Genomic DNA, 114,464 nt, shown 5'->3' on the forward strand with positions numbered 1-114,464 from the left:
GGGCCCGCGGCCTCCGTGGGGGCGGCCGGGGGTGCCGGAGCGGCCGGGGGCCGTGGCGGGGGCGGCAGCCTGTTCCTCGTCGCGGAAGAGCGGGCCGAGGACGAGCGGGTCCCGGTAGGGCCGCACGACCGGACTCCGGGGGGTGGGGTCGGTGCGGGAGGTGGATATCCGGCCCGGGGTCCGCGCCCCTGTCTCCGCCCTTTCCGTCCCTGCTTCCACCACCCCTTCCACCACCCTTTCCCTCACGCCTTCCACCCCTCCCTTCGGTGCCTCGGCCGGTTCTCCGGTCGTCTTCGGCGCTTGCGACAAACCACACCCCACACAGCCGTGGGCGCCAACGGTCCCGTTCCAGGGGGTTCCTGACGCCAGCAAAGATGATCACGAACGGATCGATCTTCGCGAAATCGTACAAGTCACCTATTCGGCGAAAGTCGCGACAGGCCGGGACTTTGGTCCCTTTTCGTCCCAGTACTCGGCGTCCGGGGCGGTCGCCAGCGCACAAGGGGTTGCGGGGCGCCGCCGACACGCCGGAACCGACCACCGCGTACGCGAACCCGCACCCTCCCCGTACCGCCGAGGCAAGCTCCCGCGGACCGGCGCGCACCGTCGAAGAGTGAGACCCTGAAGGTGTGGCCGAAAGGGGAGTGACCCCCCAGGTCGAGTGGCCTGCCCGGACGGACACGAGCCTCGCGCTCAACCACATGGGCACCTTCGACTGGGACCTCGACAGCGGGCAGATGTTTCTGGACACCACCGCCCTCGAGGTCCTCGACCTGCGCCCCGGGGAGTTCACGGGCACCCCCGCCGGACTGCGGGTCCGACTCGCGCCCGGCGAGGAGGTACGGCTCGACGCCCGGATCGCGCAGGCGCTGAAGTCCGGCCGCACTCACTACGGGGCCTACGTGCGCAGCCGCGACCGGGACGGGGCGCCGGGCTGGACCCATGTCCAGGGCCGCATCCTGCGGGACCCGCACGGGCGCCCGTACCGGATCATCGGCATCGTCCGCGACGCCGTCCACGACCCCGGCGAGCCCGGCGCGGCCGGTGAGCGCGACGAGGGCCGGCGCCGCATGACCGGGGTCGTCGAGCGGACGACGGCGATCCTGGCGCACGCCCGCACCGTCAACGACGTCACCGACGTCCTCAAGGACCCCGAGGCCCTCGGCCACCTCGGCGCGGTCAGCGTCATGCTCGGCGTCGTCGACGGCGGCCGGATCCACCTCGTCGCGGAGGGGCAGCTGGGCGCGTACGTACCGGAGACCGAGTACACGCGGATCGACGCGCCGCTGCCGCTGAGCGAGGCCGTACGGACGATGCGGCCGGTGTTCCTCGGCTCCCGCGAGGAGTTCCAGCGGTGCTACCCGGACCTGTGGCCGTACATCGAGCCGCTGTCCGTCCGCAGCGGCGTCTATCTGCCCCTGATCGCGCAGGGCAGGCCCGTCGGCGCGCTCGGGCTGCTCTACACGCGGGAGGGGGACTTCAACGCCGAGGAGCGCAACGTACTGATGGCGCTCGGCAGCGGCATCGCACAGAGCCTTCAGCGCGCGATCCTCTTCGAGCAGGAACACGACCTCGCCGAGGGCCTCCAGAAGGCGATGCTGCCGCGCCGGATCCCGGAGGTGGCGGGGGCGCGGATCGCCGTACGGTACCGGGCCGCCCGGATGGGGCGGGACATCGGCGGCGACTGGTACGACGTCGTCCCGCTCGACGAGGGCCGGGTCGGCGTGATGATCGGCGACGTGGAGGGGCACGACACGGACGCCGCCGCCGTCATGGGCCAGCTGCGCATCGCGCTGCGCGCGTACGTCGCCGAGGGGCACACGCCCGGCACGGCCATGGAGCGGGCCTCGGCCTTCCTGCGGGATCTGGAGACGGAACGCTTCGCCACCTGCACCTACGCCGACATCGACCTCACCAGCGGCATGGCCCGGCTGGTCCGCGCAGGGCACCTCGACCCGGTGGTGCGGCGCGGCGACGGCAGCTGTCACCGGGTGCAGGTTGCGGGCGGGTTGCCGCTGGGCCTGCCGGCGCGCGAGCCGGGGGAGGCCGGTGCGGGTGCCTCCGGCGGCCCGGGTGCCTCCGGCGCCGCCGGTACGGGATACCCGGTCACCACCCTCGAACTGCACCCCGGGGACACCCTGCTGCTCTGCACGGACGGTCTGACCGAACGGCCCGACGGGGACGGAGAAACCGGTCTGCGCGAGCTCATGGAAGCGGTCCGGGACGGGCCGGCGGACGTGGAGGAACTCGCCGACGTGCTGTGCGGCCTGGTCGGGGACTCGGGCGGCGGGGACGACATGGCCCTGCTCCTGCTGCGCCGCCGCGGCACCCCGCTCCCGCGCGGCGGCGGCCCGCTGCGCCACCGGCTCACCCCCGGGGACCCGGACGCCCCGGCGATGGCCCGGCACCTGATCCGGGCGGCCGCCGCGGCGTGGGGTGCGTGGGGCGTGGCCGACGAGATCGAGCTGGCGGCGGACGAGCTGATGACCAACGCGCTGGTCCACACGGACGGAGTCGGCGGGGTCAGCATGCGGCTGACCCCGGAGGGCCGGATCCGGATCGAGGTGGAGGACACCAGCAGTGCCCTGCCGCGGCGCCGGGAGGCCGACGACTGGGCGGTGTCGGGGCGCGGCCTGATGCTGGTGGACACGCTCGCGGACGCCTGGGGCGTGGAGCCCCGGGGCGGCGGGAAGTGCGTGTGGTGCGAGTTCGCCGTACCGGCTCCCGCTCCTTCGCCCCCGGAGCCCGACACGGTGTAGGCCCGGGGTCGGCGCGGGGTCGGCCAAGCGGCCGCGTACGGGCTCCGCGCGCCCTGGGCGGGCCCGTCCGCGTTTTCGGCGCGGCCCTGGAGGGTGCACCGGGCGGGTGCGGGCGAATGGCTGATGTCGCCCGACTCGCGCTGTGTTCATGCGCTCATATGCCTGGAGTGGGATGATCCTGCCTGGATGCCCACCCTGCGCCCGCTGTTGCCCGTCATGCTGCCGGCTCTGCTCACCGCGGTGCTCGTGGTCCCGGCGCCCCCGCAGGCCCATGCCTCCGGGATCGGCAAGGGCGAGGGGATCGAGACGGCCCGCACCGCCCGGCAGATCGCCCCCGGGGTACGGCTGGAGTCGTACGACCGGCTCGAAGCCGACCGGTGGCTCCGCATCGACGAAGTCGACGTCCAGCTGTCGGGCACGGGCACGGGCACGGGTACGGGCACGGGTACGGGTCCGCACACCGGCCGGGGTGCCGGTGTGCGGGCGGAGTACCTCGGCGGCCGGGGCGTCGCCACCCTCGCCGACTCCGCCGCCCGCCACCCCGCCGGACCGGGCCGCCGGGTGGTCGCCGCCGTGAACGGGGACTTCTTCGACATCCGGGGCACCGGCGCCCCGCTCGGCCCCGGCATCGGCGCGGGCCGGCTGCTGCACGCGGCCTCGCCCGGCGCCGGCCAGGCCGTCGGCTTCGGCGCCGACGGGCCGGGCCGGGTGCTCCGCCTCGTCCTCGACGGGAGCGTCACCCTGCCCGGCGGCCGGATCCGACCGCTCGCCGGCTTCAACACCGCGAGGCCGCCCGCCGAGGGCTTCGCCGCCTACACCGCCGACTGGCCGGCGGACGGACTCCCCGTGTCCGGACCGGCGGTGGAACTGCGCGACGGCCGGGTCACGGCCGTGCGCACGGCGCTCCGCGGGCCCGTGCGCCGGGAGCGTCCCGGACCCGGCACCACCCTGCTGGTCGCGGCAGGCGCGGCCGCGCCGGAACTCGCCGCCCTGCGCGCCGGGGACGCGGTCGCCGTGGCGGCCCGCCCGGTGGCGGCCGGGGGCGGGCCGCTCCCGGCGAGCGCGGTCGGCGGCCGGGAAGCGCTCGTGGTGGCCGGGGTCCCGCAGAACCACGACGGCGAGCCGAACAACGCGGCCGCGCCGCGCACCGCCGTCGGCTTCTCCCGCGACGGGCGCCGGGCCCGCCTGGTCACCGTCGACGGCCGCCAGCGCGACAGCGGAGGGCTGACCCTGACGGCGCTCGGCCGGCTGATGCACCGGCTCGGCGTCCACGAGGCCCTCAACCTGGACGGCGGCGGCTCCTCGACCCTGCTCGCCGCGCTGACCGGGGAGACGGCCCTGACCGTGGAGAACTCCCCGTCCGACGGCCGGCAGCGCCCGGTCCCCAACGGCCTGGTCCTGACCGCCCCGGCCGGCTCCGGCCTCGCCGCCGGCTACCGCATCGAGCCCGTGGGCGGGGCTGCGCGGGCCTTCCCCGGGCTCGCCCGGACCCTCAGGGCCACCCCCTACGACACGTCCCTCGGCCCGGTGTCCGCGCAGCCGTCGGCTCCGGCGTGGTCCCTCCCGCAGGGCCGGGGCCGGATCGATTCCGGCGGGGTCCTGCGGGCGTCGGGCCCCGGCCCGGTGGAGGTGCGGGCAGGCCTCGGACCGGCGCGCGGGGCGCTCCGCCTCGACGTCCTCGGAGAGCTGACCGGGGTCCGCGCCGTGCCGGAACGGATCGGGCTCGCGGAGGAAGGGGAGACCGCGCGCTTCGTCCTGACCGGGCACGACGCGCAGGGCGCCGCCGCCGTGGTCGAACCCGGGGACGTGGAGCTCGACTTCGACCGTTCCCGGTGGAAGGTGGCCGAGGACGGGCGCGGCGGATTCACGGTGACCGCCCGAGTCCCGAACGCGAAGGGTGAGTTGCGCGCCACGGTACGGGGGATCCCGGCCGTCTCGCGCACCTCGGGCGCATCGGGCGGGGCGGCCGCTTCGGGAGCCTCCGGTACTTCCGGTGCTTCCCTGGCTCCGGCCCGGCTGGCCCTCGGGGTGGGCCTGTCGGACGTGCCGCTCGCGGATCTGGAGGATGCCGCCCGCTGGACCGGTTCCGGCGCCTCGCCCGGGGAGGGCCGTCCCGGCCGGGGGCTCGCCCTCGCACCGCCCACCGGGGGCGGGAACGCCGCGGCGACCCCGCCCCGTCCCCTCCGGGTCCCCGAACTGGCCCGCTCGCTCTCCCTCTGGGTGCACGGCGACGGCTCCGGGGCCCGGCCCGCGGTGGAACTGACCGATGGAGAGGGGGCCGCCGTCACCCTGCGCGGTCCCGCCGCGGACTGGACCGGCTGGCGGGAGATCGACCTGCCGCTCCCGGCGATGGCGGAGCGGCCGTTCGCCGTGACCCGGCTCGCGGCCACGGCTGCCGCGGTCACCCGCGCCAAGGCCCCGGCCGGGGCCAGGGCCCCCGCCGAAGCCACGCCCGCCGCCCCGCGGCTGCTGCTGGACACCCTGGCGGCGCGGACGCCGCCGACCGGGGTCGTGCCTGCGGCCGGGGGCCCTGATCCGATCGTGGCCACGCCGGCCCGGGTGAACGCCCGGCCCTGGCGGTTCGCGGTCGCTCCCGCCGGAGCCCGGGCGGCCGCGGTCTCCGCCGCAACCCCGGGGGCGGTCTCCGCCCGGACCGGGGCCGTCGACTTCGCGCTGACCGGCACGGGCCGCCCCGCCTTCGTGCACCGCGGCGTACGGTTCCTGCCGCTCGGCTCCACGCGCCGCACCCTCGCCGGCGGTGGGCTCGACCGGATCACGGCCCTGCGCGCGGCCCTGGCGACGGCCGCCCGGGAGCCGGGCACGGGCGCGCTGGCCGTCGTAGAGCCGTACGCGCCGCAGGCCGTCGACCGCAAGGAGGCCGCCCTGCGCCTGCGGCTCCTGGCGGAGTTCCGCCGGGCCACCGGCAAACGGGCCGTGGTCATCACCGTCGGCGCCCCCCGGTTCGCGGCCGGCCGCACCGAGGGCGTGCTCACCGTCGCGGCCCCGCGCACCGGCCGGACCGTGATCGGCGCCGACGCCTTCGCCACGGGCGACTGGCTCTCCGTACTGCCGGCCGGCAGCCGGTGAAGGCGGTCAGGAACGGAGAAGCACCGGCCGCCCACCCGCACCTAGCGTGAAACCCATGGACATCAACCTTTCGCAGTGCTTCATCGCCGTCGACGACCACGACACGGCGGTCCCCTTCTACCGGGACGTCCTCGGTCTGGAGGTCCGCGGCGACGTCGGCTTCGAGGGGATGCGCTGGGTGACCCTCGGTTCGCCCGCGCAGCCCGATGTCGACATCGTCCTCGAACCGCCCGTCGCGAACCCGAACGTCTCGTCCGCCGACCGGGAGGCCATGGCGGAACTGCTGGCCAAGGGTCTGCTGCGCGGAGTCATCTTCAGCACCGACGACTGCGACGCCACCTTCGAACGCATCCGGGCCGCCGGCGGTGACGTCCTCCAGGAGCCGATCGACCAGCCGTACGGCGTCCGTGACTGCGCCTTCCGCGACCCGGCCGGAAACATGATCCGGTTCCACCAGCCCCGCAAGAGCTGAGATCCACCGCCCCTCCTACCTGGCGCCGCTCCCGGAGGACACCGCCGATCGGGTAGACAGGGGAGCGTTGCCGCGACCGCGAAGGCGGCGTCAGCCCAACAGTATGGAGAGACGATGAGCAAGGTCACGAGGACGGGCACGCAGTCACCCGAGCCGCACGCCGCCGACGTCCACGACCTGATCCGCGTACACGGTGCGCGCGTGAACAACCTCAAGGACGTCAGCGTCGAGATCCCCAAGCGCCGGCTCACGGTCTTCACCGGCGTGTCCGGCTCGGGCAAGAGCTCCCTGGTCTTCGACACGATCGCCGCCGAGTCGCAGCGGCTGATCAACGAGACCTACAGCGCCTTCGTGCAGGGCTTCATGCCGACCCTGGCACGGCCCGAGGTGGACGTCCTCGACGGCCTGACCACCGTCATCACCGTCGACCAGCAGCGGATGGGCTCCGACCCCCGCTCGACGGTGGGCACCGCCACCGACGCGAACGCGATGCTGCGCATCCTCTTCAGCCGGCTCGGAAAGCCGCACATCGGCTCGCCCAAGGCCTTCTCCTTCAACGTGGCCTCGATCAGCGGGGCCGGCTCGGTCACCTTGGAGCGCAGCGGCCAGACCGTGAAGGAGCAGCGCAGCTTCAGCATCACCGGCGGCATGTGCCCGCGCTGCGAGGGCCGGGGCTCGGTCAACGACATCGACCTCACCGCGCTGTACGACGACACCAAGTCGCTCGGTGAGGGCGCCCTCACGATCCCCGGCTACACGATGGACGGCTGGTACGGCCGCATCTTCAGCGGCTCCGGCTTCTTCGACATGGACAAGCCGATCCGCAAGTACACCAAGCGCGAGCTGAGCGACCTGCTCCACAGGGAGCCGACCAAGATCAAGGTCGAGGGGATCAACCTCACCTACGAAGGCATCATCCCGAAGCTCCAGAAGTCGATGCTGTCCAAGGACGTCGAGGCGCTGCAGCCGCACATCCGGGCGTTCGTGAAGCGCGCGGTGACCTTCAGCGTCTGTCCCGACTGCCAGGGCACCCGCCTCAGCGAGGGGGCCCGGTCCTCGAAGATCAAGAAGATCAGCATCGCCGACGCCTGCGCCATGCAGATCAGCGACCTGGCGAAATGGGTCCGCGACCTCGACGAGCCCTCGGTGGCCCCGCTCCTGGCCACGCTCCGCCAGACCCTCGACTCGTTCGTGGAGATCGGGCTCGGCTACCTCTCGCTGGACCGGCCCTCGGGCACGCTGTCGGGCGGCGAGGCCCAGCGCGTCAAGATGATCCGCCACCTGGGCTCCTCGCTCACCGACGTCACCTACGTCTTCGACGAGCCCACCGTCGGCCTGCACCCCCACGACATCCAGCAGATGAACCGCCTCCTGCTGCGGCTGCGGGACAAGGGCAACACGGTGCTCGTCGTGGAGCACAAGCCGGAGACGATCGCGATCGCCGACCACGTCGTCGACCTCGGCCCCGGCGCGGGCCAGGGCGGCGGCACCATCTGCTTCGAAGGCACCGTCGAGGGGCTGCGGGCGGGCGACACCATCACCGGCCGGCACTTCGGCGACCGCGCGAGCCTCAAGGAGACGGTGCGCACGCCCAGCGGAAAGCTGGAGATCCGCGGCGCCAAGACGCACAACCTGCGGGGCGTCGACGTCGACGTACCGCTCGGGGTCCTCGTCGTGGTCACCGGAGTCGCCGGCTCCGGCAAGAGCTCCCTCGTCCACGGCTCGATCCCCGCGAGCGAGGGCGTGGTCTCGGTCGACCAGGGCGCGATCCGCGGCTCCCGGCGCAGCAACCCGGCCACCTACACCGGCTTGCTCGACCCGATCCGCAAGGCCTTCGCCAAGGCCAACGGGGTGAAGCCGGCCCTGTTCAGCGCCAACTCCGAGGGCGCCTGCCCCGGTTGCAACGGCGCGGGGGTCGTCTACACCGACCTGGCGATGATGGCCGGTGTCTCCACCACCTGCGAGGAGTGCGAGGGCAAGCGCTTCCACGCCTCGGTCCTGGAACACCACCTCGGCGGCCGCGACATCAGCGAGGTCCTCGCGATGCCGGTCACCGAGGCCACCGAGTTCTTCGGCGCCGGCGAGGCGCGCACCCCGGCCGCGCACAAGATCCTGGAACGGCTCGCGGACGTGGGCCTGGGCTACGTCAGCCTCGGCCAGCCGCTGACCACCCTCTCCGGCGGCGAGCGGCAGCGGCTCAAGCTGGCCACGCACATGGCGGACAAGGGCGGGGTCTACGTACTCGACGAGCCGACCGCCGGCCTGCACCTCGCCGACGTCGAGCAGCTCCTCGGCCTGCTCGACCGCCTCGTCGACTCCGGCAAGTCGGTGATCGTGGTCGAACACCACCAGGCGGTCATGGCGCACGCCGACTGGATCATCGACCTGGGCCCCGGCGCCGGTCACGACGGCGGCCGGATCGTCTTCGAGGGCACCCCCGCCGCCCTCGTCGAGGGACGCGCCACCCTCACCGGCGAACACCTGGCGACCTACGTGGGCGCCTAGGCCGGGCGCCGGGCCCGGACGCTAGAGCCGGACGAGGGTGACCTCGGTCGCCTTCACGCTGGTCCACACCGCGGCGCCGTCGACGATTCCCAGTTCGGCGGCGGCCTCGGGGGTGATCTCCGCGACCAGGTCGGGCGCCCGGTCCGAGCCGATCAGCACGCGCAGGCGGCTGCCGACCGAGGTGATCTCCCGTACGGTGCCGGGCCAGACGTTACGGGGGCTGCCGCCCGGGCGGTCCCGGTGCACGGACACCGCCTCGGGGGCGATGATCGCCAGCGCCTGTGCCCCCGCGGGCAGCGCCTCGGCCACCACCAGGCGGCCCCCGGCAGCGAGTTCCAGCCCGTCGGCCGAGGCCGTGCCGGGCCAGGCGTTGCGGCCCAGCATCCGCGCCACCCACGGGGAGCGCGGGTGGCGGGTCACCTCGGCGGGCGGGGCGTCCTGCAGGGTCCGCCCGTCGGAGAGCACGAGGACACGGTCGGCCAGGGACACCGCCTCGACGGGGTCGTGCGTGACGATGAGGCAGACCCCGCCGAAGCCCGCCAGGTGCGTGCGCAGGGTGTGCCGGACCCGGGCGCGGGTGGTCTGGTCCAGGGCGGCGAGCGGCTCGTCCAGCAGCAGCAGCCGGGGCCGGGCGGCCAGCGCGCGGGCCAGTGCCACCCGCTGGGCCTGCCCGCCGGAGAGCTGGGCGGGCTTGCGGTGGGCGAGGTGCCCGACGCCGAGCCGGTCCAGCCAGGCCTGCGCCTCGGCCCGGGCCGCGGCCCGGGGCACCCGGCGGGCGCGCAGCCCGTACGAGGTGTTGGCGAGCGCGCTCAGGTGCGGGAACAGCGCTCCGTCCTGGGGGACCCAGGCGACCTGACGCCGGTGCGGGGGCAGGCCGGTCACATCGGCGTCGCCGAGCCGCAGCTCGGCATGGGCGCGGGGGGTCAGGCCGAGCAGGGCGCGCAGCAGGGTGGTCTTGCCGGCGCCGTTCTCGCCGACGACGGCGATGGTGGTGCCGGGTTCGGCATCGAGGGTGAGCTCGTTGAAACCGGTGACGGTGGCGTGCAGCGGCCAGTGCCCGCCGTCGGCGGAAGTCCCGTCCGCCTGCTGGGCCGGTTCCGTGGGCCGGGGCGCCGGGGAGGCGGGGGAGAGCGGAGCCCCGGGTGGTACGGGGCCCACGGGATCGGGGCCGGCGGCTTCCTCGGCGACCACCGGCGCACCGCCGTCCTTGCGGGCGACGGGGGTTCCCGTCCATCTCCCGCGCAGGGCGATGAGTACGGCCATGGCGATCGCGAGCAGCAGCAGGGACACGGAGGTGGCGGCCTCGGGCGCGTCCTGGAGCAGCAGGTAGACCTGGAGCGGGAGGGTCTGGGTGGTGCCCGGGAGGTTGCCCGCGAAGGTGATGGTGGCACCGAACTCGCCGAGCGCCCGCGCCCAGGTCAGCGCGGCTCCGGCGACCAGGCCCGGGGCCACCATCGGCAGCGTCACGGTGAAGAACACGCGCAGCGGCGTGGAGCCGAGGGACGCGGCGGTCTCCTCGTAGCTCGGCTTGAGCCCGGCGAGCGCGCCCTCCAGGCTGATCACGAGGAAGGGCATCGCGACGAAGGTGGCCGCGACGACCGCACCGGAGGTGTGGAAGGGCAGCGTGATGCCGAAGGTGCCCTCCAGCCAGGGTCCGAGCAGCCCGCGCCGGCCGAAACCGAGCAGCAGGGCCACACCGCCGACCGTGGGCGGCAGCACCATGGGGAGCAGGACCAGCGAGCGCACCAGCGCCTTGCCCTTGAACTCGACACGGGCCAGCAGCCAGGCGAGCGGCACCCCGAGGAGGAGGGACAAGCCGAGCGCCCACAGGGACACGACCAGGGAGAGCCGGAGCGCTTCGACCACACCGGGGCTGGTGAGGTGCGCGCCGAGATCGCTCCATTGGGTGCGGGTGAGGATGCCGACGAGCGGCATCAGCAGGAACGCCACGGCGAGCAGCGCGGGGAGCGCCAGCGCCACGGGGGGCCGGGCGCGGCGGGTACGGAGTCTGCTCATGTGGGTTCCTGGCCGGGGATGTCGGGACGCCACCGGGGATGTCGGGACGCCTGGGCGGCGTCTGAAGCGTAATGCGGCGGACGTCAAACGGAGAGGGACTGCCCGTCCCCCCGGACCGGGCAGTCCCCCTCCGTCACCGGACCCTTGAGGCGGTCACGCCTTCTGGAAGCCCGCGTCCTGGAGGATCTTCTGGGCCTCCGGGGTGCTCAGCCAGGCCACGAACGCGGCCGCGGCCTCGGCGTTCTTGGAACCCTTGAGCGAGGCGGCCGGGTACGAGGCCACGGCGTTCTCGGCGTCCGGGATCTCCACGACGGCGACCTTGTCACCGGACTTGAGGGTGTCGGTCTTGTAGACGAGGCCGGCGTCGGCCTCGCCCAGCTCGACCTTGCTCAGTACGGCGCGGACGTTGGGCTCCTGGGAGACCGGCTTCACCTCGATCTTCTGGGCGTCGAGGATCTGCTTGCTGTAGCGGCCGACCGGGACCTCGGGCGCGGCCAGCACGACCTTGAGCTTGGTGTCGGCGAGGTCCTTGAGACCGGCGACCTTGAACGGGTTGCCCTTGCCGGTGGCGATGACCAGACGGTTCTTGGCGATGATCGCCGGGTCGTTGGTCTCGGCCTTCAGGCCGTCCATGGTCTTGGTGTCGGCGGTGACCAGCGCGTCGGCCGGGGCGCCCTGCTTGACCTGCGCGGCGAGCTCCTGCGAACCGGCGAAGGAGAAGGTGACCTTGGTGCCCGGGTGCGCCTTCTCGTACGCGGCGCCGGCGGCCTTGAAGACGTCGGTGAGGGAGGAGGCGGCGAGCACCGTCAGGTTCGCGGCCTTGGCCTCGGCGGACGCGGAGGCGCTCGGGGAGGCGGCGGCCCCGTCCTTCTTGTCGTCGCTGCTGCCGCAGGCGGCGAGCGCCGGCGCGAGCAGGGCGGCGGAGAGGGCGAGCGCGGCGGTACGGCGGTTCAGGGGCAGGATCGGGGACATGAGCTGGTGCTCCTCGGTCGGGTCGGCGGCCGGCCTGGTGCCGGATCCGCGCGGTGGTGACCCGCGCCGGTGACGGGCGGAGCGGGTGGGGACGCGTCGTACTGAGCGGGGTGGAACGTTGTGTGAACGGGGTGGTGCCGAGCGGTACTGAACCGAGCGGTTCCGGCGCGGGGTCAGGCGCGGTCGATGTGCACGCTGGTGGACTTCACGCGGGCGGTGGCCCGCATGCCGACCTCCAGCCCGAGCTCGTCGACGGCCTCCCGGGTGAGCAGGGAGACCAGGCGGTGCGGACCGGCCTGGATCTCGACCTGGGCGGCCACGTCGCCGAGCTTGACGGCGGTCACGATCCCGGGGAAGGCGTTGCGCGCCGAGGTGTAGGTCTCGCCGTCCTCGGCGTACGCCCCTTGTGCCACCTCGACGGAGAAGGCGGCCAGGGCGCGGCCGTCGATCAGCCGGCGACCGCTCTCGTCGCGGTGGGTCGCGACGCGGCCGGCGTCGGCCCAGCGGCGTGCCGTATCCGGGCTGACGCCCAGAAGACGGGCCGCCTGACCGATGGTGTAGGACTGCATGTGCGACAAGGTAGGGGCACGTGTACCGCATTTGCAATTCCATTGGGATGATATCCATGGCAGATACCACCGCACTTGTCGTAACCGCCAAAAACCCTTCCGTTTCCACGGACTCGGCCCCGCCCTGCTCGCCTCGCTAAAGTCGGGGCATGGCTGAAGAGGGAACCGCGGGTGCGGGGTCGGCGCGGGTCGACGTGTGGATCTGGTCGGTCCGGCTGACGAAGACGCGGGCGATCGCCGCCACGGCGTGCCGGGCGGGACACGTGCGCGTCAACGGGGAGCGCGCGAAGCCGGCCCAGGCGGTGCGGGCCGGGGACGAGGTGCGCCTCTTCCACGCGGGACGCGAGCGCATCGTGGTCGTGAGGCGCCCCGTCTCCAAGCGGGTCGGCGCCCCGGCCGCCGCGGAATGCCTGACGGACAACAGCCCGCCGCCGCCGACCCCGGTGGAGGCGGCGGTGGTCGGCATCCGCGACCGCGGCGCGGGCCGCCCGACGAAGCGCGAACGCCGCGAGATCGAAAACCTGCGCGGCGGCCGCTAGGCCGTCTCTTTCGGATCTTGCCTGGCCCGCGCGGCCCCCGCTGCCGTTCTTCGCCGGGGCGGTGCATCGTCGGTGTCGACTTATTGACCTATCTTGAGCGCGGCTCGCGTCTGCCCGAGGCCGGCGCCCGTCTCCGTGGAGAAAATTTCTGCAAGCGATTGCGGCAGTTCTCCCCACAAAGGGTCCCTTCTGGCTGCCCGGACGCGCCCGGTGGCGAGATTTCCGGTTCACGAGGGGTTCACGCGCTGGTGACAGCTGGATAACCTCCCCGCAAAACCTTGCGGCAAGTTTTCAACGCCGCGGAGCCGCGGGGCTGTTGGGCCCTGCTTCGAGGAGCAGACCTTGAGATCACGTACGCGATCGCATCCCAGAGGGCGGTCCACCGCCCTGGCCCTGGCCGTCGCCGGATGTCTGGCGGCCGTGCTGCCGGCCGCCGGCGCATCTCTCGCCGAAGCGGCCGCCTCCGGCGGCGCCCCCGCCGCGACGGCGGCGGCCGGCGACGGCACGGCGACGGTCTTCTACTACACCAAGACCCGCAACTGGGCTGCCTACAACCTGCATTGGGCCCCCGACGGCGGTACCTGGACGACCGTCCCCGGCACCGGGATGGAAACCGCCTGCACCGACTGGGTGAAGAAGACCGTCAGCCTCGGCGCGGCCGCCGGTCTCCAGGCCACCTTCAACAACGGCCAGGGGACCTGGGACAACAACGGGGGCAAGAACTACGCCCTGGGCACCGGGGTCATCACCGTCAAGGACGGGGTCGTGGCGCACAGCGACCCCTGCGCCGCGGACTCCGGCACGGGAACGGGCGCGAGCGCCACCGTCTACTACGCGACGGCGACGGTCGGCTGGCCGACCGTCAACCTGCACTGGGCCCCGACCGGCGGCTCCTGGACCACCGTCCCCGGCACCGGCATGGACCCGGCCTGCACGGGCTGGGTGAAGAAGACGGTCACGCTCGGTTCAGCCGCCGGACTCGCCGCCACCTTCAACAACGGCAACGGCACCTGGGACAACAACAACGGCAGGAACTACGCCCTCGGCACCGGCCTGTCCACGGTGAAGGACACCACGGTCACCGCGAACGCCACCGACCCGTGCGCCGCCGTCGTCCCCGACACCACCGCGCCGACCGTGCCCGCGAACCTGCGGGCCGCCGCCACCGACGTGTCCACCGTCGTGACCTGGGACGCCGCCACGGACGACCGGGGAGTCACCGGCTACCAGGTCACCCGCTCGGGCGGCACCAAGGGCACCGTCGTCACTTCCGTCACCTCCACGGTTCTCTCCGAATCCGGTCTGGAGGAGCGCACCGCCTACACCTACACGGTCAAGGCGGTGGACGCCGCCGGGAACGTCTCCGCCTCCTCCGCCGCGGCCGTCACCACCACGGGCACCCGGCCGCCGGCCCCGGCCGGATCGGCGCCGCTGGGCGGCGACCCGCGCAAGGACCCGATCTACTTCGTGCTCACCGCCCGCTTCAACGACGGAGACAGCGCCAACAACCGGGGCGGCAGCCAGCACGTGAAGTCCGGGAACGCCGCCAACAACGACCCGATGTTCCGAGGTGACTTCAAGGGTCTGGTCGAGAAGCTGGACTACGTCAAAGCCCTCGGCTTCTCCGCGATCTGGATCACCCCGGTGGTGCTGAACCGCTCCGACTACGACTACCACGGCTATCACGGCTACGACTTCTACAAGGTGGACCCGCGCCTGGAATCGGCCGGCGCCTCCTACCAGGACCTCATCAACGCCGCCCACGCAAAGGGCGTCAAGATCTACCAGGACGTGGTCTACAACCACAGTTCCCGCTGGGGAGCCAAGGGCCTGTTCACCCCCACCGTCTACGGCGTGCGCGACGCGCAGTGGTCCTGGTACTACGACGAGAAGCAGAGCGGCTTCGAGTACGACGGACTCACCGTGGACCCGAAGAGCGGGAAGTCGTACTACAACGGGGACTTGTGGTCGACGGCCGAGCCGGCCGGGAACACCTGCGTCAACTGGGGCACCGCCACGCAGTACAAGAGCGCCGAGGGCTACACGATCTACAACTGCCAGTGGCCGAACCCGACCTCGGGCATGTTCCCCAAGGCGCTGTTCCACCAGTGCTGGATAGGCAACTGGGAGGGTGAGGACGCCCGTTCCTGCTGGATCCACGAGGACCTCGCCGACTTCAACACCGAGAACGCGACCGTCCAGAACTACCTCATCGGCGCCTACGACAAGTACATCGACATGGGCGTCGACGGATTCCGCGTCGACACCACCGTGCACATCCCCCGCGTCACCTGGAACCGGCGCTTCCTGCCCGCCATCCAGCAGCGGGTGGCCCAGCAGTTCGGCGCGCAGAAGGCCCAGGACTTCTACGTGTTCGGCGAGGTCGGATCCTTCGTCAACGACAAGTGGAACCGCGGCTCGGCCAACCAGTCCGCCCAGTACTACACCTGGAAGGAATCCGCGGCGTACAGCGCGGACGACGCCACCGCGGCCGTCCAGCAGTACACGACCGACAACGACCCGGCCAAACAGCCGACCAGCACCAACGCCTTCCTCAACGGCAACCTCTACCACGCCCCCGACCACAGCAAGTTCTCCGGCATGAACGTCATCGACATGCGCATGCACATGAACTTCGGGGACGCGAACAACGCCTTCCAGAACGGCAAGGACTCCGACGACAGCTACAACGACGCCACCTACAACGTCGTCTACGTGGACAGCCACGACTTCGGCCCCGGGAAATCCTCCACCCGTTACGCGGGCGGCACCGAGGCCTGGGCCGAGAACATGGCCCTGATGTGGACCTTCCGCGGCATCCCGACCCTGTACTACGGCTCGGAGACCGAGTTCCAGGCCGGCAAGCAGATCGACTGCGGCCCGACGTGCCCGCTGGCCGGCACAGGTCGCGCCTACTACGGGGACAAGATCGCGGGAACGGTCACCGCCTCCGGCTTCTCGAAGGTCGCCACCGCCACCGGGCCGGTCGCCGCCACCCTTGAGTCCCCGCTGGTCAAACACCTCCAGCGGCTGAACGAGATCCGCCGCGCCGTGCCCGCGCTCCAGATGGGCCAGTACTCCACCGAAGGGGTCTCGGGAGGCATGGCCTTCAAGCGCCGCTACACCGACACCGCCACGGGAGTGGACAGCTTCGCCCTGGTGGCCGTCACCGGGTCCGCCACGTACACGGGCGTGCCCAACGGCACGTACAAGGATGCGGTCACCGGCGACGTGAAGACCGTCACCGGCGGCACCCTGTCCGTCCCCGCCCCCGGAAAGGGCAACTTGCGGGTCTACGTGCTCGACCTGGGCGGCAGCAACGCCGCCCCCGGCAAGGTGGGAGCCGTCGGCCCCTACCTGAAGTGATCTCCCCTCTCCTCCCCGCCTCTCCCTCCCTCCCGAAAGGGAGAGGGGGAGAGAGGGAGTTCCCACCTCGGGCGCCCGGCGGCCGGCCTCAGGCCGGCTTGCGCCACACGGAGATGTGCTTCGCGGAGTCCTGGGTGAACGGCGCCCCGTCCCAGTCCGCGACGCGCCGTTCCCTCTCGAGCCCGGCGAGCCGTGCCATCAGGTCGAGCTCTGCCGGCCAGGCGTAGCGGTGCCGGGAGCTGTCGCGGCGGTAGCGGCCGTCGTCGTCAGGGTCGTGGGTGAAGTGGTGCGAGACGAGAATCTGCTCGACGAGGTCGAAGGTGTCGAAGCCGAGGTGCTGCTCGGAGACGTCGAACGGCACCGCGACCTGGCCCGGCGGCAGGAACCGCAGCGGCGGCACGCCCAGCTCGATGACGAATCGGCCGCCGGGCTCCAGATGGCGTGCGGCGTTGCGGAAGCACTCGACCTGCTCGTCCTGCGTGAGCAGGTTCGTGATCGTGTTGTAGACGAGATAGACCAGGGTGAACGCGCCGGGAACGACGGTGGTGGCCATGTCCCCGATGACCACCGGGAGCGCTTCCTCGTCGATCTTGTGCCGCAGCACCGCCGCCATGTGCTCGGACAGTTCGATGCCCACGACCGGCACGCCGCGTTCCCGGAGCGGGACGCCCACGCGTCCGGTCCCGATGGCGAACTCCAGTGCCCGGCCGTCTCCGGCGAGCTCGGCGAGGAAGGCGAGCGTCGGTCCGAGAACGGCGGCCGAGGATCTCTCGGTCTCCTCGGCGTCGTAGCGCTCGGCGGTCGCACGGGTCCACAGCTCACTGCTCGTCACAGGCGGCCACTTTGCCGGGTGCCGAGGGGTGCTGTCGACGCATTTGACGGCCGGGTGACCGGTCGGCGCAGGCGGCCCGTCAGCGCAGGAGGCCGGTCAGGAGCGCGCGCTGGTCGTTGGCGAGGAGGGCGAGCTGCGTCCGGTTGGCGAGGCCCGACTTGTGGAGGGCGCGGGAGAGATGGGTCTTGACGGTCCCCTCCGCGAGGCCGAGCCGCTCGGCGATCTCCCGGTTGCCGAGTCCGTCGGCCAGCGCGACCACGCAGCGCAGTTCGCCTTGGGAGAGGCTGTGGACGCGCGCCATGACCTCGGGCGTCGGCGCCGGATGGTGGTGGGTGGCGAACCGGCTCATGACGGTGGAGATCACGTCGGGGCTGAGCACGGCGCGGTGTCCGGCCGCGCTGTGCACGGCCTCGCGCATCTCCGCACCCGAGGCGGTCTTCAGCAGGTAGCCGTCGGCTCCGGCCCGCCAGACCCTGGCCACCTGTTCCTCGTCCGCGATGGTCGTCAGGATGAGGATGCCGAGGCCCGGGTGCTCCTCGCGCAGCAGCCGGGCGGTCTCGGCACCGTCCGGGCCGCCGGGCATGGCCAGGTCCAGCACGACGACGTCGGGGCAGAGTTCCGTGACGACCCGCAGGGCCTCGGAGCCCGTGCCCGCCTCGCCCACGACCTCGATCTCGTCCGGGACGGCGAGGATGGTCCTCAGTCCCGCGCGGATGACGTCCTCGTCATCTGTGATCACGATACGGATCACTGCTCTGCTCCTTCGGGTGGGTGGGGGGCGTGGGCGCGCAGCAGATAACCGCCGCCCCGGACGGCCTCGTCGGCACCGGTGTCCGCACCGGCGTCGGCGTCGGTGGGGCCGGTGACCGGCCCGGCTTCGAGCCCGCCGCCCAGCGACTCCAGCCGGCCGCGGAGCCCGGCCTGGCCGAGACCGGTGCCCGGCGCGACCGACCGTACGGGCGTGCCCGCCGGCCCGTTGCGGACGTCGAGCGTCCAGCCGGCCCGGTCGGCCCGCAGCGCCAGCCGCACCGCCGAACCGGGTGCGTACCGCAGGATGTTGGTCAGTCCCTCGGTCACCACCCGGCGGGCGGCCTCCCGGTGGACCGCGGGGAGCCGGCCGAACCCTTCGGCGAACCCGTCCGCGAGCCGTACGTCGACACCGGCCGCGCGGACGCTGTCGAGCGAGCGGCTCAGGGAGTCGAGCCCGGTGCCGTCCGGAGCCTTCGTGTCCAGCTCGCGCAGCCGGAGCACGGCCGTCATGCCCCGCAGATGGTCCGAGGCCGCCGCACACTGCCGCTGGGCCGCGTCGAGGAGCCCGTCGGCCGCCGGATCGCGGCCGCCCACGGAGCTCCGCAGCGATTCGACCAGGATGTTCAGCAGTGCCACGTCATGGCCGAGCAGATCGTGGAACTCCCTTACGAGCCTGCGCCGTTCGGCATTGACGGCCTCGGCCGCCCGCTCCCGGGCCACCTCCTGGAGATGGGCCCGCTCCGCCAAGTGCCTGCTCCGGGTCGCGCCCACCACGCTCGTCAGGGCCACGGTGGAAGCCAGCAGGGCGAGGCTGGAGGGGGAGTTCTCGTGGACCAGGGGCGGGCCGGATCCCAGTGCGTTGAGCGTGATGAGCTCGGCGGTGGCGGCCACCCCGAACCCATAGGCGTAGGCAGTGCGTTGGTGGCGGCCGGCGGCGTAGGCGAGGAAGAAGAGGGCGATGAACTTCGCACTGAGTGCGGTCGCGGCCAGAACCACGAGGGCGGCGAGCGGGAAGCGGGTCCTGCGCCACAGCAGTGCGGCGCAGGAAACGAGGATCCCCAGCCAGCGCAGCACGGGGTGGCTGGCCCAGGACTGGTGCGCGACCTCTGCGTAGACCTCGAAGGGGACGGTGATCAGCAGGCACGTCGCGGCGGCGACCCGGTCCCAGGCGACGGGCTCCCAAGAGGCAGACCCCCAAGAGGCAGGCCCCCGGGTGACGGGGGCCAGGCGGTGCGTTGCCGCACGGACGAGCGCGTTCCACCTCACGGTCCCTTCCCTCCTCACCTGCTGATACGCGGTTGCATCGTGTACGAGCACCCTGCCATCGGCAGGGAGCCCGGCCCGGCGTGCGACACGGTGCGCGTCCCGTCCGGAACCGGTCCGGGCAGGACGCGCACGAGGCGGCGGACGTGTCAGTGGGTGACGGACCGGACGCCGGGGCGACGGTCCAGGAACCAGTGGGCGGCGAGCTTGAGCTGGTCCTCCAGGAGGAAGCAGCAGATCGCGTAGCCCCAGACGGCGGCCGCCCAGCCCCAGCCGAGCGGGGTCATTCCGACGCCGAACACGGTGACGAGGGTGGCGATGGTCTGGGCGACGGTCACCGCGATGACCAAGGGCTTGGCCGGGGCGGGGGAGGTCCAGAACCGGCCGCGGGTACGGGTCACGAAGATGGTCAGCTGCCCGGAGACCGACAGGCTCAGGTAGACGAGGGAGTGGATCAGGCCGTCGCTCAGGTGGAAGACCTCGCGGCCGAGGACGAAGAGCAGGAAGGTTTCGGCGATGCCGACCGCTCCCAGCACGGTGGCCACGGTCAGGACGCTGCGCATGTCCCAGGTCACGGGCCTGTGCGAGCCGCGGACCTTGTCGTAGGCGATCGTCAGGATCGCACCGTCGTTCAGCAGGGCGAGCAGGACGATCATCATCGCGGTGACCGGGAAGAAGTCGTACGCGACGATCGTCAGGGTGATCAGGCCCAGTACCCGGATGGTCTCCGTGATGCGGTAGGTGGCGTAGTTGACCATCCGCTGGATGATCTCCCGGGCCTGGCTGATCGCGTGGGAGATGACCGACAGGCCGGGGGTCAGCAGCACCACGTCGGCGGCGGCCCGCGCGGCGTCCGTGGCGTCGGCCACGGCGATGCCGGCGTCGGCCTGCTTGAGCGCCGGGGCGTCGTTGACCCCGTCGCCGGTCATGCCGACGATGTGGCCGCGCTCCTGGAGCATCTTGACGATGCGGTACTTGTGCTCGGGGAAGACCTGCGCGAAGCCGTCCGATATCTCGACGAGTTCGGCGAGCTCCGCCTCCGGCCGGCCGTCGTCCAGCGCGTGGGTGTTCAGGATGTTGTCGCCCATCCCGATCTGACGGGCCAGCTCCCGGCTGATGGCGACCTGGTCGCCGGTGACCATCTTCACCGAGACGCCCAGCTCGTTCGCCGCGGCCACGGTGTCCGCGGTGTCCCCGCGCGGCGGATCGGCCAGCGGCAGGATGCCGAGCAGGCGCCATGCGCCCGACTCGTCGGTACGGGCCACGCCCAGGGAGCGGAAGCCGCGGGCGGCGAAGGAGTCGGCGATGGCGGCGACGTGCGCGGCGGCCGGGTCCCCGTCGCAGAGCCGGGCGATGACCTGTGGGGCGCCCTTGCTCACGTGGTACGAGCCCGGCGCCGGGCCGGGACCGGGGCCGAAGCCGACGGTGGCTTCGGTGCGCTTGGTGACCGGGTCGAAGGGGACGAAGTCGGTGACCGGCAGGCCGTGCGCCCAGCCGGTGTCGGAGTCGGTCAGCCGGTCGGCGGCGGTGGAGATGACGATCCGGTCGATGGGGTCGCCGTTCTCGGTGCGGGAGGCCAGTGCGGCGGAGCCGAGGAGGTCGTCCTGGTCGACGCCGTCCGGGACCCAGGGGTCCAGGATCGCGAGGCGGTTCTCGGTGAGGGTGCCGGTCTTGTCGGAGCACAGGATGTCGATGCTGCCCAGTTCTTCGACGGCGGGCAGGTTCGAGACGACCGCTCCGCGCTTGGCGAGGTTGCGGGCGCCGACGGCGAGCGTCACGGACATGACGGCGGGCAGGGCCACGGGTACGGAGGCGATGACGACGACGAGCGCGAACTCCAGGACGGAGAGCACCGGGTTCCCGCGGGCCACGGAGACGATGATGGTGAGGGTGACCAGGGCGACGGCCAGCAGGATCAGGTAGTTGCCGATCTTCAGGACGGCCTGCTGGAGGTGGCTGACCGTGCCGGCCTCGCCGACGAGGGCGGTGGTCCTTCCGAAGAAGCTGTTCGCGCCGGTGCCCTCGACGACGGCGTCGGTCTCACCGCGGACGATGACCGATCCGGAGTAGAGGGTCTCGCCGCGGCCGCGCTCGACGGGCAGGGACTCGCCCGTGAGGGCGGCCTGGTCGATTTCGAGGGTGCCGGCGCCGAGGGCCCGCACGTCGGCGGGGACGACGTCCCCGAGCCGGACCCGGACGATGTCGCCCGGAACCAGTTCGCGGACGGCCTCCGTGCGCCAGACCCCGTCGCGCAGGACGCGGGCCTCGGTGGCGAGGCGCTGCTTGAGGGCGGCGATGGCGTTGGCGGCCTCGTGCTCCTCCATGAAGGCGACCACGCCGTTGACGACGAGCAGGACGCCGATGATGGCCACGTCGACCCAGTGCCGGACGGCGATGGAGAGGATCAGTGCGGTCTCGATCATCCAGGGGATGGGGGCCCAGAAGTAGCCGAGGAACTCCCGCAGGGGGTTCTTGTGTTCCTCGGCGATTTCGTTCGGACCGTGCTCCCGCAGGAGGCGGTGTGCCTCGGCGGTCGTGAGCCCGTCCGGCCATGAGGCCGGGGGCTCGAAATCCTCGGGTTCCTCCGGGGTTGCGGGATCGGCCGGTCCGGTGGCCGGACCGCCGGCCGCTCCGGCAGCGGCTCCGGCAGCGGCTCCGGCTCCGGCGGCGGCTCCGGACGCAGGGGTGAGGGCCGCGGGTGTGGCCGGGACGGTGGGGACGGTGTCGGTACTCATGGCGGTCACTTGCCTCCGTGCAGGAGGGAGAGGAAGGAGGGGATCTCCATCGGGCGGGCTCCGCTGGTCATGGCCATGTGCGCGTGCGAGACCGTGCCGGCCCGCAGGATGCGCAGGACGTGGCTGCCGCACGCGGCGCATTCGGAGCGGGTCAGCGGGGAGGGGACCCGGTCGCCGTCCACCGTGCAGAGCGTGCGCTGGACGCCGGTGCCGTCGATGTAGTGCTGGACGTCGTACTGCTTCTCCCAGCCGAAGCCGCAGTCGAGGCAGCTGAAGGCGTAGGACTCGTGGAGGACCTCGGGAACGGTGTGGGAGGTGAATTCGTCGATTGCGCTCATCGCGTGTTCCTCATGACCGGTGGTGGACTTCCCGTCCGCAGTTGCTGCGGTGCCACGGGATCGGTGCCCGGTCTCTCGCTCCGACCTCTTCCAGGAAACGGCCGTCGAATGCCTTGTGGGGGCGGTGAACGGCCCTTGTTTCGGGGCCTGAGCCCCGCCCTCTCGGGCCATTTCGTAAGCGGAAGTCAGCGAGTCAGCCCAACTCGCGCACATGTTCGAATTGAGCGTTACCCTGGATGCATGCACGCACTCCAGGGCTCGCTCTTCGACCAGGGCGACGAGATCCGGCTCGGCCCGCTCGCGGGCGCCCGTCGCACGGAGCTGGGCGCCGGTGCCTGGGTGGACCACTTGCCGGGCTGGCTCACGGGGGCCGACGCGCTGTTCGAACGGCTCGCGGCCGACGTCCCCTGGCATGCCGAGCGGCGGCAGATGTACGAGCGGGAGGTGGCGGTCCCGCGCCTGCTGGCCCACTACGGCGAGGCCGACCCGCTGCCGCACCCCGCCCTGGTCGAGGCCCGCACCACGCTGAGCCGCCACTACGCCCCTGAACTGGGCGAACCCTTCGTCACGGCGGGCCTGTGCCTCTACCGCGACGGCCGCGACAGCGTCGCCTGGCACGGAGACCGCACCGGCCGTTCCGCCACCGAGGACACGATGGTCGCGATCGTCTCGGTGGGCGACCCCCGTGACCTGGCCCTGCGCCCTCGCGATGGCGGCCCCACCCTGCTCCGTCTCCCGCTGGGGCACGGCGACCTGGTGGTGATGGGCGGCTCCTGCCAGCGCACGATGGAACACGCCGTCCCCAAAACGGCCCGCCCGGTGGGCCCCCGGATCAGCGTCCAGTTCCGCCCGCGCGGGGTCCGCTGAGCCGTCGGGTGTCGGGTCGGAATTCGGCGGACGACAGGCCCTACGCCGCGTCGAGTTCCTTCGGCGGGCGGGCTGCCGAGGCCGCCGCGTGGAGGGAGCGCAGGGCGAGGAGCAGGATGCCGATGTCGTCCAGGTAGACCGGGTCCGGGATCAGGTCCACCGGAGAGATCGTGTACGCCACGGCGGCCCAGAACAGGGCCTTGTCGCGCAGGGGGATCCCCGCGTCGCGGAGCAGCCTGCGGGCCGCGAAGACCCGTACGAGGAGCACGGCCGCGGTGACCGCCAGGCCGGCCGCCACCACCGCCGCCACGACGATCCAGACGGTCGTCGTGTCCATCAGGCGGCGCCTTGAACGCGGAGCCGGCGGCTGACCTCGCCGAGCCCGTCCGCGAGTGCGTCGAGCTGTTCGGGGGTGAGGACGTCCACCAGGACCTCCCGGACCGTGGTCACGTGCCCCGGCGCGGCCTCCGTCAGCCGGGCGCGGCCCGTCTCGGTGAGGACGGCGTATATCCCCCGCACGTCGGAGGGGCAGGTGCGGCGGCGGACGAGGCCCGCCTTCTCCATCTGGGTGACCTGGTAGGTCAGGCCGCTCTTGGAGTTGACGAGCCCGTTGGCGAGCTCGGTCATGCGCAGTTCACCCCCGGGCGCCCTGGCGAGCCGTACGAGGATCTCGTACTGCGGGTGGGAGAGTCCGGAATCGTCCTTGAGCTGCTGATCGAGGCGGCGGTTGACCAGGGCGGAAGCGGCCAGGAATCCCTCCCAGGCCCGCATCTCGCGGTCGTCCAGCCATTTCGTCTCAGCCATGGATCCAGGCTACACGTGGCGTTCCAATTTGAATCAGCGGCGGATGCGGGGCTAGGGTCGGAGGTAGTCGTTCGAATTTGAACAACAAGCCCCCGGGCCGCCCGACCGGAAGGAACCCCCCTCATGAGCAGTCCCACGACCAGCTCCTCCGTCACCACGCCCAAGCCGCGGTCCGGTGAACCGGCCGCGCCCCGCACGCGCCCCTCGGGCGCCCCGGCCCTCTCCACCCCCGCCCACGACGTCGGCCTGCTGCTCCTGCGCGTGGTCCTCGGCCTGACCATGGCCGGCCACGGCACCCAGAAGCTCTTCGGCTGGTTCGGCGGCGGCGGCATCAGCGGCACCGGGCAGTTCTTCACCGCCAGCGGCTACCCGGCGGGTGACGCCATGGCCGTCCTCGCCGGCCTGACCGAGACCCTCGGCGGAATCGGCCTCGCCCTCGGACTGCTCACCCCGCTGGCGGGCGCCGCTCTGGTCGGCACCATGATCAACGCGATCGCCGTGCACGGCGCCGGCTCCTTCTTCGCCCCGCAGGGCATCGAGTACGAGCTCCTGCTCACCGCCGGCGCCGCCGCCCTCGCGCTCACCGGCCCCGGCCGGTACGCCGCCGACCGCTTCCTGCCCGTCCTGCGCGGCCACCGGCTCGCCCACGGCGCCCTCGCGGTCGCCCTCGGCGTCGTGACCGCGGGCGTGCTGCTCCTCGTACGGAACTGAGCCGCACCGGGGGCGGCCCCGCGCGGGGACCCGTACGGGCTGATTGAGTGCAGGCATTCGGGGGAAAGTGCCCTAAATGACACAACCCATCGAAGACTACGCACTCATCGGCGACCTGATGACCAGTGGGCTGGTCGGCCGCGACGGGTCCATCGACTGGCTGTGCCTGCCGCGCTTCGACTCGGCCGCCTGTTTCGCCGCCCTCCTCGGTGACGAGGAGAACGGCCACTGGCGCATCGCCCCGGCCGCCGCCCCCGACTCCGCGCGCTGCGCCCGCCGCGCCTACGTCGACGGCACGCTCGTCCTGGAATCCTTCTGGGAAACCGAGGACGGCGCCTCGTTCAAGGTCATCGACTTCATGCCGCAGCGCGACACCGCGCCCGACCTGATGCGGATCGTCGAAGGCCTCACGGGCGAATCGACCGTGAGCAGCACCCTGCGCCTGCGCTTCGACTACGGGCACGTCGTGCCCTGGGTCCGGCGCGGCGGCAACCGCGAGGGCGACCGTGTCGCCGTCGCCGGGCCCGACGCCGCATGGCTGCGCAGCGAACCTTCCGTGCACACGTGGGGCGAGGGCATGAGCACCCGCTCCGAGTTCACCGTCGCCGTCGGCGAGCGCGTCGCCTTCGTGCTCACCTGGCACCCCTCGCACGAACCGCGCCCCGAGCCCCTGGACCCGTACGCCGCCCTGGAACAGAGCCTCGCCGACTGGCGGGAATGGACCGGCCGGTGCACCTACGAAGGCCCCTACCGGGACGCGGTGGTCCGCTCCCTGATCACCCTCAAGGCCCTCACCTATGCCCCGACCGGCGGAATCGCCGCCGCCGCGACCACCTCCCTGCCGGAGGAGCTCGGCGGCGTCCGCAACTGGGACTACCGCTACTGCTGGCTGCGCGACTCCACCCTCACCCTCGGGTCGCTGGTGGCCACCGGGTACCTCGACGAAGCCCGCGCCTGGCGGGAGTGGCTGCTGCGGGCCATCGCGGGCGACCCGGCCGACCTGCAGATCATGTACGGGATCGGCGGCGAGCGGCGCATCCCGGAGAGCGAGTTGCCCTGGCTGAAGGGGTACGCGGCCTCCGCGCCCGTCCGCGTCGGCAACGCGGCCGTCGACCAGCTCCAGCTGGACGTCTACGGAGAGGTCCTCGACTCCCTCTACGTGGCCCGCTCCGCCGGACTCCCCGCCGAGTGGCACTCCTGGAGGATCCAGCTCGCGCTCCTCGACTTCCTGGAGCAGAACTGGCACCGCCCCGACGAGGGCCTGTGGGAAGTGCGCGGCCCGCGCCGCCACTTCACGCACTCCAAGGTCATGGCCTGGGTCGCCGCCGACCGGGCCGTGCGCACCCTCGAACTCAACCCCAGGCTCCCCGGCGACGTGCAACGCTGGCGCGCGATGAGGGAGGCGGTGCACCGCGACGTCTGCGAGAACGCCTACGACGCGGAGCGGCGCACCTTCACCCAGTACTACGGCTCCCGCGAACTGGACGCCGCCACCCTCCTCATCCCGCGCGTCGGCTTCCTGCCGCCCGACGACCCCCGCGTCATCGGCACCGTCGACGCGGTGCGCGAGGAACTGGGCCGCAGCGGCCTGGTCCGCCGCTACAGCACCGAGGGGCTCTCGGTGGACGGCCTGCCCGGCGACGAAGGAGCCTTCCTCGCCTGCTCGTTCTGGCTGACCGACGCCCTGTACCTGACCGGCCGGGAGAAGGAGGCGCGGGAGCTCTTCGAGCGGCTGCTGGCCGTACGCAACGACGTGGGCCTTCTCGCCGAGGAGTACGACCCCGTCTCCGGGCGCCAACTCGGCAATTTCCCCCAGGCGTTCAGCCACGTCGGCCTGGTGAACACCGCGCTCACCCTGGGAGGCGAGAGCCGGGCGGTCGTGGCGGGCTGAGGGGTTCCGGTCAGTCCGGGCGCAACGCCCGGGCCAGCCGGCCGCGCAACCGCGCGAACTCGGGGGAGGCGCGCAACCCCGCGACGTCGGTGGCCGGATCGCGGGGGAGCGGCACCGGGAGGTCCGCCACCACCCGGCCGGGCCCCGCTGCCATCACCAGGACGCGGGATCCCAGCAGCACCGCCTCCTCCACCGAGTGCGTCACGAAGAGCACCGTGGTGCCGAGCCGCCCGGCCAGGGAGCGGACCTCCTCCTGGAGGCGCTCCCGGGTCAGCGCGTCCAGGGCGGCGAACGGCTCGTCCATCAGCAGCAGTTCGGGCTCCGCCGCCAGGGCGCGGGCCAGTGCCACCCGCTGCTGCTGGCCGCCGGACAGCTCCCAGGTGCGGCGGCCGGCCATGCCGGGCAGACCCACCCGGTCCAGCAACTCGGCGATCCGGGCCGGCCGCCGGGACCGCGGCACGCCGTGGCGGGCCAGCGCGAAGCCGAGGTTCCCGCCGACGGTGCGCCACGGGAACAGCCTCGGCTGCTGGAACACCACCCCCGCACCCCGCCCCGGGCGCGGGGCGGAGCCCCGTACCAGGGCGCTGCCCGAGGCCGGACGGGCGAAGCCGGCGATCACCCGCAGCAGGGTGGTCTTGCCGCAGCCGGAGGGGCCGACGAGGACGACGAACTCGCCTGCGCGGACCCGTAGGTCCACCGCGTCGAGCACCGTCACGGGCTGCTTCGCGGGTCCGTAGCGAACCGACACCCCGGAGAGGTCCACGGCGAGATCTCCATCGGAGGCACCGGCACCGGCATAGGCACCGGCATCGGGGGCGGCGGTGCCGAAGGCGGGTTCAGTTCGCGGCACGGCCGAGCTCCTCCACCGCGAGGGCCCGGCCGAAGGCGGCCTCGTCCGGAACGGCGTCCACCTTCTTCTGCTCCTTCAGGAAGACGGCCGCGTCGTACAGGGTCGCCGCCAGCTTCCCGGGGGCGCCGGGCGTGCCCAGGTACTCGGGGGCCGTCTGCTCCTTCGCGCTCAGCAGCACCAGCTCCGCGAGCTGCCGCTTCGCCTCCTCCGGGGCCAGTCCCAGCTCCGCGCCGATGGACTTCGCGGCCTGGTCCGGGGCGGTACGGGCCTGCCCGACGGCTTGGTCCTGGGCCTTGATCCAGGCCGTGACCACCTCGGGGTGCTCGGCCGCGAACGCGTTCGTCACCACACCCAGGTCGGCGGTGGGCTTGCCCTGCTCCGCGAGCTGCCGGCTCGTGATGAGCACCTTCCCGTCCTTGGTCAGCTCGCTCAGCGTCGGCGTCCACACGTACGCCGCGTCGATGTCCCCGCGCTTCCAGGCGGCCAGGGCGTCCTGCGGCTGGAGGTCGATGGTCTGCACGGCCGCCGCGTCCACTCCGGCGGCCTTCAGCGCGGCGAGCAGCGAGTAGTGGGCGGTGGAGCCGAAGGGCGTGGCCACCTTCTTCCCGGCGAGGTCCCTGACCGAGCCGATCCCCTGCTTGGCGACCAGCGCCTCGTTGTCGCCGATCAGGTCGTGGATCCAGACCACCTTGTACGGGATGTTCAGCGGGGCAGACAGGCCCTTGGTGACGGGGCTCGACCCGGCCAGGCCCAGGTCCACCGATCCGGCGATCACAGCCGTGTTGACGTCGCCGCCCGACTCGAACTTCACCCACTTGACGTCGGCTTCGGGCAGGGCCTGCTCCAGCAGCCGCTGGTTCTTCACGATCAGGTCGGCATTGGGTATCGCCTGGTAGGCGATCCGTACGGTGGTCCGCCCCGGACCGTCCGCCGAACCGTCCCCGCCCGCCCCGCAGGCGGCGGTGGCGCAAGCGGTCAGGGCGACGGCGGCGGCCAGCAGCAGGGTGCGGCGGGATGCGTTTCTGAGCACGACTGAACTCCAGGGGTGAGGGGGGGGTTGGGAAAGAAGTGAGGAAGGGGGCGACCGGGACCGGTGGTCAGCTGCGGCCGCGCCAGGGGACGGCGAACCGCTCGATCCCGCGGAGCAGGGCGTCGAGCACGATCCCGGACAGTCCGATGGCGAGGATTCCGGCGATCACCAGGGCCGTCAGGTTGTAGCGCTGGGCGTCGCGGATCATGCCGCCGATGCCGGGGACGCCGTTGATGGTCTCCGCCGCCACGACGGAGGTGTACGCGACCCCGACGGCGATCCGGATGCCGGTGAGGATCTCGGGAAGTGCGGCGGGCAGCCGCACCGACAGCAGCAACGAAGTCGGGCCGGAGCCCAGAGCCTTGGCCGCTTCGACGAGTTCGTCGGGCACGGTCCGGACGGCCGCCGCGGTCGCCGCGGCGATCGGCGGCAGGGCGGCGATCACCAGCAGCCAGATCTTCGGGGCCTCGTCGATGCCGAACCAGATGACGAGCAGCGAGAGGTACGCGAGCGGCGGCAGGGTGCGCAGGAAGGTCACGGCCGGCTCCAGCACCACCGCGAGCGGCCGGACGGTGCCGATCAGCAGTCCCAGGGGCACCCCGGCCAGCACGGCGTACGCGGAGCCGGTGCCGATGCGGCCCAGGCTCACCCCGAGGTGTTCGACCAGCAGGTGGCCGCCGTAGCCGCGGATGCCTTCGTGTGTGGTGGAAGCCAGCAGGAACTGCCGCCACACCTCCCCGGGCGAGGGCACCAGCACCCTCGGCCACAGCTCGGCCGTCACCGCCGCCTGCCAGGCGGCGAGCAGTACGGCCAGGGCGAGGAGGCGCAGCGCGGTCCAGCGCAGCGCCTCCCGGAACCGGGCGCGGGACCGCGCTGCGGCGGTGTCCGGCAGGGCTACGGGCGAGGCGGGCCGGGGCCCGGCCTCCGAGGCGAGCGCGGTCACGCGGACACCGCCCCGGTCAGGGCGCGCAGGCGCGGGGCGACCTCTTCGCCCACCCGGTAGGCCTCTTCGAGGTGCGGATAGCCCGACAGGACGAACTCGTCGACACCCAGGGCCCGGTACTCCGCCAGCCGCGCCGCGACCTCGTCGTGCGAGCCGACCAGGGCCGTCCCCGCACCCTCGCGGACCAGCCCGATGCCCGCCCACAGATTCGGCGCCACCGTCAGCCGTTCGGCGTCGGCGACCCCGCGGTGCAGGGCCGCCATCCGGGCCTGCCCGGTGGAGTCCATGGAGGCGAACCGCTCCTGGCTCGCCCGGACCGCCGCCGGATCCAGCCCGGCGAGGATCCGGCCGGCCTCCGCCCAGGCCTCGGCCGCGGAGTCCCGGCTGATGACGTGCAGCCGCAGCCCGAAGCGGACCGTGCGGCCTGCCGACCGGGCCCGCTCGCGCAGCCGGTCGATGCGTGTCGCGACGGCCGACGGCGGTTCGCCCCACAGCAGTTGTACGTCGGCCTGTCGGGCGGCGACCTCCTCGGCGGCTGCCGAGGCCCCGCCGAAGTACAGCGGCACGGGGTGGCGCAGCTCCGGATCGGTGAGCCGGGCCCCCTCGATGTGCAGGTGGGCGCCTTCGTGGTCCACGGACTTCCCGTCCAGGAGGTCGCGCAACACGGCCATCACCTCGCCGGTGCGGGCGTAGCGCTCGTCGTGCGCCAGCCGGTCCCCGTAAGCGCGCTGCTCGGCGGGATCGCCGCCCGTCACCACGTTCAGCCCGAGCCGACCGCCGGCGAACCGGCGGAATGCGTCGGCCTGTTGGGCGATCAGCGTCGGGCTCGCGAACCCCGCGCGGAACGCCACGAGGAATCCGATCCGGCTGGTGTGCTGTGCGAGCGCGGCCGTCAGGATCCACGGATCGACGCAGCCCAGCCCCACCGGGGTCAACAGCGAATGGAATCCGGCCTGTTCGGCGGCGCGGGCCACCTGCGCGAGGTACGGAACGTCTGCGGGACGGCGGGTGGCCGTACGGCTGCGCCCCTGGACGGCGGTGACCCCGCCGGGGTCGCGGCCGTCCCCGCCGGTGGGCAGGAACCAGTGCAGCAGGAGCGGATTCTCGGGCATGGCGAAACCTCGTCGGAGCAGCGTGACGCGCACCACCGCGCGGACGGCGGACAGCCGGAAGCGGGCGCTGGTGGCACGTGTACGTGGAAGTGCGGGCAGGAGCGCGGGGTCCGCGCGACCGGAGGCGTGGCCGGGATCGGCCCTGTGCCCAGGGCTACGGCCGCCGCGAACGGCGCGGTGAGGAGCACGGCGAAGAGTGCGGTGGAGGGTGCGCCGAGAGGCGCGGACTCATCCGTACGGAGTCAGATGCGGCGGACCGGTGAGATCAACAGCCGTGCGTACGGAGGGCGGCAGCCCGACAGAGCATGGTCGACACGCGCAGCAGATCTACGTGACGACGCGATACGAGTACGGGGGCCATGGAGTGCATCCTGTCGGTGTCCGGGCGGTATCGACAAGCGGAGTCCGGATCGTGGACCAAATCGTCCCGGATTCCGGGCAAGGGTGGGATCGGGTCGGCTACCGGCGGCGGTTGAAGGGCAGTCGGCCGAGGACCACGGCCATGGCGCACGTGTCGGTGAGGGCGGAGAAGACCAGCCCGCCGGCGATGCCGGCGCTGAGGAGCTGGAACGCGGGGTGCACCAGCAGGCCGAGGAGCAGGCCGAGGAGGACGATCGCGCCGGCGGTCAGCCGGACCTGACGCTCCATGGCCCAGACCCGGCGGGGTCCCTCGGCGGGGTAGTCGAGCGGGTGCCCGTGCGCGGACCAGGAGGCGGTGCCGCCGGTCAGGCTGGCGGCGGCGATGCCGTGCCCTGCCAGGGTCCGGACCGCGTTCTGCGAGCGGGTGCCCGAGGCGCACACCAGCAGGAGCGGCTGGTCGTCCGCCGCCTGGCGGAGCTCGGGGAGGGAGCGGGCGATCCGGTCGAGGGGGATGTTCAGCGCGCCGGGGAGGTGGCCGGAGGCGTACTCGCCCGGGGTGCGGACGTCGACGATCCGGAACTCGGCGTGACGGGCGTGGGCCTGGCTGACGTCGAGGAGGGCGGGGCTGCTGCTCATGGGGAACGGGCTCCTTCGGGAGGCGGGGACCGGCGGGCCGGGCGCGGATGCGGAATGCGGATGCGGAACGCGAATGCGGCCCCGGAACGGGATGCGGAATTGCGGACGCGGAACTGCGGACGCGCGACGGTACGGGGGAGGCGCCGGGATCGCGGGACCGCGGGCGCGCCGGGGCGAAGGGGCATCGGCGCGGGCGGGGCGGGCGGATCGGGGCAGGCAGGCGTCAGCGGGGACAACAGGAGCGCGACAGGAGGCGCTGGGTGACGGCCATGGCGCGGAGCATAGACGAAGGAGCGGAGCGGGCAACGCACCCGTTCCACCATTCGGGACGGCGGTAGGGGACTCAGTGCGGGAGGCCGGTCCCCGCCCGGGCATCCTCCCGGCGCCGCAGCAGCTCCGCGCTGGCCGCGTCGGCGGGCAGGAAGGCCTCCAGGTGAAGCTCGGCCAGGGTCACGTCCACGGCGGTCGAGAACGAGGTCAGCGTGGTCAGCAGCCGGAGCTCTCCCGCGGAGGTCCGAAGCCGCAGCGGTACGGCGAAGCCGAGGTGCTCCGCCTGCGCCTCCGGGTCGGGGTCCGCCTCCGGGTCCGGGTCCGGAGCGGCAGCCGGCAGGTACCCGTCCAGCTCCTCCACCAGCGCCTCCAGTCCCGGATCGGGGTGTGCCGAGGCGCGGGTGCGCAGGCTCTCCGTGATGTGCCGGCCCCAGGCCGCCAGGTTCACCACGCGCGGCCCCATGCCCTCCGGGTGCAGGGCGAGCCTCAGGACGTTCACGGGCGGAGCGAGCAGGTGTGCGGCCGCGCCCTCCGTCAGTACGTCGAACGCCGCGTTCGCCAGGACGAGTTCACCGCGGGGACCGGCCACCACCGCCGGATAGGGAAGGTGCCCGGTCAGGATTGACCGCAACGCCTCCACGGCCGGCCCGATGGTCTCCGCGTCCCAAGCGGATTCGGCGTACAGGGGTGCGTAACCGGCACTGAGGAGAAGTGAGTTGCGCTCTCTGAGGGTCAGCCCGAGGGATTCGGCGAGCCGTACCACCATCGCCCGCCCCGGGGTCGAGCGGCCGCTCTCGATGAAGCTGAGGTGGCGCTGCGTGGTCCCGGCGAGGGTGGCCAGTTCCAGCTGGCTGATTCGCCTCAGTGCCCGGCGACGGCGCATCTCGCGGGCGAAGGGGGTCGGTTCGGCGGGAGCACTGGTGGTCATGCCCCCCTTTCTAGCCGCCGCCCCGGCGGAGCCATCGATTCCCGGGAGGGAATTGCCGCTCGTGTCCGGGGGCCGCAGCATCGGCGGCAGCGGAAACAGATGTCGGCGGATGCCGAACGACCGGCCGGAGGCCACCATGCGCGCGTACCACCTGGAGTCGCCCGGCACGACCGAAGGCATCGTCCTGCGGGACCACGGCGGCCCCCGCCCGGTGCCGGCCGGACCGACCGGGATCGTGGTCCGCGTCCGGGCCGCCTCCCTCAACAAGCGCGACCTGCTGATCCTGCGCGAGCGCTACCCGCTGCCCGCCGCCCCCGGGGTGGTTCCGCTGAGCGACGGCGCGGGCGTGGTGGTCGAGGTCGGGGAGGCGGTGACCCGGTTCGCGGTCGGCGACCGCGTCTCCTGCACCTATTTCCCGCGCTGGCGTGACGGCAGGATCACCCCGGACCTGGTCGACCAGCCCGGCTGCACCCTCGACGGGATGCTCGCGGAGTACGCCCTGCTCGACGAGGAGTGGGCGGTCCGCGTCCCGGACCACCTGACCTGGGAGGAGGCCGCGACCCTGCCGTGCGCAGCGGTCACCGCCTGGAACGCGCTCACCGGCGGGGAGGGCGGAGCGCCCCTGCCGGGGCAGAGCGTGCTGACCCTCGGCACCGGTCCGGTCGCCCTCTTCGCGGTGCAGTTCGCGAAACTGCTGGGATGCCGCGTCGTCTCGACCACGTCGAGCGAGGAGAAGGCCGACCGGCTGAAGGTGCTGGGCTCCGACGCGGTCGTGAACTACGTGCGCACACCCGAGTGGGGAGCCGAAGTGAGGGAGTTGACCGACGGTGGCGCCGACCTGGTGGTGGAGACGGGCGGCCCGGACACCATCGAGCAGTCGGTGCGCGCCAGTTCGCTCTACGGGCAGATCGCCCTGCTGATCACCGCCAGTGCCGCGAAGTCCGGGATAGAGATCTCGCACGCCGCGTACGCGTCGAGCCTCGCGACGATCCGGCGCGTGTTCGTCGGCAGCCGGACGCAGTTCGAGTCGATGAACCGGGCGGTCACGGCCCACGGGCTGCGCCCCGTGATCGACCGGGTGCTCCCCTTCGAGGAGGCCCACGAGGCCTACCGCGGCTACGCCGAGGACGCGCCCTTCGGCAAGGTGGTCATCCGCGTCGCTCCCTGAACACGTTTCCAGCCGTACGGGAAGAGGTGCGGGGCCACGGGAGGCGAACCCGTGGCCCCGCACCGCACCTCTGCCGGCGGACCCTACACGGAGGCGGCAGGAGTCGCGGCCGGAGCCGGGTTGTCCTCGTCCACCGGGATGCTGACCAGCCAGCGGCTGTCCTTGCGCGGGCGCAGGTACAGCGCCCAGTACAGGGTGGCGACGGCGGTGATCCCGCCGGTCCACAGCAGGTACCGGGTCTCCTGCTGGGTGAGGATGTACGCGAACACCAGGATCAGCACGACCGGGACGGCGGGCCACAGCGGCATCCGCCAGGCGGCCGTCTCGCGGTGCGCCCCGCGGCGGCTGGCCAGCGCGGCCACGGCGACCAGCAGGTACATGCCGGTCACCGAGACTCCGGTGACCCCGTAGAGGGTGTCCAGGTTGACGAAGCACATCGCCGCGCCGGGGATGCCGACGAGCAGGGTGGCCACCCAGGGGGAGCCGAACCGGCCGAGCCGCGAGAGCGCGGAGTTGACGGGCGCGGGCCAGGCCTTGTCGCGGGCGGAGGCGAACAGCACCCGGGAGTTCTGGATGACCATGACGATGCCCGCGTTGACGATGGCGAGGGCCACGCACAGGCTGACGAAGGTGCCGACGGCCGAGTTGGACCAGGCGGTCACCATGGTGCCGAGGTCGCCGGAGGTCAGCGCCTCCAGGTCCGGGGCGCCCAGGGTGATGGCGATGACGGGGACCAGGATGACGGCGGCGGAGATGGCGAGGGTGGCCAGCACGGTCCGCGGGACGTTGCGGCGCGGGTTCTCCAGCTCCTCCGAGAGGTAGACGGCCGTCGAGAAGCCCTGGGTGACGAAGAGGGCGATGGCGAGCCCGGAGACCACCATCATCGCGGTGACCGTGGAGGTACCGCCGCCCTCCGCCGCCACGGTGCCGTGCACGAGGGCGCCCGCGCCCCGCTCGCTGTGGGCGAAGCCGAGTACGGCGACGAGCCCGGCGGCCACGACCTCCAGGACGAGGAAGATGCCGGTGATCCAGGCGTTGGCCCGCAGGTCGAGGAGACCGGCGAGGGTGGCGAGCAGCATCACGGCGGCGCCGGCGGCCGGGGCCGGCACATCGACGAGGGGGGCGAGGTAGTCGGCGGTGCCCATGGCGATCACGGGCGGCACGATCATCACGACCAGCAGGGACAGGACGAAGACCAGCCAGCCGGCGAGCCGGCCGGACAGGGTGGACACCATCGCGTACTCGCCGCCGGCGCTGGGGATGAGGGTGCCCAGCTCCGAATAGCAGAACGCGACCCCGATGCAGAGCAGGGAGCCGATGGCGATGGTGAGCGCGGTCCAGGTGCCGAGGCTGGAGAAGAGGTCCGGGACCACGACGAAGAGGGTCGAGGCCGGCGTCACGCACGAGAGGGTGAGCAGGGTTCCGCCGACGACGCCGATGGAACGCTTGAGCTTCTGGGGCACGGGACCGGTGGCGGGGGAGAGGGCCTGAGGGGCGCTGATCGTGTCAGACATCGGTGCGGTGTTCCGATCGGCAGATGCGGTGAGTGAGCGCGGGAGCGGTATCGCCTCCGGGGCGGTGGTGGGCACGTCTGGTTCGGTGGCTCCCGGGCCGAATGGAATCTCCGCGAGATCCGCAGGTCAAGACCTGTTCACCTGCGGATTTCGTCGTCCGTCGGCCGGCCGGCCGCCCTGTGCGTCATGAACGCCGTGTCAACGCTGCGCGATCACCGTGTGCGATAACCGCATGTGACCGCGGGTAAATTTCCCTCCGCTTTGCCCACCCGCCGCCCTCCCGTGTCACGGGAGGGCGGGGATCCGCTCCAGGACGCCGCCCGCGAAGACGTCGTAGAGCGGGAGCGTCTCCAGATGGACGTAGCCGATGTGGCAGTCGCAGACCGCCAGGGGGCAGGCGCGCGGGCGCAGGGCGGCCCGGTAGGAGCCGTCGTAGAGGTTGCCCAGCTCCGCCTTGACGAAGTGGCAGCGGCGGACCGTGCCGGTGCCGTCCACGGAGATCACCGAGGCGCCCGTGCGGCACGGCAGGCCCGCCGAGCGGTGCGGGTGGCGGCTGAACGGGAAGAGCGGGTCCAGGGCGGTCCAGTCGGCCGCCTCCGGATCGGTGTACGCGTGCCCCTCGGCCGCGTTGACCCACAGGTACACCTCGGGCGGCAGCGCGGCGCGCAGCCGGCGGGCCTCCGCGAGGTGTTCCGGCAGGCCGACGACGCCCACGCTGAACCGCACCCCGGCCGCGTCCAGTTCCCGGCACTTGCCCAGGAAACGGTCGTACGGGGTCTGCCCCGGGTGGTACGTGCACCACAGCGCGAGCGTGTCCCGGTCGGCCCCGGCGGTCCAGCCGGTGCGGCCGCTCAGGTTGGTCTGGATCGCGACCCGGCGCACGTGCGGCAGGTGCGACAGCTCCACCAGGGCGCGCCGGTACCAGGAGCGGACCAGGCCCTCGCCCCACGGGGTGAACAGGACGGACAGCCGGTCGCCGGTGTTCCCGGCGGCCCAGCCGGTGAACCGTTCCAGGGCGGCCCGGTCGGCGGTCAGCAGCTCCCGGCTGTCCCGCCGCTTGGCGAACGGGCAGTAGGGGCAGTCGTAGTCGCAGGAGGACAGCGGGCCCCGGTAGAGCACGGTCAGGTCCATCGGCGGCCACACGGCCCGACCCGCGGCCCCCGTCACTTGCGCTCGTACGCGGCCATCGTGGCCCGCACGTCCGCCGAGAACAGGGCCGGGCCCGCCGCGTCCGAGTGCGCCAGCCCCTCCGGGGTGAGCCGCAGCAGCTCCGCGTCGTCCACGAGCCAGCCGCGGTCGGCGAAGGCCGCCAGCTCCGCCGGGAAGTCCTCCCGGGGACCGCTCCCGAACCGCTCCCGGTACTCGCTCACCGGCATTCCGCGCGCCTGGAGCAGGGACTGCAGCAGGTGCCGGCGCCGGGCCTCCTCCGCGTCGATCCACCGGCCGTGTTCGGCCCGCGCGAAGTCCGCCTCCGGGCGGCGCACGTAGTCGTCGATGATGCCGCGGATCTGGCTCATGCCGACCGCGTAGTCGAAGGAGTAGTGCAGCCGGGCCGTGTAGGAACGGGCCCCGCAGCCGAGGCCGATCATGCCGTCGGTCTGGCAGGCGCCCGGCTCGATGTCCTGGCCGGTGCCCTCGGCGTACTCGGCGGGCGCGTCCGCCCGGCGGAACATCCGCATCGACACCTGCTCGTACCCGGCGGCCAGCAGGTGGTCCCGCCCGGCCCGGTACAGCCGCAGCCGCTGCTCGTCCCATCCGGCGGAGGAGGCATCGGCGGGCCTGCGCCCCAGGCCCGTCAGGGGGCGCACGTACAGCGGGTAGAGGTAGAGCTCCTCCGGGCGCCAGGCGAGGGCCGCGTCCAGGGAGTAGCGCCAGCTCGCCTCCGTCTGCCCGTCCATGCCGTAGATCAGGTCGATGTTCAGGACCGGTATCGCCGCGTCCCGGACCCCGGCCAGCGCCGCCTCCACTTCCGCCCGCTTCTGCGGACGCACGGCGGAACGCGCCTCGTCGGGCACGAAGCTCTGCACGCCCAGGCTCAGCCGGGTCGTACCCCGGTCGGCCAGCACGGCGAGCCGGTCCGCCGTCGCCGTGGCCGGCGAGGCCTCCACCGACAGCGGCACCGCCCGCAGATCGGCGCCCGCGGCTTTCTCCGCGATGTCGCAGAGCCGTTCCAGCTCGGCCGCCGTCAGGAAGGTCGGCGTTCCGCCGCCGAAGGCCGCCGCCGTGAACCGTACGGGCTCCTCGTCGCCCAGTGCGTCCCGGACCGCCCTCGCCTGCCGCTCCAGCGCGTCGAGATAGGCCGTGGTCAGCCCCTCCGGCGCGCCGATCCGGGTGAAGAGGTTGCAGAACCCGCAGCGCACCTCGCAGAAGGGGATGTGGAGGTAGAGCGAGAGGGCGTCCCTGGGCTGGTCCGCCCACAGCGCGCTCAGCTCCGGCCGCTCGGGCAGCGGCCGGTACGCCGTCTTGTGCGGGTAGGCGTAGACGTAACTCTCGTAGGGGGTGGCACCGGTCATGGGGGGCATGGGGGTCATCGGGGGCCGGGCTCCTCGTGGTTCAGGTGGAACTGTGCGTACGGGACGTTCCAGACCGCTTCGTGGGCGAGCCGGTGCCCCGTGTACCCGTCGTCCCCGTACGCGGTCCCGTGGTCGGAGCAGACGATCGCGAAGCAGCGGCGCCGCGAGCGCATCGCGTCGAAGAGCCTCCCGATGTGCCGGTCGACGTACTCCAGCGCGGCCGCGTGCGTCTCCCACGAGTCCCCGTCCGCCGCGGTCGTCCCGGGGGCGTGGAACCAGTTGGGCTGGTGCATCGCCGACACGTTCAGGAAGAGGAACAGCCGCCGTTCGTACGGCAGTCCGGCCACGACCCGCTCGGCGCGGGACACCTGGGCCTCGAAGGAGGTCGGCGACGCCACCCCGAACTCCGGTTCCCAGTGCGACTCCTGGAACATCCCGGGCAGTACGGAGCCCAGCGCGGAAGCCGTGTTGAAGAAGCCGACGCCCCCCACGCACACGGTCCGGTAGCCCGCCCCGGCCAGACCCGACACCAGGTCCGGGGTGTCGAACACCCAGGTGCGCCCGCCGGTGGTCTCGCTGCCGGGGAACCGGGCGGCGAACAGCCGCGGATGCGGGCCCGGTCCGTCGGGGGTGGGCAGGAAGCCCGCGAACATGGCCTGGTGGGAGGCGTAGGTGAAACTCCCCGGCGCGTGGCGCCGCTCCCACGCCCCGCCGGGAAGGTGCGCGGCGAGGTTCGGGATCCGTCCCTCCGCGGCCAGCCGCGCGGCCACGTCGTGCCGCAGCGTGTCGAGGGTGACGAGCAGCAGGTCGTCGCGGCCGACGACCTCGTTCATGTCAGGGGCGGACGGGGGCGTGTGCATGCTGTTCCTGTCGTACGGCGGCCACTTGGGCCGCATAGGTGTCCTGGCCTTCGGCGGGCGAGCCGGGCAGTCCCGTCAGCCGGGGCAGCAGGTCCCCGAAGGCGTTGACCTCGCCCACGGCGAAGCCCCGCCAGCCGAGGGCGGGCAGCAGATCGACCCCGACGCACAGGGTGCGCGGGAAGGCGGCCGCGGCCCGCTCGCAGACGGCGAGCGCGTCCGTCTCCCAGGTGCCGCCCGCCGCCGTCACGGCGGCCACGGCCGCGTCGAGATCTCCGCGGGCGCCGCCGAGGTGCAGGTTCGTCAGCGGACCGGCGGCCGTGCGGACCACGGCGTGGGTGGCCCGGCCCGCCGTGACGACCACCCGCAGATCGGCGGAGCGGCCCTGCTGGGAAGCCTTCGGCAGCCACCGCTCGATGTGCAGGCCGTCGGGGGCCAGGGCGTCGACGATGGCGCCGATCTCCCGCTCGTCCTCGTACCGCCGCAGGCGCAGCGAGTTGTGCAGCGCCCCGGAAGGGGCCCGGTCCACGGAGGTGGTCGCACGGATCCGGCCGCCCGGGCCGGTCTCCACGGCGAGCACCCCGGAGGCCGAGGAACCGTGCGCGAGCTTCACGAACGCCCGGCGGTAGCCGGGGAGGGCGAGCACCGCCCGGACCTCCTCCCAGCCGCGCACCGGGCTGCGGACGGCGTCCGGGCCCGAGGTGGGGGAGGCGGGCAGGGGAATCCCGGCGGCCGCCAGCACCCCGTGGCAGAGCCGCTTGTCGAACAGCACCCCGAGGTCGTCGGGGTGGCTCGTCAGCGTGCCGCCGGCCGCCCGCACCGCCTGCGCCACCGCGTGCACCGCCGCGGTGAAACGGCGGTACCAGCGTCCGGTGCCCTCGACCCGGGTGGCGTCGGCGCACCCGCGCAGCAACCGCTCCACCTCGGGGTCCTCGCCGGGGGAATCGATCCGTACGCACTCGCCCGCCCGGAAGACGGCCCGGCCGGTCAGCACGTCCCGCCACGGAACCACCCGCGCCCCGGGCAGCCCGGCGGCGCGCAGGGCCTTCTGGAAGAGGGCGACCCGGCGATTGCCCGGATTGCCGACGACGGCGAAGGCCGCGGGAGCGGTACGCGTCACTCCGCGACCGCGACGTAGCGGTACTCGGCCTCGTCATCGACGTCCGCGGTCTGCGGGTCGCCCAGATCCACCTCCACGCCGTGGGGGGCGAGCGCCGCGCTCAGCCGCTCCCGGAGCGGTTCGCCGACGTAGTGGTGGTGCAGGTCGAGCTTGGTGAGGTGGGTAAGGGGGCGCCCCGTCAGCAGAGCCTCGACGCCCTCGTCGGTCAAGATGCCCATGGAGAGGTCGAGCACCTCGAGCCGCTCCACGACCGGAGCGGTGGCGAGCGCCGCCGCGACGGCGTCCTGGATCTCGCTGTTGCGCAGCGCGAGCCGGCGCAGGGCGGGCAGCCGCTCGCCGCTCAGGAACGGCTCCAGGTCGCCGATTTCGGCATCACCGCCGTATCCGGGGGTGCCCAGCCACAGGTCGAGCTCGGTGAGGGCGGGGAACCCGCTCCGCGCGACCCCGGCCACCACCTCCTTCGGGAGCCCGCCGGCCTCCAGTCGCAGCACGCGCAGCGCCCCGTGCTCCACGGGCGGGAAGACGAGCCCCTCGCCGCCGCGCACGGCGAACTCCTCCAGCGCGGGATACGCCGGCAGCAGCGGTCCCACGTCCGATTGCTGGATCCAGGAGATCTCGCACTCCTCGAAGGTGATGTCGCCGACGAACAGCGCCCGCAGGGAGGGGAACTCCGGAGCGGCTTCGACCAGTGCCTCGACGATCACGGCGCTGGAGGTCTCGTACGCCTCGGACCAGCCGCCCACGATCAGGGCCCGTACCAGCCGGGTGTCCACGGATGCGGTGAACCGGGCGAAGGCCTGCGGCCATTCCTCCTCGGCCCCGTACGTATCCACCGAGATCCGCCAGGCCACGGCCCCGGCCTCCGGCAGCTCCCGGGTGTCCTTGGGCCCCGGGAAGTCGAAGGCCGGCAGGCCGCCCAGCTCGCTCAGGTGAACCCCGATGGTCATGTGCGCTGCTCCTGACGGTGTGGTGGGAGACGGCCCGGCCGTGCGTATCGTCCGACAGCAGTTCTATCAAGCCCCACCGACAGCACCCGCCGGCTCAGGGCCACCCGGCTGCCCGCACCCGGGCCATCCGGGTCTGCCACACCTGCTGGTTGTCGCACTTCCCGGGGCAGCCGCAGACGCCCTCGGCAAGGAGCTCGGCGCGCAGCGCCGCCGAGGCGCCGGGGTGGTGGACGGCGTGGCCGCGCACGAAGAAGCCGCCCACGAAGTAGGCGGGCGGCCCGCCCCGCAGGTTCGCGGCCTCCACCCGCTCCTGAACGACCATGGAACGGAGTACGGCTTCGTCCGCCGCCGGGTTCAGCAGGACGCACCACCGCAGGTGGTACTCCTCGTCGCGGGACAGCCGGAGCAGGGCGTCGGGCGGAGTCGCGAAGTTCATGGCCGTGTAGAGCCGCACGGGGGTGATCTCGTCCGAGGCGAGCTCGCGCAGCCGGTCCGCCGTGGTCCGCCGGTCGCGGGCTTCCTTGACCCGGGCGTAGCCGAGCATCCGCTCCGCCGGGGTGCGGAGTCTCCGAGGGGTCATGCGCCCGATGCTGCCACGGGCCGAGGGGCCCGCACGGGGGAGGGGTGTCCGGTACTCGAACCGTGCCCTCCGGTGGAGGGCACCCTCCCCCGGCTTCCGGTCAGCGCTTGCGGTAGCCGCGCGCGTCCTCGGCGGCGGCCAGGACGGCATCGAGGTCTCCGCCGATCGCCGAGGTCAGCGTGATGGCCACGGCGCCCTCCAGGAACGGCGCGTCCACGATCCGCGCGCCTTCGGGCAGTTGCGAGGGCTCCTCGCCGAGCAGGGCGTTCACCGTCAGCACCGCACTGCCCATGTCGCACAGCACGGCCACGCCCCGGCCCTCGTCCACCGACCGGGCGGCGGCCGTGATCAGTTCCGCGCTGGTGCCGATCCCCCCGTCGGGGGTGCCGCCCGCCACCGCCAGCGGAGCCGGCTCCACCGAGCCGATCAGTGCGCCCGCCAGCGCGGCCACGGACTCCGCGACCGCCTTGCTGTGCGAGACGAGCACGATGCCGACGCGGCCGGTACGGGTCTTCGCTGCCTGCCGCTCCACCGGCTCCGCGGCCACGGCCGGCTCCCCGGGGGCGAGTTCGTCCTCGGGCGCGTCCACCGCGGTGCGCAGCGCCTCCATGAGCAGGGCCACGGAGTTGGCCCCGGCGTCCTGGTGGCCGACGCTGCGCTCGCCGAGGTAACTGGCCCGGCCCTTGCGGGCTTCGAGAGGCTCGGTGGCGTCGGCGCCCGCGCGGGCCGCCCGTACGGCCTCGTCCAGGGCCTCGCGCAGCGGCCGGTCGGCCCCGGCGGCTTCGGCCAGCGCCGTCACCGCGGGAGCCAGGGCGTCCACCAGGGTGGCGTCGCCGAGCTCGGCGCCGCCCAGCTTCTGCACCGACTTCAGCCCGGCACCGAGCGCGGCCCCCAGCTCCGCCACGGTCGGCGCCCCGGTGTCGCCGAGCACCTTGCCCGTGCGGCGCAGCGCGGTGCCGAACAGCGGGCCGGAGGCGCCGCCCACGGTGTTCGTCAAGGTGGTGCCGGCCAGCGTCAGCAGCGCCCCGGGGGTGGCGGGCCGCCGCTCGGCCACGGCCGCGCCGACGGCGCCGAAGCCCCGTACGAGATTGGCCCCGTGGTCCCCGTCTCCGATGACCGCGTCCAGCTCGGTGAGGCGCGCACTGTCGCGCCGTACGAGCCGGTTGGTCTCGGCGATCCAGCGGCGGAAGTAGGCGGTGTCCAGGGGGGTGTCCATGAGGTTGTCCAGGGGGTTGTCCGGCACGGGGGCCGGGGTCGTGGAGGGCGTGCAGGTGGTCGGGCCGAGGGGCGTGGAGGTCATGGAGAGGGGCTCCTGGAAGGTGTCGGGAGGGAAGAGCGGGCGGGGTCAGCAGCCCCAGCGCAGGGACGGGGTGTCCACCGGCGCGTCCCACAGGCGCAGCAGCTCCTCGTCGGCGCGGCACAGGGTGAGGGTGCACCCGGCCATGTCCAGACTGGTGACGTAGTTGCCGACGAGGGACCGGGCCACGGTGATCCCGCGCTCGCCGAGCACCCGCTCGACCTCCGCGCGCATGATGTACAGCTCTACGGGCGGGGTCCCGCCCAGGCCGTTGACGAGGAGGATGACGGGGGCGCCGGCCGCCTCCGGCAGGTCGTCGAGGATGGCGTCGAGCATCGCCCCGGCGGTCTCGGCGGCCGTCATGATCTTCCGGCGCTCGCGGCCGGGCTCGCCGTGGATGCCGATGCCCAGCTCGATCTCGTCCTCGCCGAGCGTGAAGTTGGGGCTGCCCTTGGCGGGGGTGGTGCAGGAGGTCAGGGCGACGCCGTAACTGCGCGCGTTCGCGTTGACCTTGCGCGCGACCGCGGCCACCTCGGCGAGCGGAGCGCCCTCCTCGGCGAGCGCACCCGCGATCTTCTCCACGAACAGGGTGGCGCCGGTGCCGCGGCGGCCCGGTCCGTGCTCCGTCCGGGCGACGGCCACGTCGTCGTCCACGACGACCTGCTCGACCTTGACGCCCTCGTCCTCGCAGTCCTCCGCCGCCATCGTGAAGTTGAGGATGTCGCCCGTGTAGTTCTTCACGATGTGCAGGACGCCCGCACCCGTGTCGACCGCGCAAGTGGCGGCCGCGATGGTGTCCGGCACCGGAGAGGTGAACACCGGGCCGGCCACGGCCGCCGCCAGCATGCCGCGCCCGACGAACCCGGCGTGCAGCGGCTCGTGCCCGCTGCCGCCGCCCGACAGCAGCGCGACCTTCCCGGCCGGCTCCCCGGCCGCACCGGCGGCCCGCGTGACGATGCCCTTCTCCACCTCGACGCGGAGCCCCGGGTGAGCGGCGGCCATTCCGCGCAGTGCGTCGCAGACGACACTTTCGGGGGAATTGATGAGCTTCTTCACGGGGGCCTCTTTCCTTGAAAGGGGAACGCGGAACGGGGAACTCGTCACGCCGGGCCGGGGCGGAAATTGGAATTACGGGACGGCATTAACTCGGCGCCGTCGCCGATCCGCCACCGATTCCGGGGCACTTGGCTTACTTGGCTGGAACTTTACCCCGGTGAACCTGCGAAACAGCTCGGGTCCTTGGTCCCGGATCGGGGCGCGGAAGGGCCTGTCCGCAAGGGGAACCGCTCATATCTCGGGCGCGGTCGAAATCCATGATAGGGATGAATAAGCAAGCGCAAATGAATTCGCAATGAGGAGGATTCGCGTGAAGACCGTCGGTACGCGCATGATGATCAGCCCGCCCAAGTACGTGCAGGGCGCCGGGGCGATGAACGACCTGGGCGAGCACACGGCCCGCCTCGGGACGAACGCCGTGGTCCTCGCCGACAAGGGCGTCTGGGGATTCGTGGACACGGCCGTCACCGCTTCCCTCTCCGGAGCCGGGGTCAAGCTGACCAAGGAGGTCTTCGGCGGGCTCTGCACCCAGAAGGAGATCGACCGGGTCGCCGCGGCCGCCAGGGCCGCCGGCGCGGACGTCGTCATCGGCATCGGCGGCGGCACCGCCATCGACACGGCGAAGGCGGTGGGGCACGCCCTCGGCGACATCGCCGTCGTGTCCGCGCCCACGGTGGCCTCCACCGACGCGCCGACCAGCGCGCTCGCCGTGATCTACACCGAGGGCGGCGCCTTCGAGCGCTACTCCTTCTTCCAGCGCAACCCCAACCTGGTCCTCGTCGACACCGCGCTCGTCGCGGGTGCGCCGAGCCGTTTCATCGTCTCCGGCATGGGCGACGCGCTCGCCACCTGGTACGAGGCCCGGGTCTGCGTCGCCGCCAACCGGGTCGCCATGGCCGGCGGTCTCGCCACCGAGGCCTCCCTCGCGCTCGCCCGGCTGTGCTGGGAGACCCTCATGGAGTACGGCCCCCAGGCCCGGCTGGCCGCCGAGGCGCACGTGGTCACCCCGGCCCTGGAGAAGGTCACCGAGGCCAACACGCTGCTCTCCGGGCTCGGTTTCGAGTCCTGCGGCCTCGCCGCCGCCCACGGCATCCACAACGGGCTGACCGTCTCGCACAAGGTGCACGGCATGATGCACGGCGAGAAGGTCAACATCGGCACCCTGGCCCAGCTGGTCCTGGAAGGAGCCCCGACCGAGGAGCTGGACACCTACCTGCGCTTCAGCCGCGCGGTCGGCCTGCCGACCACCCTCGCCGAGATCGGTCTCGGCGAACCGGACCGCGAGGAGCTCCTCGCCATCGGGCGCGCGGCCACCGCGGAGGGCGAGACCACCCACAACATGCCGTTCCCGGTGACCCCGGAGATGGTCGCCGACGCCCTGATCGCGGGCGACTCGTACGCCCGCGCCTACGCCAAGAGGTAGCGGCGGCAGGCAGGACGCGGGCGGCCCGGGGGCGGCCCGCGTCCTGCTGCGGGTCCGTTCTAGGGGTCCGTCCTACGGGGCCCCGCGCGCGGGCCGTCCCCCGCGCCGCGGGCCTCGTCGGGGACGGCCCGGTCCGGGGTGGCGACCTCCGGGACGGACGTGCGGGACGCCAGGAGCAGGGCGATGTCGTCCGGCCGGTCGGCGGAATGACCCGCCTCGGAGACCAGCCGGTCCGCCGTCTCGGTCAGAGGACCGGGGCCGGCGGCCGCCAGCGCGGCCCGCAGCCGCTCCACTCCGACGTCGATGTCCGTGCCCGGGCTCTCCACCAGCCCGTCGGTGTACAGGGCGAGCACCGCCCCCGGCTCGATCCGCAGCCGGGTCACCGGATACGCCGCCTCGGCGTCGACGCCGAGCACCGTCCCGCCCGCCAGGTCCAGCACCTCCGTCCGGCCTCCCGGATGCCGCAGCAGCGGCTGGGGGTGCCCGGCCCGGACGGCGAGGGCGAGGCCCGACACCGGATCGAGCAGGACGTAGCAACAGCTGGCGAACTGACCCGGGTCGAGGTCGATGAGCAGCTCGTTCGTGCCGCGCATCACCTGCTCCGGTGTATTGCCGCCGAGAGTGAAGGCCCGTACGGCGCTGCGTAGCTGGCCCATCGTGGCCGCGGCCGCCACCCCGTGGCCCTGGACGTCGCCGATGATCAGCGCGAGCCGCCCGCCGCCCGCCTCGATGACGTCGTACCAGTCGCCGCCGACGTCCATCCCGGCGGTGCCGGGGAGGTAGCGCCCCACCGTGGCCACGTTCTCCCGCACCGGCAGCCGGTGCGGGAGGAGCGCCGCCTGGAGCCCGCGGGCCAGCGCCGACTCGCTGTCGTAGCGCCGGGCCCGCTCCAGGGCCTGCGCGATCAGCCCGGCCAGCGCCGTGAGCACCGTGCGCTCCTCCGGGCTGAACCCGCGCGGGGCGTCGAAGCCGAGGATGCACGAGCCGACCGGCCGCCCCGAGGCGATCAGGGGGAGGAAGGCCCGGGCGCCGACATGGGCGTCCAGTTCGATCCCCGGGTAGGCGGCGGCCAAGTGCTGCATGGACTCGAAGAACAGCGGGCGGCCCGAGGTGAGGGTCTCCACCCCGGGCAGCCGGACGTCCAGCGCCACCCCGTCGAACCGGTCGAGGAACCCCTTGGGGAAGCCGGTCTCCCACGCCAGGTGCAGATGCCCCTCACCGAGCAGGTAGATCGCCAACTGCCGCCCGCCGAAGGCCGGGAGCAGTTCGTCGGTGACCACCATCGACACCTGGCGGGCCGTCACCGCCTCGGTCAGTGCGATCGCCAGCGCCACCGGCCGGTACAGGGCCGAAGCCCGGTCGGCGGGCGAACCCAGGCCCGGGGACCCGAGCCCCGACCCGGGCCGCACCACCGACCCCGGCGCGTACGCGGGTGGTTCGGACCCGGAGACGGTGACGGTGACCCCGTCGATCCCGGGGTGCAGACCCACCGACAGCCAGTGCGGGGAGGGTTCGGGTCCGCGCCGGGAGGCTTGGAAGTGCACCGGGGCGGGGGCGAGGAACACGGCCCGGAAGTGGTCTTCGTAGGCGGGGTGTCCGAGCCAGGGCAGCGCCTCCCACAGCATCCGCCCGGAGAGTTCCGCCCCGTCGGAGCCGAGCAGGGTGGTGGCGGCGGAGCGGGCGACGGCGTTGGTGAAGCCGATCACGCCCTGCCGGTCCACGGACAGGACGGCCAGGTCCAGCCGGTCCACGGCGGCGCGGGCGCCGGTGGCGGGGCTTTCGGCGGGGCCGTGCGGTGCGTCGCCCGCCGGGCCGCCCGCCGGGCCGCCCGCCGGGCCGCCCGCCGGGCCGCCCGCCGGGCCGCCCGCCGGGCCGCCCGCCGGGCCGCCCGCCGGGCCGCCGGCCGGGCCCGGGCCGGGGAAACACACCGGGTCGCCCTCCCAGGCCACCGTCGCGCCGCCCGCGGCGAGCGCGGCCAGTTCCCCGGCCAGCCGGGCGGCCACCGCGCGCAGCCGCTTCCGGTCGCCGGGGCCGACCGGGACCCCGGGGGTCGCGGGGCGCAGCACGAAGAGGACGCCGTAGCGCTCGCGGCCGCGGGCCACGGGCTCGTAGAGCGAGCCGAACGGGAACGGCAGCCCGGCCATCAGCTGGGGGAATCGCCGCATCGCCGATTCCGCGTCGGGCAGGTGTACGGACTGCCCGGACCGGTGGGCCTCGGCGACGGGGTAGGGGCGGTTCACGTGCATCCGCCACCAGGGCCGGAACAGCGCACCCGGGAGCCCGGTCACGGCAGCCATCAGCATGAGCCCCTCGGTGCCGGAGCGCAGGTAGACGCCGCCCGCGTACCCGCCGGCGGCCCCCACGGCATCGAGAGCGGCCCGCGCGAGCGCCTGGGCCGTGGCGTCGGTGACGGGGCCGCCGGTGTCCGGTCTGGCCGTCACCCCTCCAGAATGCACTCGGGCCGGTGCTTCCGCATACCCCGCGGACCCTCGCCTTCGCCACCGCATCCGTTTCTCGGACGCGCGACGGCGTCATTACTCGCCCTCGTGCGAATTGCAGTGCTCCGCAATATCCCCGTCGCATTGAATCCGGCCAGCGCGGAGGCCATGTCCGAGGACGGATCCTCCTTCGAAGGCCGGTCCGTCCACCCGGCCACGGCGGGCGCCCGCTCCCGCTGACCGGCAGCGCCCGGCCGCGGCGGCCCGGACCCGGCCGATCGGCCGATGGCCGGGTGGGAACGGCGGGCTGAAAGTCCCTTCCGGTCAGGGATTTCGCCCGGCCGTCGAGCCTCCTCGAACTGCTTAGGTTTGCCTTAGTGGAGTCGAAACAAGGAGGTCCGGTGCCGTCGCTCAACGACAGCCGTCCAGGGACGACCGTACGCATCACCGGGATCGACCCCGGTCAGGCCGGCGGGAGCCGGCGCCGGCTCCTGGAGTTCGGCTTCGTGCCGGGCGCGGACGTCACCGTGATCGCCCGGGGCGCCACCGGAGGCCTGCTCGTCGGGCTCGGGGACACCCGGGTCGCGCTGGACACCCGTACCGCCGGCCGGCTGAGGTGCGCCGCATGAGCTGTCACGCCACCGGGGCCGGGTCGACCGCCACGGCGGAGCGGCGCACCGGTACGCCGTTCGTCGCCCTCGTCGGCAATCCCAACGTCGGCAAGTCGACCCTCTTCAACGCCCTCACCGGCGCCCATCAGCGCGTCGGCAACTGGCCGGGCAAGACCGTCTCCGTCGCCCGGGGCGACTGGCGCACCGCGGGCGGCCGTCCCCTGCGGGTCGCCGACCTGCCCGGCTCCTACAGCCTGCTGCCCGACTCCCCGGACGAGGCGCTGGTGCGCGACGTGCTGACCGCGCCGGCCGGGGTGCGGCCCGACGCCGTGGTCTTCGCCCTCGACGCGGCCAACCCGGCCCGGAACCTGTACCTGCTCTCGCAGATCCTCGACACCGACATCCCCGTCGTGATCGCCCTCACCATGACCGACGTCGCCGCCCGCCGCGGAACGCCCCCCGGCACGGACGCACTGGCCCGCGAGCTCGCGCTGCCCGTCGTACGGGTGGAAGGACGTTCCGGGACCGGGCTGGACCAGCTCGCCGAAGCGGTGGGCGAAGCCCTGGATGCCGTACCCCCAGGCCAGGGGCGGACCTCCGGCTGGGCGGCCGGCTCGCCCGTGGCAGCCGAACTGGCGGCGCTGGCCGCGGCGGCCTCCGGGCTGACCCCGCACCCCGCGCGCTGGCTGGCCGTCAGCCTGCTCTGCGGGGAGGAACTCCCCGAGGTCCCGGCGGCGCTGGCAGAACGGGCCGCGGCGGCGGCGCAACGCCTGGCCGCGGAGGCGGAGGCCGCCGGGGAGGGCGATGCCGACGCCGAACTCCTCGTTGCCGAGGCGCGTTATGCCTGGGCCCACGCCGTCATCGAACGCGCCGCGCCACGCCCCGCCGGGGCCCGGCCCACCCTCACCGACCGGGTGGACCGGCTGCTCCTTTCCCGCGGCTTCGGCATCCCCTTCTTCCTCGCCGTCATGTGGGGCGTCTTCGAGGCCACCACCGTGCTGGCCAAACCCCTCCAGGACGGTCTCGGCGACTTCGTCTCCGGACCCGTCAGCGCAGGCGCCGACCGGCTGCTGGGAGCCGTCCACGCGCCCGGCTGGCTGACCGGACTGCTCGTCGACGGCCTGATCAACGGGGTGGGCCAACTGCTCACCTTCGTCCCGCTGATGATCATCATGTTCCTGCTGCTCGCCCTGCTGGAGGACTCGGGCTACTTCGCCCGCGCCGCCTTCGTCGCCGACCGGCTGATGCGGACCCTGAGGCTGCCCGGCCGCGCCTTCCTGCCGCTCGTCGTCGGCTTCGGCTGCAACGTCCCCGCCCTCGCCGGCACCCGGATCCTCAACCGCCGCTCGCACCGGCTGCTCGTGGGCCTGCTCATCCCGTACATGAGCTGCACCGCCCGCCTCGCCGTCTACGTGATGATCGCGGGCGTCTTCTTCGGCTCGAACTCCGGCACCGTCGTCTTCTTCCTCTACGTCGCCTCCGTGCTCCTGGTCGTCTGCATGGGCCTGATCCTGCGGCCCCTGCTGTTCCGGGACATGAAGGACGAACCGCTCGTCCTGGAGCTGCCCCCGTACCGGCTGCCCACCCTGCGGGTCACCGGCGCCCAGGTCTGGCAGAAGCTCGCCGCGTTCCTGCGCACCGCCGGCGGCCTCATCGTCGCGACCGCGGCTGCCGTCTGGCTCCTCATGGCGATCCCGGCCGCGGCCGGCCACGGAGGCTTCGGAAAGGTCGACGTCGAGCAGAGCGTGTTCGGTACGGTCACCCGCGCCACGGCGCCCCTCGTGGCCCCGGCCGGCTTCGGCGACTGGCACGCCACGGCCGCGCTCGGCACCGGCCTGATCGCCAAGGAGGGCGTGATCTCCACCCTCGCCCAGACCTACTCGGCCCAGGAGGACGGCGACCCCGAGCTCACCGCGAGCCTGCACGCCACCTTCGAGGAATCCTCCGGCGGACACCAGCGGGCGGCCGCGCTCGCCTTCCTGGTCTTCATCCTCGCCTACACCCCCTGCTTCGCCACCCTGGCAGCACAGCGGGCCGAGATCGGCACCCGGCTGACCGCCATCGGCTTCGGCATCCAACTGGCCGCGGCCTGGCTGCTGGCCGTCGGCGTCTTCCAGGTCGCGAGGCTGGTGTGGTGAGCGGGCCCGGCGAAGGCACCGGGCCCGGCGAAGGCACCGGGAGCGGGCCCGGCATGCTGCGCCGCCTGCTGCGCGCCTTCGAGGAGGCACCGCCCGGGGAGGGGCTCGCCCAGATCGCCGACCGGCTGGGCATCGACCGGGCCGAGGCGGCCGACCTCGCCGCGTACTGGGTCCGCAAGGGCCGGCTGCGCCGCGAGGAGATCGGCGGCCGCGACTGCGGAGGCTGCCTGGCCGCCACCCGCGGCTGCACGGCATGCCCCGGCGCCGGCGCATCCACCCGCCCGGTACTGGTCGCGCTGGCTCCCGTACGCCCGGAGCCGACGTGAGCCGACCGGTGCACTGGTGTCCGGGCGGGGACCCATGGGACACGGCCCGGCACCCGGCTCAGGTTCCGGGGAGGATACGGCGCGTTTCGTAGGCCCACATCGCGATCTCGACCCGGTTACGGGCGCCGAGTTTGGCCATCAGGCTGGCCAGATGCGTCTTCACCGTGCTGAGGCTGATGTGCAGTGCATCGGCGATCTCGGTGTTGGTCAGCCCGCGGGCGACGGCGACGAGCACCTGCTCCTCGCGGGCGGTGACGGGAGAGACCGGCTGGGCCGCGGGCCGGCCGGCGGGCAGGTCCGCGAATGCCCGGAGCAGACGGACGGTGACGCTGGGAGCGATGAGCGCCTCACCGCCGGACGCCGACCGTACGGCCTGGGCCAGAAGGTCTGGTCCCGTGTCCTTGAGGAGGAATCCGCGGGCGCCGGCACGCAGCGCGCCGTAGACGTACTCGTCGAGGTCGAACGTGGTGATGACGACCACGGCCAGCGGGTCGGCGACGCCCGGGCCGGCGAGCAGCCGGGTGGCATCGAGCCCGTCGAGTACGGGCATGCGGATGTCGAACAGACAGACGTCGGGGCGCAGTTCGCGGGCCAGACGTACCGCCTCCCGCCCGTCGGCGGCCTCGCCGACCACCTCGATGCCGGGCTGGGCGTTCAGTATGATCCGCAACCCGGTGCGGATGATCGTCTGGTCGTCAGCGACGAGGACGCGAATGGGCACGGCTCTCGCTCCTCGCTCCCGGCAGTTCGGCGTCGACATGCCAGCCCCGGTCGGTACCCGGGCCGGCTCGTAGTGTGCCGCCGAGCAGCGTCGCGCGCTCGCGCAATCCGGTAAGTCCGTATCCGTCGCGACCCCGGCCGGTGCGCCGGCCGTTGTCGCGCACGCTCACCCGCACCACGTGCCGTTCCGCGGCGACCCGGACGACGACCTCGGTCGCGTCGACCGCATGGCGCATCGCGTTGGTCACCGACTCCTGCACGATCCGGTAGACGGCCGCGTCCACGGCCGGGGGCAGCGCGTCCAACTCGCCGTCGAGCCCCAAGTCGACCCTGAGGCGACCACCCGGGGTACGCACCAGGCGCTCCAGATCCGCGACACCGGCAGGCGGCGCCAGCTCGGCGCCGACCCCGCGGTCGCGCAGCGCGGCGACCATGGCGCGCATTTCCTCCAGCGTGCGCGCCCCTTCCTCCTCGACCCCCTCCAGCGCCTCGACGGCGGCGGACGGGTCGGTACCCGCGAGCACCCGGCCCGCCTGGGCGATGATCACCATGGCCGACACGTGGTGGGCCACCGTGTCGTGCAGTTCCCGGGCGAGCTGCTCGCGCTCGCGGGAGCGCACCTGCTCCAACTGCCGCTCGCGAGCGGTCACCCGGAACCGCACGGCAACCCCGACCACGCCGGGCAGCAGCAGGAAGACGAAGCCCACGACCTTTTCGAAGACCGGGGTCTCGTCCGTGACGACGCACAGCGCGCCGACCGCGAGGATCACCGCGCCGCCCAGCAGGATCTCGCGCCCCGATCCCCACCGGGGCAGCGCGTACACCAGCACGAGCACCACCGTGCCGGTGTACAGGCCGACGGGCTCGCGCGGTGCGGCGACGAGCGAGGCCACCGGAAGCAGCATCACCGAGCCGAACGCCAGCGTCACCATCGCCAGCGGGCGGGTCCGGCGCCACAGGGGCAGCAGGCACAGCCATCCGGCGAGCACCACGGCCACCGGCCGCCACACGACGTTCTCGCGCAGGGTGGCCTCCAGCGCCACACCGGCAAGGCCCGCGGCGAGCAGCGCCCAGTCCCGCCGCACCCGGGCGGGCGCGTCGGGCGGCCGGGGTTCGGTCCACAGGGTTCGCAGGTCGTCTCGGAGCACGGTTCTCAGAGTAGGACCCACGGCGTGCCGCGCATCGGCCGAAAGGACGGGTCGTCACTCCGCCCCGAGGCCGACGGATCCGCGGCCCGCGGGCCGATGCCGCGGAGCGCCGTGGCGACGAACCTCGGCATCGGCGGCCGTACAAGGACGGCCGACGAGGTGGTTGGAGGACCCGATGCTCTCGAAAGCCCTGTTGCGCCTGGGCGCAAGCGCCGCCCGCCATCCCTGGCGGGTGATCGCGGCATGGCTGATCGCCGCCACCCTTGCCGTCCTCGCCGCGATCGCCTTCGGCGGGCGGACCGCGGACTCGATGACCGCTCCGGGGCTGGACTCCCAACGGGCCGCGGAACTGATCGAGCGGGCCGGCACCGGCCAGGAGGGGATGACCGCCCAAGTGGTCGTCACCCCCCGCGACGGCGGTGCGACGTTCTTCGACCACGGCAGCGCGCGCACCGCGCTCACGCGGCTGCAGACCGAGGTGAAGCGGCTGCCGCACGTGCTCGGCACGAGCGACCCGGCGGGGGCACTCGACGCACGCGGGGACACCGCCGTGCGCGGCGGCCTCGTCTCGGCCGACGGGCGGATCGCAGTCGTCCGGGTGCAGTATCCCGACCAGAGCCGGCTGTCGGCCGAAGACCTCGACGCCCTCGTCGATCTCGGCGACCGGCTGCGCGCCGAACTGCCCCTGCGCATCGAGATGGGCGGGAACCTCTTCTACGCCTTCTCCGACCCCGACGGCGGCGCGAGCGAGCTGATCGGCCTCCTCGCCGCGGCCGCGATCCTGTTCCTGGCGTTCGGTTCGCTCGTCGCCGCCGCGCTGCCGATCGGCATGGCGGTCTTCGGGCTGACCATCGGAGTTGCCACGATGACGGTACTGGCGGGGGTGACGGACGTCCCGACCTTCGCCCCCGTCCTGGGCGGCATGGTCGGGCTCGGAGTGGGCATCGACTACGCGCTGTTCGTGCTCGCCAGACACCGGGAGTACCTCGCGCGCGGGCTCGATCCCCACGAGGCGGCGGGGCGAGCGGTGGCCACTGCGGGGAGGCCCGTGGTCTTCGCCGGCGGCGTCGTCGTCGTATCGATCCTCGGCCTGGCGGTCGCGAACGTGCCGTTCATGACGGTGGGCGGGCTCGCCGTCTCGATCGTCGTTCTGACCATGGTGGTCGCGTCGGTGACGCTTCTGCCGGCCTTCCTCGGCGCCGCCGGCCCACGCCTGGCCCGGGCCGGCCGGATCGGCCGGGCCCTGCGGACCGGGAAGCCGGGCCGACTCGCACGGCAGCGGGACACGGCGGCCGGAGCCGCTCCCGCCGCCGGTTGGCGGCGCTGGATCGGGCACGTCAGCCGGCACCCGGTGCTGTACGCGATCGGCGCGGCGGGGCTGCTGCTGACGGCGACGCTGCCCGTGCTCGGCCTGCGCGTCGGCCTGCCCGACGACGGCTCACTGCCCCACGGCCGTACCGAGCGCCGGGCCTACGACCTCGTCGCCGAGGGCTTCGGCCCGGGCACCAACGGTCCCCTCGTCATCGCCGCGGACCCCGCCCGTGATCCGGGAGTGCTGGACCGACTCGTCGGGGCGGTCGCGGCGGATCCGGGCATCGCATCCGTCGTGCCGACGCACATCGACCGGGCCACCGGCATCGCGACCCTCGTGGTGTTCCCGACCACCAGCCCTCAGGACAAGGCCACGGCCGAAACCATCGCCCGGCTGCGCACCGACGTGCTGCCCACGGCGATCGGGCACGGCCCGGCCAGGGCCCACGTCGGCGGAGCCGCCGCGAGCCTGTTCGATGTGGGCCAACGCACCAGCCAACGCCTGCCGGTGTTCGTCGCCACCGTGCTGGCGATGTCGTTCCTGCTGCTGATGCTGATCTTCCGCTCGGTACTCGTACCGCTCAAGGCGGTACTGCTGAATCTGCTGAGCATCGGCGCGGCCTACGGCATCATGGTCGCGGTCTTCCAGTGGGGCTGGGGAGGCGCACTCATCGGGCTGGAAGCGACGGTTCCGATCGTGTCGTTCATCCCGATGTTCCTCTTCGCCATCCTGTTCGGCCTGTCGATGGACTACGAGGTGTTCCTCCTCTCCCGCGTGCGCGAGGAGTACCTGCGCACCGGCGACAACGGCACGGCGATCGTCGAGGGCATCGCGGGCACCGCCCGGATCATCACCTCGGCCGCCCTCATCATGGTGGCGGTCTTCCTGTCCTTCGCCGTCGCCGCGGACCCCTCCACCAAAATGTTCGGGCTCGGTCTGGCCACCGCGATCTTCATCGACGCCACGGTCGTACGCATGGTGCTGGTACCGGCGACCATGACGCTCCTCGGCCGGGCCAACTGGTGGCTGCCGAAGTGGCTGGACCGGATGCTTCCCCGCGGCCCGGTCGGCACCGACGGCACCGACGACACCGACGCGCAATCCACGGGTGAAGCCCCGCGTGCACGGCCGGTCGACCTTTGACCCAACTCCTGCCGGCCCGTCTTGAACCGCCGGATCAGGCCCTCGAGCGCCGCCGGTTCCGCTTCGCGTACGACCACGTCACCGCGGTCATCAGGGCCGGTATCGCGAACAGCGGGGCGAAGGCGAAGGCCCAGACGGTCTGTGCCGTACCGCCCGTCATGTACGTCTGGCTCTCGACAGTGAAGGCGACCACGAGTTGCCACAGGGCCATCAGGATCAGGGCGCCCGAGGCGGTCCAGGCCAGCGGGGTGAGAACCCTGGGGCTCAGCGGCCGCCACCGGTCGCTGACCAGCAGCACCGGTGCCAAGGCGGCCAGTTCGGCAAGGACGGACAGCCCGACGACGTAGGCGATGCCCCAGCCCGGGATGCCGAAGACCTCGCGCAGCACCCGGTCGGTGTAGCCCACGTGGACACCGGATGCCATGGCGATCCGCCACAGCCCGGACGGGGCGGCGCACAGCGCGATGGCGTGGGCGGCGCGGCGGGCCCAGACGGGCGCGGGCGCAGGTGCGGAGGCGGGGAGAGGAGCGGTCTCTGTCGTCATGCGGCCCATGCTGGCCCGTGACCGGGCGGTCGCGCTTCACCCGTGGCGGCGGACCGTATCCGCCCCGCGGATGAGGACGGATCCGCCGGGGGAGGACCTGGGGAGGGGACCGGAGCCGCACGCGCGGTGGCCGCCGCATGCCTCACGTGCACAAGGCCGCAGCCCCGTACGTCGTACGACTGATCCGAACGCCTCCCCCGTCCGGGGGAGGTAGCGGCGGGGACCGTCGGCCGCGGCCCGGTGACGGGCAGGGTTTCGGACATGCGACAGCAGTACGACACGTCAACGCCCCCGCCGGCCTTCTCGGTCGCCGATGCCTTCACCCTGAGCACGGCCCTCGACGCCCTCGGCGGCGTCCGCGGCCTCGACACCCTCGACATGGCCTGCGGTCACGGGAGCACCACCCGGCTGCTGGCGAGCGGCGGGGCCCGCAGGACGGTGGGCGTCGACAGCTGCCCCGAGCGGATCCGCCGGGCCCGGGAGACCGGCGCGGGCCTGGCGCACCGCGTCGAGTACGTCGTCGCGGACGCGGCGGCCGACATGCCGGCCCTGGGCCCCTTCGACCTGGCCACCGCCGTGTACCTGTTCAACCAGGCCCACGACCGGGCGGCCCTGCACGCCATGTTCCGCGCCGTACGCGCCAACCTGCGCCCCGGCGGGCGGCTCCTCGCCATCGTGCCGAACCCGGGGGCCTTCCCGTACGCGGACTGGGAGCCGTACGGGATCAGCGTCGTCGAGCGTGCTCCCGGCGGGGACGCCCCGCTGCTGCGGGCGCGGCTGGAGACCGACCCGCCGGTCCCGTTCGAATGCCGCGAATGGGCCCACGCCGACTTCGCGGAAGCCGCCGCCGACGCCGGCTTCGCCACCGTGACCTGGCAGCCGACCCGGACCCCGCCGGCCTGCGAGACCCGGGACGAGACCTACTGGGCCCGCTACCGCACGGCGCCCGTCGGTTCCTTGATGAACTGTGTGGCCTGAGGCCCCTCGGGGGCCGGCAGGAGGCGCCGGCGGCTCAGGACTCCGCCGCCGCCGCGCGGACCAGCTCCACGATCCGGTCGCGGGCCGCCCTGCCCTCCGGGACCGGCAGCAGCGGGTAGTCGTGGGGCAGCCCCGGCTCCTCGATGAACTCCACCTCGGCGCCGGCCGCCCGCGCCTTGTTCAGCAGCTCGCGGCTGTCGGTCGACAGGACGTCCCGGGTGCCCGTGAACACCGTCAGCGGGGCCAGGCCCGCGAACGACCCGTGCAGCGGGCTCACCCGGGGATCGTCGGCCGCCAGGTTGCCCGCGTACAAGCGTCCGGCCTCCCGCAGGCCGGGCCGGGCCAGCATCGGGTCGCCCGCCTCGATGGCCGCCTGGTCGGGATGGCTCATGGACACGTCCAGCCAGGGCGAGATCAGCACGATCCGGGACGGCTGCGCCCCGTTGCGGTCCCGCAGCCGCTGTGCCGCGGCCAGCGCCAGCCCGGCGCCCGCCGAATCCCCGAGGAGCACCGTGCCGCCCGCGCCCCCGCTCGCGATCAGGCCGCTGAGCAGATCGGCGGCGACCGGGACGGTCCGGTCGGCGGTTCCGCGCGGGGCGAGTATGTACGCCGGTACGACCACCCGGGCCTGCGCCCGCGTGACCAGGGTCCGGATCAGCGACCAGTGCGACCGGACCAGTTCGTTGATGTACCCGCCGCCGTGCACGTACAGCACCCGGGCGGCCGGTTCCACGCCGAGCGGCGAGACCTCGTACACCGGCCAGGCCCCCACGAAGGTCCGCGAGACCTCCGCCACCCGGCCCAGCGAACGCGGGGGAAGGTGCGACGCCGGGCGCCGCATCGACTCCGCCACCCGGGTACGGACCGCCTCGGCGCTCCCGAAGCGTCTTCGCCGTCCCGCCGCGATCAGCGCGGCCGAAAGCGCCCTGCTGCGCAGACTCGGCACGCCCCTCACCTCCCCATTCCCGGCCCGGCCCACTCCCCGGCCCCTGCCCGTCACCTGAGGAGCATAGGCGTGAAGCTGGGCTGTGGACCCGCTTAAGAAATCCTCGATGGACTGATCACCCGCAGGTCGGCAGATTGGTGTCGTCCGACGCTGCCAGGCCCGCCCGCCCCGTAGCGCTCCCTTCCGCATGCCTGGAGCCACCCCCATGAAGGCACTCGTCAAGCACAAGGCCGAGCCCGGGCTGTGGCTGATGGACGTTCCCGAGCCCGAGTACGGCCCCGGCGAGGTGCTGATCAAGGTGCTGCGCACCGGCATCTGCGGGACGGACCTGCACATCCGCTCCTGGGACGGCTGGGCGCAGGGCGCCGTCAAGACCCCGCTGGTGCTCGGTCACGAGTTCGTCGGTGAGGTGGCCGCGCTCGGCGCGGGCGTCACCGGCATCGAGGTCGGCGCGCTGGTCAGCGGCGAGGGCCACCTGGTGTGCGGGACGTGCCGCAACTGCCTGGCCGGGCGCCGCCACCTGTGCCGCAGCACGATCGGGCTCGGAGTGGGTCGCGACGGCGCCTTCGCCGAGTACGTGGTGCTGCCCGCGCAGAACGTGTGGGTGCACCGCACGAAGGTGGACCTCGACGTCGCGGCGATCTTCGACCCGTTCGGCAACGCCGTGCACACCGCGCTCTCCTTCCCGCTGGTCGGCGAGGACGTGCTGATCACCGGCGCGGGCCCGATCGGGATCATGGCGGCGGCCGTGGCCCGGCACGCGGGAGCGCGCAACGTGGTCATCACCGACGTCAGCCCGGAGCGTCTGGAGATCGCCCGCAAGGCCGGTGCCACCCTCGCGCTCGACGTTTCGAAGGCGACCATCGCCGACGCGCAGGCGCAGCTGGGCCTGCGCGAGGGCTTCGACGTCGGCCTGGAGATGTCCGGCCGCGGCGAGGCCATGCGCGACATGATCGACAACATGACGCACGGCGGCAAGATCGCCATGCTGGGCCTGCCGGCGCAGGACTTCGCCGTCGACTGGGCCAAGGTCGTCACCTCGATGATCACCATCAAGGGCATCTACGGCCGCGAGATGTTCGAGACCTGGTACGCGATGACGGTGCTGCTGGAAGGCGGGCTCGACCTCAGCCCCGTCATCACCGGCCGGTACGCCTTCGGGGACTTCGAGGCCGCGTTCGACGAGGCCGCGACCGCGCGCAGCGGCAAGATCATCCTGGACTGGACCCAGGCGTAGCGATCCGGGCCCTGTGACCCGGGCCCATCGCTCCGGGCCCATCGCTCCGGGCCCATCGCTCCGGGTCCGGAGATCTGGGCCCAGCGACCCGGGCCCGGAGACCTGGGCCCAGCGACCCGGGCGCCGGTGCCCGGGCGTCCAGCCCCACTGACCATTTCCCTCCGGCCGGGCCCCGCAACACCCTCCCCCCTCCGCGGGGCCCGGCCCCCCTCCCTCCGCCGCACCAGGAGAAAGAGAGCACCGCACATGTTCGAGACCGTCCGCGCGGACCTCCGTACGACCCTCGACGAGATCCGCGCAGCGGGTCTGCACAAGCCCGAGCGCGTCATCGGCACCCCGCAGAACGCCGCCGTCGCCGTGACCTCGGGCGGCGCCCCCGGCGAGGTCCTCAACTTCTGCGCCAACAACTACCTCGGTCTCGCCGACCACCCCGAGGTGGTCACCGCGGCGAAGGAGGCCCTGGACCGCTGGGGCTACGGAATGGCCTCCGTGCGCTTCATCTGCGGTACGCAGGAGGTGCACAAGGAGCTGGAGGCGCGGCTCTCCGCCTTCCTCGGCCAGGAGGACACGATCCTCTACTCCTCCTGCTTCGACGCCAACGGCGGAGTCTTCGAGACCATCCTCGGCCCCGAGGACGCGGTGATCTCCGACGCCCTCAACCACGCCTCGATCATCGACGGCATCCGCCTCTCCAAGGCCCGCCGCTTCCGCTACGCCAACCGGGACATGGCGGAGCTGGAGACCCGGCTCAAGGAGGCCACCGAGGGCGGCGCCCGCCGCAAGCTCATCGTCACCGACGGCGTGTTCTCCATGGACGGCTACGTCGCCCCGCTCGCCGAGATCTGCGACCTCGCGGAGCGCTACGACGCCATGGTCATGGTCGACGACTCGCACGCCGTCGGCTTCGTCGGCCCCGGTGGCCGCGGCACCCCCGAACTGCACGGGGTCATGGACCGCGTGGACATCATCACCGGCACCCTCGGCAAGGCGCTGGGCGGAGCCTCCGGCGGCTACGTCGCGGCGCGCGCCGAGATCGTGGAACTGCTGCGCCAGCGCTCGCGCCCGTACCTCTTCTCCAACTCCCTCGCCCCGGTCATCGCGGCGGCCTCCCTCAAGGTCCTGGACCTGCTGGAGTCGGCCGACGACCTGCGCGAGCGGCTCGCCGCCAACACCGCGCTCTTCCGTACGAAGATGACCGAGGCCGGCTTCGAGATCCTGCCCGGCGACCACGCCATCGCCCCGGTGATGATCGGCGACGCGGCGGAGGCGGCCAGGATGGCGGAACTCCTGCTGGAGCGCGGGGTCTACGTGATCGGCTTCTCCTACCCGGTGGTGCCGATGGGCGCCGCGCGAATCCGCGTCCAGCTCTCGGCCGCGCACTCGACGGCCGACGTGGAACGCGCGATCGCGGCGTTCATCGACGCGCGGGCTGCCCTGGCGGGCGCCTAGCCCCGAGCCCGGGCCGGCCCCGGGACGGGGCCGGGCAGAGCCCGGGGAACGGGCGAAGGGTGGGTGGGGGACAGCGCCCCCGCCCGGTCCGGGCCGCGCACCCGGCCGGCGGGCGTTACCCCGGACCCGGTTCACACCGGATCGGGTCCCTCCCGCCCGTTCGGTCGGCCCGGCAGGGCCCCGCGGCCTGCGAGAATGGCAGCGTGATCGACCCACGGAGGCTGCGCATCCTGCGGGCCGTCGCGGACCACCGTACGGTGACCGCCGCGGCCGCAGCGCTCTACCTCACCCCCTCCGCCGTCTCCCAGCAGCTCGCGGCGCTGGAGCAGGAGACCGGGCACGCCCTGCTGACCCGCAGCGGCCGGGGCGTCCGGCTCACCGCGGCCGGGCAGATCCTGCTCGGGCACGCCCACGAGGTGCTCGCGCAGCTGGAGCGGGCGGAAGCGGAACTCGCCGCCTACGCGGGCGGCTCGGCGGGCGAGGTCACCGTGGCCGCCTTCGCGACCGGCATCGCCGAGGTACTGGCCCCCGCCATCACCCGGCTCGCCGCGGACCACCCCGGGATCAGGCTGCGCGTACGCGACGCGGAGGGCGACCAGAGCTTGTTGCTGCTGCTCGACGGGGAGGCGGACCTGGCGCTGGCCGTCGAGTACCGGGGAGCCCCGGGCGCCGACGACGGCCGGCTGTCCGTGCTCCCGCTCTACGCCGAGCCCTTCGACGCGGTCCTCCCGGCCGGCCACCCGCTCGGGGACCTGCCCGAGGTGTCCCTGGCCGACCTCTCCGACGCGGACTGGGTGGGGCAGTACCCCGGCAACCCCTGCCACGACGTGATGCTCCTCGCCTGCGAACTGGCCGGCTTCCAGCCCCGGTTGGTGCACTCCTCCGACGACTTCCGGGCCGTGGTGGCCCTGGTCGGCGCCGGCGCCGGAGTGGCCCTCGTGCCCCGATCGGCGCTGCGCGGCATGGACCTCAAGGAGGTCCAGGTCCGCCCGGTGTCCGGCCCGGCGCCCACCCGCCGCGTCTTCGCCGCCACTCGGCGCGGCGCCGAGGCGCACCCGCTGATCGCCCCGGTCCTGGCGGCCCTGACCCGTGAGGCGGACCGGCTCCCGGAACACTGACCGAGGGGGCCCCGGGCCTAACCGAGGGCCTGCTCGACGATCTGCCCGGGGCCCTGTCCGGAGCCCTGACCGACCGTGAAGACGGCGCCGGGCGCGGCGTGGTCCACGGGCCCGGAGTAGCGGGCGGCGGCGCGGGACACCGCCTCGGCCGGATCCATGTCCCGGCCGACGTGCGTGAGGACCAGCCGCCCGGCGCGGGCCGCGCGGGCGGTGTCCCCGGCCTCCTCGGGGGTGTGGTGCACCGGTTCGCCGTCCGCCGGGTGCGCCGGGCTGTCGGCCTCGCAGAGCAGGAGCGTGCAGTCCTCGGCGAACCGGGTCAGGGCCGAACAGGGCGCCGTGTCCCCGGAGTACACGAGGGAGCGGCCACCCGACTCGGCGCGCAGCGCGAAGGCGGGCATGCCGTGGGACACCGCCCGGCTGGTGAGACCGAGGGCTCCGGCCCGCGCGCGGTGGCCGTCGTAGAGCTCGTGGACCTCGAAGGCGGCCTCGACCGGGCTGCGGTCCGGGCCGTTGGTGAGGAACCCCGCCAGCCGGTCGGCGATGCCGGGCGGCCCGTAGAGGGGGAGCGGTGCGGGCCGCCGTACGTCGGCGTACAGCAGGCCGTAGTACGCGGTCAGCAGGTCGGCGGTGTGGTCGGCGTGCAGGTGCGAGATCCATATCGCGTCGAGTTCGCCGAGCCCGACGTGGCGTTGCAGCGGTCCCAGGGTTCCGCTGCCCGCGTCGACCCAGACCCGGGCGCCGCCGCCTTCGAGCAGGTAGCCGGAGCAGGGGTTGTCGGCGCGGGGATAGGGCGTCGCGCTGCCCAGGACGGTGAGCCGGAGAAGATCGTCTGCCATCCGGGGAGTCTAGGACGCCCCGGAGAGGCGGCCCCGGGCCGGGCCGACCGCGCGGGGCCCGACCGCGAGCCCCGGCCGTGTGCTCAGGCGCGGATGACCTCCACGCCCGCCGCCTCGAAGGCCTCGGCCACCGAAGGGGACAGGCCGGTGTCCGTCACCAGCACGTCCACGGCGTCGGTGGAGACGATCCGGGCGAAGGCGCGGACGCCCAGCTTGCTGGAGTCGGCCGCGATCACCACGCGGCGGGCGCGCTCGCAGAGCAGCCGGTTCATGGCGGCCTCGTCCTCGTGCCGGGTGGCGGCCCCGTCGGCCGGGTCGAAGGCGTCCACGCCGACGACGGCGGTGTCCACGGAGAGCTGCCCGAGCACCTCCATGGCGAGAGGACCCGTGAGCTCGTACGACTGGGGCCGGGCCACACCGCCGGTGAGCACGATCTTGAACTGCGGTCTGATGACCAGCTCGCCCGCGATGTTCAGCGCGTTGGTGACCACGGTGAGGGCGGGGGAGCCGGTGGCCAGGTCGGGGCGGGCGGCCAGGGCCCGCGCCACCTCGGTGGTCGTGGTGCCGCCGGTCAGGCCGATCACCTCGCCCGGGACGATCAGCGCCGCGACGGTCTCGCTGATGCGGCTCTTCTCGGCGGCCCGGCGCGAGGTCCGGTAGCGCAGCGGGAGTTCGTACGACACCCCGTGCAGGACGGCTCCGCCGCGCGTGCGGACCAGTAGCTGCTGCTCGGCGAGCTGGTCGAGATCGCGCCGGATGGTGGCGGCGGACACGCCGAGGGCCTCGGCGGCGGGCTCCACTTCCAGCTCGCCCCGCTCCACCAGCAGGTCCAGCAGTGTCTGCCAGCGTTCCTTGCGGGTCATCGGCCGCCCTTTCGGTCTCGTCTTCGGTCGTGTCTTCGATCGCGTCTGCGGTAGTCGCCTCGCCGTTCGCTTCGGCGCTCACTCTTGGCCTACGCGTCGAGATTAACGCAGGGGATCATCCTTGAGATGCTTGAAGTTGCGTGAAAGAGCCCACTATCTTGCAGGAACACGCATTCAGGGGTGCACGCACCGCGCTAGGGAGCCGCCATGAGCCATGTCGCGTACGAGTTGGGCACGCAGCCCGCATGCTGGGAGCGGGCCGCCGAACTGGCCCCGGATCACAGGGCGGTGCTGCCGCGGCCGGGGGAGCGTACCGCGATCGTCGGATGCGGGACCTCGTACTACATGGCCCAGGCCGCCGCCGTGTTGCGCGAGGAGGCCGGGCAGGGCGAGACCGATGCCTTCCCCGCCTCGGAGTTCCCCCGCCACCGGCGTTACGACCGGGTCGTCGCGCTGACCCGGTCCGGAACCACCACCGAGGTCCTCGACCTGCTGGCGGGGCTCCGGGACGCGGGCGTACCCACCACCGCTGTCATCGGGGACCCGGCCACCCCCGTCATCACCCTCGCCGACGACCTGGTCGTACTCGACTTCGCCGACGAGCGGTCCGTCGTCCAGACCCGCTTCGCCACCACGGCCCTCACCCTGCTGCGCGCCCACGTGGGCCTGCACAGCCCGTCCGTCGTCGCCGACGCCCGCGCCGCCCTCGCCGACCCGCTCCCCGCGGAGCTCGAGACCCGGGGCCAGTTCACCTTCCTCGGGCGCGGCTGGAGCGTCGGACTCGCCAACGAGGCCGCGCTGAAGATGCGCGAGGCCGCCCTGGCCTGGGCCGAGTCCTACCCGGCCATGGAATACCGGCACGGCCCCATCAGCGTCTCGGCGCCGGGCACCGCCACCTGGTCGCTCGGTGACGCGCCCGAAGGGCTCGCCGAACAGGTCCGGGGGACCGGAGCCCAATGGGTGGCCGGGCACCTCGACCCGCTCGCCGAGCTGGTCCGCGTCCACCGCCTGGCCGTCGCCGTCGCCGCCCACCAGGGGCTGGACCCGGACGCGCCGCGCAATCTGACCCGGTCCGTCATCCTCACCACGGGAGAGGAGGCCGTCCGATGAGCCTGGTCCCCGCCGGCAGGCTCGTCCTGGAGGCCGCCGCCCAGGGCCGCGCCGTCGCCGCCTTCAACATCATCACGCTGGAGCACGCCGAAGCGGTCGTCGCGGGCGCCGAATCGGCCGGACTGCCCGTGGTCCTCCAGCTCAGCGAGAACGCCGTCACGTTCCGGGGCGGAGCACTGCTGCCGATCAGCCGCGCGGCCGTGGCGGTCGCCGAGGCCGCCGGGGTCCCGGTCGGTCTGCACCTGGACCACGTCAAGAGCTCCGAACTGCTGCGGCAGGCCGTGGACGCCGGATTCAGCTCGGTCATGTACGACGCCGCGCACCTCTCCTACGCCGAGAACCTCGAGGCGACCCGCTCCGCCGCCGACTGGGCCCACGTCAACGGGCTCTGGATCGAAGCCGAACTGGGCGAGGTCGGCGGGAAGAACGGGGCCGCGCCACTGGACCCGCACGCACCCGGCGCCCGTACCGACCCGGACGAGGCGCGGCGGTTCGTCGCCGACTCCGGGGTGGACGCGCTGGCCGTCGCCATCGGCAGCAGCCACGCCATGACCAGCCGGACCGCGGCCCTGGACCACGTGCTGCTCGGCCGCCTCGCCAAGACGGTCGACGTGCCGCTGGTGCTCCACGGTTCCTCCGGTCTGCCGGACGCGGAACTCGCCGCGGCCGTCGCCGGCGGCATCCGCAAGGTCAACATCGGCACCGCGCTCAACGTGGCGATGACCGAAGCGATCCGCACCCACATGACCCCCGCGGATCCCCGTCCGTATCTGACCGCCGCACGGGAGGCGATGACGGCGACGGCCGCCGCTATGATCAGCGCCCTGAACTGACGGGAACGGGTACTGGGGGGACTTCGATGAGCACACAGCGGGGCCTTGGCAGCAGACGGCGGCTCCTTCTGGGACTGGGGGCCCCGCTGCTGCTCGGCGCGGCGGGGCTCGGCTACGCGATGTGGCCCGAGGAGGAGAACGCGGAGAAGGTCCGCACCGATCTTGCCCCGCTCAACCGGCGCTTCTGGACGGCGCTGGGCGACGTGTCCGACGCACACTGGCTGGGCTACGACATCGACGAGCACGGGTCCAACGACGCCCGGTCGATCCCGAGCCCGGATTCCCGGATGCGGCTGGTCGGGGTCGCCCACCTCAAGGAGGGCACGGCGAACCGCATCATGAGCGACCCCGCCCACCACTTCGAGTTCGGGCCGCTGGCCGCGCCGCCCGCCGCGCTGAAACCGTACATCCCCTCCAGTGCCGGCTGGAAGCAGAGCGTGACGTACGACAAGGTCGCGCTGGAGGAAGGCCTGGACGTGGTCCCGTCGGGGACCTTCCGCTTCGACGGCATCCGCGACCTCGTCTACTTCGACTACGTCTTCCTCTACACCTGAGCGGCGGCCCGCGGGAGTCCTCCCACTCAGTGGGAGGACTCCCGCGGCGGCATTGAAGCTGCGGCCCGGGCGGTGTTTCGTCGGATGCCGGAGCAGAGCAGGCGCCGCCGAGGGAAGGCCACCGCACATGCCACCGCAGATGCCGCAGCACACGCCGCCGCCCATGCCGCAGCACCAGCCGCAGCCGTATCTCCCGTACCGGTTCGGGGTGTTCCTCGCGCCCTACCACCGGCCCGACGGCGACCCATCGTTCCAGCTGCGCCGGGACCTCGAGCTCGCCGCCGACCTCGACCGGCTCGGCTACGAGGAGCTGTGGGCAGGCGAACACCACTCCGCCGGGTACGAGATCATCGCCTCGCCCGAGGTGTTCCTCGCCGCGGCCGCCGAACGGACCGGCCGGATCATGCTCGGCACCGGGGTCAACTCCCTGCCCTACCACCAGCCGTTGATCCTCGCCGACCGGATCTGCCAGCTCGACCAGCAGTCCCGGGGGCGCGCCATGCTCGGCGTCGGACCGGGTCAACTGCCCTCCGACGCCTTCATGATGGGCGTCGATCCGCTCCAGTCCCGCGCGATGACGGCCGACTCGCTCGACGCCATCGTGCGGCTGCTGCGCGGGGAGACGGTCACGGCCGCCACCGACTGGTTCGCCCTGGAGGAGGCCCGGCTCCAGCTCGGGCCCTACCGGGGCCGGGAACTGGACGTGGCCGTCGCCTCCGCCGTATCGCCGACCGGGGCGGTGCTCGCGGGACGCCACGGGGTCGGGATGCTCTCGCTCGCCGCCGCCGACCCCACCGGGTACGCGGCGCTCGACGCCAACTGGGCCGCCCACGAGCGGGCCTGCGGACAAGCCGGCCGCCCCGCCGACCGCTCCACCTGGCGGCTGGTCACCCCGGTGCACCTGGCCGAAACCCGCGAGCAGGCCCTGCGCGAAGCCGAGTACGGCACGCCCGGCATCGTGGACTACATCGAGAAGCTGAGCGGGACCCGCCTCGACGGCTGCGCCACCCCGGCCGGCGCCGTCGAACGGTGGACCACCGAAGGGCTGCCCACCTTCGGCCGGGCCGTGATCGGCGCCCCCGAGGACGCCGTCCGGCGGATCGAGCAACTCGCGGAGAAGACGGGCGGCTTCGGCACCTTCCTGATCCTCCGGCTGGACCTCGCCGAGCCCGCGGCGGCCCTGCGCAGCCTGGAGCTCTTCGCCGAGCGGGTCGTCCCCCGGCTCACCGGCCACACCGAGGCCCGCCGCGCCAGCCTGGAGTGGGCCGGGCGCAACAGCGAACGGTTCATCGGGGCGATGCGCAGGTCCACGATGGAAGCCATCGCCCGCAAGGGAGAAGTCCGTTGAGGGCCGCGGTGCTCGAAGACGGCGCGTTCCGGGTACGGGACCACCCGGATCCGGTGCCCGGCCCCGGGCAGGTGCTCGTGGAGACCGCGGCCTGCGGCATCTGCGGATCCGACCTGAGCGCGGTGGCGCACACCGGAGAGTTCCTGCGGGCCTCCCGGGACAGCGGCACCACCAGCTTCCTCTTCGACCCGGACCGCCCGCTGGTGATGGGCCACGAGTTCTCCGGCCGCGTCCTTTCCTACGGGCCCGGCGCGACCGGCCCCGAACCGGGCACCGGGGTCGTCGGGCTGCCCTGGGCGGTCGACCCGGGCGGGGTCGTGCGGACCGTGGGCTACAGCAATGCCTTCCCCGGCGGATTCGGCGAGCGGATCGTCGTACAGGCGCAGGCCCTGCTGCCCGTCCCGTCCTCCCTGGACCTCGCCCTCGCCGCCCTCACCGAGCCACTGGCCGTCGGCTTCGGAAACATCGCGCGGAGCGGGGCGGGAAAGGACACCCCGGCCGTGGTCATCGGCTGCGGCCCGGTCGGCCTCGGAGCCGTCGCCGCGCTGCTGGAGCGGGGCGCCGGGCCCGTGGTCGCCTCCGACCCGTCGGCGCTGCGGCGGGCGGCCGCCCTGCGGCTCGGCGCGCACGCGGTGGTCGACCCGGCCGAGCGGGACCCCGTACGCCTCTGCGCGGAACTCGCGGGGACCCGCCCACGGCCCACCGTGGTCGTGAACTGCGTGGGCGTCCCCGGCATGCTGAACCAGCTCCTGCACACCGTCCCGCGCGGCACCGAGATCCTGCAGATCGGCGGGGTGATGACCGAGGACGTGATCCGCCCGGTGGTCGGCATCTACAAGGACGTCACCATCCGGATGTGCCTGGCCTACCCGCCCGGGGAGTTCGGCGCCACCCTCGCCCGTCTCGCCGACGGCCGCATCGACCCCGCGTCCCTGGTCACCGGAGAAGCGGGCTTCGGCGGACTCGACGCGGCCTTCGCCTCCCTGCGGAGGCCGGAGGCGCACATCAAGGTCCTGATCCGGCCGGGGCGGGACGGAACCGGGGTCGTGGCCCGCTGACCACCCGCTGACCGCCGCCGACTTCCCGCTGACCCTTCCGGATTCTTGTAACAGGTTCTAGTCTGCCCCCGCGGCGGCGGCGGACGGCCGCGCGACCTTGAGCCACGAGAGACCCGGAGGGGCCGTGCACCTCGAATACACGCCTGAGCAGCAGCGGTTGCGCACCGAGCTGCGCGCCTACTTCGCCGAACTGATCCCGGACGACGTCTACGCGCGGTACGAGGACCCGGCCGAGCAGAAGCGCTTCTACCGGGAGACCATCCGACGGCTCGGCGCCGACGGCTGGCTGGGCGTCGGCTGGCCCAAGGAGTACGGCGGGCGCGGGATGTCGCCCATGGACCAGTTCATCTTCTTCGACGAGGCCGCCCAGGCCGTCGTACCGCTGCCGCTGATGGCCCTCAACACCGTCGGGCCGACCATCATGCAGTTCGGCACCGACGAACAGAAGGCGTACTTCCTGCCCAAGATCCTCGCGGGGGAGATCGACTTCGCCATCGGCTACAGCGAGCCCGACGCCGGCACCGACCTCGCCGCCCTCAAGTGCAAGGCCGTCCGCGAGGGTGACGAGGAGACCGGCACCTACGTCGTCGACGGGCAGAAGATCTGGACCACCAACGGCGACACCGCCGACTGGGTCTGGCTGGCCGTCCGCACCGACCCGGACGCGCCCGCCCACAAGGGCATCACCATGCTCCTGGTGCCGACCTCCGACCCCGGATACTCCTGCACCCTCATCAACACCCTGGCCTCGCACGACACCACCGCGAGCTACTACGAGAACATCCGGGTGCCCGCGAGCCGCCGCGTCGGGCAGGAGAACAAGGGCTGGCGGCTGATCACCAACCAGCTCAACCACGAGCGCGTCACCCTCGCCGCCCACGGCACCATGGCCATCCGCGCCCTGCACGACGTCCAGCGATGGGCCGCCGAGACCAAGCTCGCCGACGGCCGCCGCGTCATCGACCTCTCCTGGGTCCGCGGCCGCCTGGCCCGCACCCATGCCCGCCTCGACGCGATGAAGCTGCTGAACTGGCAGATGGTCAACGCCGTCCAGGACGGCAACCTCACCCCGCAGGACGCCTCCGCCGTCAAGGTCTACGGCTCCGAGGCGCGCAGGGACGCGTACGCCTGGCTGATGGAGGTGGTCGGCGCGGCCGGCTCCCTGAAGGACGGCTCCGCGGGCGCGGTCCTGCACGGCGAACTGGAACGCGGCTACCGCAGCGCGGTCATCTTCACCTTCGGCGGCGGCAACAACGAGATCCAGCGCGAGATCATCTCGTGGATCGGCCTCGGCATGCCGAGGGTGCGCCGCTGACCGGCGGTGACGAGGCTTTCCAGTGGGCACGGAGGGGGGTGGCCGGCACCGCGATCGGTCGTCCGTTTCGACGTGATCTCGGGCGTCGGACGCCGAAGGCGTTCGGGCCGGCCGGTGGGGCCGCCGGCCTCCCGACCGTCTTCCTGTGCCCGCCGCGGCTGTTGCGTCGCTGCGGCGGGCACGGGTTCCGTCTCGCCCGGCGGGGTGGGCGAGCGCTCAGACGGCCGCTGGGGAAGGCTCGCACGTGTTCGGCAGGTCGATGCGGACCGTCCGGTCGCAGAGCCGTTCCACCTGTGCGGGGTCGTGCGAGACGAGCAGGAGAGCCGCCGGTTCGAGGGACAAGGCGTTGACCAGGATGCTGCCGCCGAAGACCACGGGGGCTGCGGTACCAGGACGACGGTGCTCTGGTCCGACCGGACGCTTCGTTCCGTCGGGGATCTGCGGGTCGCGGACCGCGATGACTGTCCTGTCGGCCATCTTGTCCGTGGCCGTGACACCGAGGCCTGCCTCCGTACGTCGAGTACCTGCTCCCGGAGCGTGCTCATGCTTCCCCCTGATGGACGGATCGACAGGGGAGAGCGCTCTCCCGTGGCGGGAACCTAGCGCGTGTTCTCGGCCGGGGTCAAGGAAGGCGGCGAGCGGAACACTGGGCAACTCGCCCGTGGGGAGGCCGAGTTTCCCCACGTCACACGGCTGCGCCCGCGGCCGGACACCGGACTCGCCGCAGGAGTGGAACAGGCCGTCCGAGGGGGTTGCCCGGGGCTCGATTCGTCGATGTTGCGCCAAGGCGTTCCCTCACGGGTTGGCCTGGGCTAACTTCTGACCTCAACTCACCCCACCTCCCTCTCACTTCACCAATCCCAGCTCCGGGCGGATCGTTATGAGTCGTTCCATCGCGTTGCGCGATGTCAGCAAGAGGTACGGGCGCAACTCCTTTGCCGTCGAGCGGGTCTCGCTGACCGTCGAGCCGGGCGAGTTCCTGGTTCTGCTGGGCCCTTCGGGCTGCGGCAAGTCCACCGTCCTGCGGATGATCGCGGGGCTGGAGGACATCACCGAGGGCGCGCTGTTCCTCGACGGCGCGTACGCCAACCACATGCCGCCGAGCGAGCGGGACATCGCGATGGTGTTCCAGAGCTTCGCGCTGTATCCGAACATGACGGGCCGGGCCAACATCGGTTTCCCGCTGAAGCTGCGCGACCCCCGCGGGGACCACGATCCGCAGGTGGAGGCCACGGCCCGGATGCTGGGCATCGAGGACCTCCTCGACCGGTTCCCCGGACAGCTTTCGGGCGGCGAGCGCCAGCGGGTCGCGATGGGCCGGGCCATCTCCCGCAAGCCGTCGGTGTTCCTGATGGACGAGCCGCTCTCCAGCCTGGACTCGAAGCTGCGCGGCCATCTGCGGGCCGAGATCGCCCGGTTGACCTCCGAGCTGGGTGTCACCACGGTCTACGTCACGCACGATCAGTCCGAGGCCATGTCCCTGGGACACCGGGTGGCGGTCATGCGGGGCGGCGTGCTGCAGCAGGTCAGCTCGCCCCGGGACACCTACGCCCTGCCGGCGAACGTGTTCGTGGCCGCGTTCATCGGAACCCCCCGCATCAGCCTGCTCCAGGCCGTGGTCCACGCGCCGCTGGGCGCGGGGATGTGGATCGACCTGGGACGGCACCGGCTCCCCCTTCCCGAGCCCCTCAGTACGGATCACCAGCTGCTGCGGATCCAGCAGGGCCGTCCCGTCATCGTCGGCCTGCGGTCGGAGGCGGTCAGGATCGCCCCGCCGAGCCAGGCGCGGCCCGGCGAGGTGGCGATGACGGGCATCGTCGAGCACGTCGAGTACCAGGGGCACGAGGCGCTGGTGCACGTGGACACGGGCTCGCGCCCCGCGGTGGTGGCTGACCTGGAGTCGGCGCGGCACCCGGCCGCTCCCGGGCGCGCAAGCCTGAGACGGCAGCGGGGCGGCCTCGGACGGCTCAGGGACCGGGCCGTGGGACGGCTGTCCGGATCGGTGGCGCTCATGGAGGCGCCGCCGAAATCCGCTCAGGGGCCGGACGCGGGTGTCGCCGCGCAGCGGCTGGGGGCGGTGCGCAGCGACCTCGTGGTGCGCACGGGGCCGCACGTCAGGGTGAGGGTGGGGGCCCAGATCCCGCTGCTGGTCGATCTTGGGCAGCTGTACGTCTTCGACCATGCGGGGCGCCGGGTGTCTCCGGCCGGGGAGGGGATCGCACCTCTGGAGAGGTAGCTCCCCTCGCGTCGGCCGGCCCGCCTCGCCGGGTGCGGGGCGGGCCGGCGGTTCAGTGCGCCGCCCGCTCCTGCAGTGTGGTGCGCCAGGCCGGAAGCGGCTCCTCGCGCTCGGGCTCCGCGCCGTGGCCGCCGCGCGCGAAGAAGTCGGCCAGCGGCAGGATTCCCGCGCCGACCGTGACGGCGTCGGGGCCGAAGGTTCCCAGGTCGATGCGGACGTTGGCGGCCGGATACGACAGGGCGTAGGAGGTGGCGTAGGACCGTACGGAGTCCAGGAAGCGGGTGCCGAGCTGCAGGCCGGCCCAGCCGCCGACGAGGATGCGTTCGGGCTGGAAGAGGTTGATCAGGTCGGAGAATCCCGCGCCGAGGTACTCGGCGGTCTCCTCCAGGACGGCGAGGGCCGTCGTGTCGGCCCGCACACCGGCGCCGTCGGGGCCCGGCGCCGGGTAGGCGGCGGCCAGCATCGCGGTCAGGGCGGTCTCCTCGTCGGCGGCGGCCGGCGGGCGCCCACCGGCCTCGACCCAGCGTTCCAGGAGCGCTTCGGCCCCCGCGTACGCCTCCAGGCAGCCCTGGGCGCCGCAGCGGCAGCGGCGCCCGCGGACGCGCACGGTCAGGTGGCCCCACTCGATGGCGCGTCCGGTGCGGGTGTCCTCGCTGACCACGCAGGCGCCGACACCCGACCCGAAGAGCACGACGACCGCGTTGCGTGCCCCGCGGCCCGCGCCGAACCACATTTCGGCCTGGCCGAGGGTTTTGGCCCCGTTGTCGATGTAGTAGGGGACGGTTTCGGGCAAGAGCCGGGAGTCGCGCAGCATCCGCTCCAGGGGGACGGCGTCCCAGCCGATGGTCTGGCCGTGGACGACGGCGCCGTCCGCGGTCCTGGCGACGATGCCGGGAACACCGATGCCGACGCCGAGGAGCCGCTCGGGCTCGATGCCGGCCCGGTGCAGGACCTCGGCGATGCCCTCGCGGAGGTGCCGCACGACGACGGCGACGTCGTAGCGGTCGATGCGGCGGGGCCCGGCCGCCTCCAGGGGACGCTCCACGCGTGCGAGCTCGGTCAGGGTCAGGTCGAAGAGCTCGATGCGGATGCGGGTCTCGCCGACGTCCACGCCGATCATGTAGCCGCTGGTCGGGCTGACGCGGAGCAGGGTCCTGGGGCGCCCGCCGGCCGACTCGACGCTCCCGGCTTCCTCCACCAGGCCGTCGTTGACCAGCTCCGCGACCACGTTGCTGATGGATCCGGAGCTCAGCCCCGTGGCGGGACCCAGCGAGAAGCGGCTCAGGGGACCGTCGAAATACAACCGTTGCAGAACGGCGGTCCGGTTCTCCCGACGCAGGTCACGCACTGTTCGGCCGCTACGTACTCGCACTCTGTCCCCTGTCTTCGATGCCCATGACTGCAAGATACCTGCGTGAACGCTCTTGACGAGTCCTTCGCTTGAGGTTTAACTCACATCCTAAATTAAGCCATGTGGTTTTGGGGGCGAACCGCGGAACGTCCGCCCCCCACCCCGCAGTCGGCATCCCGTTCCTTCCTGAAAGGCCCATGGAGCCATGCGCAGAATCAGAGTCGCAGCGGTAGGCGCCGTCACCCTCTCCCTCGTCCTCGGGGCGGCCGCCTGCGGCGGTGGCGGCTCCACCGGCGGGGGCGGGTCCAACGAGCAGCCGAAGACGCTGACCTACTGGGCCTCCAACCAGGGATCGAGCCTCGAGGTCGACAAGCAGGTCCTCCAGCCCGAGCTCGACAAGTTCGAGAAGCAGACGGGCATCAAGGTCAAGCTCGAGGTCGTGCCGTGGGGCGACCTGCTCAACCGCATCCTGACCGCGACCACCTCCGGTCAGGGCCCCGACGTCCTGAACATCGGCAACACCTGGAGCGCCTCACTGCAGGCCAGCGGCGCGCTGCTCCCGTGGGACGCCAAGAACTTCGAGAAGATCGGCGGCAAGGACCGGTTCGTGGAGTCGGCGCTCGGCTCCACCGGCGTCCAGGGCCAGGACCCGGCGGCCGTCCCGCTGTACTCCATGGCCTACGCGCTCTACTACAACAAGAAGGCCTTCGCCGACGCGGGCGTCACCAAGCCGCCGACCACCTGGGACGAGGTGATCGCCACGGGCAAGCAGCTGACCAAGGACGGCAAGGCCGGGCTGGGCGTCGAGGGCTCGAACCTGTCGAACAACATCCACCAGGTCTTCGTCCTGGGCAAGCAGCACGGCGCGGACTTCTTCACCGCCGACGGAAAGGCCGACTTCACCTCCGACGGCGCCGTCAAGGCCGTGAAGCAGTACGTCGACCTGATGGCCGACGCGCAGATCGTCGCCAAGGGCAACGCCGAGTACTCCCAGAACCAGTCACTGAGCGACTTCGCCAAGGGCAAGACCGCCATGGTGCTGTGGCAGACCGCGTCGGCCACCTTCGCCGCGCAGGGCATGAAGGAGGACGAGTGGGGCGTGGTCCCCGCGCCCGTCCAGTCCGGTGCGCCGGGGACGGGCACGTCCACCAACTCCATGGTGGCCGGCATCAACATGGCCGTCTTCAAGAACACCAAGAACCTCGACGGCGCAACGAAGTTCGTGAACTTCATGACCGGTGACGAGGAGCAGAAGGTCCTCAACAAGGCCTACGGCTCCATCCCGCCGGTGAAGTCCGCACAGACGGACCCCGCGTTCAACACCCCCGGTCTGTCCGTCCTGCGCGACACCCTCGCCAAGAGCGCCTCCGCCCTGCCGCAGGTCCCCGAGGAGTCGCAGTTCGAGACGGTGGTGGGCACCGCGGTCAAGGAGCTCTTCGCCGACGCGGCGGCCGGCCGTCCGGTGACGCTGGAGTCGGTGAAGGCCAAGCTCGAGAAGGCCCAGCAGCAGATGCCCAAGAAGTAGGCACGGATACCTCATGACCACCACCGCCCCCCCGCGCACGGGCAAGCGGACGGTACGGAAGAACCACCCCGGAGCGGCGCCGCGCACCCGCCGCTCCGGGCGGCTCCGCCGCATCTCCCTGCCGTACCTGCTGCTGCTCCCCGCACTCGTCCTCGAACTCCTGGTCCACCTGATCCCGATGGTCATCGGCATCGTGGTCAGCTTCAAGGAACTCACCCAGTTCTACCTCCGCGACTGGGGCAACGCGCCCTGGGCCGGCCTGGACAACTACTCCCTGACCGTCGACTTCGACGCACCGGTCGGCGAGGCACTGCTGAGCTCCTTCCTCACCACGTGCCTGTTCACCTTCTTCTCCGTGGGACTGTGCTGGCTGATCGGCACGGCGGCCGCGATCTTCATGCAGGAGACGTTCAAGGGCCGGGGCATCCTGCGCACCATCTTCCTGGTGCCGTACGCGCTGCCCGTCTACGCCGCCGTCATCACCTGGGCCTTCATGTTCCAGCGCGACAACGGCCTGGTGAACCACGTCATCCACGACCAGCTCGGCCTCACCGACAGCCCGCCGTTCTGGCTCATCGGCGACAACGCCTTCATCACCCTGCTGGTCGTCTCGGTCTGGAAGGGCTGGCCCTTCGCCTTCCTCATCATGATGGCCGGCCTGCAGAACATCCCCCGCGAGATCTACGAGGCCGCGGCCCTGGACGGAGCGGGCGTCTGGCAGCAGATCCGCCGCATCACGCTCCCCTCGCTGCGCCCGGTCAACCAGGTCCTGATCCTGGTGCTGTTCCTGTGGACGTTCAACGACTTCAACACGCCGTTCGTCCTGTTCGGCAAATCGGCGCCGGCCTCGGCCGACCTCATCTCCATCCACATCTACCAGTCCTCGTTCCAGACCTGGAACTTCGGCACCGGTTCGGCGATGTCCGTCCTGCTGCTGCTGTTCCTGCTCGTGGTGACCGGCCTCTACCTCCTGTTCACCTCCCGAGGAAGGAGCGCCACCGATGCCTAGGCACACTCAGGCGGTTGCCTCCCGGTCGCCCATGGCGCCCCCCAAGTCGTTCCTCGTGAGCCGGCTGGTGTTCCTGACGCTCCTCACCGGGTTCGTCCTGCTGCCGGTGTACGTCATGATCTCCAGCTCGCTGAAGCCGCTGCAGGACGTGTCGGGGAAGTTCCAGTGGATCCCCTCGGGCCTGACCGTCCAGCCGTACTTCGACATCTGGAAGACCGTCCCCCTCGGCGACTACTTCATGAACTCGCTGATCGTGGCCGGGGCGGCGACCGTCTTCTCCGTGATCATCGCGATCTTCGCGGCCTACGCCGTCAGCCGCTACTCCTTCCGCGGCAAGCGCGTCTTCACCGTCACGGTGCTGTCGACGCAGATGTTCCCCGGCATCCTCTTCCTGCTGCCGCTGTTCCTCATCTACGTCAACATCGGCAACGCCACCGGGATCGCGCTGTTCGGCTCGCGCGCCGGGCTGATCCTCACCTACCTGACGTTCTCGCTGCCGTTCTCGATCTGGATGCTCATCGGCTACTTCGACTCGGTCCCCAGGGACCTCGACGAAGCCGCCAAGGTCGACGGCTGCGGTCCGCTCGGCGCGCTGTTCCGCGTCATCGTGCCCGCCGCGATCCCCGGCATCGTCGCCGTCGCCGTCTACGCCTTCATGACCGCCTGGGGCGAAGTGCTGTTCGCCTCGGTGATGACCAACGACGCGACCCGCACCCTCGCGGTGGGCCTGCAGGGCTACTCGACCCAGAACGACGTGTACTGGAACCAGGTCATGGCCGCCTCGCTCGTCGTGAGCCTGCCCGTCGTCGGCGGCTTCCTCCTCCTCCAGCGCTACCTCGTCACCGGGCTGACCGCCGGCGCCGTCAAGTAGCCCCCTCCCATTGATCTTCGAAAGGCTTGCTGTGTCGGATTCCATTGACCTCGGCGCCTTCCCCCAGGACTTCGCCTGGGGCACGGCCACTTCCGCGTACCAGATAGAGGGAGCAGTCAAGGAGGACGGCCGCGGGCCGTCCATCTGGGACACGTTCTCCCATACGCCCGGCAAGGTCGACAACGGCGACACCGGCGACGAGGCCTGCGACCACTACCACCGGTGGCCCGAGGACATCTCCCTCATGAAGGAGCTGGGCACCAACGCCTACCGCATGTCGATCGCCTGGCCGCGCATCGTCCCCGACGGCTCCGGACCGGTCAACGCCCGGGGCCTCGACTTCTACGACAAGGTGATCGACGGGCTCCTGGAATCCGGCATCACCCCCTCGGTGACCCTCTACCACTGGGACCTTCCCCAGGCCCTGCAGGACCGCGGCGGCTGGACCGTCCGCGAGACCGCCGAACACCTGGCCACCTACACCTCCGCCGTCGCGCAGCGGCTCGGCGACCGCGTCACCCAGTGGGCCACCCTCAACGAACCGCTCTGCTCGGGCTGGATCGGCCACCTGGAAGGCCGGATGGCCCCCGGTCTGACCGACCTGACCGCCGCCGTCCGCGCGTCCTACCACCTCCTGCTGGGCCACGGCCTGGCCACCCAGGCCATCCGTGCCGCAGCACCCGGCGCGCAGATCGGCCTCGTCACCAACCACTCCACGGTGGTACCCGCCACGGACGACCACGAGGACCTCGCCGCCGCCGTCCGCATGGACGGACACACCAACCGCTGGTGGCTCGACCCGGTCTACGGACGCGGCTTCCCCGCCGACATGCGGGCGCTGTACGGCGTGGAACTGCCCGAGCGCCCCGGCGACCTGGAGACCATCGCCGCGCCCCTCGACTGGCACGGCCTCAACTACTACTTCCCCGCCACCGTCGCCAACGACTCCGCCGGCCCGGTCCCCTTCGCCCGCGAGGTCCGCCTCCCGGACGTGCCGCGCACGGGCCTGGACTGGCAGATCGACGCCAACGGCATCGAATCCCTGCTGCTGCGCCTCACCAACGACTACGGGGTGCGCAAGCTCTACGTCACCGAGAACGGCTCCGCGTTCCCCGACACGGTCGGCCCCGACGGCGCGGTCGACGACCCGGGGCGTACGGCCTACCTCGAGCAGCACCTGGCAGCCTGTGCCCGCGCCGTCCGCCAGGGCGCTCCGCTGGCCGGTTACTACGCCTGGTCCCTGCTGGACAACTTCGAGTGGGCCTACGGCTACGACAAGCGCTTCGGCCTCGTCCACGTCGACTACGAGACCCAGAAGCGCACCGTCAAGTCCAGCGGCCGCCGCTACGCGGACATCGTCCGCAGCCACGGCCGGCTCCACGCGTAATCCGGCGGCCAGGCCGTCTCGTTCGGCTCCTGCCTGGCTCCGCCCTGCCCTGCCCTGCCCGGTGCCGGGCGGCCTCCGTCCCGCGCCGGCACGGGCGGCCCCGCCCACGCGGAACGCCCGGAAGGTCCCACCCACGCGGAACGCCCGGCCGGGACGACCGGCCGGGCGCCGGGCCGTGCCCGGCGGATGGAGCATCCGGAACTTACCCTGTCATATGCCTACCGGCCTGCCCGTTCCGCTGCCTATGGTGTGGCTCCGGACCATCCCGGGCCCGGCACCCTCCCGGCTCCCCACGGGAGGGCTGTCGTGCGTCCGGGTTCAGCCGGGTCCCTGGACGGCCTGTACGCGTCCGCCCTGGTCCACGGTGAGCGCGACCCGCTCGACCTTGCTGATCGCGGCGACGGCCAGCCACACGATGCCCCACAGCAGACAGGTGAACACGGTCAGGACGGCGTGCAGGACGTGGTTCACCCGTTCCCCGCGGACCAGCACCGCCTGGGTGGGGGAGCGCGACTCCACGCGCCATCCGTTGGCGATGTACTGGTTGACCGCCCAGTCGAGGATCATCGTCCGGTGGCTGTCGTCGACGGGCCGGCCCGTCGGAGGGTAGAGAAGGCTCTGCGGCGGCTCCAGCGGCACGCCCCACTGCCGCCATGCGTCACGCTTCCGCATCCGGCTCGCCTCCCCAGACCGCGGGCCCGCCGCCACGCCACGTGATCGGCGGCCACTCCTCCTCGTTGAGCCAGCCCGCCCGTCGCAGGAACTCGGCCACATCGGACATGCCGTGGGCCACGCCGAGCGGCGAATCGCTGCCGTGCACGTGTGCGGTCACCCGTCGGCCTCCCGTGGGGGCGACGGGGTGGACGGTGACCTGTGCCTGGTCGGCCATGCATCAAGCGTGCGCGGACCCGGTCGGTTCAGCACGCCGAGCGTCCCGCCGTGCGCGTCGTACGGGCCGTGCGCGTCGTACGGGCAGGCCCCGCGCGTGGCGCGGCACCGGGCGCCGGGCCGGATCGCGTGGCACCGCGCCCCGCGACACCCCCGCCTCGCGAACGGCATCCTCCGGCCCCGGGCCCGTCCGCTCGCACCCGGACCCCTCGCGCACCGCCTCGCGGTTCATCCGCCCCGAACTCGCCTTCTGTTACGCCAGGGTGACGGACCGTAAGAGATGTGCACGCAGGGTCCGATCCGGCTTGGTGGGATCGGCCCCCTGTGCCGCGCGGGGCCACCCATCCCCACCTCGCCACTTAATGAAAGACGAAAGAAAAGTGGTCAAGCTCCTTGACCGGTCGATCGCGTTACGGGCAAGGTCTGGAGAGCGCTCTCCCGTTTCAGGTTCGTTAAAGGAGCACCGATGCCCACTGGCATACCCGTCGATGCGTCGCCACGCAGACGACGTCCAGTTTCCACCCGGAGGGGGATCGCCGGGGCGGTCACGACCGCCCTCTTCGGCAGCCTGCTCGCGCTGGCGCCGGCGGCCCCCGCCGCCTCGGCCGAGCCGCCGCTGCTCTCCCAGGGCAAGTCGGTCACGGCCTCCAGCCAGGAGCACTACGGCACCCCGGCAGCCGACGCGGTCGACGGCGACAACGGCTCGCGGTGGTCCAGCGCGGCCTCCGACGCCCAGTGGCTGCAGGTCGACCTCGGCGCCGCGACCGCGCTGAGCAAGGTCGTCCTGCAATGGGAGGCCGCCTACGCGAAGGCCTACCGGATCGAACTGTCGACCAACGGCACCGACTGGTCCACGGCCTACTCCACGGCCACCGGCTCCGGCGGCACCGAAACCGTCGGCATCACCGGGACCGCCCGCTACGTGCGCATGCAGGGCGTCACCCGGGCCACCGGTTACGGCTACTCGCTGTGGGAGTTCAAGGTGTTCGGTACCACCGGGGGCGACGGCGGCGGCCCGACCCTGCCGGGCGGCGGCGACCTGGGCCCCAACGTGCACGTCATCGACCCCGCGACCCCCGGTATCCAGGACAAGCTGGACCAGGTCTTCCGCGAGCAGGAGTCGGCGCAGTTCGGCAGCGGCCGGCACGCCTTCCTGTTCAAGCCGGGCACGTACGACAACATCAACGCCCAGATCGGCTTCTACACCCAGATCGCCGGACTCGGCCTGAACCCGGACGACACCACTTTCAACGGCGACGTGACCGTGGACGCCGGCTGGTTCGGCGGCAACGCCACCCAGAACTTCTGGCGCGCCGCGGAGAACTTCGCCGTCAAGCCGGTCAGCGGCACCAACCGCTGGGCGGTGTCCCAGGCGGCCTCCTTCCGCCGGATGCACGTCAAGGGTGATCTCAACCTCGCCCCCGCCGGGTACGGCTGGGCCAGCGGCGGCTACATCGCCGACAGCAAGGTCGACGGCACGGTCGGCCCGTACTCGCAGCAGCAGTGGTACACCCGCGACAGCACCATCGGCGGCTGGACCAACGGCGTGTGGAACATGACCTTCTCCGGCGTCGAGGGTGCTCCCGCCAACTCCTTCCCGGAGCCCCGCTACACCACCCTCGACACCACCCCCGTCTCCCGGGAGAAGCCCTTCCTCTACCTGGACGGGAACGAGTACAAGGTCTTCGCGCCGGCCAAGCGCACCAACGCCCGCGGTACCACCTGGGCGGGCGGCACGCCCCAGGGGGAGTCGGTCCCGCTGAGCAAGTTCTACGTGGTCAAGCCCGGAGCGACGGCCGCCACCATCAACCGCGCGCTCGCCCAGGGCCTGCACCTGCTGTTCACGCCCGGCATCTACCACGTCGACCAGACCATCAACGTCAACCGGCCCGGCACGATCGTGCTGGGCCTGGGCCTGGCCACGGTCATCCCCGACAACGGGGTGACCGCCATGAAGGTCGCCGACGTGGACGGGGTCCGGCTCGCCGGCTTCCTCATCGACGCCGGACCGGTCAACTCCCCGACCCTCCTGGAAGTCGGCCCGGCCGGTGCCTCCGCCGACCACGCCGCGAACCCGACGACCGTCCAGGACGTCTACATCCGCGTCGGCGGGGCGGGCGCGGGCAAGGCGACCACCAGCATGGTCGTCAACAGCGACGACACCATCGTCGACCACACCTGGGTGTGGCGCGCCGACCACGGCGAGGGCGTGGGCTGGGAGACCAACCGCGCCGACTACGGGGTGCGGGTGACGGGTGACGACGTCCTGGCCACGGGCCTGTTCGTCGAGCACTTCAACAAGTACGACGTGGAGTGGTTCGGCGAGCGCGGAAAGACGATCTTCTACCAGAACGAGAAGGCGTACGACGCCCCGAACCAGGCCGCCATCCAGAACGGCGCCACCAAGGGCTACGCCGCCTACCGGGTCGACGACTCGGTGACCACCCACGAAGCCTGGGGCCTCGGCAGCTACTGCAACTACAACGTGGACCCGAACATCCGCCAGGACCACGGGTTCAAGGCCCCCGTGAAGCCGGGCGTCAAGTTCCACAGCCTCCTGACGGTGTCGCTCGGCGGCAACGGCCACTACGAGCACGTCATCAACGACACCGGGGCATCCACCGTTCCCGCGGGCACCTCGACGGTCCCCTCGACGGTGGTCTCCTTCCCCTGAGCCGCCGTCCCTCCCCACCGGTTCCGCCGACCGGCGGAGCCGGCCCCAACTCCCCGGGCCCGGTTTCCGCCCTGCCGCCGCGGCCCGGGGGCACCACCGCTCCACCGGCTCCGCTGACCCGACGGAGCCGGGCTCAACTCCCCTGGGCCGGGTGAACCGACCTCCGCGCCCCGGCCCAGGGGCCCTGAGCACCCATCGACCAGCCCGGCATTCCCGTCCGGAGCGAGGCCCGAGCACCTGGCAGGGCCGTGCCCGTCGACACAGAGAGCGCTGTCTCGCGGGCGAGGCGCCCCCACGGGAGAGCTGGTCAGTTCCCACCGCCATTGACACCAGGAGCCGCAATGTTGACCCGTCCCCCCTCCACAGGCACCCCACCCCGCCGCACGCGCGCCGCGTCCGCCCTCGTCGCACTCGGAGCCCTGTTCGCCTCCTCCCTCACGCTGGTCTCCGCGCCGGTCGCGGGCGCCGCGGAAACCCTGCTCTCCCAGGGCAAGCCGGCCACCGCCTCCTCCCAGGAGGGCGAGGGCTACTCCGCGGCCGCCGCGTTCGACGGGAACCTCACCGGCACCCGGTGGGCCAGCCAGTGGCGCGACGCCGAATGGATCCAGGTCGACCTCGGCGCCGTCCGCAGCCTCAGCCGTGTCGTCCTCACCTGGGAGGGCGCGTTCGGCAAGAACTACGACATCCAGGTCTCGGACGACGGGACGAACTGGCGCACCGCCAAATCCGTCACCGGCAGCGACGGCGGCACCGACGAGATCGCCGTCTCCGGCAGCGGCCGCTACGTACGGATGAACGGCCTGGTCCGCTCCAGCGGCTACGGCTACTCCCTCTGGGAGTTCCAGGTCTACGGCACCACCTCGGTGGAACCCCCGGCCCAGGGCGCGGTGCGCGTGGCCGGCTCCCAGGGCAACTGGCAGCTGACCGTGGGCGGGCAGCCGTACACGGTCAAGGGCCTCACCTGGGGCCCGTCCTTCGCGGACGCCCCGAAGTACATGCCCGATGTGAAGTCGATGGGCGTCAACACCATCCGCACCTGGGGCACGGACGCGTCGAGCAAGCCGCTGCTCGACACGGCCGCGGCGAACGGGATCCGGGTCGTCAACGGCTTCTGGCTGCAGCCCGGCGGCGGCCCCGGCTCGGGCGGCTGCGTCAACTACGTGACCGACGCGGCGTACAAGAGCAACATGCTGACCGAGTTCGCGAAGTGGGTCGACACCTACAAGTCGCACCCGGCCACGCTCATGTGGAACGTGGGCAACGAGTCCGTCCTCGGCCTGCAGAACTGCTACGGCGGCACCGAACTGGAGGCGCAGCGCAACGCCTACACCACGTTCGTGAACGACGTGGCCAAGAAGATCCACACCATCGACCCGGACCACCCGGTCACCTCGACCGACGCCTGGACCGGGGCGTGGCCGTACTACAAGCGCAACGCCCCGGACCTCGACCTCTACTCGATGAACTCCTACGGCAACATCTGCAAGGTGAAGCAGGACTGGGTGGACGGCGGCTACAACAAGCCCTACATCATCACCGAGACGGGGCCGGCCGGCGAGTGGGAGGTGCCGAACGACGTGAACGGCATCCCCGACCAGAAGACCGACGTCCAGACCGCCGAGGGGTACACCACCGCCTGGAACTGCGTCACCGGCCATCAGGGCGTGGCCCTGGGCGCCACGATGTTCCACTACGGCATCGAGCACGACTTCGGCGGCATCTGGTTCAACCTGCTGCCCGACGGGCTCAGGAGGCTCTCGTACTACGCGGTGAAGAAGGCGTACACCGGGTCGATCGCGGGCGACAACACCCCGCCGGTCGTCGGCAACATGGTCGTCGACCAGGCCTCCAACGCCCCGGCCGGCGGCGAGTTCACCGTCCGTGCCAACATCACGGACCCGCAGAACGACCCGCTGACGTACAAGGTCTTCCTCAGCGGCAACTACGCGAACGGCGACAAGCGCCTGGTCGAGGCGCAGTGGCGCTCCACGGGCAACGGGACCTTCGCGGTGACCGCCCCGGAGAAGCTCGGCGTCTGGAAGGTCTACATCCAGGCCGAAGACGGCCGCGGCAACGCGGGCATCGAGACCAAGTCGGTGAAGGTCGTCGCCCCGCCGGTGAGCGGCACCAACTTGGCCCTGAACAGGCCCGCCACCGCTTCCTCCTCGCAGGCCTCCTACGGCGACTGCCCCTGCCCCGCCGGCAACGCCACCGACGGCAACACCGGGACCCGCTGGGCCAGCGACTGGAGCGACCCCCAGTGGATCAGTGTCGACCTCGGTGCCTCCAAGGCGATCCGCACCCTGCAGCTGGTCTGGGACCCGGCGTACGCCAAGTCCTACGAGGTGCAGGTCTCCGACGACGGCGCCAACTGGCGCACCGTCCACACCACCACGACCGGCAACGGCGACATCGACACGATCAGCGTGTCGGCCAGCGCCCGCCACGTGCGACTGAACCTGACCGCACGCGGCACCGGCTGGGGCTACTCCCTCCACGAGTTCGGCGTCTACAGCTGACCCGGTGACGGTGCGTCCCCTGCGGGTCTCCGCGCTGCTCCTGACCGGAACCACGCGGGCCGCGGCGCGGTACTGAACGCGGAGTACCGGCCGCCCTGACCCGGCCGGCCCTCCGTACGGGCCCGGCTCGCCCCGTCTTCGCGACGGGGCGGGCCGGGCCTTCCGTCGTGTCAAAAGTGTGGGCGCAAAGGGGACTTGACCGTGCGTGCGGGACACACGCAAGCTTGGAGAGCGCTCTCCCGTAAGTGAGGGGCGGATCACGTGAATGGGGTGGGGATGAGCGAGGACATGCTCGATCGACTGCTGGAGAAGCTCGACCTCGTGCAGAAGGTGCGGCTGCTGTCCGGGGCCACGACATGGCGGACGGCCGGCGAGCGGGCCATCGGCCTGCGCGAGATGGTGACCTCCGACGGCCCCGCCGGGGTGCGGGGCGAAGCCTGGGACGAGCGGCTCACCTCCGCCCTGCTGCCCTCGGCGTCCGCGATCGGCGCGTTGTGGGACGAGGGCCTGATCGAGGAGCTGGGGGGTCTGCTCGCCTCGGAAGCGGTCCGCAAGGGGGTCGACGTCGTCCTCGCGCCGACGCTCAACCTGCACCGCACTCCGCTGGGGGGCCGGCACTTCGAATGCTTCTCGGAGGATCCCGTGCTGACGGGCCGCACGGGTGCGGCGCTGATCCGGGGCATCCAGGCGGCCGGGGTGGCGGCCACGGCCAAGCACTACGTGGCCAACGATTCGGAGACCGGGCGGATGCACGTGGACGTTCGGGCTTCCGAGCGGGTGCTGCGCGAGGTGTATCTGGCGCCGTTCGAGGCTGCCGTCGAGGCGGGCGTGTGGCTGGTGATGGCCGGGTACAACGGCGTGAACGGCGCGACCATGACCGCCAGTCCGCTCCTCGCCGAACCGCTCAAGGGCGACTGGGGCTTCGACGGGGTGGTGGTTTCCGACTGGGGAGCCCTGCGCTCGACCAGGGAACCGGCGCTCGCCGCACTGGACCTGGCCATGCCGGGACCGCAGGGCCCGTGGGAGGTGATGCTCGTCCGGGCCGTGGAGGACGGCCACGTCCCCGAGGCGGCCGTCGACGAGAAGGTGCGGCGCCTGCTGCGGCTGGCCCTGCGGGTGGGGGCCCTGGAGTCGAACCGGCGCCCGAGTGCCCCCGCGTTCGGGTCGGATGGGACCCGGATGCTGCTGCGCCGTACCGTGGCCGCGGGATCCGTGCTGCTGGCCAATCGCGGGGTGCTTCCGCTCGCGCCGGCCTCCCTGCGGAAGGTCGCCGTCATCGGCGTGCACGCCGGCTCCCCGCGGGTGCAGGGCGGAGGCAGCGCGGGAGTCTTCCCCGCGCGGGTGGTCACGCCCCTCGACGGGATTCGAGCCCGGCTGGACGGTCTGGCCCGGGTCGTGTACGTACCCGGTCCGGGACTGGGCGTGCCCCCCGCGCCCCTCGGTACCGGCTGGTGCAGCGACCCGCGATCGGGGGAGCCCGGTGTGCTGGTGCGCCTCCTGGACGAGGCGGGGCATGAGCTCCACGCCGAACACCGGTTGTCCGGAACGCAGTTGGAGCCGCCCGTGGTTCCCGCCGCGCGAACGGTGGAGATCAGCGCGCTCCTGCGGCCTCAGGCGACGGGGGAATGGACCTTCGCCGTCGCCGGCTTCGGCCGCATGAGCCTCGCCCTCGGCGGCCGGGCCGTGCTGGACGGCGAGTTCCCGTGCACCACCGACGACCCGGCGATCGTCCATGTGAACCCGCCGCGCCAGACGGTGCGGGCGACCGTGGACTCGACGGAACCCGTCCTTCTGACGGCCCGGCGCGAACTGGTCCCCGGAGCCGGGCGCGCCACGATCGTCGCGGCGGCGCCACCGGAGCCGGACGCGGCGGCCGCGCTGGCGGAAGCGGTCGGGGCGGCCCGCGACGCGGACGCCGTGATCGTGGTCGTCGGCACCACCGAGCACACCGAGACCGAGGGCCACGATCGCGGCGACCTCTCCCTGGGCGGCCACCAGGACGCGCTGGTCCGCGCCGTGGCGGCCGTCAACCCGCGCACGATCGCGGTGGTCAACAGCGGCGGCCCGGTCGAACTGCCCTGGCGCGACGAAGTGGGTGCGCTGCTGCTCACCTGGTTCCCCGGACAAGAGGCGGGATCCGGGCTCGCCGACGTCCTGTTCGGGGACGCCGAGCCCGGCGGCCGCCTCCCCACCACCTGGGCGGCCGCCTTGACCGACGCACCCGTCACACACGCCCGGCCCGTCGACGGCCGGCTCGCCTACGACGACGGCATCCACATCGGTCACCGGGCCTGGCTCCGCACCGGGAAGGAACCCGCCTACTGGTTCGGCCACGGCCTCGGCTACACCGGCTGGGAGTACGAGGCGGTCCACGCCCCGGACGAAGCGGTGGCGGGCTCCCCGTTCACGGTCCGCGTACAGGTGCGCAACACGGGCAGCCGGCCCGGCCGTGAGGTCGTGCAGGTATACCTCGCCCGTCCGCAATCCACCGTCGAGCGGCCCGTCCGCTGGTTCGCGGGCTACGCCGCGGTCCACGCCGAACCGGGCGCTTCGGTGACGGCCACCGTGCGGGTTCCGGCGCACGCGCTGCGTCACTGGTCCGAAACCGAGAAGGTCTGGCGCACGGAGCCCGGGACGTACCGGATCATGGTGGGCCGCTCGGCCGGCGACCTGGCGTGGGAAGGGGGGCTGACCCTCGGGGCGGCCTAGTCTTCTCGTCCGCCGTGGATCTCGCCGTAGGCGCTGCCGGAGGCTGCGCCGGTTACGGCGGGTGGCCGTACGGCGGTGCGGAAGCGGCGGGTGGTGCATTCGTCGACCCTTGACGGCCTCGGTCTCCTGTCCCGGGCCCGGGTGCACAGCAGGCGTGTCGGCTCTCGGCGGGGGCGGCGGGCCGGTCTGCTTGCCGGGAATCGGATCGCCGTCAACGGGGTTGGTGGGGGATGAGCCATCAACGGGGTTGGTGGGGATGAGCCGTTATTGGAGAACCATGCGAGCGATTCAGGTGTACGAAGTGGGCGGTCCCGAGGTGCTGCGGGAGGCCGAGGTGGACCAGCCGCGGCCGGGTCCGGGCGAGGCGGTCGTGGAGGTCGCCGCATCCGGGGTCAACTTCCTCGACGTCTACCACCGCGAAGGCCGGTACAGCCTCCCGCTGCCCTTCACCCCGGGCTCTGAGGGCGCCGGCACGGTCGTCGAAGTCGGACCCGGCGTCGCTGACGTCGCAGTCGGGGACCGGGTCGGTTGGGTGGAGATTCCCGGCACGTATGCCGAGCGGGCCGTCGTGGACTCCTCCCGGCTGGTGCCGCTGCCCGACGACATCGGCTTCGAGACAGCCGCCGCCGTGCTCCTCCAAGGCATGACCGCGCACTATCTCGTCAAGGACGCCTACCCGGTTCAGGGGGGCGACACGGTGCTCGTGCATGCGGCTGCCGGTGGCATGGGGCTGCTTTTGACCCAGCTCATCACCCATCTCGGCGGCAGGGTGATCGGCACGACGTCGACCACGGCGAAGGCCGAGCTGGCGAAGCGTGCCGGGGCCGCCGAGGTGATCCTTTCCTCCGCGGTCGACGATCTCGCAGCCGAGGTGAGGCGGCTCAACGGCGGTCAGGGACTGCCGGTTGTCTTCGACGGCGTCGGCGCGCACACCTTCGATGCGAGCCTCGCCAGCCTGCGAGCCCGCGGCCATCTCGTGCTCTTCGGCGCGGCGAGCGGTGCCGTGCCGCCGTTTGATCCGATTCGGCTCGCCCACGGCGGTTCGCTGACCCTGATCCGGCCCAGCCTCGGGGACTTCATCGCCGACCGGTCCGAACTGCTCCGACGGGCCGCCGATGTGTTCGAGTGGGTGCGCTCCAAGGCGCTCGAGGTCACCGTGACGGGCCGCTACGCATTGTCCGAGGCCGCCCGGGCCCACAGCGATCTGGAGGCTCGGCGTACCACCGGCAAGCTGCTCGTCCTACCCGATGCGGCCGCTCTTGGACGCCGCGGGGAGACGCAGAGCTGATCGCGGGTCAGGCCGCGGCGGAAGAGGTGCTGGTCTCGGCGTGCCGTGCTTCCACCGCGGCGATCACGCGCTGCCGGGCCTGCCGCCGGGCCTGCCTGAGCTTCGCGTCGGCCAGGAGGAGGGGGATGTACCAGAGCCAGCCCCACACGCTGTAGGACAACGCCCCGCTCAGCACCAGCGCTTTGTTGGTGGCCAGGACCAAGACGAAGGTGACGACGTACGAGGCCACCCGGTGACGGACCATGAGCCGCAGCGGTGCCCGCCACGGGCCGGTCAGCAGTTCCAGCGCGGCCGCCACCTCCGCGGCCCGCAGGCAGAGCTCCAGGTACGAGACGAGCAGGCCGAGGTCGTCGGGCCACCGTGCGAGCCCCGCCGTGTAGGCGGCCTCCGCCTCCGCGTCGTGGTCGTCCTCGTCCTCCGCGGCGTGCGCGAGTCCGAGCCACCGGTGGAGGGCCGGGTCGGGTCCGAGCTCGGACAGGCCGGATTCGGCCATGCTCCGGACCTTGGCGAAGCCGCCCACCGCGAAGAGCTCCTCGCAGCGTACGGCGTAGTCGTCGTGAGTCATGTTCCCGTCCCCGTCGATCAGTACGGTCACTTTCAGCCACACGAACCCGCTGGTCACGGCTCAGACCTGGCCGGCACCGCCGTCCACGAAGAGCTCGATCCCGGTGACGAAGCTGCTCTCGCCCGAAGCCAGGAACAGGGCCGCGGCGGCCACCTCCTCGGGGAGCCCGGCCCGGCCGAGCGGAACTCCGGCGGTCGCCCGCTCGCGTACGTGCGCCGGGGCGCCGGCCAGGGCCGGGGTGTCGATCGGGCCCGGGCTGAGGGCGTTGACCCGGATGGAACGCCCCGCGAGCTCCAGTGCGAGGCTGCGCGCGAGGGACCGTACGGCCGCCTTCGTGGCGGCGTACACCCCGTACCGCGTGGACGCGGAGGAGCCGGCGGCCGAGCCCAGCAGGATGACCGAGGCGCCGTCGCGCAGCAGCGGCAGGGCCCGTTGGACGGTGAAGAAGGCGCCCCGGAAGTTGAGGTCCGAGGTGGCGTCGAACTGCTCCTCGGTGAACTCGGCGAACCCGCCGGCCGGGCCGCCGCCCGCGTTCACGACCAGCACGTCGATCGCCCCGCAGCCCGCGGCCGCGACCGCCGCGTAGAGCCGGTCCAGATCCGCGACGCGGGACGCGTCGCCACGGACGGCCACGGCGGCCGGGCCCAGGTCGCGTACCGCCGCGGCGAGTTCCTCCGGCCGCCGTCCGGTGACGAAGACCCGGGCGCCCTCCTCCGCGAAGCGCCGGGCCGTGGCCAGGCCGATGCCGGACGAACCGCCCGTGACGACGGCGGTCTGCCCTTCGAGCCGTCCCGGGCATTGCGCACATCCCGTATGTCCCGTACGTCCTGGACGTTCCGTCCGCATGACCGTGCCTCCGCGTCCCGAGGGGAGGCGGGTGCGGTCCGCCGGCGGGAAAGCCTAGTGGCGCGCGCGGGCATGTGCGCGGCAGTCCGGTGGAATGCCGGACCCGCGCGCCCCGCACGGTGTACCGGGGCGGGCGACGGGGGAGGAGCGGGGCATGGACGAGAACGCGGGCCCCGATCCGGGGCTCTACGGCCCCGGCTCCGTGACCTGGCAGTGTCACGGAGACCCGGTCATGTGGATCGCCGGGGTCCGCGCGCTCTACCTCCAGGCCCTGCACCCGCGCGCGGTCCGCGGGGTCATGGAGAACAGCTCCGCCTTCAGCGGGGAGCACGGCGGGGGTGACGCCTGGGGACGCCTGCTGCGCACCGCCGACTTCGTCGGCACCGTCACCTACGGCACCACCGAGGCCGCCGAGCGGGCCGGCGCCCGCGTCCGCAAGATCCACACGATGCTGTCGGCCACGGATCCGGCCACCGGCGTGCGGTTCCGCGTGGACGAGCCCGAGCTGCTGCTCTGGATCCACTGCGCCCAGATCGACAGTTTCCTGCACGTCCTGCGCCGCTCCGGGGTCCCGCTCACCCCCGCGCAGGCGGACCGCTACGTGGCCGAGAACCGCGTCAACGCCCGTCTTGTCGGCCTCGACCCGTCCGGGGTACCGGGGGACGCCGCCGCCCTGGCCGCCTACTTCGAGCGGATCCGCCCCGAGCTCGCCGCCGGACCCGACGCCCGCGCCGTCGACGCCTTCCTCTGCGCCCCGCCCATCCACCCCCTCCTCGTCCCTGGCCGAAACCTGGTGTGGCGCCCGCTCGCGGCCCTCGCCTACGGATCCCTCCCCGGCTGGGCGCACCAGCTGTACGGCCGCCCCGCACCGGCCCCGCGCAGCGTCACCCGCCGCCTGCGCCTCACCGGTAGCCTGCTGCGCAGCATTCCCGCAGGTCTGCGCTGGCAGCTGCCTCCAGGTCACATCTTGAAAGCGATGCGCCGCATGGGCCCCGGGAGCCGGCCCGCGCCGTACACACTGCGTACATCAGCGGCCATACTGGACCGGCCGGGGAGGGCGTAGGGCGTAGGGCGACACACGGGGGCGACTTCAAGACATGGCGGAGTCCAGACTGATCCACGGCCGGTACCGGTCGCTCGATCTGATCGGCCGCGGCGGCATGGGCGAGGTGTGGCGGGCCCGCGACGAGTCGCTGGGCCGGCAGGTAGCCGTCAAGTGCCTCAAGCCCATGGGGCCCGAGCAGGACACCCACTTCACCCAGGTGCTGCGCGAGCGCTTCCGCCGCGAGGCCCGCGTCGCCGCCTCCCTCCAGCACCGCGGCGTCACCGTCGTCCACGACTTCGGCGACGACAGCGCCGCCGGCGGTCCCCTCTACCTCGTCATGGAGCTCCTCGAAGGCCGCAACCTCAGCCAGCTCCTGGAGGACAACGACGCGCGCCCGCTCCCCGTGGACGTGGTCGTCGACATCGCCGAGCAGATGGCCGCCGCCCTCGGCTACACCCACGAGCAGGGCGTCGTCCACCGCGACCTGAAGCCCGCCAACATCATGCGGCTCACCGACGGCACGGTGAAGATCTGCGACTTCGGCATCGCCCGGCTGGCCGCCGACATCGGCTTCACCGCGAAGCTGACCGGCGGCGGCATGGCCATGGGCACCCCGCACTACATGTCGCCCGAGCAGATCGCGGGCGGCGAGGTGGACCACCGAAGCGACCTCTACTCCCTCGGCTGCGTCCTGTACGAGATCGCCACCGGAGCCCCGCCCTTCGACCTCGGCGACTCCTGGTCCGTGCTGGTAGGCCACCGCGACACCGCGCCCGTGCCGCCGCGCGAACACCGCCCCGAACTTCCGGTCTCCTTCGAGCGGCTGGTGCTCGACCTGCTCGCCAAAAGTCCCGAGGACCGCCCGGGCGACGCCCGCCACCTGCACCGGCAGCTCGTCGAGGCCCGGCTCGGCCCCGGCGCGGCGAACGGAGCGCACCCGCCGCTGCCCGAGTGGGCCGGAGGGATGACGGCCGGACGCAAGGCCGGCATCGAGGCCCGCCCCGCGAGCGGGGAGTGGGCCGTCCTCACCGGCTCCTGGACCGCCGCGCGCCCGAGCGGGCAGCACCCGACGGCCGCCGGAGCCGCGCCTGTCGCCGCGGGCGCCGTCCCCCGGGCCACGCCGACCGTCGTGCGCCCGCGTCCGGCCGAGGACCCCCGGCTGACCGCCGTCTACGGGTTCAGGCACGCTCCCGGCCCCGCCGAGGATCCTCGGGGGGGCGTGGCCGCGCTCGACGCCGGCCACACGCGGGCCTTCGCCCTCAGCAGGGCCGGCCGTACCGAGGAGGCCCTCGCCGAGTACGCGGCCGTCGCCGAAGGACGCGCCCGGGTGCTCGGAGCCGACCACCCGGACACCCTCGCCGCGCGGCAGGAGGCGGCGTACGAGACGGGTCTGCTCGGCCGCCACCGGGAGGCCTTCGAGGGCTACCGCGCTGTGCTCACCGCCCGGGAGCGCACCGTGGGCCGGATCCACCCCGACACCCTGCGCTGCCGGCACAACCTGGCCTGCGCGCTGGGCGCCCTCGGCCGCTTCTCCGAGGCCCACACCGCCGCCGCCGAGGTGGCCGCCGACCGGGCGGCCGTCCTGGGGGCGGAGCACGCGGACACCCTGCTGACCCGGTACGAGGTGGCGTACGCGCTGGGCCGCCTCGAACGCTGGGAGGAGGCCCTGGAGGCCTTCCGGCACATCGCGGCCGTACGGGAGCGGGTGCTCGGCCGCGACCACCCCGACACCCTGGCCGCCCGCTACGAGGCCGGGATCGCGCTCGGCCGGACCGGGCGCTCGGCCGAGGCCCTGGAACTGTTCCGGGACCTGGTCCGCGACCGCACCCGCGCCTACGGGGCCGCCGACCCGGAGACCCTGCGCGCCCGGCACGTCCTCGGGGTGAACCTCGGGCGCCTGGAACGCTGGGAGGAAGCGGTGGCCGAAGCCCGGGAGGTGGGCGAGGCACGGGCCCGCACCCTCGGCCCCGAACACGCCGACACCCTGGTCAGCCGTCGCGAACTCGCCGTGGGACTGGGCAGGCTGGGCCGCTGGGACCAGGCGCTGCCGGTCTACCGGGACCTCTCCGGAATCCGCGAACGGTCGCTGGGCGACGGCCATCCGGACACGGTCGCGGCCCACGCCGACGAGGCGCACTGTCTGGAGCGGCTGGGGCAGGTGTGTTACCAAGAGCCATGACGACCTCGCGCGGCTTTGGGCACGACGTGTACGACGCGGTGATCGTGGGCGGGGGCCACAACGGCCTCGTCGCCGCCGCCTACCTGGCCAGGGCCGGCCGATCGGTCCTGGTCCTGGAGCGGCTCGGCCGCACCGGCGGGGCCGCGGTGTCCACCCGGCCGTTCCCGGGAGTCGACGCCCGGCTGTCCCGCTACTCCTACCTGGTCTCGCTGCTCCCCGCCAAGATCGTGAGCGAGCTGGGGCTGGACTTCGAGGTGCGCAGGCGCACGGTCTCCTCGTACACCCCCGTCGAGCGCGCCGGACGCCCGGGCGGACTGCTGGTCGGTGGCGGCGAGGCGCGCACCCGGGAGTCCTTCGCGCGGCTGACCGGCTCGGAGCGGGAGTACGAGAGCTGGCGCGCCTTCTACGGGACCACCGGGCGGGCCGCCGAACGCCTCTTCCCGACGCTGACGGAGCCGCTGCCCACGCGCACGGAGCTGCGGGCGCGGCTGGATGACGAGGCGGCCTGGCGGATGCTGTTCGAGGAACCGATCGGGCGGGCCGTCGAGCGGGAGTTCGCCGACGACCTGGTGCGCGGGGTGGTCCTCACCGACGCCCTGATCGGCACCTTCGCCGACGCCCACGACCCGGGCCTGGCCCAGAACCGCTGCTTCCTCTACCACGTCATCGGCGGAGGCACCGGCGACTGGGACGTACCCGTCGGCGGCATGGGCGCGCTCACCGACGCGCTGGCGGCGTCCGCGCTGGCGGCCGGGGCGGAGATCGCCACCGGGCACGAGGCGCTGCGCATCGACACCGACGGCACGACCGCCCCGGCCGAGGTGACCTTCCGTACGGCGACGGGCGAGGGGCGGGTCGCAGGCCGGGTGGTGCTCGTCAACGCCTCGCCACGGGCGCTCGCCGAACTCCTGGGCGAGGAACCGGCGGGGCCGGCCCCCGAGGGAGCCCAGCTCAAGGTCAACATGCTGCTGCGCCGCCTGCCCCGGCTGCGGGACACCTCGGTGGACCCGCGCGAGGCCTTCGGCGGCACCTTCCACATCGCGGAGGGGTACGAGCAGCTCGCCCGGGCCCACGCGGAGGCCGCCGCCGGCGAACTGCCCTCCGTGCCGCCCTCGGAGATCTACTGCCACTCGCTGACGGACCCGACGATCCTGGGGCCCGAGCTGGCGGAACAGGGTTACCAGACCCTGACCCTCTTCGGACTGCACACTCCGGCACGGCTGTTCGAGAAGGACAACCAGGGGGCGCGGGAGGTGCTGCTCGCCGCCACCCTCGCCCAGCTCGACGCCCACCTGGCCGAGCCGCTCACCGACTGTCTGGCCTTCGACGCCGACGGCCGCCCGTGCATCGAGGCCAAGACCCCGCTCGACCTGGAGCGCGAACTGCGCCTGCCCGGCGGGCACATCTTCCACCGGGACCTGTCCTGGCCCTACTCCGAGGCGGGTGGCGGCCGTTGGGGCGTGGAGACCGCCCACCGCAACGTACTGCTGTGCGGCGCGGGGGCGGTCCGCGGCGGCGGCGTCAGCGGGGTCCCCGGCCACAACGCGGCGATGGCCGTGCTGGGGCACTGACGGGCCCCGGCGCCCTGTCAGCCAACGGGGTCGATCACGACGATCGGGATCTCCCGGCTGGTCTTGGTCTGGTACTCGTCGTACGAGGGCCAGTGCTTCACCATCAGCGGCCAGAACGCGGCACGCTCCTCGGGCGTCGCGGTCCGCGCGATGCCCTGCGTGACCTTGGGGCCGACCTGTACCCGGACCTCGGGGTGCTCGCTGAGGTTCCGGTACCACAGCGGGTCCGCGGGGTCGCCGCCCTTGGAGGCGACGATGAGGTAGCGGCCGTCGTCCTCGCCGTAGATGAGCGGGGTCCGCACCGGCTTCCCGGACTTGCGGCCCACGGTGGTGAGCAGCAGGGTCTGGGTGTTGTTCCAGTACTGTCCCTCGGCCCCGCCCGAACCGACGTACAGCTTGACGTGATCAAGGGTCCAGCCCGGCTTGGGGTCGATCGGGTTGTCCCAGTCGATGTCGGTCATATGGACTCGCCTGCCTTCGTGTTGAACGGTCAACGAACCACAACAACGAGCGTGGGCCTCTCAGGGCACGGCCCTTTCCGCCCTAGGCCGTCTGCCCGAATCCGTCGAAGGCGAACAGGTCGTCCAGGGCGCGCCGTGCGACGCGGGCCGGGGTGGCACGCAAGGCCAGGTCGCGGGCGGCCACCGCGAGGGGGTTCGTGAGGGCGGCGACCCGGCCCGCGCGCCGGGAGCGGATGCGCAGGGCGTCGGTGCGGGCGCAGCGGGCCGCGCTGTAGGCGGCCAGGGCGGCCGGTACGTCGGCCCCGTCCAGCAGGTGCGCGAGGACGGCGGCGTCCTCGACGGCCTGGCACCCGCCCTGGCCGAGGTTGGGGGTCATGGCGTGCGCCGCGTCACCGAGCCACGCCAGCCGGCCCTGGTGGAAACGGGGGAGCGGGGCGGCGAGGTCGTACAGGTCGTGCTGGAGCACGGCTGCCGGGTCGATCCGCTCCAGCAGGGCGGGGATCGGATCGTGCCAGGTTCCGTAGCGGCGCAGGAGTTCGGCGCGGACTCCGGCGGGCCGGTAGCCCTCGGGGACGACCGCGGTGGCGTAGAGGTACACGCGGCCGTCGGCGAGCGGGACGACGCCGACGCGCTCCCCGCGGCCCCAGGTTTCGGCGGCGGCGCGCACGGGCGGGCCGCCGGCGCGCAGCACGGTCCGCCAGGCGGTCTCCCCGCTGTAGTGCAGGCCGGGATGGGCCGGGAAGTACTGGCGGCGGATCGGGCTGTGGATGCCGTCGGCGGCGATGACCACCTCGGCGGTGAGCGTGCCCGCCGAGGTGTGGACGACGGGCCGGCCGTCCGCGCCGTCGACGGCGGCCACTTCCGTGCCGTACTGCAGGGCGCCCTCGGGGAGCGCGTCGGCCAGGGCGGCGGCGAGGGCCGTGCGGTGCACGGCGAGCGGGGGCCGGCCGTACCTGGCGGCCAGCGCGACGCCGTCGGCGCGGCTCAGCAGGCGGCCGCCGGGGCGGCGCAGGTCCATCGCGGCAGGGGAGGTGGGCCCCGTCGCGCGGGCGGCGTCGAAGCCCATGGCGTCGAAGGCGCGCAGGGCGTTGGGGGCGAGGACGATTCCCGCGCCGACCGCGGACGGCCCCGCGGCGCGTTCGCAGACGGTGACGTCCCAACCGCGACGGTGCAGGGCGACCGCAGCCGCGAGTCCGCCGATCCCGGCGCCCGCCACCACCGCTCGACGTCGAGTCATGACAGTTCCCTCCGCGTTTCCCACGCCCTCTACATCTGTAGAGGGCGTGGTCGTCACTCTACACTTGTAGAGTGACGGTATGCACTCCCCAGAGCGCGGAAGCGACCGCAGAACACTGATCGCGGACAGTGCGATCGACCTCGTGGCCACCGCAGGGCTGCGGGGCCTGACCCACCGGGCGGTCGACGGCGCGGCCGGACTTCCGGCGGGCAGCACCTCGTACTACTTCCGTACGAGGGAGGCCCTGATCGGCGCCTGCTACGCGCGGCTGGCCGAGCTGGACCTCGGTGACTTCGACGAGGGCGCCGCGCCTTCCCATTCCCCCTCCTCCCTCTCCTCCCCGATGGACCGGGACGCCGTTGCCGCGGCGCTCGCCGCGCTGCTGTACCGATGGCTGACCTCGGGGAGGTCCCGCCAGCTGGCGCGCTTCGAGCTGAGTCTGGAGGCCGCGCGGAACCCGGAGCTGGCGACGGAACTGCACCGGGCCGGCCAGGGCTCGCGGGACCGGGCCGCCGGGATCCTCGCGGCACTCGGCGCCGCCCGGCCGGGCGAGTCCGCCGAACTCCTGGTCGCGTGGGCCGACGGACTCCTCTACGACCGCCTCGCGGGCGCGCTCGCCCGCTCCCGCCCCGCGCCGCAGCTGGCCGAACTGACGGCGGTGACCCGCAGGATGATCGACGCGGCTCTCGCCTAGGGGCGGTGTCTTTTCGGCGAGCCGGGCGAGCCCGGCGTGATCGGCAAGACACCCGCCAGGGCGCCCGGAGTTCCCGCGGCGGCCCCCGCGGCCTTCAGTCCGCCGAGCGGGACCAGCCCGTCGCCTCGATGCGGGAGGCGTCCGCGGGGCGGTCTTCGGCGAAGAGGAGGCAGGAGGGTTCCGACACGCGCAGGACGTCCACGTAGGCTCCGCGGCCCACGTAGCGCCCCTGGGCGGTGTGGCGGAAGCGGAGGCGGACCTCGCGGCCGGCCCAGGCGGTGAGCGGGGCTTCGAGCCGGTGCCAGATGCGGCCCGACCAGCCGGAGACGGAACCCTGCCGCCAGTGTTCGGCGGCTCCGCCGGTGGTGCGGACGGTGGTGAAGGGGAGCGGCTCCCAGGTCCGCCCGTCGGCGGAGGCCTCCACGTGGAGCGTTCCCGCGCCGGGCACGGTGTCCCACCACAGCGCACAGCGCAGCCGGGCGGATCCGGTGGTCGGGGTGAGGGCCGGGAGGGTCAGGGTGCCCGAACCGCCGGTCTCCATGCCGGAGTACCAGGCCGGGCCGCCGTGCCTCGTACGGACGGGGATCGCGCGGGCGAAGCGGTTGCCGACGGCGACCCGGGGGGCGCTGCCCGCGCGCCAGGTCCGCACGGGGTGCACGGAGTTGCCCAGGAGGATCAGGAAGGAGTCCGTGGAGGGGTCCAGGACCAGGGAGGTGCCGGTGAAACCGGTGTGGCCGGCGGAGTGCGGGGTGGCCATGGCGCCCATGTACCAGTGCTGGTAGAGCTCGAAGCCCAGGCCGTGGTCGTCGCCGGGGAATGCGGTGTTGTAGTCGGTGAAGAGCAGCTCGACGGAGGCGGGGCGCAGGATGCGCTTGCCGGCGTAGATCCCGCCGTCGAGGAGGGTTCGGGCGAGGATGGCCAGGTCCCAGGCGGTGCCGAAGACCCCGGCGTGCCCGGCGACGCCGCCCAGCGCGTGTGCGTTCTCGTCGTGGACCTCGCCCCAGACGAGCCCGCGGTCCAGCCCGGACCACGGCGGGCGCTGCACCTCGGTGGCGGCCGTGACCCGGCGCCAGGAGAGCGGCGGGTTGTAACGAGTGCGGTGCATCCCGAGCGGAGCGGTGATCTCGTCCTGGAGCAGGAGATCCAGAGTGTGACCGGTGATCCGTTCCAAGAGCAGTTGGAGGGCGATGAGGTTGAGGTCGGAATAGCGGTAGACCGTCCCCGGGGTCTCCTGTGGCCTCACCGACCACAGCAGCCTCAACTGACCTGCCCGGGTGGGCTCCTGATAGAACGGGGCCCAGGACCGCAGCCCCGACGTGTGCGTGAGCAGCTGGCGCACGGTGATCGACTCCTTGCCCCCGCCCGTGAACTCGGGGAGGTACCGGTTCACCGGCGCCTCCAGCTCGAGGCGCCCGCGCTCCATCTGCTGCACGGCCAGCAGTGAGGTGAACAGCTTCGAGAGGGAGGCCAGGTCGAAGACCGTGTCCTCGGCCATCGCGATCCGCTGGGCCGCCGGGAACTCCCGGACCCGGTCGGTGCGGCCGTCGTAATCGGCGTACCGGACGGCGTCGCCCATCGCCCGGTGCAGCGCCACCGTGCGGCCCCGCCCGGCGAGGACCACGGCCCCGGCGTAGTAAGGGTGTTCGGGGGAGGGGCCGAGGAAACGCCGCGCCTCGTCCGCCACCCCTTCGAGGTGCCTCTCCAGCAGTCCGGCCTGGCGGGCGGACCCGTACCGCAGCCGCAGTCCCTGGAGCGCGCGCCGCTCGGCCGGCCCCCCGGCGGCCCCCGCGGATCCGGGCAGTGCGGCCTGGAGTACGAGCACGCCGCCCAGGGCCAGCAGCCGCGCCCCGAGCCGCCGCCGGCTCAGCCCGCGCACGCCTCCGGTGCCGCCGTCCGTCCCGGGCGCGCCGCCGTCGCCCTCTGGTGCGCCGCGGTCCGTCCCGGGCCCGCTGTCAGCGCCGTCGGGCGCCGTCGGGCCGGTCGCGCCGGAGCCCCTCGTGCCACCGTCGTCCCCGGCTGCCCCTGGTGCCTTCATGCCCGGTCCTCCCGTCCGCCGTCGTGCCCTCCCGAGTATCTGCCCGCTCACGACGCGGGCCCCGCGGTGACCGGCCGGCAAAGAATCTGACGCTGCATCAGAAAACCTCTTCCCTCGGCGGCCGGGCTGCGGCATCCTGCCGCCCATGGAGACGGAGCTGAGCAGGAAACTGGGAATAGAGCACGCCATCTTCGGCTTCACGCCCTTCCCGGCGGTGGCCGCTGCCATCACCCGCGCGGGCGGGTTCGGAGTGCTCGGGGCGGTCCGCTACACCGCCCCCGACGACCTGAAGCGCGACCTCGACTGGATGCAGGAGCACACCGACGGCAAGCCCTACGGGCTCGACGTGGTCATGCCCGCGAAGAAGGCCGTCGACGGCGTCAGCGAGGCCGACATCGAGGCGATGATCCCGGCCGCGCACCGGGAGTACGTCCGCGACACCCTCGCCAAACACCACGTGCCCGAGCTCGCCGAGGGCGAGGCTTCCGGCTGGCGCATCACCGGCTGGATGGAGCAGGTCGCCCGCAACCAGCTCGACGTCGCCTTCGACTACCCCATCAAACTCCTGGCGAACGCGCTCGGTTCCCCGCCCGCCGACGTCATCGCGCGCGCCCACGAACACGGAGTCCTCGTCGCCGCCCTCGCGGGCAGCGCCAAGCACGCCCGCCGGCACGCCGAGGCCGGCATCGACATCGTCGTCGCCCAGGGTTACGAGGCCGGCGGACACACCGGCGACATCGCCACCATGGTCCTGGTGCCCGAGGTCGTCGAGGCCGTCGCCCCGCTCCCGGTCCTCGCGGCCGGCGGCATCGGCAGCGGAGAGCAGATCGCCGCGGGCCTGGCCCTCGGCGCCCAGGGCGCCTGGCTCGGCTCCCTCTGGCTGACCACCACCGAAGCGGACATGCACTCCCGCGCCCTCACCGAGAAGCTGCTCGCCGCGGGCTCCGGGGACACCGTCCGCTCCCGCGCGCTCACCGGCAAGCCCGCCCGGCAGCTGCGCACCGAGTGGACCGACGCCTGGGACGACCCGGAGGGCCCCGGCGCACTGCCGATGCCCCTGCAGGGACTCCTCGTCGCGGAGGCCGTGTCCCGCATCCAGAAGTACGAGATCCAGCCGCTGCTCGGCACCCCCGTCGGGCAGATCGTCGGCCGGATGAACAGCGAACGCAGCGTCCAGGCCGTCTTCGACGACCTCACCAGCGGGTTCGAGCGCGCCATCGACCGCATCACCCGCATCGCCGGCCGGGCCTGAAGATCCGAGGAGTGGACAAGATGACCGACACGCCCCCCAACGGCTTCTGGGCCCAGGCGGCCGCCGACCCCGAGCGCACCGTCCTCGTCACCCCGCAGGGCGAGACCTGGTCGGCCGCCCGGCTGCACGCCGACGTCAACCGCCTCGTGCACGGCCTGCGCGCCGCCGGGCTGGAGCGGGGCGACGTCTTCGCCGTCGTGCTCCCCAACAGCGTCGAGTTCCTCACCGCGTACCTGGCCGCCTCCCAGGCCGGGTTCTACCTCGTCCCCGTCAACCACCACCTCGTCGGCCCCGAGATCGCCTGGATCGTCTCCGACTCCGGAGCCAAGGTCCTGATCGCCCACGAACGGTTCGCCGACGCGGCCACCGCCGCGGCCGACGAGGCGGGCCTGCCCGCGAGCCACCGGTACGCGGTCGGAGCGGTCGCGGGCTTCCGCTCGTACGGCGAACTGCTCGACGGGCAGCCGGACACCGCCCCGGCCGACCGCACGCTCGGCTGGGTCATGAACTACACCTCCGGCACCACCGGCCGGCCGCGCGGCATCCGCCGTCCGCTGCCCGGCAAGCTCCCGGAGGAGACGTACCTCGGCGGCTTCCTGGGGATCTTCGGCATCCGCGCCTTCGACGACAACGTCCACCTCGTGTGCTCGCCGCTCTACCACACGGCCGTCCTGCAGTTCGCCGCGGCGGCCCTGCACATCGGGCACCCGCTGGTCCTGATGGACAAGTGGACCGCCGAGGAGATGCTGCGCCTGATCGACGAGCACGCCTGCACGCACACCCACATGGTGCCGACCCAGTTCCACCGGCTCCTCGCGCTCCCGCAGGAGACCAAGGACGCGTACGACGTCTCCTCCATGCGGCACGCCATCCACGGCGCCGCGCCCTGCCCCGACCACGTCAAGCGGGCGATGATCGACTGGTGGGGCGGGTGCGTGGAGGAGTACTACGCGGCGAGCGAGGGCGGCGGCGCCTTCGCGACGGCCGAGGACTGGCTGAAGAAGCCGGGAACCGTCGGCAAGGCCTGGCCGATCAGCGAGCTCGCCATCTTCGACGACGACGGCGAGCGCCTGCCCGCCGGTGAGCTCGGCACCGTCTACATCAAGATGAACACCGGCGGCTTCAGCTACCACAAGGACGAGGGCAAGACGAAGAAGAACCGCATCGGAGACTTCTTCACCGTCGGAGACCTCGGCCTGATGGACGAGGAGGGCTACCTCTTCCTCCGCGACCGGAAGATCGACATGATCATCTCGGGCGGGGTGAACATCTACCCGGCCGAGATCGAATCGGCGCTGCTCACCCATCCGGCGGTCGCGGACGCCGCCGCCTTCGGGATCCCGCACCCCTCCTGGGGCGAGGAGGTCAAGGCGGTCATCGAACCGGCCGAGGGCTTCGCGGCGAGCGACGCCCTCGCCGCGGAGATCCTGAACCACTGCGAGCGGCAACTGGCCGGGTACAAACGGCCCAAGACCGTGGACTTCATCGAGACGATGCCGCGCGACCCCAACGGCAAGCTGTACAAGCGCCGGCTGCGCGAGCCGTACTGGGAGGGCCACGAGCGCGCGATGTGAGGACCGGACCGGCCCTGCGGGGCCGGCCCCGTCCCCTCCGTCCGCCACGCCCGGAGTTTCGTGAGAAGTGCCACGTCAGGGGCGTGGAGGCGGCTGTTCGACCGCACAGGCCGGACAGTTCTGGCAAGTTGGCTGATATGAGTACGGCAACCCACAGATCCCCCCTGACCGACTGGACCGTCCTGGTCCCCGTGGTGGCGCTCGTCGCGCTCGTCTTCAGCTGGGGACGCGACCTGCCCTCGCTCGCGGTGGCCCTGGTGGCCCTCTGCCTGGCCGGCGCGGTGCTGGCGGCGGTCCACCATGCCGAGGTCGTCGCGCACCGGGTCGGCGAACCCTTCGGCTCGCTGGTCCTCGCCGTCGCGGTCACCGTCATCGAGGTGGCCCTCATCGTCACCCTGCTGGCCGACGGCGGGGACAAGACCTCCTCCCTCGCGCGGGACACCGTCTTCGCCGCCGTGATGATCACGTGCAACGGCATCGTCGGCCTGTCCCTGCTCGTCGGGGCCCTGCGCAACCGCGTCGCCGTCTTCAACGCCGAGGGCTCGGGCGCGGCCCTGGCCACCGTCGCCACGCTCGCCGTACTCAGCCTCGTCCTGCCCACCTTCACCACCACCAAGCCCGGCCCCGAGTTCTCCACGGCCCAGCTCGCTTTCGCCGCCACCGCCTCGCTCGCCCTCTACGGGCTGTTCGTCGCCGTCCAGACGGTCCGCCACCGCGACTACTTCCTGCCCGTCGACACCAAGCGGATCCGCAAGGAGGCGGCGCAGGCGGCCGCCGCCGCGGCCGCCGGCGAAGAGGACGAGCACGCCGAACCGCCCACCGCCCGAGCCGCCCTGATCAGCCTCGGCCTGCTGCTCGTGGCGCTCGTCGCCGTCGTCGGAAACGCCAAGGCGGTCTCCCCGACCATCGAACGCGGAGTCGCCGACCTCGGCCTGCCCTACGCCGTGGTCGGTGTGATCATCGCCCTGCTGGTCCTGGCGCCCGAGACCCTCGCCGCCGTCCGCGCCGCCCGCCGCGACCGCGTGCAGACCAGCCTCAACCTCGCCTACGGCTCAGCCATCGCCAGCATCGGCCTGACCATCCCGGCCATCGCCCTCGCGACGATCTGGCTCTCCGGGCCGCTGGTGCTCGGGCTCGAACCCGTCCACATGGTGCTGCTCGCGCTGACCGTCGTCGTCAGCGCCCTCACCATCGTCCCGGGCCGCGCCACCCTGCTCCAGGGCGGCGTGCACCTCGTGCTGCTGGCCGCGTACCTCTTCCTCGCCGTCAGCCCCTGAGCGCACCGCGACCCCGGACGACGGGCCCCGGAGGCCTGCCGTACGGGGTCGCGGTCGCGCAGGTCAGTGCCGCTCGCGCGGCCAGACCACCTTCAGCCGGGGCGAGGTGAGGATGTCCCGCTCACAGAACCGTGCCTTCACCCAGCGCTCCTGGGAGAAGAGCCGGGTCTGGTCGGCCGAGTGCGGGGAATCCGGGTTCGAGGACTGGCTGTACGTCAGCAGGGTGCGTGCCACCGGGCAGCGGCCGCCGTCCCAGCCGACGGCCTGGATGTGGCTGGAGCCGTGCAGGACCTCCGGGTAGCCCCCGACCGCCGCGTTCCACGGAGCCTCGATCTTGTTCCAGACGCCCAGGGCCTCCGTTCCGCCGCCCACGGGCAGCTTCTGCCCGCCGCGCACCACGAACTGGTGCTCCCCGAGCGGGGTGTCGGGAGCGATGCCCGCCTTCCCCAGCTCCGCCACCGTGTCGGCGAGGGCCCGTCCGATCCCGGGCGCCGCCCGGTTGAGCGTGCGGGGCGTCCGTACCGGATCGGCCGCGTCGAAGGGCACCAGCCACAGGTCCTTGGCCGCCGTGCTCGCGGTCAGCTTCCGCCAGAACCGGTCGAAGAGCAGCGCGCCGCGGCTCGTACTGTCGGCCTTGCGGTCCCAGGCCGCCAGCACCCCGCAGGCCGCCGACACGTCCACGGCGGCGCCGTCGGATCCCGTGGCCGTCCCGCCCGGAAGGGCCGCGCAGGCCTTCGCCGCGTCGGCCGCCGCCAGATCACCGGCCGGGACCCGGTTCGCGAACTGCTGCTCCTGCAGGTCCGCCACCGTCAGCCCGCCCCGCCCGGCCATCGAGGAGACGTCCTCCAGGGCTCCCCGGGTCCGCAGTGAGCGCGGGGTCCCGACGTTGCCCCAGATCCGCTCGTAACCGGTGAGGGGCCGCTCCGCGTTGGCCAGCCAGGCGCTGTCGTTGGAGTTCTCGGCGTACGGGGCATCGCGCAGCGCCGGCGCCCTGCCCGGGCCGAAGACCCCCGGCTGGACCGCGTCCGGGTCGGAGCCGGGCGCGCAGTCACCGCGCGAGCCGTCCAGCACCGCCAGCCCCGAGGAGGGGTACGTGGCCCTGCCCAGCGGGGTCGAGCAGCGCGCGGCCAGCTCGTCCGTGATCCGGGGGAGCACCTGGGACTGGGTGAAGAGGGTGCCGCCCGCCGAGTCGGCGGCCACCGTGTTGACCCAGGGCAGCCCCTGGGTGCGCCGCAGCGCGTCCTGAATCCCGGCGACCGAGCGGGCCCTTCCCATGGCCAGGGCCGTGTCCGAGCCGCGCAGGTTCGCGGCGTTGGGGTCGGCCAGCGCATAGGCGGTGGTCGTGGTCCAGGGCAGCGGGAGGCCGGCGCCGAGGCCGGACAGGACCGGGCCGTAGCGGGTCCACCACTGGGTCCGGGTGACCGGGGCGCCGCCCGGGACCGGGACGCTGACGGTCCGTGCGGTCATCTTCTCCGGCTTGCCGTCCACCAGATAGGCGGTCGGGTCGGCCGGGTCGAGGACCAGCTGGTGGAGGTTGACGGGGGTGCCGGTGGCCACCGTGTGGCTCCAGGCCACCTTCTCGTTGAAGCCGATGTTCACCACGCTGGTGCCGAGCAGCGAGCCGCCCGAGACGTTCAGCTCGCCGGGGATGGTCTGCTGCGACTGCCAGAACCGGCGGCCGCCCTGCCACGGATAGTGCGGGTTGCCGAGGAGCAGGCCGGAGCCGCTCGCGGTGGTGGAGCCGGCGAAGGCCACCGCGTTGGAGCCCATGTCGTAGCGGCTGGTGTCGAAGAACTCCCGGGCCGCTTCCGCGGCGGCGGCCGGATCGACACCGGCCGTGTCCGGAACGGCTGTGGCCGTGCCCGGGGGCCGCGCCGAGGTGATGCCGTCGACGGCGCGGCCCTGGCCGCCGAGGACCGAGACGGCGAAGCCCCGGGCGGCGACGTCGGTGGTGGTGACCGGGCGCACCCAACCGGCGCCCTTGCAGGCCGGGTCGGTGATCCGGTTCTGGGCCAGCCAGGCGTTGTAGCCGGCGGCCCAGCCCCGCATCAGCTCCTTGACCTCCTTGCCCGGCCCGGCCGGCGCGGGCACGGCCAGCAGTTTCTCCACGGTGCCGGAGTCGCGCACGCCTTTGAAGAACAGGTCGCTGGAGAGGTTCCCGGCGGCGGAGGAGAGCGAACCGTCGGGCGCGGCGTCCGGGCCGAACCACCGCGACCGCTCCCCGGAGACGGTCAGGAACCCGTCGGCGAGCACGCACACCTGGTCGGCGGCCTGCGCCCAGCCGGTGCCGAACCCGAGGTGGGCGTAGTCCCGGGCCAGGATGTGCGGGATCCCGTTCTCGGTGTACCTGATGACGGCGGAGAGACCGCCGCCGGACGGGCCGGAGCCCTGGTCCAGGGCGGCGGCCCCGGGTATCGCCGAGACGGCGGCGAGCAGTGCGGTGCCGGTGACGGCGGCGCGGCCCAGGAGCGGGCGGGCGCGACGGCGTCGGTGGGGTAGGCGCAACGTACCTCCCAAGTAGCCTGCGGACGGGCGCGATCGCCCGAGCGGGTGGGTGGTGCTGGTGTGCACCCACACTCATGCAGGCCACCTGACGTCATGTCAACATGCCGTTTGGTATCCCCGGATGTTCCGGCCGGCCGTCCACGGCGCCCGGGTCATTGACCCCGGCCGCACGCGCAGACGAAGATCCCGCCATGACCCCGGTGCGGAAGAACACGGTCGACGGACTGCTCCACGACAGCGCGCGGCGCGTCCCGGACCGGATCGCGGTCCGCTACCGCGAGCGGACCTGGACCTACGCGGAACTCGACGCGGCCGTCTCCACGGGCGCGGCCGTCCTGCGCGGGCGCTACGGGCTGGCCGAGGGGGACCGGGTCGCGACCTTCGGGCACAACTCCGACGCCTACCTCCTCGCCTTCCTCGCCTGTGCCCGGGCCGGGCTCACGCACGTTCCCGTCAACCAGAACCTCACCGGGGAGGACCTCGCGTACATCCTGGGAAACTCCGGGAGCTCGCTCGTCCTCGCCGACCCGGAGCTGGCCGCGAGGGTCCCCGACGGATTCGCCGTACGCCCCCTGCGCGACGAGCCCGGCTCCTTCCTCGCCCTCCTCGCCGAACCGGCGGAGCCCGCCGGGCCCGGGACCTTCACCCGCTCCGGGGATCCGTCCCGGCTGGCGCAGCTGCTGTACACGTCCGGGACCACCGCCCTGCCGAAGGGGGCGATGATGACGCACGGGGCGCTCTGCCACGAGTACGAGAGCGCGATCGCGGCCCTGGACCTGGCGGAGGGCGATCTGCCGGTGCACTCCCTGCCGCTGTACCACTCGGCGCAGATGCACGTGTTCCTGCTGCCGTACCTGGCGGTGGGCGCGCGGAACACGATCGTGGACGCCCCGGTCGCGGAGGAGATCTTCGACCTGGTGGAGGCGGGGGAGGCGGACAGCCTGTTCGCGCCGCCGACGGTGTGGATCGGGCTGGCAAACCACCCCGACTTCGGGGCCTTCGCCGACTTCGCCGTCCGTGACCTGTCCGCCCTGCGCAAGGCGTACTACGGCGCCTCGATCATGCCGGTGCCGGTGCTGCAACGGCTGCGGGCGCGGCTGCCCGGCCTCGGCTTCTACAACTGCTTCGGCCAGAGCGAGATCGGCCCGCTGGCCACGGTGCTGCGGCCGGAGGAGCACGAGGGGCGGATGGACTCGTGCGGCCGGCCGGTGCACCACGTGGAGGCGCGGGTCGTCGACGAGGACGGGGCCGAGGTGCCGGACGGCACGGCGGGCGAGGTGGTCTACCGCTCCCCGCAGCTCTGCCTGGGCTACTGGAACGACGCGGAGGCGACGAAGAAGGCCTTCCGGGACGGCTGGTTCCGCTCCGGTGACCTGGCGGTCCGGGACCCGGAGGGGTACTACACGGTCGTGGACCGGGTGAAGGACGTCATCAACTCGGGCGGGGTGCTGGTCGCCTCACGGCAGGTCGAGGACGTGCTCTATACCCACCCGGGCGTGGCCGAGGCGGCGGTGGTCGGACTGCCGGACGAACGGTGGATCGAGGCCGTCACGGCGGTGGTGGTCCCGCGCGACGGGGTCACGGAGGAGGAGCTCCTGGCCTACGCCCGCGAGAAGCTGGCCCACTTCAATGCCCCGAAACGGATCCTCTTCGTGGACGCCCTGCCCCGGAACGCGAGCGGCAAGATCCTCAAGCGCACCCTGCGCGACCGGTTCTCGCCCCCGGCCTGACCGTCCGGCCGACTAGTCTCTGCCGTCATGAACCGAAGACGGCGGAAGAAGCTCGCGCGGCAGCTCGTCGACGCCTCGATGTTCGGGCGCACCGCCCGGGTCCGCGCACTCCTGGCCGCCGGGGCCCACCCGGAGACGGCTGACTCCGAGGGCACCACCCCGCTGTACGCGGCATCCGTTCAGGGGACTCTCGACACGGTCCGCTGCCTCCTGGCGGCCGGCGCCTCCCCGAACACCGAGAGCGGACGGGGCGAGGAGGGCACGCCGCTGTGCGCAGCCGCCTCCTGGGGCCACGCCGACACGGTGCGCGAGCTCCTCGCCCACGGCGCGGACCCGAACCTCAGGGAGGACCGGGGCACGGGCCGCACACCCCTGGAATGGGCGCTGGCCGGAGCGCACCCAGAGACGGCCGACGCTCTCCGATCGGCGGGAGCCCACCCCGCCCCTTAGGCCGGCTACGGCTCCTGGTCCTGCGCGAGCTCCGTGTCCTGGAGGCGGCGCAGGACGAGGTGTTCGTGGAAGAGCCGGCCGACGAGGGCGCCGCCGTAGACCACGAAGCCGACGCCGACCAGCCAGGACTGGACGACCAGGAGGGTGCCGAAGGGGCCGTAGGTCACGGCGTTGGAGGCGATCAGCGGGGAGAACACCAGCTGCGAGAAGACCCGTAGGCCGAGGAGGCCCAGGCTGGTGCACGCGGCTCCCGGGAGCAGGGCGCGCCAGCGGACCCGCCCGCCGAGGAGGATCCACTGGGAGGTCCAGAAGAACAGGCAGGTGCCGATGACATCGCCCGTGGTGCCCAGGACCGTGCCGGGAGCATCGTCCGAGGGGGCGGGGATGAGGACCAGCAGCCCGAGGTAGCAGACCAGCAGGGCGAGCCAGACGACGTGCCGCCACATGGTGTGCCAGCGGGCCGTCGGAAGGTCCCAGACCTTCTCGTACCCGGTCTGTACGGCGGAGCCGAAGGTCAGGCCGAAGACCGCGAGCGCGGCGAGACCGAAGGCGGTCGTCCGCTCCAGCGCGAGGTCCGCGGCGCCGAACAGCATCTCCACCCGCTCCCGGGAGAACTCCGTCACCCCGAGGGCCTGACCGAGCCAGCGGCCGAAGCCCGACCCGCTGCCCGGCGCGGCGGCCGCGACGACGACGAGCAGCGGCACCAGGGTGAGGAAGCCGAGGGCGGCGAAGCCCATGGCCCGGTGCATCAGCTCCATCTCCCGCCCGCGGCTCCATGCCAGCCCGGCATGGGAAGCCTGGAGCCGGTCGTGGAGCCGCCGGAAGGTCGAGGTCACGCCTCTCTCCCTACCCGGATGGGCCCGCGGCTTCCCGGAAGGCCCCCCGAGTGGGCCCGAAGGGGTGGATCCGGCGGCGGTCCGGCCCTCCGGCGCGGGCGATCGCCCGTCCCGTGTGCGCCGCGGGCTCGGGCTCAGCCGCGGCCTCAGGCGTCCCGGAGGTCCACCAGCCGCTTGATCTTGCCGACCGACCGCTCGAGGGTCTCCGGATCCACCACCTCCACGGTGACCGAGACGCCCACCCCCTCCTTGACGGCCCGCACCACCGAGGCCGCCGCGGCCTCCCGCTGGCCGGCGTCGCTCTCGCGGCGCGCCTCCACCCGTACCGTCAGGGCGTCCAGCCGCCCCTGCCGGGTCAGCCGGAGCTGGAAGTGCGGAGCCAGGGCCGGGGTCCGCAGGAGCACCTCCTCGATCTGGGTGGGGTAGAGGTTCACCCCGCGCAGGATGATCATGTCGTCACTGCGGCCGGTGATCTTCTCCATCCGGCGGAAGGCCGGCCGGACGGTACCGGGAAGCAGCAGGGTCAGGTCCCGGGTGCGGTAGCGGACGATGGGCATCGCCTCCTTGGTGAGCGAGGTGAAGACCAGCTCCCCGGGCTCGCCCTCCGGCAGCACGGCGCCCGTCAGCGGGTCGACCACCTCCGGATAGAAGTGGTCCTCCCATATGTGAAGGCCGTCCTTCGTCTCGGCGAACTCCTGTGCGACGCCCGGGCCCATCACCTCCGAGAGCCCGTATATGTCCACCGCGTCGATGTTCAGGCGTTCCTCGATCTCGCGGCGCATCTCCTCGGTCCACGGCTCGGCGCCGAAGATGCCCGTACGCAAGGAGGTGGCGCGGGGGTCGATGCCCTGGCGCTCCATCTCGTCCAGCAGGGTCAGCATGTAGGAGGGGGTCACCATGATGACCTCCGGCCGGAAGTCCTCGATCAGCCGGACCTGCCGGTCCGTCATCCCGCCCGAGGCGGGGACGACCGTACAGCCCAGGCGCTCCGCGCCGTAGTGCGCGCCCAGGCCTCCGGTGAACAGTCCGTACCCGTAGGCGATGTGGACGATCTGGCCGGGCCTGCCGCCCGCCGCGCGGATCGAGCGGGCGACGACATCCGCCCAGGTGGACAGGTCCCCGTCCGTGTACCCGACGACGGTCGGGCGGCCCGTGGTGCCGCTGGAGGCGTGGATGCGGCGGACCTCGGAGCGCGGCACGGCGAACAGTCCGAAGGGGTACTGGTCGCGCAGATCGGACTTGGTGGTGAAGGGGAACAGCGCGAGATCGGACAGGGAGCGGCAGTCGTCGGGATGCAGACCGGCCTTGTCGAAGGCCTGCCTGTAGAAGGGCACCCGGTCGTACGCCCGGCGCAAGGTCGCCCGCAGCCGGGTCAGCTGGAGCGCCGCCAGCTCGTCCCGGCCCATCCGCTCGGCCTCGTCCGCACCGCCGTCGTGGCCCTGTGTGTACGTACCCATGCCGCCCACCCCTTGTCCAAGTCAACCGACCGATCATTCGGTAGATTGCCGGACCGCGGCAGCCAAATCAATTACTCGAACGAGTGATCGTCTGCTGGGATTGCGTCCATGTCGACCTCCACGCAGTCCACCTGCACCTTTACCTTCACCGCTGATGACGGAACCGAACTCGCGTACCACGTCCAGGGGGAAGGGGAGCCCCTGGTCTGCCTCCCGGGCGGCGCCATGCGGGCCTCCGCCTACCTGGGCGACCTCGGCGGGCTGTCCGCCGGGCGCCGGCTGATCCTGCTCGACCTGCGTGGCACCGGGGACTCCGCGGTCCCGGCCGACCCCTCGACGTACCGGGTCGACCACCAGGTGGCCGACGTCGAGGCGCTGCGCATCCACCTCGGACTGGACGGCGTCGACCTGCTCGCCCACTCCGCCGCAGGGAACCTGGCCCTGCTCTACACGGCGGCGCACCCGCGGCGGGTACGCCGACTGGCCATGATCACGCCGACCTGCTGGGCCGTGGACCTCACGGAGTCCCCGGAAGCCCGTCTCGCGGACGTCCGCCGCAGAGGCGGTGGCGAGCCCTACGACACGGCCATCGCGGCCTACGGGCGGGCGCTGGACGCCCTGGCCGCCGGCGAGGTTCCCGCCGAGGCGGACTGGGCGGCGGCGATGCCGCTCGCCTACGGGCGCTGGGACGGGGAGGCGCGCGCCCACGCGGCACTGAGCCCGGTCCAGAAGAACGCCGAGGCCTCCGCCGCCTTCGCCGGTCCGGGGGCCTTCGACCCGCCCGCCACCCGGGCCGCTCTGGGCCGGTTCGCCGGCGAGGTGCTGGTCCTGGCCGGGGAACTGGACTCCAACCCCTCCCCGGCCCTCGCCGCCCGCCTCGCGCGGCTCTTCGCGCGGGGCGTCGTCGACGTGCAGCGGGGCGGCGGGCACTTCCCGTGGCTGGACGAAGCGCCGTGGTTCGCGGCCCGCGTCGAGCGGTTCCTGGCCACCGGGGCCTGAGCGGCGGCCGCCGGCCGGCACCTGCGGCCGAAGCGGACACCCCCGGCGGGGCGTGCGAACACGCCGGCGGGCCGGGACCCTTCAGGGCCCCGGCCCGCCGGCGTGTGACGCGACGTGGTGTCGGCCCGTGGTGTCGGCTCGCGGTGTCAGCTCTCGGTGTCCGCGCCCGCGTCCGCCTCCGTGGCCACCGACTTCGCCCACCGGTAGTCCGCCTTGCCGCTCGGGGAGCGCTGGATCGCGGGGGCGACGACGAGCTGGCGCGGGATCTTGTAGCCCGCCAGCTTGGTGCGGCAGTGGGCCTGGATCTCGTCCAGCGTCGGGTCGGCGGCGCCCTCCCGGATCTGGACCACCGCGGCGACGTGGCTGCCCCACTTCGGGTCGGGGACCCCGGCGACCAGGGCGTCGTAGACGTCCGGGTGGGACTTCAGGGCCTGCTCGACCTCCTCCGGGTACACCTTCTCGCCTCCCGTGTTGATGCACTGGGAGCCGCGGCCGAGGACGGTGACGATGCCCTGCTCGTCAACGGTCGCCATGTCGCCGAGCAACACCCACCGTTCGGATCCCTTCTGGAAGAAGGTTTCCGCGGTCTTGGCGGGGTCGTTGTAGTAGCCCAGCGGTACGTACCCGCGCTGCGCGAGCCGTCCCGGCTCGCCCACCGGCACCGGCTCGTGGGTGACCGGGTCGACGACCTGCGTACGCTCGTTGACCTCCAGCCGGAAGCCCTTCTCCGGGCCGGAGTCGTTCGTCGCGCGGCCGTTCGATCCGGACTCGGACGAGCCGAAGTTGTTCAGGAGCATCACGTTCGGCACGAGCGCCTGGAACTCGGCGCGCACCGTCTCCGACATGATCGCTCCGGAGGAGGAGACGCTGAACAGGGAGGACAGGTCGGTGCCCTTCAGGGGCCCGTTGAGGGCGTCGATGAGCGGTCGCAGCATGGCGTCGCCCACCAGCGAGACGCTGGAGACCTTCTCCTTCTCGATCGTGCGCAGCACTTCCTCGGGCGCGTACTTGCGGTGGATCACCACCCGCTGCCCGTAGTTGAAGGCGATGAAGGACGTCAGCGTGGACGTGCCGTGCATCAGCGGTGGCGCGGGGAAGAAGGTGAGCCCGGCGCCCTTCGACGCCACCCGCTCGGCCAGTTCCTCGGGCCGCTTCACCGGTTCTCCCGAGGGTTCCCCGCCGAACAGGCCGGCGAAGAAGAGGTCCTCCGCGCGCCACATGACGCCCTTGGGCATACCGGTCGTGCCGCCGGTGTAGATGATGAACAGGTCGTCGGGGGAGCGGGGCGGGAACCCGCGGTCCGGCGAGCCGGCCGCCTCCGCGTCGGCGTACGCGACCGGCGCGATCGAGGGCTCCGGGGCGCCCTCGGGGGTCGGCCCGACGCGGATCAGGTGACGGAGCTTCGTCGTCTGCGGGAGGGCCGCCGCGACCCGTTCGGTGAACTCGCCCTCGAAGACGAGCGCGGCGAGGTCGGCGTCGTTGTAGAGGTAGACGAGCTCCTCCTCCACGTACCGGTAGTTCACGTTCACCGGCACCAGGCGGGCCTTCAGGCAGGCGAGGACGGTCTGGAGGTACTCGATGCCGTTGTAGAGGTGCAGGCCCAAGTGCTCACCGGCCTTCAGGCCGCTGTCCAGCAGGTGGTGCGCGATGCGGTTCGCCGCCGCGTCCAGCTCCGCGTACGTGAGGCGGCGCTCGGCGCCGGTCCCGGGGTGGTCCACGTACACGAGGGCCTCGCGGTCCGGGACCACGTCCACGACCGACTCGAACAGGTCGGCAATGTTGTACTCCACCGGTCCTCCTGACCCAGAAAATCCCATGGCTGGTCTGCTCGGCGGTCATTAGAGCGTCGCCAACCCCAACAGGGAAGGGGACCGCCCAAGAAATCTGACTGGGTGTCAGAAAACTATTGAACTGCACCGGCCCCTCCTGCAACCTGTTCTAGGTCTTGAGACGGGAGGACGGCAATGGGTGGGACAGAACACCTGACCGTGGAACGCCACGGAGCCACGCTGGTGCTCACCATGAACAGGCCCGAGGCGAAGAACGCGCTCTCGCTGCCGCTGCTGGTGGGGCTGTACGACGGCTGGCTGGAGGCCGACGCGGACGACACGATCCGCTCGGTGGTGCTGACGGGGGCCGGCGGGGACTTCTGTGCCGGCATGGACCTGAAGGCCCTGGCGGGCAAGGGAATGGCGGGCGACCAGTACCGGGACCGGCTGAAGGCCGACCCGGACCTGCACTGGAAGGCGATGCTGCGCCACCACCGGCCGCGCAAGCCCATCATCGCGGCGGTCGAGGGCTACTGCGTGGCGGGCGGCACGGAGATCCTCCAGGGGACCGACATCCGGGTCGCCGGGGAGGGAGCCACCTTCGGACTGTTCGAGGTCAAGCGGGGGCTCTTCCCGATCGGCGGCTCGACGGTACGGCTCCCGCGGCAGATCCCTCGGACGCACGCGCTGGAGATGCTGCTGACCGGGCGGCCGTACGCGGCCGAGGAGGCGGCGCGGATCGGGCTCATCGGGCGGGTGGTACCGGACGGGACGGCGCTGGCGGCCGCGCTGGAGATCGCGGAGCGGGTCAACGCGTGCGGGCCGCTGGCGGTGGAGGCGGTGAAGGCCTCCGTCTACGAGACGGCCGAGATGACGGAGTCGCAGGGGCTGGCCTCCGAACTCCTCCGGGGGTGGCCGGTCTTCGATACGGCCGACGCCAAGGAGGGGGCGCGGGCCTTCGCCGAGAAGCGGCCCGCGGTGTATCGGCGGGAGTAGCCGCCGGCCTGCGCCCGGGCCGCGCCCGTCCGTGTCCGCTGCGTCCGTCCGGGCCCGGGCCCGGGACGTGTCCGTGGTGCCGGACCGTTCCGCGGGTGCGGTGCCGTTGTCGGGGGCCAGTCCCCGGACCCCCGCGCCCCAAACGCCGGCGGGGCCGAACCGGCTCCGGCCGGGCCGGGTTCGGGGCCGGACGCAAGGGTGCGGCGCCGTTGCCGGGGCCAGTCCCCGGACCCCCGCGCCTCAAACGCCGGCGGGGCCGAACCGGCCCTGCCAGATTCGCACGGCGGAGCCGACAGTGTCCCGCCCCCTACATCGGAGACCCACCCATGACAGCCGCGTCGCCACCCGAGATCCTCCGCGCGCCCCTCGTCGTCGAGTTCCCCTTCACCCGCTCCCTCGGACCGGTGCAGAGCGCCTTCCTCACCGGGCTGCGCGAAGGCGTCGTCCTCGGCGTCACGACCGCCGACGGCAAGGTGATGGTGCCGCCCGTCGAGTACGACCCCGTCACCGCCGAGGAGATCCGCGACCTGGTCGAGGTCGCCGCCACGGGGACGGTCACCACCTGGGCCTGGAACGGTTCGCCGCGCCCCAACCAGCCCCTCGCCACGCCCTTCGCCTGGGTGCTCGTCCGGCTCGACGGCGCCGACACCGCCATCCTGCACGCCCTCGACGCCCCCGGGCCCGAGGCGGTCGCCACCGGCATGCGGGTCCGCGTGCGGTGGGCCGCGGAGCGGACCGGCGCGATCACCGACATCGCCTGCTTCGAGCCCGCCGGGGACGGGGAGCCGGGCACACAAGCGACTCCGCACAGCGGGGAGTTCGCCGACGCCGTCACCGGGATCGTCGCCGAGGCCCGCCTGGACTACTCGTACAGCCCCGGCCGCGCGCAGACCGCGTACATCGCCGGGCTCTCCGAGCAGAAGACCATCGGCGAGCGCTGCCCCTCCTGCCACAAGGTGTACGTCCCCCCGCGCGGCGCCTGCCCCACCTGCGGGGTGGCGACGACCGACCGGGTCGAGGTCGGGCCGGCCGGCACCGTGACCACCTACTGCATCGTCAACATCAAGGCCAAGAACCTCGACATCGAAGTGCCGTACGTCTACGCCCACATCGCCCTCGACGGCGCCGGCCTCGCCCTCCACGGCCGGATCGGCGGCATCCCGTACGACCAGGTGCGGATGGGGCTGCGGGTCGAACCCGTCTGGACCGAGGGCGGGCGCTACCCCGACCACTACCGCCCCACCGGAGAGCCGGACGCGGACTACGACGTGTACAAGGAGCTCATCTGATGGCCCGATACGCCCGCGAGGTCGCGGTGGTCGCCTTCGCGCAGAGCGACCACCTGCGCCGCACCGACGAGCTCAGCGAAGTCGAGATGGTCATGCCGGTCCTGCACCAAGTGCTGGCCGCCACCGGACTGAAGG

General features: G+C 72.8%; 93 protein-coding genes and 1 pseudogene (2 of these 94 running past the window's edge). 47 read left to right on the plus strand and 47 right to left on the minus strand.

The window, feature by feature from the left end; all coding sequences use genetic code 11:
* Positions 1-126, minus strand: the start of a protein-coding gene (locus ACFYM0_RS01525) for an SPFH domain-containing protein (RefSeq protein WP_388495467.1). 996 nt of this gene lie to the left of the window's left edge; only the first 126 of its 1,122 coding nucleotides appear in the window; it begins with the start codon at positions 124-126; the stop codon falls past the left edge of the window.
* A gap of 575 nt (positions 127-701) precedes the next feature.
* Here ACFYM0_RS01525 and ACFYM0_RS01530 point away from each other — a divergent pair.
* From ACFYM0_RS01530 to ACFYM0_RS01545, 4 genes are all read left to right on the plus strand, one after another.
* Positions 702-2,759, plus strand: coding sequence for a SpoIIE family protein phosphatase (locus ACFYM0_RS01530; protein WP_388495833.1), 2,058 nt, complete (start codon positions 702-704; stop codon positions 2,757-2,759).
* A 186-nt stretch (positions 2,760-2,945) separates the two neighbouring features.
* Entirely contained in the window at positions 2,946-5,846 is a 2,901-nt protein-coding gene (locus tag ACFYM0_RS01535) for a phosphodiester glycosidase family protein (protein WP_388495469.1), read from the plus strand.
* A 55-nt stretch (positions 5,847-5,901) separates the two neighbouring features.
* Positions 5,902-6,318 carry a VOC family protein gene (locus ACFYM0_RS01540; RefSeq protein WP_388495471.1) on the plus strand — a complete coding sequence of 139 codons (417 nt, stop codon included), beginning with the start codon at positions 5,902-5,904 and terminating at the stop codon, positions 6,316-6,318.
* Positions 6,319-6,432: 114 nt separating this feature from the next.
* On the plus strand, positions 6,433-8,823 hold the full coding sequence (locus ACFYM0_RS01545; protein ID WP_388495472.1) for an ATP-binding cassette domain-containing protein: 2,391 nt from the start codon (positions 6,433-6,435) through the stop codon (positions 8,821-8,823).
* Positions 8,824-8,844: 21 nt separating this feature from the next.
* Here the strand turns inward: ACFYM0_RS01545 and ACFYM0_RS01550 are convergent, their stop codons facing one another.
* The 3 genes from ACFYM0_RS01550 to ACFYM0_RS01560 form a co-directional block, all read right to left on the minus strand.
* A complete protein-coding gene (locus tag ACFYM0_RS01550) occupies positions 8,845-10,839 on the minus strand; it encodes an ABC transporter permease (protein WP_388495475.1) in 1,995 nt (664 codons plus the stop codon).
* A gap of 153 nt (positions 10,840-10,992) precedes the next feature.
* Complete coding sequence (gene modA / locus ACFYM0_RS01555) at positions 10,993-11,811, minus strand: molybdate ABC transporter substrate-binding protein (RefSeq protein ID WP_388495477.1); 819 nt, start codon at positions 11,809-11,811, stop codon at positions 10,993-10,995.
* A gap of 173 nt (positions 11,812-11,984) precedes the next feature.
* On the minus strand, positions 11,985-12,380 hold the full coding sequence (locus ACFYM0_RS01560; RefSeq protein WP_388495478.1) for a molybdopterin-binding protein: 396 nt from the start codon (positions 12,378-12,380) through the stop codon (positions 11,985-11,987).
* A 149-nt stretch (positions 12,381-12,529) separates the two neighbouring features.
* On the opposite strand from ACFYM0_RS01560, the gene ACFYM0_RS01565 reads away from it, so the two are divergent.
* Together ACFYM0_RS01565 and ACFYM0_RS01570 are read left to right on the plus strand one after the other, a co-directional pair.
* Positions 12,530-12,919 carry an RNA-binding S4 domain-containing protein gene (locus ACFYM0_RS01565; RefSeq protein WP_388495480.1) on the plus strand — a complete coding sequence of 130 codons (390 nt, stop codon included), beginning with the start codon at positions 12,530-12,532 and terminating at the stop codon, positions 12,917-12,919.
* Between the two features lie 342 nt (positions 12,920-13,261).
* Positions 13,262-16,285, plus strand: coding sequence for a carbohydrate binding domain-containing protein (locus ACFYM0_RS01570; RefSeq protein ID WP_388495482.1), 3,024 nt, complete (start codon positions 13,262-13,264; stop codon positions 16,283-16,285).
* Positions 16,286-16,373: 88 nt separating this feature from the next.
* On the opposite strand, the gene ACFYM0_RS01575 is transcribed toward ACFYM0_RS01570, so the two are convergent.
* The 5 genes from ACFYM0_RS01575 to ACFYM0_RS01595 form a co-directional block, all read right to left on the minus strand.
* The gene (locus tag ACFYM0_RS01575; RefSeq protein ID WP_388495483.1) at positions 16,374-17,117 is read right to left on the minus strand and encodes a class I SAM-dependent DNA methyltransferase; all 744 of its coding nucleotides are present in this window, start codon (positions 17,115-17,117) and stop codon (positions 16,374-16,376) included.
* Positions 17,118-17,196: 79 nt separating this feature from the next.
* Positions 17,197-17,868 (minus strand): response regulator, encoded by a 672-nt coding sequence (locus ACFYM0_RS01580; RefSeq protein WP_388495485.1) that lies wholly within the window; start codon positions 17,866-17,868, stop codon positions 17,197-17,199.
* Positions 17,865-19,133: a sensor histidine kinase gene (locus ACFYM0_RS01585; RefSeq protein WP_388495487.1), complete on the minus strand. Its 1,269-nt coding sequence runs from the start codon at positions 19,131-19,133 to the stop codon at positions 17,865-17,867. The genes ACFYM0_RS01580 and ACFYM0_RS01585 overlap by 4 nt, the downstream gene beginning before the upstream one ends.
* Positions 19,134-19,279: 146 nt before the next feature.
* Positions 19,280-21,865 carry a plasma-membrane proton-efflux P-type ATPase gene (locus ACFYM0_RS01590; protein WP_388495488.1) on the minus strand — a complete coding sequence of 862 codons (2,586 nt, stop codon included), beginning with the start codon at positions 21,863-21,865 and terminating at the stop codon, positions 19,280-19,282.
* Between the two features lie 5 nt (positions 21,866-21,870).
* A complete protein-coding gene (locus ACFYM0_RS01595; RefSeq protein ID WP_388495490.1) occupies positions 21,871-22,203 on the minus strand; it encodes a hypothetical protein in 333 nt (110 codons plus the stop codon).
* Between the two features lie 240 nt (positions 22,204-22,443).
* Between ACFYM0_RS01595 and ACFYM0_RS01600 the strand changes: the two genes are divergently transcribed.
* Positions 22,444-23,070, plus strand: coding sequence for an alpha-ketoglutarate-dependent dioxygenase AlkB (locus ACFYM0_RS01600; protein ID WP_388495492.1), 627 nt, complete (start codon positions 22,444-22,446; stop codon positions 23,068-23,070).
* Between the two features lie 40 nt (positions 23,071-23,110).
* Here ACFYM0_RS01600 and ACFYM0_RS01605 read toward each other — a convergent pair whose 3' ends face one another.
* Both ACFYM0_RS01605 and ACFYM0_RS01610 read right to left on the minus strand, forming a co-directional pair.
* Positions 23,111-23,407 (minus strand): YkvA family protein, encoded by a 297-nt coding sequence (locus ACFYM0_RS01605; protein WP_388495494.1) that lies wholly within the window; start codon positions 23,405-23,407, stop codon positions 23,111-23,113.
* A complete protein-coding gene (locus ACFYM0_RS01610) occupies positions 23,407-23,874 on the minus strand; it encodes a MarR family winged helix-turn-helix transcriptional regulator (protein WP_388495495.1) in 468 nt (155 codons plus the stop codon). The genes ACFYM0_RS01605 and ACFYM0_RS01610 overlap by 1 nt, the downstream gene beginning before the upstream one ends.
* A 123-nt stretch (positions 23,875-23,997) precedes the next feature.
* On the opposite strand from ACFYM0_RS01610, the gene ACFYM0_RS01615 reads away from it, so the two are divergent.
* Together ACFYM0_RS01615 and ACFYM0_RS01620 are read left to right on the plus strand one after the other, a co-directional pair.
* Entirely contained in the window at positions 23,998-24,585 is a 588-nt protein-coding gene (locus ACFYM0_RS01615) for a DoxX family protein (RefSeq protein ID WP_388495496.1), read from the plus strand.
* A gap of 76 nt (positions 24,586-24,661) precedes the next feature.
* Entirely contained in the window at positions 24,662-26,476 is a 1,815-nt protein-coding gene (locus ACFYM0_RS01620; RefSeq protein WP_388495497.1) for a glycoside hydrolase family 15 protein, read from the plus strand.
* Between the two features lie 10 nt (positions 26,477-26,486).
* On the opposite strand, the gene ACFYM0_RS01625 is transcribed toward ACFYM0_RS01620, so the two are convergent.
* The 6 genes from ACFYM0_RS01625 to ACFYM0_RS01650 form a co-directional block, all read right to left on the minus strand.
* The gene (locus ACFYM0_RS01625) at positions 26,487-27,326 is read right to left on the minus strand and encodes an ABC transporter ATP-binding protein (protein ID WP_388495498.1); all 840 of its coding nucleotides are present in this window, start codon (positions 27,324-27,326) and stop codon (positions 26,487-26,489) included.
* On the minus strand, positions 27,313-28,356 hold the full coding sequence (locus ACFYM0_RS01630) for an ABC transporter substrate-binding protein (protein ID WP_388495500.1): 1,044 nt from the start codon (positions 28,354-28,356) through the stop codon (positions 27,313-27,315). Before ACFYM0_RS01630 ends, ACFYM0_RS01625 begins: the two co-directional genes overlap by 14 nt.
* A gap of 67 nt (positions 28,357-28,423) precedes the next feature.
* Positions 28,424-29,299, minus strand: a complete 876-nt coding sequence (locus tag ACFYM0_RS01635; RefSeq protein ID WP_388495501.1) for an ABC transporter permease — start codon at positions 29,297-29,299, stop codon at positions 28,424-28,426.
* Positions 29,296-30,411, minus strand: a complete 1,116-nt coding sequence (locus ACFYM0_RS01640; RefSeq protein WP_388495503.1) for an LLM class flavin-dependent oxidoreductase — start codon at positions 30,409-30,411, stop codon at positions 29,296-29,298. The genes ACFYM0_RS01635 and ACFYM0_RS01640 overlap by 4 nt, the downstream gene beginning before the upstream one ends.
* Positions 30,412-30,870: 459 nt before the next feature.
* Positions 30,871-31,407 carry a rhodanese-like domain-containing protein gene (locus tag ACFYM0_RS01645; protein ID WP_388495504.1) on the minus strand — a complete coding sequence of 179 codons (537 nt, stop codon included), beginning with the start codon at positions 31,405-31,407 and terminating at the stop codon, positions 30,871-30,873.
* Between the two features lie 343 nt (positions 31,408-31,750).
* A complete protein-coding gene (locus ACFYM0_RS01650; RefSeq protein ID WP_388495505.1) occupies positions 31,751-32,605 on the minus strand; it encodes a helix-turn-helix domain-containing protein in 855 nt (284 codons plus the stop codon).
* A gap of 109 nt (positions 32,606-32,714) precedes the next feature.
* Here ACFYM0_RS01650 and ACFYM0_RS01655 point away from each other — a divergent pair, with 109 nt between their 5' ends.
* Positions 32,715-33,773 carry an NAD(P)-dependent alcohol dehydrogenase gene (locus tag ACFYM0_RS01655; RefSeq protein ID WP_388495506.1) on the plus strand — a complete coding sequence of 353 codons (1,059 nt, stop codon included), beginning with the start codon at positions 32,715-32,717 and terminating at the stop codon, positions 33,771-33,773.
* 83 nt (positions 33,774-33,856) lie between these two features.
* Here the strand turns inward: ACFYM0_RS01655 and ACFYM0_RS01660 are convergent, their stop codons facing one another.
* From ACFYM0_RS01660 to dhaK, 10 genes and pseudogenes are all read right to left on the minus strand, one after another.
* The gene (locus tag ACFYM0_RS01660) at positions 33,857-35,287 is read right to left on the minus strand and encodes an APC family permease (RefSeq protein WP_388495508.1); all 1,431 of its coding nucleotides are present in this window, start codon (positions 35,285-35,287) and stop codon (positions 33,857-33,859) included.
* Between the two features lie 285 nt (positions 35,288-35,572).
* Positions 35,573-36,418: an STM4011 family radical SAM protein gene (locus ACFYM0_RS01665; protein WP_388495510.1), complete on the minus strand. Its 846-nt coding sequence runs from the start codon at positions 36,416-36,418 to the stop codon at positions 35,573-35,575.
* A gap of 32 nt (positions 36,419-36,450) precedes the next feature.
* On the minus strand, positions 36,451-37,818 hold the full coding sequence (locus ACFYM0_RS01670) for an STM4012 family radical SAM protein (protein WP_388495512.1): 1,368 nt from the start codon (positions 37,816-37,818) through the stop codon (positions 36,451-36,453).
* Positions 37,815-38,633, minus strand: a complete 819-nt coding sequence (locus tag ACFYM0_RS01675; RefSeq protein ID WP_388495835.1) for an STM4013/SEN3800 family hydrolase — start codon at positions 38,631-38,633, stop codon at positions 37,815-37,817. Before ACFYM0_RS01675 ends, ACFYM0_RS01670 begins: the two co-directional genes overlap by 4 nt.
* A gap of 1 nt (position 38,634) precedes the next feature.
* Positions 38,635-39,777 carry an STM4014 family protein gene (locus ACFYM0_RS01680; protein ID WP_388495513.1) on the minus strand — a complete coding sequence of 381 codons (1,143 nt, stop codon included), beginning with the start codon at positions 39,775-39,777 and terminating at the stop codon, positions 38,635-38,637.
* Complete coding sequence (locus tag ACFYM0_RS01685) at positions 39,774-40,724, minus strand: STM4015 family protein (protein ID WP_388495515.1); 951 nt, start codon at positions 40,722-40,724, stop codon at positions 39,774-39,776. Before ACFYM0_RS01685 ends, ACFYM0_RS01680 begins: the two co-directional genes overlap by 4 nt.
* A gap of 94 nt (positions 40,725-40,818) precedes the next feature.
* The gene (locus ACFYM0_RS01690) at positions 40,819-41,304 is read right to left on the minus strand and encodes a hypothetical protein (RefSeq protein WP_388495516.1); all 486 of its coding nucleotides are present in this window, start codon (positions 41,302-41,304) and stop codon (positions 40,819-40,821) included.
* Between the two features lie 100 nt (positions 41,305-41,404).
* Positions 41,405-41,914, minus strand: a complete 510-nt coding sequence (locus tag ACFYM0_RS01695; RefSeq protein ID WP_388495837.1) for a PTS-dependent dihydroxyacetone kinase phosphotransferase subunit DhaM — start codon at positions 41,912-41,914, stop codon at positions 41,405-41,407.
* A pseudogene (gene dhaL / locus ACFYM0_RS01700) lies at positions 41,888-42,520 on the minus strand (dihydroxyacetone kinase subunit DhaL); the annotation flags it as partial. The gene ACFYM0_RS01695 and the pseudogene dhaL, both read right to left, overlap by 27 nt.
* 129 nt (positions 42,521-42,649) lie before the next feature.
* Positions 42,650-43,657, minus strand: coding sequence for a dihydroxyacetone kinase subunit DhaK (gene dhaK / locus ACFYM0_RS01705; RefSeq protein ID WP_388495518.1), 1,008 nt, complete (start codon positions 43,655-43,657; stop codon positions 42,650-42,652).
* Between the two features lie 310 nt (positions 43,658-43,967).
* On the opposite strand from dhaK, the gene ACFYM0_RS01710 reads away from it, so the two are divergent.
* On the plus strand, positions 43,968-45,080 hold the full coding sequence (locus ACFYM0_RS01710; protein ID WP_388495520.1) for a glycerol dehydrogenase: 1,113 nt from the start codon (positions 43,968-43,970) through the stop codon (positions 45,078-45,080).
* A gap of 59 nt (positions 45,081-45,139) precedes the next feature.
* Here the strand turns inward: ACFYM0_RS01710 and ACFYM0_RS01715 are convergent, their stop codons facing one another.
* Positions 45,140-47,521: a SpoIIE family protein phosphatase gene (locus tag ACFYM0_RS01715; protein ID WP_388495522.1), complete on the minus strand. Its 2,382-nt coding sequence runs from the start codon at positions 47,519-47,521 to the stop codon at positions 45,140-45,142.
* Positions 47,522-47,919: 398 nt separating this feature from the next.
* Here ACFYM0_RS01715 and ACFYM0_RS01720 point away from each other — a divergent pair, with 398 nt between their 5' ends.
* The 3 genes from ACFYM0_RS01720 to ACFYM0_RS01730 are packed head-to-tail and all read left to right on the plus strand — an operon-like array spanning position 47,920 to position 50,593.
* Positions 47,920-48,147 carry a ferrous iron transport protein A gene (locus ACFYM0_RS01720; RefSeq protein ID WP_388495524.1) on the plus strand — a complete coding sequence of 76 codons (228 nt, stop codon included), beginning with the start codon at positions 47,920-47,922 and terminating at the stop codon, positions 48,145-48,147.
* Positions 48,144-50,267, plus strand: coding sequence for a ferrous iron transport protein B (gene feoB / locus ACFYM0_RS01725; RefSeq protein WP_388495526.1), 2,124 nt, complete (start codon positions 48,144-48,146; stop codon positions 50,265-50,267). Before ACFYM0_RS01720 ends, feoB begins: the two co-directional genes overlap by 4 nt.
* Positions 50,264-50,593 carry a helix-turn-helix domain-containing protein gene (locus ACFYM0_RS01730; protein ID WP_388495528.1) on the plus strand — a complete coding sequence of 110 codons (330 nt, stop codon included), beginning with the start codon at positions 50,264-50,266 and terminating at the stop codon, positions 50,591-50,593. Before feoB ends, ACFYM0_RS01730 begins: the two co-directional genes overlap by 4 nt.
* Positions 50,594-50,651: 58 nt before the next feature.
* Here ACFYM0_RS01730 and ACFYM0_RS01735 read toward each other — a convergent pair whose 3' ends face one another.
* Together ACFYM0_RS01735 and ACFYM0_RS01740 are read right to left on the minus strand one after the other, a co-directional pair.
* On the minus strand, positions 50,652-51,314 hold the full coding sequence (locus tag ACFYM0_RS01735; protein WP_388495530.1) for a response regulator: 663 nt from the start codon (positions 51,312-51,314) through the stop codon (positions 50,652-50,654).
* On the minus strand, positions 51,289-52,461 hold the full coding sequence (locus ACFYM0_RS01740) for a sensor histidine kinase (protein ID WP_388495531.1): 1,173 nt from the start codon (positions 52,459-52,461) through the stop codon (positions 51,289-51,291). The genes ACFYM0_RS01735 and ACFYM0_RS01740 overlap by 26 nt, the downstream gene beginning before the upstream one ends.
* A 175-nt stretch (positions 52,462-52,636) precedes the next feature.
* Here ACFYM0_RS01740 and ACFYM0_RS01745 point away from each other — a divergent pair, with 175 nt between their 5' ends.
* A complete protein-coding gene (locus ACFYM0_RS01745; RefSeq protein WP_388495533.1) occupies positions 52,637-54,916 on the plus strand; it encodes an MMPL family transporter in 2,280 nt (759 codons plus the stop codon).
* A 34-nt stretch (positions 54,917-54,950) separates the two neighbouring features.
* On the opposite strand, the gene ACFYM0_RS01750 is transcribed toward ACFYM0_RS01745, so the two are convergent.
* Complete coding sequence (locus ACFYM0_RS01750; protein ID WP_388495534.1) at positions 54,951-55,460, minus strand: hypothetical protein; 510 nt, start codon at positions 55,458-55,460, stop codon at positions 54,951-54,953.
* 261 nt (positions 55,461-55,721) lie between these two features.
* Here ACFYM0_RS01750 and ACFYM0_RS01755 point away from each other — a divergent pair, with 261 nt between their 5' ends.
* Positions 55,722-56,438, plus strand: coding sequence for a class I SAM-dependent methyltransferase (locus ACFYM0_RS01755; protein WP_388495536.1), 717 nt, complete (start codon positions 55,722-55,724; stop codon positions 56,436-56,438).
* Positions 56,439-56,472: 34 nt separating this feature from the next.
* Here ACFYM0_RS01755 and ACFYM0_RS01760 read toward each other — a convergent pair whose 3' ends face one another.
* Positions 56,473-57,384 (minus strand): alpha/beta hydrolase fold domain-containing protein, encoded by a 912-nt coding sequence (locus tag ACFYM0_RS01760; RefSeq protein WP_388495538.1) that lies wholly within the window; start codon positions 57,382-57,384, stop codon positions 56,473-56,475.
* A gap of 205 nt (positions 57,385-57,589) precedes the next feature.
* On the opposite strand from ACFYM0_RS01760, the gene tdh reads away from it, so the two are divergent.
* The 3 genes from tdh to ACFYM0_RS01775 all read left to right on the plus strand — a co-directional run bounded on the left by tdh (position 57,590) and on the right by ACFYM0_RS01775 (position 61,188).
* Positions 57,590-58,621: an L-threonine 3-dehydrogenase gene (gene tdh / locus ACFYM0_RS01765; RefSeq protein WP_388495540.1), complete on the plus strand. Its 1,032-nt coding sequence runs from the start codon at positions 57,590-57,592 to the stop codon at positions 58,619-58,621.
* A 246-nt stretch (positions 58,622-58,867) separates the two neighbouring features.
* Positions 58,868-60,070 (plus strand): glycine C-acetyltransferase, encoded by a 1,203-nt coding sequence (locus tag ACFYM0_RS01770; RefSeq protein ID WP_388495542.1) that lies wholly within the window; start codon positions 58,868-58,870, stop codon positions 60,068-60,070.
* Between the two features lie 203 nt (positions 60,071-60,273).
* Positions 60,274-61,188, plus strand: a complete 915-nt coding sequence (locus tag ACFYM0_RS01775; protein ID WP_388495544.1) for a LysR substrate-binding domain-containing protein — start codon at positions 60,274-60,276, stop codon at positions 61,186-61,188.
* A 17-nt stretch (positions 61,189-61,205) separates the two neighbouring features.
* On the opposite strand, the gene ACFYM0_RS01780 is transcribed toward ACFYM0_RS01775, so the two are convergent.
* Together ACFYM0_RS01780 and ACFYM0_RS01785 are read right to left on the minus strand one after the other, a co-directional pair.
* The gene (locus tag ACFYM0_RS01780; RefSeq protein WP_388495546.1) at positions 61,206-62,024 is read right to left on the minus strand and encodes an MBL fold metallo-hydrolase; all 819 of its coding nucleotides are present in this window, start codon (positions 62,022-62,024) and stop codon (positions 61,206-61,208) included.
* An 83-nt stretch (positions 62,025-62,107) separates the two neighbouring features.
* Positions 62,108-62,887, minus strand: coding sequence for a DeoR/GlpR family DNA-binding transcription regulator (locus tag ACFYM0_RS01785; protein ID WP_243340861.1), 780 nt, complete (start codon positions 62,885-62,887; stop codon positions 62,108-62,110).
* Between the two features lie 207 nt (positions 62,888-63,094).
* Between ACFYM0_RS01785 and ACFYM0_RS01790 the strand changes: the two genes are divergently transcribed.
* From ACFYM0_RS01790 to ACFYM0_RS01815, 6 genes are all read left to right on the plus strand, one after another.
* Entirely contained in the window at positions 63,095-63,997 is a 903-nt protein-coding gene (locus tag ACFYM0_RS01790; protein WP_388495548.1) for an SIS domain-containing protein, read from the plus strand.
* On the plus strand, positions 63,994-64,830 hold the full coding sequence (locus tag ACFYM0_RS01795; RefSeq protein ID WP_388495550.1) for a ketose-bisphosphate aldolase: 837 nt from the start codon (positions 63,994-63,996) through the stop codon (positions 64,828-64,830). Before ACFYM0_RS01790 ends, ACFYM0_RS01795 begins: the two co-directional genes overlap by 4 nt.
* A gap of 26 nt (positions 64,831-64,856) precedes the next feature.
* Positions 64,857-65,384, plus strand: a complete 528-nt coding sequence (locus ACFYM0_RS01800; RefSeq protein ID WP_388495551.1) for a hypothetical protein — start codon at positions 64,857-64,859, stop codon at positions 65,382-65,384.
* 127 nt (positions 65,385-65,511) lie between these two features.
* On the plus strand, positions 65,512-66,732 hold the full coding sequence (locus ACFYM0_RS01805; RefSeq protein WP_388495553.1) for an LLM class flavin-dependent oxidoreductase: 1,221 nt from the start codon (positions 65,512-65,514) through the stop codon (positions 66,730-66,732).
* Complete coding sequence (locus tag ACFYM0_RS01810; protein WP_388495554.1) at positions 66,729-67,790, plus strand: zinc-binding dehydrogenase; 1,062 nt, start codon at positions 66,729-66,731, stop codon at positions 67,788-67,790. The genes ACFYM0_RS01805 and ACFYM0_RS01810 overlap by 4 nt, the downstream gene beginning before the upstream one ends.
* Positions 67,791-67,914: 124 nt before the next feature.
* On the plus strand, positions 67,915-69,105 hold the full coding sequence (locus ACFYM0_RS01815) for an acyl-CoA dehydrogenase family protein (protein ID WP_266911405.1): 1,191 nt from the start codon (positions 67,915-67,917) through the stop codon (positions 69,103-69,105).
* Positions 69,106-69,321: 216 nt separating this feature from the next.
* Here the strand turns inward: ACFYM0_RS01815 and ACFYM0_RS01820 are convergent, their stop codons facing one another.
* Positions 69,322-69,582, minus strand: coding sequence for a hypothetical protein (locus ACFYM0_RS01820; protein ID WP_388495555.1), 261 nt, complete (start codon positions 69,580-69,582; stop codon positions 69,322-69,324).
* Positions 69,583-69,985: 403 nt separating this feature from the next.
* On the opposite strand from ACFYM0_RS01820, the gene ACFYM0_RS01825 reads away from it, so the two are divergent.
* Positions 69,986-71,341: an ABC transporter ATP-binding protein gene (locus ACFYM0_RS01825; RefSeq protein ID WP_388495556.1), complete on the plus strand. Its 1,356-nt coding sequence runs from the start codon at positions 69,986-69,988 to the stop codon at positions 71,339-71,341.
* 52 nt (positions 71,342-71,393) lie between these two features.
* Here ACFYM0_RS01825 and ACFYM0_RS01830 read toward each other — a convergent pair whose 3' ends face one another.
* Complete coding sequence (locus tag ACFYM0_RS01830) at positions 71,394-72,713, minus strand: ROK family protein (protein ID WP_388495558.1); 1,320 nt, start codon at positions 72,711-72,713, stop codon at positions 71,394-71,396.
* Between the two features lie 184 nt (positions 72,714-72,897).
* Here ACFYM0_RS01830 and ACFYM0_RS01835 point away from each other — a divergent pair, with 184 nt between their 5' ends.
* The 4 genes from ACFYM0_RS01835 to ACFYM0_RS01850 are packed head-to-tail and all read left to right on the plus strand — an operon-like array spanning position 72,898 to position 77,484.
* Entirely contained in the window at positions 72,898-74,217 is a 1,320-nt protein-coding gene (locus ACFYM0_RS01835; RefSeq protein ID WP_388495560.1) for an ABC transporter substrate-binding protein, read from the plus strand.
* 13 nt (positions 74,218-74,230) lie between these two features.
* On the plus strand, positions 74,231-75,226 hold the full coding sequence (locus tag ACFYM0_RS01840; protein WP_388495562.1) for a carbohydrate ABC transporter permease: 996 nt from the start codon (positions 74,231-74,233) through the stop codon (positions 75,224-75,226).
* 31 nt (positions 75,227-75,257) lie between these two features.
* Complete coding sequence (locus ACFYM0_RS01845) at positions 75,258-76,097, plus strand: carbohydrate ABC transporter permease (protein ID WP_388495839.1); 840 nt, start codon at positions 75,258-75,260, stop codon at positions 76,095-76,097.
* Positions 76,098-76,128: 31 nt separating this feature from the next.
* Positions 76,129-77,484: a GH1 family beta-glucosidase gene (locus ACFYM0_RS01850; protein WP_388495564.1), complete on the plus strand. Its 1,356-nt coding sequence runs from the start codon at positions 76,129-76,131 to the stop codon at positions 77,482-77,484.
* Between the two features lie 318 nt (positions 77,485-77,802).
* On the opposite strand, the gene ACFYM0_RS01855 is transcribed toward ACFYM0_RS01850, so the two are convergent.
* Together ACFYM0_RS01855 and ACFYM0_RS01860 are read right to left on the minus strand one after the other, a co-directional pair.
* The gene (locus ACFYM0_RS01855) at positions 77,803-78,156 is read right to left on the minus strand and encodes a hypothetical protein (protein ID WP_388495565.1); all 354 of its coding nucleotides are present in this window, start codon (positions 78,154-78,156) and stop codon (positions 77,803-77,805) included.
* Positions 78,143-78,373, minus strand: coding sequence for a hypothetical protein (locus ACFYM0_RS01860; RefSeq protein WP_388495567.1), 231 nt, complete (start codon positions 78,371-78,373; stop codon positions 78,143-78,145). Before ACFYM0_RS01860 ends, ACFYM0_RS01855 begins: the two co-directional genes overlap by 14 nt.
* 465 nt (positions 78,374-78,838) lie before the next feature.
* Here ACFYM0_RS01860 and ACFYM0_RS01865 point away from each other — a divergent pair, with 465 nt between their 5' ends.
* The 4 genes from ACFYM0_RS01865 (at position 78,839) to ACFYM0_RS01880 (ending at position 87,562) form a co-directional block, all read left to right on the plus strand.
* Positions 78,839-81,046 carry a discoidin domain-containing protein gene (locus ACFYM0_RS01865; RefSeq protein WP_388495569.1) on the plus strand — a complete coding sequence of 736 codons (2,208 nt, stop codon included), beginning with the start codon at positions 78,839-78,841 and terminating at the stop codon, positions 81,044-81,046.
* Positions 81,047-81,387: 341 nt separating this feature from the next.
* Positions 81,388-83,565: a discoidin domain-containing protein gene (locus tag ACFYM0_RS01870; RefSeq protein WP_388495571.1), complete on the plus strand. Its 2,178-nt coding sequence runs from the start codon at positions 81,388-81,390 to the stop codon at positions 83,563-83,565.
* Positions 83,566-83,841: 276 nt separating this feature from the next.
* A complete protein-coding gene (locus ACFYM0_RS01875; protein WP_388495573.1) occupies positions 83,842-86,274 on the plus strand; it encodes a glycoside hydrolase family 3 C-terminal domain-containing protein in 2,433 nt (810 codons plus the stop codon).
* A gap of 277 nt (positions 86,275-86,551) precedes the next feature.
* A complete protein-coding gene (locus tag ACFYM0_RS01880) occupies positions 86,552-87,562 on the plus strand; it encodes a quinone oxidoreductase family protein (RefSeq protein ID WP_388495575.1) in 1,011 nt (336 codons plus the stop codon).
* A gap of 7 nt (positions 87,563-87,569) precedes the next feature.
* Here ACFYM0_RS01880 and ACFYM0_RS01885 read toward each other — a convergent pair whose 3' ends face one another.
* Together ACFYM0_RS01885 and ACFYM0_RS01890 are read right to left on the minus strand one after the other, a co-directional pair.
* A complete protein-coding gene (locus ACFYM0_RS01885) occupies positions 87,570-88,184 on the minus strand; it encodes a hypothetical protein (protein WP_388495576.1) in 615 nt (204 codons plus the stop codon).
* Positions 88,185-88,187: 3 nt separating this feature from the next.
* Positions 88,188-88,973: an SDR family oxidoreductase gene (locus ACFYM0_RS01890; RefSeq protein WP_388495578.1), complete on the minus strand. Its 786-nt coding sequence runs from the start codon at positions 88,971-88,973 to the stop codon at positions 88,188-88,190.
* Between the two features lie 154 nt (positions 88,974-89,127).
* Between ACFYM0_RS01890 and ACFYM0_RS01895 the strand changes: the two genes are divergently transcribed.
* The 3 genes from ACFYM0_RS01895 to ACFYM0_RS01905 are packed head-to-tail and all read left to right on the plus strand — an operon-like array spanning position 89,128 to position 93,768.
* The gene (locus tag ACFYM0_RS01895; protein ID WP_388495579.1) at positions 89,128-90,036 is read left to right on the plus strand and encodes an oxygenase MpaB family protein; all 909 of its coding nucleotides are present in this window, start codon (positions 89,128-89,130) and stop codon (positions 90,034-90,036) included.
* 34 nt (positions 90,037-90,070) lie between these two features.
* On the plus strand, positions 90,071-92,197 hold the full coding sequence (locus ACFYM0_RS01900; RefSeq protein WP_388495581.1) for a tetratricopeptide repeat protein: 2,127 nt from the start codon (positions 90,071-90,073) through the stop codon (positions 92,195-92,197).
* Positions 92,194-93,768: a phytoene desaturase family protein gene (locus tag ACFYM0_RS01905; protein ID WP_388495583.1), complete on the plus strand. Its 1,575-nt coding sequence runs from the start codon at positions 92,194-92,196 to the stop codon at positions 93,766-93,768. The genes ACFYM0_RS01900 and ACFYM0_RS01905 overlap by 4 nt, the downstream gene beginning before the upstream one ends.
* Positions 93,769-93,785: 17 nt before the next feature.
* On the opposite strand, the gene ACFYM0_RS01910 is transcribed toward ACFYM0_RS01905, so the two are convergent.
* Positions 93,786-94,229: a nitroreductase family deazaflavin-dependent oxidoreductase gene (locus tag ACFYM0_RS01910; RefSeq protein ID WP_388495585.1), complete on the minus strand. Its 444-nt coding sequence runs from the start codon at positions 94,227-94,229 to the stop codon at positions 93,786-93,788.
* Positions 94,230-94,311: 82 nt separating this feature from the next.
* Entirely contained in the window at positions 94,312-95,466 is a 1,155-nt protein-coding gene (locus ACFYM0_RS01915; protein WP_388495586.1) for an FAD-dependent monooxygenase, read from the minus strand.
* Between the two features lie 79 nt (positions 95,467-95,545).
* Here ACFYM0_RS01915 and ACFYM0_RS01920 point away from each other — a divergent pair, with 79 nt between their 5' ends.
* A complete protein-coding gene (locus tag ACFYM0_RS01920; RefSeq protein WP_388495588.1) occupies positions 95,546-96,160 on the plus strand; it encodes a TetR/AcrR family transcriptional regulator in 615 nt (204 codons plus the stop codon).
* A gap of 94 nt (positions 96,161-96,254) precedes the next feature.
* On the opposite strand, the gene ACFYM0_RS01925 is transcribed toward ACFYM0_RS01920, so the two are convergent.
* A complete protein-coding gene (locus ACFYM0_RS01925; RefSeq protein WP_388495590.1) occupies positions 96,255-98,195 on the minus strand; it encodes a serine hydrolase in 1,941 nt (646 codons plus the stop codon).
* Positions 98,196-98,340: 145 nt separating this feature from the next.
* On the opposite strand from ACFYM0_RS01925, the gene ACFYM0_RS01930 reads away from it, so the two are divergent.
* From ACFYM0_RS01930 to ACFYM0_RS01940, 3 genes are all read left to right on the plus strand, one after another.
* Complete coding sequence (locus ACFYM0_RS01930; RefSeq protein ID WP_266911426.1) at positions 98,341-99,447, plus strand: nitronate monooxygenase; 1,107 nt, start codon at positions 98,341-98,343, stop codon at positions 99,445-99,447.
* 20 nt (positions 99,448-99,467) lie between these two features.
* Positions 99,468-101,021 (plus strand): acyl-CoA synthetase, encoded by a 1,554-nt coding sequence (locus ACFYM0_RS01935; protein ID WP_388495592.1) that lies wholly within the window; start codon positions 99,468-99,470, stop codon positions 101,019-101,021.
* A gap of 137 nt (positions 101,022-101,158) precedes the next feature.
* Positions 101,159-102,298: an ionic transporter y4hA gene (locus tag ACFYM0_RS01940; RefSeq protein ID WP_327251239.1), complete on the plus strand. Its 1,140-nt coding sequence runs from the start codon at positions 101,159-101,161 to the stop codon at positions 102,296-102,298.
* A 63-nt stretch (positions 102,299-102,361) separates the two neighbouring features.
* On the opposite strand, the gene ACFYM0_RS01945 is transcribed toward ACFYM0_RS01940, so the two are convergent.
* Positions 102,362-104,803 (minus strand): penicillin acylase family protein, encoded by a 2,442-nt coding sequence (locus tag ACFYM0_RS01945; RefSeq protein WP_388495594.1) that lies wholly within the window; start codon positions 104,801-104,803, stop codon positions 102,362-102,364.
* Between the two features lie 191 nt (positions 104,804-104,994).
* Between ACFYM0_RS01945 and ACFYM0_RS01950 the strand changes: the two genes are divergently transcribed.
* Both ACFYM0_RS01950 and ACFYM0_RS01955 read left to right on the plus strand, forming a co-directional pair.
* A complete protein-coding gene (locus ACFYM0_RS01950; RefSeq protein ID WP_388495596.1) occupies positions 104,995-106,533 on the plus strand; it encodes a fatty acyl-CoA synthetase in 1,539 nt (512 codons plus the stop codon).
* A 27-nt stretch (positions 106,534-106,560) separates the two neighbouring features.
* Positions 106,561-106,983, plus strand: a complete 423-nt coding sequence (locus tag ACFYM0_RS01955; protein ID WP_388495597.1) for an ankyrin repeat domain-containing protein — start codon at positions 106,561-106,563, stop codon at positions 106,981-106,983.
* Between the two features lie 5 nt (positions 106,984-106,988).
* Here the strand turns inward: ACFYM0_RS01955 and ACFYM0_RS01960 are convergent, their stop codons facing one another.
* Positions 106,989-107,819 carry a YhjD/YihY/BrkB family envelope integrity protein gene (locus tag ACFYM0_RS01960; RefSeq protein ID WP_388495599.1) on the minus strand — a complete coding sequence of 277 codons (831 nt, stop codon included), beginning with the start codon at positions 107,817-107,819 and terminating at the stop codon, positions 106,989-106,991.
* A 146-nt stretch (positions 107,820-107,965) separates the two neighbouring features.
* Complete coding sequence (paaK, locus tag ACFYM0_RS01965) at positions 107,966-109,276, minus strand: phenylacetate--CoA ligase PaaK (RefSeq protein ID WP_388495600.1); 1,311 nt, start codon at positions 109,274-109,276, stop codon at positions 107,966-107,968.
* A 108-nt stretch (positions 109,277-109,384) separates the two neighbouring features.
* Between paaK and ACFYM0_RS01970 the strand changes: the two genes are divergently transcribed.
* Positions 109,385-110,275 carry an alpha/beta fold hydrolase gene (locus tag ACFYM0_RS01970; RefSeq protein ID WP_388495602.1) on the plus strand — a complete coding sequence of 297 codons (891 nt, stop codon included), beginning with the start codon at positions 109,385-109,387 and terminating at the stop codon, positions 110,273-110,275.
* Between the two features lie 146 nt (positions 110,276-110,421).
* Here the strand turns inward: ACFYM0_RS01970 and ACFYM0_RS01975 are convergent, their stop codons facing one another.
* The gene (locus ACFYM0_RS01975; RefSeq protein ID WP_388495604.1) at positions 110,422-112,065 is read right to left on the minus strand and encodes an acyl-CoA synthetase; all 1,644 of its coding nucleotides are present in this window, start codon (positions 112,063-112,065) and stop codon (positions 110,422-110,424) included.
* A gap of 174 nt (positions 112,066-112,239) precedes the next feature.
* Here ACFYM0_RS01975 and ACFYM0_RS01980 point away from each other — a divergent pair, with 174 nt between their 5' ends.
* From ACFYM0_RS01980 to ACFYM0_RS01990, 3 genes are all read left to right on the plus strand, one after another.
* Positions 112,240-113,040, plus strand: coding sequence for a crotonase/enoyl-CoA hydratase family protein (locus tag ACFYM0_RS01980; RefSeq protein ID WP_388495605.1), 801 nt, complete (start codon positions 112,240-112,242; stop codon positions 113,038-113,040).
* A 326-nt stretch (positions 113,041-113,366) separates the two neighbouring features.
* The gene (locus tag ACFYM0_RS01985; protein ID WP_388495606.1) at positions 113,367-114,329 is read left to right on the plus strand and encodes a Zn-ribbon domain-containing OB-fold protein; all 963 of its coding nucleotides are present in this window, start codon (positions 113,367-113,369) and stop codon (positions 114,327-114,329) included.
* Positions 114,329-114,464: the 5' portion of a thiolase domain-containing protein gene (locus ACFYM0_RS01990; RefSeq protein WP_388495608.1), read on the plus strand. It continues 923 nt past the right edge of the window; the window shows 136 of its 1,059 coding nt (coding positions 1-136); its start codon is at positions 114,329-114,331; the stop codon falls past the right edge of the window. Before ACFYM0_RS01985 ends, ACFYM0_RS01990 begins: the two co-directional genes overlap by 1 nt.

The sequence above is a fragment of the Streptomyces sp. NPDC006487 genome (assembly GCF_042870555.1).
Lineage (GTDB): Bacteria > Actinomycetota > Actinomycetes > Streptomycetales > Streptomycetaceae > Streptomyces.

Excerpts from the sequence above, each read along its gene's own strand:
- ACFYM0_RS01530 (WP_388495833.1), top strand. The coding sequence starts at position 702 with ATGGGCACCTTCGACTGGGACCTCGACAGCGGGCAGATGTTTCTGGAC.
- ACFYM0_RS01535 (WP_388495469.1), top strand. The coding sequence starts at position 2,946 with ATGCCCACCCTGCGCCCGCTGTTGCCCGTCATGCTGCCGGCTCTGCTC.
- ACFYM0_RS01540 (WP_388495471.1), top strand. The coding sequence starts at position 5,902 with ATGGACATCAACCTTTCGCAGTGCTTCATCGCCGTCGACGACCACGAC.
- ACFYM0_RS01545 (WP_388495472.1), top strand. The coding sequence starts at position 6,433 with ATGAGCAAGGTCACGAGGACGGGCACGCAGTCACCCGAGCCGCACGCC.
- ACFYM0_RS01550 (WP_388495475.1), bottom strand. The coding sequence starts at position 10,839 with ATGAGCAGACTCCGTACCCGCCGCGCCCGGCCCCCCGTGGCGCTGGCG.
- modA (WP_388495477.1), bottom strand. The coding sequence starts at position 11,811 with ATGTCCCCGATCCTGCCCCTGAACCGCCGTACCGCCGCGCTCGCCCTC.
- ACFYM0_RS01560 (WP_388495478.1), bottom strand. The coding sequence starts at position 12,380 with ATGCAGTCCTACACCATCGGTCAGGCGGCCCGTCTTCTGGGCGTCAGC.
- ACFYM0_RS01565 (WP_388495480.1), top strand. The coding sequence starts at position 12,530 with ATGGCTGAAGAGGGAACCGCGGGTGCGGGGTCGGCGCGGGTCGACGTG.
- ACFYM0_RS01590 (WP_388495488.1), bottom strand. The coding sequence starts at position 21,865 with ATGAGTACCGACACCGTCCCCACCGTCCCGGCCACACCCGCGGCCCTC.
- ACFYM0_RS01595 (WP_388495490.1), bottom strand. The coding sequence starts at position 22,203 with ATGAGCGCAATCGACGAATTCACCTCCCACACCGTTCCCGAGGTCCTC.
- ACFYM0_RS01600 (WP_388495492.1), top strand. The coding sequence starts at position 22,444 with ATGCACGCACTCCAGGGCTCGCTCTTCGACCAGGGCGACGAGATCCGG.
- ACFYM0_RS01605 (WP_388495494.1), bottom strand. The coding sequence starts at position 23,407 with ATGGACACGACGACCGTCTGGATCGTCGTGGCGGCGGTGGTGGCGGCC.
- ACFYM0_RS01610 (WP_388495495.1), bottom strand. The coding sequence starts at position 23,874 with ATGGCTGAGACGAAATGGCTGGACGACCGCGAGATGCGGGCCTGGGAG.
- ACFYM0_RS01615 (WP_388495496.1), top strand. The coding sequence starts at position 23,998 with ATGAGCAGTCCCACGACCAGCTCCTCCGTCACCACGCCCAAGCCGCGG.
- ACFYM0_RS01620 (WP_388495497.1), top strand. The coding sequence starts at position 24,662 with ATGACACAACCCATCGAAGACTACGCACTCATCGGCGACCTGATGACC.
- ACFYM0_RS01640 (WP_388495503.1), bottom strand. The coding sequence starts at position 30,411 with ATGCCCGAGAATCCGCTCCTGCTGCACTGGTTCCTGCCCACCGGCGGG.
- ACFYM0_RS01645 (WP_388495504.1), bottom strand. The coding sequence starts at position 31,407 with ATGAGCAGCAGCCCCGCCCTCCTCGACGTCAGCCAGGCCCACGCCCGT.
- ACFYM0_RS01650 (WP_388495505.1), bottom strand. The coding sequence starts at position 32,605 with ATGACCACCAGTGCTCCCGCCGAACCGACCCCCTTCGCCCGCGAGATG.
- ACFYM0_RS01655 (WP_388495506.1), top strand. The coding sequence starts at position 32,715 with ATGCCGAACGACCGGCCGGAGGCCACCATGCGCGCGTACCACCTGGAG.
- ACFYM0_RS01660 (WP_388495508.1), bottom strand. The coding sequence starts at position 35,287 with ATGTCTGACACGATCAGCGCCCCTCAGGCCCTCTCCCCCGCCACCGGT.
- ACFYM0_RS01665 (WP_388495510.1), bottom strand. The coding sequence starts at position 36,418 with ATGGACCTGACCGTGCTCTACCGGGGCCCGCTGTCCTCCTGCGACTAC.
- ACFYM0_RS01670 (WP_388495512.1), bottom strand. The coding sequence starts at position 37,818 with ATGACCCCCATGCCCCCCATGACCGGTGCCACCCCCTACGAGAGTTAC.
- ACFYM0_RS01675 (WP_388495835.1), bottom strand. The coding sequence starts at position 38,633 with ATGAACGAGGTCGTCGGCCGCGACGACCTGCTGCTCGTCACCCTCGAC.
- ACFYM0_RS01685 (WP_388495515.1), bottom strand. The coding sequence starts at position 40,724 with ATGACCATCGGGGTTCACCTGAGCGAGCTGGGCGGCCTGCCGGCCTTC.
- ACFYM0_RS01690 (WP_388495516.1), bottom strand. The coding sequence starts at position 41,304 with ATGACCCCTCGGAGACTCCGCACCCCGGCGGAGCGGATGCTCGGCTAC.
- ACFYM0_RS01695 (WP_388495837.1), bottom strand. The coding sequence starts at position 41,914 with ATGGAGGCGCTGCGCACCGCGGTGGACGCGCCCGAGGACGAACTCGCC.
- feoB (WP_388495526.1), top strand. The coding sequence starts at position 48,144 with ATGAGCTGTCACGCCACCGGGGCCGGGTCGACCGCCACGGCGGAGCGG.
- ACFYM0_RS01745 (WP_388495533.1), top strand. The coding sequence starts at position 52,637 with ATGCTCTCGAAAGCCCTGTTGCGCCTGGGCGCAAGCGCCGCCCGCCAT.
- ACFYM0_RS01750 (WP_388495534.1), bottom strand. The coding sequence starts at position 55,460 with ATGACGACAGAGACCGCTCCTCTCCCCGCCTCCGCACCTGCGCCCGCG.
- ACFYM0_RS01755 (WP_388495536.1), top strand. The coding sequence starts at position 55,722 with ATGCGACAGCAGTACGACACGTCAACGCCCCCGCCGGCCTTCTCGGTC.
- tdh (WP_388495540.1), top strand. The coding sequence starts at position 57,590 with ATGAAGGCACTCGTCAAGCACAAGGCCGAGCCCGGGCTGTGGCTGATG.
- ACFYM0_RS01770 (WP_388495542.1), top strand. The coding sequence starts at position 58,868 with ATGTTCGAGACCGTCCGCGCGGACCTCCGTACGACCCTCGACGAGATC.
- ACFYM0_RS01780 (WP_388495546.1), bottom strand. The coding sequence starts at position 62,024 with ATGGCAGACGATCTTCTCCGGCTCACCGTCCTGGGCAGCGCGACGCCC.
- ACFYM0_RS01785 (WP_243340861.1), bottom strand. The coding sequence starts at position 62,887 with ATGACCCGCAAGGAACGCTGGCAGACACTGCTGGACCTGCTGGTGGAG.
- ACFYM0_RS01790 (WP_388495548.1), top strand. The coding sequence starts at position 63,095 with ATGAGCCATGTCGCGTACGAGTTGGGCACGCAGCCCGCATGCTGGGAG.
- ACFYM0_RS01795 (WP_388495550.1), top strand. The coding sequence starts at position 63,994 with ATGAGCCTGGTCCCCGCCGGCAGGCTCGTCCTGGAGGCCGCCGCCCAG.
- ACFYM0_RS01800 (WP_388495551.1), top strand. The coding sequence starts at position 64,857 with ATGAGCACACAGCGGGGCCTTGGCAGCAGACGGCGGCTCCTTCTGGGA.
- ACFYM0_RS01805 (WP_388495553.1), top strand. The coding sequence starts at position 65,512 with ATGCCACCGCAGATGCCGCAGCACACGCCGCCGCCCATGCCGCAGCAC.
- ACFYM0_RS01820 (WP_388495555.1), bottom strand. The coding sequence starts at position 69,582 with ATGGCCGACAGGACAGTCATCGCGGTCCGCGACCCGCAGATCCCCGAC.
- ACFYM0_RS01825 (WP_388495556.1), top strand. The coding sequence starts at position 69,986 with ATGAGTCGTTCCATCGCGTTGCGCGATGTCAGCAAGAGGTACGGGCGC.
- ACFYM0_RS01835 (WP_388495560.1), top strand. The coding sequence starts at position 72,898 with ATGCGCAGAATCAGAGTCGCAGCGGTAGGCGCCGTCACCCTCTCCCTC.
- ACFYM0_RS01840 (WP_388495562.1), top strand. The coding sequence starts at position 74,231 with ATGACCACCACCGCCCCCCCGCGCACGGGCAAGCGGACGGTACGGAAG.
- ACFYM0_RS01845 (WP_388495839.1), top strand. The coding sequence starts at position 75,258 with ATGGCGCCCCCCAAGTCGTTCCTCGTGAGCCGGCTGGTGTTCCTGACG.
- ACFYM0_RS01855 (WP_388495565.1), bottom strand. The coding sequence starts at position 78,156 with ATGCGGAAGCGTGACGCATGGCGGCAGTGGGGCGTGCCGCTGGAGCCG.
- ACFYM0_RS01860 (WP_388495567.1), bottom strand. The coding sequence starts at position 78,373 with ATGGCCGACCAGGCACAGGTCACCGTCCACCCCGTCGCCCCCACGGGA.
- ACFYM0_RS01865 (WP_388495569.1), top strand. The coding sequence starts at position 78,839 with ATGCCCACTGGCATACCCGTCGATGCGTCGCCACGCAGACGACGTCCA.
- ACFYM0_RS01870 (WP_388495571.1), top strand. The coding sequence starts at position 81,388 with ATGTTGACCCGTCCCCCCTCCACAGGCACCCCACCCCGCCGCACGCGC.
- ACFYM0_RS01875 (WP_388495573.1), top strand. The coding sequence starts at position 83,842 with ATGAGCGAGGACATGCTCGATCGACTGCTGGAGAAGCTCGACCTCGTG.
- ACFYM0_RS01880 (WP_388495575.1), top strand. The coding sequence starts at position 86,552 with ATGCGAGCGATTCAGGTGTACGAAGTGGGCGGTCCCGAGGTGCTGCGG.
- ACFYM0_RS01890 (WP_388495578.1), bottom strand. The coding sequence starts at position 88,973 with ATGCGGACGGAACGTCCAGGACGTACGGGACATACGGGATGTGCGCAA.
- ACFYM0_RS01895 (WP_388495579.1), top strand. The coding sequence starts at position 89,128 with ATGGACGAGAACGCGGGCCCCGATCCGGGGCTCTACGGCCCCGGCTCC.
- ACFYM0_RS01900 (WP_388495581.1), top strand. The coding sequence starts at position 90,071 with ATGGCGGAGTCCAGACTGATCCACGGCCGGTACCGGTCGCTCGATCTG.
- ACFYM0_RS01905 (WP_388495583.1), top strand. The coding sequence starts at position 92,194 with ATGACGACCTCGCGCGGCTTTGGGCACGACGTGTACGACGCGGTGATC.
- ACFYM0_RS01910 (WP_388495585.1), bottom strand. The coding sequence starts at position 94,229 with ATGACCGACATCGACTGGGACAACCCGATCGACCCCAAGCCGGGCTGG.
- ACFYM0_RS01915 (WP_388495586.1), bottom strand. The coding sequence starts at position 95,466 with ATGACTCGACGTCGAGCGGTGGTGGCGGGCGCCGGGATCGGCGGACTC.
- ACFYM0_RS01920 (WP_388495588.1), top strand. The coding sequence starts at position 95,546 with ATGCACTCCCCAGAGCGCGGAAGCGACCGCAGAACACTGATCGCGGAC.
- ACFYM0_RS01925 (WP_388495590.1), bottom strand. The coding sequence starts at position 98,195 with ATGAAGGCACCAGGGGCAGCCGGGGACGACGGTGGCACGAGGGGCTCC.
- ACFYM0_RS01930 (WP_266911426.1), top strand. The coding sequence starts at position 98,341 with ATGGAGACGGAGCTGAGCAGGAAACTGGGAATAGAGCACGCCATCTTC.
- ACFYM0_RS01935 (WP_388495592.1), top strand. The coding sequence starts at position 99,468 with ATGACCGACACGCCCCCCAACGGCTTCTGGGCCCAGGCGGCCGCCGAC.
- ACFYM0_RS01940 (WP_327251239.1), top strand. The coding sequence starts at position 101,159 with ATGAGTACGGCAACCCACAGATCCCCCCTGACCGACTGGACCGTCCTG.
- ACFYM0_RS01950 (WP_388495596.1), top strand. The coding sequence starts at position 104,995 with ATGACCCCGGTGCGGAAGAACACGGTCGACGGACTGCTCCACGACAGC.
- ACFYM0_RS01955 (WP_388495597.1), top strand. The coding sequence starts at position 106,561 with ATGAACCGAAGACGGCGGAAGAAGCTCGCGCGGCAGCTCGTCGACGCC.
- paaK (WP_388495600.1), bottom strand. The coding sequence starts at position 109,276 with ATGGGTACGTACACACAGGGCCACGACGGCGGTGCGGACGAGGCCGAG.
- ACFYM0_RS01970 (WP_388495602.1), top strand. The coding sequence starts at position 109,385 with ATGTCGACCTCCACGCAGTCCACCTGCACCTTTACCTTCACCGCTGAT.
- ACFYM0_RS01980 (WP_388495605.1), top strand. The coding sequence starts at position 112,240 with ATGGGTGGGACAGAACACCTGACCGTGGAACGCCACGGAGCCACGCTG.
- ACFYM0_RS01985 (WP_388495606.1), top strand. The coding sequence starts at position 113,367 with ATGACAGCCGCGTCGCCACCCGAGATCCTCCGCGCGCCCCTCGTCGTC.